Here is a 115,343-nt window from a genome sequence, read left to right on the forward strand (position 1 = left end):
CCTGACGAGGTGCGTAACTTGGCTGAACTCAGGGCAACAGGCGAGTTCATTTCTGTAAAGAATGGTCATGGCGTTAGCGGCTTTTTATAACGTTTAGCTAACACTACGTAACGTGCGCACAGCGTAACTCCCGGTTAGATTCCTTGCACCCGCCGCGCGAGCGTTGCGTCAAGGATCGACGTGTCGGGGGTTTTCGAAAATTTGTCAACGGATCGCGCCAGCGGTCCCATCGAGAGGTTGGAATGCGAATGATGAGCCCGAGTGGAACAGCGCGCCTGATTTCCCTGAGCGGCACGGCGCTGATCGTCGTGGGTATCGCCGGCTGCGGCAAAGCACCCGCTCCGGCTGCCGCGCCGCCGCCCTCGGGCGAGGCGCATTTCGTCGCGACTGCCGACATGAAACAGCTGATGGCCTGGATCATCGATCCGAGTGCCGACGTGGTGTGGGGTGCGGTGGGCTCCGTGATCACCGAGAACGGCCGCGAGGATTTCGCTCCCAAGACCGATGAGGAATGGGCCGCCATCCGCAACGCAGCCGCGACCGTCGCCGAGGCCGGCAACCTGCTGATGATGCCGGGCCGGGCCGTCAACCAGGACGACTGGATCAAGAAGAGCCGGGCGCTCATCGACACCGCGACGGTCGTCATCCGGGCGGCCGAAGTGAAGGACGCAGACACGCTCTTCACCGCCGGCAGCGACATGTACCTGGCCTGCTCGGCATGCCACGCCGGCTATGTGTTCGGCGGGCCGGCCGCGACCCAGGAGCTGCCATCGCAATGAGCCCATTCGCGATCGGCTAAGATCGCGGGATGAACGATGACGTCGTCGAACGCCTGGAGCTCAAGCTCGCTTTCCTGGAACGCGCCAACCAGGAGTTGAGCGACGTCATCTATCGCCAGCAGCAGGAAATCGATGCGCTGCGCCAGCACTTCAAGGAACTGCTGGAGCGAGTGGACGCCTCCAGGGAGGAGGCGACGAAGTACACGGCGGAGCAGGAGAGGCCGCCGCACTACTGAGCGGTTCGTCACTCCCGCGCACGCGGGAGTGACGTAAATCAGCGGCTTTCCCTCCTAGCCCTTCGCTCTCTTCTGCACCTTCTCCACCACGCGTGCCCTGAGCGACATGTCCGTCGTAATCAGATCAGCGATGCGGTTGAATTCCTCGACCTGCAATCCTTCCCGCTCCACTGCTTCGATCATCTTTTTCTCAGCGGTGGCCTTCACGGCCGTCGCTTGCTGTTCATCCGTGGTGCTGGTGAGTTGCTGCGTGGCCTGGGCCTGGATCTTCTGGACTTCGACGAAGGCGGCGGCGAACTGGTCCACCTTTTCCTCGGCGATGGCGGCGGAAGGCGCGGAATCGGTCTGGGGCACCGGCATTTCAGCGGGCGGCGGTGCTTGGTCCGGCGTTTGAGCACGCAATGAAGGTGCGATGGCCAGCAGGGTGCCGGCGGTCAATGCGGCGCAAGCGGTACGGATGATCAACGTCATGGCGTTCTCCTCGGGGGCAGTGAGATCGGATGCGCAGGTGCGCATCTACCATCGCCAATCCCTGAATCGACGTGAGTGTTCCGTCGAGCGACGAACGAGCGCGCACAGCGGTCATTTCTGCCCGCTGCGTGCGCTGATACGTCGTGAGATGGCGACGCTGCCGCGTTGGAGATCGTTCAGTTCGTCGCGCGTGCCGACTGGATCGTGCCGGACGTGACGTCGAAGGTCACCGCCGAGGAGAGCGGCTCGTTGTTGAGGAAGCTCGCGGCCTTCACCGTCGTCGGCGCGGAAACGTTGAGCACATCCTTGTAGACGGGTGAGCGCGCTGTCGGCTCAGTGCCATTCGTGGTGTAGCGGATTTCACCCGCGGGAACCTGACGGGACAGCTCGACTCGTACGCGTTGTGGAGAATCCGCGGTCGGATGCAGCGTAACAGCGACGCGATACGCCGCGTCGCTGTACTGAACGCCGAGTTTGGCGTAGCGCTTCAACGGTACGGGCAAAGCGCCGGCGAAGCTCGACCAGCGCTGGCGCGAGCTCGGCGTCCAGGCGATTTCAGCAAGCGCAGCCGCTCTGGGAAACGCCAGCAGCTCGACGTCAGCTTCGCTGCGAGCGCGATGAGTCCAGATAGTCGCCTCGACACCCATGAGATGACCCAGGTCCTCGGCGCCGAGTGCGCTCGGCGCGGGATCGAATGCATAGACATCTTCGATGCGCATGACCGAACCGTTGCCCGGAGGCTCGTTGGCCAGCACGGACGTCTGGGGTCGCGAGAAGTCCAGTGCGTCCGCCGAGGTGACGACGTCATAGCCCGAGGCGGAAAGTCCCAATGCGCCATCGAGGCCGCGCGACGTCATTGCGATCGTCTGCTGCGGTGTCCCGGTGTTCGAGTACTGGTCCCAGCCGATGATTCGCCGGCGTTGTTCGCGGCCGAGTGCGGTGACGCGTTGCATGAAATACGCCTGCAGTTGCTGTGCGTTGACGACGCCGAGCTCGCGCATGCGGGCCTGGACGTCGGCGGAGCTTTCCCACTGCTGCAGAGGGTACTGTCCGCTGCCGACATGGATGTAGTCGCTCGGAAAGAGCTGCGCGATTTCACCCAGCACATCGCCGATGAAGGCGAACGTCGTTTCCTGGACGTTGAGCAATCGCGTTTCGTCCGCGGCGGGACGCGCTGCGCCGAGATGCGGATATGCGGCGATCATCGCTCCAGCGTGAGCTGGCAGCGAGATGCCGGGCACGATCGTGACGTTGCGCTCCGCTGCATACGCGACGATCTCACTGATCTCGCGCTGGCTGTAGGCGCCGCCCTGATTCGTCGCCAGCTTCGGATACTTGCGGCTCTCGATTCGCCACGCGCCATCGTCGGCCAGGTGCCAATGCAGCACGTTGAGTTTGTGCAGCGCCATCGTGTCGATGAAGCGCTTGATGAAGGCGACCGATTGGAACCGATTCGCCGAATCGAGCATCAGCCCGCGCCAGCGCAGTCGCGGCGTGTCGCTGATGCGCAGCGCAGGGAGTCGGATCTCATCCGCTGCAGCAGTGTCCGCAGCAAGGATCTGCCACAGCGTAGTCGCACCGTAGAAGAGACCGCGCATGTCGCGGGCCGCGACCTGCACGCCCTGGCTCGAGATTTCGAGCTCGTAGCTCTCCGGATCCGGCGAGGATTGAGTTTGCTGAAGTGTGAACCGGATCACTTTTCGCACCGCGGCCGGATTTTCGACCTGAACTATTGCGGGGCGAAATTCGCGGATGCGGAACAGCTGTTCACCAAAGTAGTGCGCGATGGCGAGGGCGCGCGGATCGTTTGCGATGACGATCTGCGTTTCCTTGTCGACCGTAAACGTGCCGCCTGTCATTTCGATGACGGCCGGCGCCGGCACGATGGGCGGCTCGAGCGAGCGGTCTGTAGCTGCGTGAACCATTCCCGCGCTCAAAAGCAGCCAGACCATCAGCGTCTGTGCACCGACTTTCACATTCGACTCCTGAAGTTACCCGGAACAAACCTCGTCGCGCGCTGCGGAGGCGAGCGCGTGGGCGACGAGTCGCATAGATTGCTGCAGGAGGTGTGCCAAGGAGAGGTGTGATCCCGTGATCCGGTGATGAGGCGATCACGTAAGAGAAGCCGGCTTGAAAGGCGCGGGTCGTCTGACCGGATCACCGGACCCCGCGGTCACCGGATCACCTGACGGGCATCCGCACCATCGTCGTCATCAGATGCTGCAGCGCCGCTGCGGGATCGTCGCAGCGTCCGGTGTGGACCGCCGATGTCTGGATGATGGTGCTCCGCGGCGCGACCAGCCAATGGAACCGCTCGCGCTGCGACAACTGACCGATCGTCCCTGCCTGCACACCGCCGAGACAGATCAGCGGAATGCTCGCCAGGTTGTCGCGCACCATCTGCAGATCGATGTCGGGCGCGAGCGCCAGCAGCCGTGCCTCGTCCAGCTCGATGCGTGCTTCGAGGAAGTCCCGCGTCTGGCACGAAACGATCGCACCGGCGTTGATGAACTCCTGGCGTTCGACCCGCGGCACGACGCGCACGATCGCGTAGTCATACGGACAGCGCACGGATTGCCTCCTCGAGGAACGCCTGCGGCGCCTGCAATCGTTGGGTCAGATACTCCGCGTAGGCGGAGCGATATTGCTGCGGCGAAGCGAAAGGCCCGTCGCCTGTCAGCCAGGCGTCCGGAATCAATGCCACTTTCTCCCGGACGATTTCCGGAGTGAGGTACGCAGTCATCTGCTCCGCCGCTTCGCGCAGTTTGCTTGCGAACGGCAGCAGGACGTGGCTCTTCACCATCGGGAACCTGTCGCCCGTTCGCTCGCGCCAGCCATCCCACGAATGATGGAAGTAGAGAGCAGCGCCGTGATCGATCAGCCAGAGCTGTCGATGCCACATCAGCATGTTCGTGTTGCGCGCCGTGCGGTCGACGTTCGTGATGAATGCGTCGAACCAGACGATGCGCGATGCGAGCAGGGCATCAGGCCGCGTGACGACGGGATCGAACATGATCGACCCAGGCAGATAGTCGAGCGCGAGATTGAGCCCGGCACTCGCCTGGATCAGCGCCTGGATCTCCGGGTCGGGTTCCGTGCGCGCAAGATCCGCTTCGAGCGTGATGAAGACGATCTCGGGCACAGGCAACCCGGCAGCGCGCGCGAGCTCACCTCCCAACAGCTCTGCGATCAAAGCTCTCGGACCTTGTCCCGCACCCCGAAACTTCAGGACGTACATGCCATCGTCATCGCCTTCGACGATGGCGGGCAGCGAGCCACCTTCGCGAAGCGGCGTGACGTAGCGGGTGGCGGCGATGGAGCGCATTCAGGAAGGAGGTTTCACACGGAGTTCACGGAGGGCACGGAGTATAGAGACCCGAGGACGATGGGTCTGCAGCCGACCTTCGCGAAGACGGGAAGCTTGTCGCTTTCTCCTTCTCCGTGGTCTCCGTGAACTCCGTGTGAAATTCCTCGTGCGCTCACTGCGCCATCTTCGCCCCATCGACCCTGAAGCGCAGTGCCTGCAATTGTTCCTGAGGCAGATTGCCGAGGCCCGTTGCAGCGGCGGCTTGTTCGCCGGGCTTCACGACCGCGCTGATCACGACCGGATTGCCCTGTTGCAGGATGCGACCCGATGAATCGACGAGGACCGGTGTGACCTGAATGCCGTTGAGGGGAACCGGTGAGCGGTTCTGTACGACCACGATCACGCGGCCTTGCGCATCGAGTTGACCCGCGGCGGCGACATAGTTGCCGGGGTTCTGCGGCAGGTCCATCTTCATGTACTCAGCGGCAGCGGCTTTGCCAATCGCGCTGCTGGAGCCTGCGGCGGCCTGGTAATACTGCTGTGCTTTCGCGGTGTCGCCTTTGTCGCGCGCGATGTTGCCGAGGTAGTAAGCAGCCGGAGCTGTGGGCAGGAGTTGTGCGCTCTTCGTCAGCCACTCTTCGGCTTTCGCCTTGTCGCCGGCCTGTGCTTGCGCGACGCCCCCGCCGAGATACGAGCCGAAGTAGTTTGGGTTGAGCTGCATCGCCTTCTGGTAGTACGGAATCGCTGCCTGAGGATTCTTTTCGGCCAGCGCGATCTCACCGAGGAATTCCTGGAAGCGTCCTTCGCGAGGCACCGCCTTGGCGGCTTCACCCGCGAGCGACTTGGCAGTGGCGAGATCCTTGTTGCGCGCAGCGGCAACGGCCTGATCGTACTTGTCGTACGCGGGCTTCATTTCGCGCAGTTGTTTCGTGGCGGCCGCGAACCGGTCAGCGCCCACTTCGCCGCCGCGGCCCAGTTGCTGAGCGGTGGCCTTGTTGCGCTCGACTCGTTCGACTGATGGCGGGTGCGAGGCGAAGAGCCCTTCCATCCAGCTCGCTTCCTTCGCTCCACCGGCTTGTGAAAGACGAACGAATGTTTCCTGCAGGGTGACGGCGCCCCAGGGATCGTAGCCGACCGCCTTCATGTACTTCATGCCGTACTGATCGGATTCCAGTTCCTGGTCGCGACCGTACTTCATCTGGATCATCTGTGCGCCGACGCCGGCGCCCTGAATGACGAGACCGGCCAGATTCGCGTCGACACCACTTACGGCAGCACCAACCTGCGCAACAGCCATGCCGACCTGCGCGATCGTTCCGCGTTCCTGAGCCTTTGCGCCATGTCGCGCGGCGGCGTGCACGATCTCGTGTCCCAGTACCGCTGCGAGCTCGGATTCATCCTTCAATTCCGTGAGCAGCCCGCGATTGACCGCGATCTTTCCGCCCGGCAAGGCCCATGCGTTGGGAACGGAGTTGTTCAGCACGACGAACTCGTACGGAAGCTTGCGATCGGCGACGGCGGCCAGCTTCTGGCCGACGCCGCTGACATAAGCGGTGAGCTCGGGATCGACCGTCAGATCTCCGCCTTCGCTCTGTCGGGTGGGCTCGTAATTCTTGGCGCCGATCTGCAGCTCCTGCGCCTCGGAGACGAACTGGATCTCCTTCTTGCCCGTCACGGGATTGGTGCCGCAGGCGGTCAGGGTCAGGGCCGCGGCCAGGGTGGCGATGATGGCAGTGAACCGCATGGCGGCGTTCCTCGAAGTATTCATGTCGGCAGCACCACAGAGTACCCGCCGGCGCGGGGCCGCAGGTATCGTTTCGACAGGTCGGCCGATTATCGTCCGCGCCCGTCGGCCCGCGCCACCGGCCGGCGGATAGGTATCAAACGCAAACCTGCCCGACGGGCTTCCCATGCGTGCCGCGCAGCGATACAAGAATCGACGCGGTCCGGGCTTGCCGAAGCCCGGCACAACCAATACAAGACTAAGTCCGCGTAGCCTGATCGATAACAGCAATGTCGGCGGGCCGCTCACCGGGAAGGAGCAGGATTGGCGCAGGAATCGCAGGTAGGGGGCGCCGGCGAGACACGCCGTGAACACGGGGTGTGGCAGCGCATCGGCTCCAGCATGGCGGTGCTGGTTGCCGGACTCGGGTCGACGTTGCTCGTGACCCAGCTCTACTACCGTGCGCAGATGGATGAGGCGCGCGGACAGTTCGAAGCCTGGAGCGAAGAGCGCCAGCAATCGCTCAGCAAGGCGATCGATGCGCACATCGAAGCGCTTTACGGTGTGCGTGCGCTCTTCGACAGCAGCGAATACGTCAGCCCGCAGGAATTTTCCCGGTTCACCAACGATGCCGGCAGAAGGCATCGATACCTGCGCTCGCTGGGTTATCTGCGCTACGTGACCGGAGCGGACCGCGCGCAATTCGAAGCCCGCTACTCGGAGACGCTCGGGAGGTCGTTCACGATCCTCGATCCGAAAGGCGATGGCACGGTCGGTCCGGCAGCAATGCGGTCGGAGTACCTGCCCTTGCTCTACACGCAGGCCGGCGACGACGCGCCGCTCGGACTCGATACATTGCAGCTGCCGGTTGTCGCTGCGGCACTCAAGGCCGCGCGCGAAAGCGCAACTGCAAAGGCGTTGATCGTTCCCGCGCAAGTCTCGCCGGAGCAGTCGGTCTTCCGCTATGTGCACGTCTACCTGCCCGTCTATGTCGGTCCTGCGCCGACGACGGCGGCAGCCGCGGCGGAGACGCCGGTGAGTGGGTATGTGCGCCTGCGGTTCGTGCTCGAAGAAATGACGGACGAGATCGAGACCTTCGCGCGCAACATGGGCGTGGAGATGACGCTCTTCGAATCGACCGAGGGCAGCCAGCTCGCGGACGATCCGCGCGACGAATTCTTTCTCATGACGGGATCCGGGGAGCTCGAATGGGCCGGCAAGATCGCGATCGCCGATCGCAATTTCCTGCTGCGTTTCCGCACCGCCGGTAACTACGCCGGACAGAAGCCGCCAGTTCCGTTCTGGCTTCTGTTCGCGGCCGGGCTTGCCGCGACACTGCTCGGAACGGTGGCGATGTACTTCATCACCCGGAATCGGCTGCGTGCGGAGAGCATGTCGCAGGATCTGTTGTCGGAGATGCGGGAGCGTCGCCGCAGCGAACAGCGCACTGCCCAGAGTGAAGCGCGCTATCGCGTGCTGATCGAGAACAGTCCCGACGCCATCCTGCTGGTCAAGCAGCAACGCGTCATCTTCGTGAATCGGGCTGCCGTCGATCTGTTCCGGGGCCGAAACGCCGAAGAGCTCGTGGGCCGCGGTGCCGACGAGCTGGTTCACCCCGACTACAAGGAGCAGGCGCGCGAGCGCATCCGGCGCATGGAAGCGGAGCAGGTCATCCTGCCTCCCTTCGAAGAGCGGCTGTTCCGACTCGACGGCAGCGTCGTCGAAGTGGAGGTGCGCAGCGTCCCATTCGCCATCGACGGCGAGACGATGCTGCAGGTCACGATTCGCGACATCACGGCGCGCCGGCAGGCAGAGCGCGAGCGCATGAGCCTCGAGACCGCGCTCCGACAGTCGCAGCGACTGGAAGCGATAGGAACGCTGACCGGCGGCATCGCGCACGACTTCAACAACATCCTGAGTTCGATCGTCGGCAACATCCGCCTCGTAATGGACGATCTGCCGAAGGGGCATCCGGCAAGGCAGAGTGCGCATGAGATCCGAAACGCGACGAATCGCGCACGCGATCTGGTCAAGCGGTTGATGGCCTTCAGTCGCCAGCAGGAAGCGCCACGATCGCCGCTCGAGCTGGCGCCGTTGATAGAGGAAGTTCAGCAACTGCTGCGTCCCGCGTTGCCGGCGGGTGTGGTGCTGCATTCATCCGTCCCTGTCGACACACCGCCCGTGATGGGTGACGCCACGCAACTGCACCAGGTCCTCGTGAACCTGTGCACGAACGCGTGGCAGTCGATGGCAACCGGCCGTGGTGAGATCCACATTCTTGTCAGCACGCTGACAGCGGAAGAAGCGCGGCGACAATCGCGCGCAGCACTGGACGGCGCGGCCGTGTACGTTCGCATCGAAGTCAGGGACAACGGCGGCGGTATTCCCGCCGACATCATCGACCGTATTTTCGAGCCGTTCTTCACGACGAAGCCGGCGGGTGAGGGCAGCGGCCTGGGGCTCGCCGTGGTTCACGGAATCATCCAGAGTCACAAGGGCGCCATCAGCGTCGTGAGTCCGCCCGGCGTGGGGACCAGTTTCCTCATCTACCTGCCGGCGAGCGATCAGCCCATTTCCGCGTCGAGTGCGGCCGAAGCCAGCTCATCCCGCGGCAGCAACCAGCACATCCTGTACGTCGATGACGAAGAATCGCTCGTCGTGCTGGTGACGCGGATTCTCGAACGCAACGGCTATCGCTGCACGGGCATGACGGATGCCCGGGCAGCGGTGGAACTGGTGAAGCAGGACGCGGCTCAGTTCGACCTCGTGCTCACCGACATGAACATGCCCGGCATGAGCGGCATCGATGTGGCGCGCGAAGTCATGGCCATCCGTCGGGATTTGCCAGTAGTGATCACGACAGGCTACGTTCGCGCCACCGACGTGGCAGTGACCCGCGAGATCGGCGTGCGCGACCTCATTCTCAAGCCGGACACCATCGAGGAACTGGCGAACACCATCGCACGCTACCTGCGGGAGCCGGTCAGGACCCGTTGAACGACAGATTCGCTGAGTGGCGATGGAATGAGTAGCGATGGAAATCGAAATCGACTTCGTAGCCGTGCGCCGGCTGACTTCGCGGGAATATGGGCAGGCTCGCCAGGAAATCGCCTCGCTGGGCATTGCGGCGGCGTTCGCGCAGTCCCAGCAGCGGCACGACGAACGGCTCGCATCAGCCGCGGACGCGCCGGCGCTCGCATGCAAGGCCGGCTGCTCGTGGTGCTGTCACTTCTCCGTCGACGTTCGGGCCGTCGAGGCCTTCCGGATCCTCGACTACGTGCGCGAGCATTTCTCGCTTGCCGAGCAGGAGCGCGTGCGGCAGGAGATTGCGAAGAACAGTCTGGAGGTCGCGCCGCTGGACGATCTCGAGCGCATGAAGCGAACGGTCAGATGTCCGTTCCTCGTCGAAGGCCGATGCTCGATCTACCCCGTTCGACCGCAGACCTGTCGCAACTACCATGCGACCGACGCGGCGGGATGCCAGAAATCGTACGAAGAGCCCGACAATCTCGATATCGACCCGGAGTTCGCGCCACTCGTGTATCAGGCCGGTGGAGCGCACGTGGAAGCCTTCGCGCGTGCGATGGAAGATGCCGGCTTCGATGTAACGGCGTACGAGCTGAATGTCGCGCTGACCGCGGCGATGACCGAGCCGGCCAGCAGGGAGCGCTTCGAGGCAGGGCAAGCGCCCTTTGAGTCGACCCAGGGTGATGAGGTCCCCTCCGAATTCATGGAAGAGCGGTGAGCCAGTGACGAACGCCAGATGAGACCCGCTCTACTACTCCTTGCCTCGTTGCTCTGCGCCACGCATACCTTCGCCGCCGGTTCGGGCGAGAGATCGATCGCTGAGTTGCAGCAGGAGCTGGCGAAGGGACGTACTTCTTCCGCCGCCCTGGTTCGCGAATTCACCTCCCGCATCGACGCGATCGATCGCCGCGGGCCACAACTGAAATCCGTGCTCGCGCTCAATCCGCGGGCGATGGAGCAGGCGCGGCAGCTCGATCGGGAGCGCAACGAGAAAGGTCCGCGCGGTCCGCTTCATGGCATTCCGATTCTCCTCAAGGACAATATCGAGTCGCTCGACCCGCTGCCGACGACGGCAGGCTCGCTCGCGCTCATCGACAATGTCACTGGACGAGATGCGCCGGTCGTTGCCAGCCTGCGCGCCGCTGGAGCAGTCATTCTTGGCAAGACGAACCTCAGTGAGTGGGCGAATTTTCGTTCGACTCCCTCGATCAGTGGCTGGAGCGCCGTCGGCGGCCTGACGAAGAATCCGCACGTGCTCGATCGGTCTGCGTGCGGATCGAGTTCGGGCAGCGCCGTTGCAGTTGCAGCAGGTCTTGCCATGGCGAGCGTCGGCACGGAAACAGACGGATCGATCGTGTGTCCGGCGGCGATGAACGGCATCGTTGGATTGAAGCCGACGTTGGGACTGCTCTCTGGCGAACGCATCGTGCCCATCGCTCACAGCCAGGATGCTCCGGGTCCGATGACGCGATCTGTTGCGGATGCGGCGCTCATGCTGGCGGCGATGGTGGACAGCCAGGAAGCGTGCAGAGCGCGTGAATCGCGATGCCGTGTTTCCGACTATGTCGCCGCGACAACCGTCACGAGCCTCGCTGGCAAGCGAATCGGTGTACTGCGATTTCGCAAGGGTCGCTGGCCTCGGATCGAGGTGACCTACGATCAGGCTCTCGCGCACCTGCGCGACGCGGGCGCCACGCTCATCGAAGTAGAGCTTCCCGACGAAGATCCCATCGAGTCCGCGGAAGGCGTCGTGTTCATCACGGAGTTTCGCGTCGATCTCAATCGTTACCTGGCAACCACGGCGCCCGCGGTGAAGGTTCGCGACCTGGCGCAGTTGATCCAGTTCAATCGAACGAATCCGCGGGAGCTTGCGCTGTTCGGGCAGGAGCTGTTTGAAAGATCAGAGGCGGCCGCGGAACAAGACCCCGCCGTGTATCGCGAGGCACTGGCGGCATCGAAACGGTTGGCCACCGAAGGACTCGATGGATTGCTGCGGGGGCAGAAGCTGGATTTTCTGGTGGCGCCGACCGCGGGCGCGGCATGGCGAATCGATCTGGTGAACGGCGATCACTTTCCAGGATCGTTCAGTACGTTCGCCGCTGTCGCGGGGTATCCGCATCTGACTGTGCCCATGGGTACAGTGCGCCAACTGCCGATCGGCATTTCATTCATCGGTTCGCCGTGGGCGGAAGCGGAGCTGCTCGCTGCGGGGGCAGTGTTCGAGCGTCGGGCTCGGGTGCGTGTGATGCCGGGGTTTGTGGAGTCGGTGGACTGAACCTCCGTACTCCCACGAAGAGCTTCCGTCACTCCCGCGAAAGCGGGAGTCCATCCGTCGTCCGCGTCCAGATGGATTCCCGCTTTCGCGGGAATGACGGCTGTCTCAATACCGCTCGCGCGCGTACCGATCCCGATTCGCCGCATCGCCGCGTCCAATCTCGCGCTCGATGTCGAGATACGCATTCGTCACCGGCTCGAAATACCGATCGGTTTCGCGATCACTGACGCGCTCGACCTCATCGCGAAGCGAGTGATAGCTGCGCGACACATCGTCGAACTCTTCGCGCACATCGCGGCGATCAGCTCGATTGCTCATCAGTGTGCGGCGGAATTCCCGAGCTTCCTCGGACAGTTCGCGCGCATCTTGTCGCACACGGCTCTGGTCCGCATTGCGCTCCATGGCGAAGCTCGTGTCTTCCAGCCGTCCGGCCGAACTAGACAGGCTGGGGCCCGTGGTGGCGCATCCGGTAACACCGGAAAGGGCAATAACGATGGGACCCACCCACCAGTTCAATGACATACGCATGGCGGTCATTCCTCGCTCATCAGTTGATCCAACAATGAGTGAGTCCGCGTGCGGGTTCCCGCTGTGCCTGCAGGTGTTTTGCTACGTCCTGTCGGGTACGGAGTCCCGTTCGAGCGTCCGTGCGGCGATCATGTAGTGCACGAACGACCAGACGTTGATGCAGACCATGATGATGAGCGCCCAGCGCAGTCCCTGCGATTTTGCCAGCGCCGCTGTGACTCCTTCCGCGAGGAAGCGATTGTTCATCATGTCGCTCACGATGCCCACGAGCCACGGACCGAGCCCGAGGCCGACGAGATTCACGATCAGCAGCAGGAGCGACGAACCGACAGCGCGTTCGCGCACTGTTACCAGCCGCTGCATCGTTGCGTAGGAAGGGCCGAGATACATCACGCCGAAAACCAGACCGATGAACATCGTCGCGATGACCATGTTCTTGTCGCTCAAAGTGTAGGCGAGGATGGCCACGGGCACGTTCAGCAGCGTCGCGATGCCCGGTGTCCACAACTGCCAGCGGACGTCGCCTCGCGAGTTCGAAAGTCTGTCTGCGAGGTAGCCGCCAAACCACGTGCCGCCGATGCCGGATACGGCGGACACGATTGCGAGAACGACGCCTGCTTCCGCGACCGTCAATCCATGAGTACGGATCAGGAACGACGGATGGAAGCCGTTGACGCCATATCCGACGAACGCATGGAGCGATGCGGCGAGCGCAAGATGCCAGAACGTGGGCTTCGACAGCACCGAGCGCAGCACATCGAGAAAGGGCGGCGGTACAGGCGCGACAGTCATGCCTTCGGCGTAGCCGCGAGGCGGCTCGCGAAGCGTGAGCTTCACGATGATCGCGAGCACGATGCCGGGAGCGCCCACGACATAGAAGGCCATGCGCCAGCCGTACTCCTGCGCAACGAGTGCACCGACGATGAAGCCGACGAATACGCCGCCGTAGATGCCCATCGTGTAGATCGCGATGGCCGTGGTGCGGCGCTTGCGTTCGAAGTAATCGCTGATGATCGAGTAGGCCGGCGGCGTGCAGCCCGCCTCGCCGATGCCGACGGCGACGCGCGCGAGCAGCAACTGCGTGAACGATTGAGCGCGTCCCGTGATGACGGTGAACAGGCTCCAGACGAAGAGCGAGATCGAAATGATGTTGACGCGATTGCTGCGGTCGGCGAAGCGTGCGATCGGAATGCCGAGTGTCGAGTAGAGAACCGCGAACGCGAGACCGCTCAGCAATCCCAGTTGCGTGTCGGTGAAGTGGAATTCCTCACGAATGGGCTCCATGAGGATGGTGAGGATCTGGCGATCCACGAAGTTGAGCACGTAAACCAGGAACAGCAGCCAGACCACGTACCAGCGATAGCCGTCACTCGCATGAAAATTCTGCACTCCGGAAGCGTCCGAAGTTGCCGGCGCGTTCGTCATTGGCTGTCGATCCCCCGGAGCGGCGAGTCAGTGGCGAGGCATTGTGGCGATCGCGTCGCGGATCGCCAAACACTATTTTCGCGAGCGCGCGCTGCGACCATGCGCCGATACGAGTGCGGTGCACGACGAGACGCGGGTGGTGCGCGATCGGCGCCTGCTCATCGGGGTTAGGATGAAGCGCATCCGCCATGCGGGACACGCGAAGGACACTCCGATGAATCCTGTCGCTGATGAAGAGCGCAGCGCCTCGACGCTCACTCGCCGGGGCTTCATGAAACTCTCACTCAGCGCCAGCGGCGGGCTGCTGTTGAGTCATTTCATATCCACCGAAGCGGTCGCGACAGCGACACCGGGCGGGCATGCGATCGGCACGCTCGTCAGGATCGAGCCGGATGGTTCGATCGTCATCGGATCGCGGGCGCCCGAGATCGGTCAGGGCGTGAAGACATCGTTGCCGATGATCCTCGCCGACGAGATGGACGCTGACTGGGCTCGCGTAAGGGTCGAGCAATTGCCGCTGGGTATTCTCAAGAAGGACGATGGAACATTCACGTGGAAGTACGGCCCGCAAGGCGCCGGCGGCAGCACGAGCATTCCAGATGCGTGGGGAGATCTGCGTCAGGCAGGCGCGCAAGTACGGCATGTTCTGCTGCAGGCAGCAGCAGTGCGCTGGCAGACAGATGCAACAGGATTGCGGACGAGTTCTGGATTCGTGATTCATCCCGACGGGCGGCGGCTGGGTTACGGGGAAGTCGCGGCGGAAGCGGCAGCGCTTCCCCTGGCGACGGAGTCGCTGAAGCTGAAGGACTCGCGTGAGTATTCGATTATCGGAACCCGGCAGCGGGTGGTCGATGCAGGTGACATCGTTACGGGCCGTGCGCAGTACGGCATCGATGCGAACTTGCCTGGTGCCCTCGTGGCGGTTGTTGCGCGTTGCCCAACGTTCGATGGCGAACTCGTTTCGTTCGATGCGACGCAGGCGAAGAAGATCCCGGGCGTGCGCGACGTTGTCGTTCTCGCGGGACCGAAGCAAGGTCAGCCCATCACAGCGAACCTTGCCGCGGGTGTGGCTGTGCTCGCGGACAACACATGGGCAGCACTCAGGGGTCGCGAGGCACTTAAGATCGAGTGGACGCCGGGCCCCTTCGCGGGTGAGTCGTCCGCAGCGCTGGATGCTCAATGCACAAAGCTGCTCGAGGGTGAAGGTCGCCGGGTGCGCAACGACGGAGATTTCGACGCTGCACGCAAGTCGGCTTCACGAGTGATCCAAGCGATATATCGCGTACCCTTCGTGTCGCATTGTCCGATGGAACCGCAGAATGCGTGCGCGGATGTGCGCAGGGACAGCGTGCTGATCATCGCGCCAATGCAGATGCCGGGTGGCGCTTCGCGTGTCGCGTCGCAGATCACCGGGATCGATCGTTCGAAGATCGAAGTGCGCATGACGCGCGTGGGCGGCGGCTTCGGCCGACGACTGAGCAATGACTTCGTCGCAGAAGCCGTGCAGCTCTCCAAGACCACTGGCCGACCGATCAAGCTGCTGTGGACACGCGACGACGATCTTCGTCACGACTTCTACCGCCCGTTCGGACATCATCAGGTGATCGCGACTCTGGATGATCGAGGCGATGTGAGCGGTTGGGCTCACCGGCTCGCGAGCGCATCGAAGTACTACCGGCGCGCCGATGTGAAGCCGGAGGACATGTGGACGGCCGAACTCTATCCCGATGATTTTCCCGCGCGGCTCGTGCCGAACCTGCGGATGGAATGGTTCGAAGTGCAGTCCGGTATCACTCGCGGTTCGTGGCGCGCGCCAGCACATACGGCGAATGCGTTCGTCGTGCAAAGCTTTCTGGACGAGATCGCGAGCGCGACGAAGAAGGATCCGCTCGCGTTGCGGCTCGCACTGCTGGGTGAACCGAAAGATCTGCCTTACGAGCAGCACGGTGGACCTGTGTTCAATCCCGGGCGCCTCGCAACGGTGCTGAAGCGTGCGGCCGAACGCATCGGCTGGGGCAGCGCGATGCCGCCGGGCAGCGGCCTGGGCATCGCAGGTCATTTCACTTTCGGTGGTTACGCTGCCCACGCGATGCAGGTGCGCGTCGCGAAGGACGGCAGCTATCGCATCGACCGATGTGTGTGCGCTGTCGACGTCGGCCGCCCGATCAATCGGCTCGGCCTGGAAGCGCAGATGCAAGGTGGAACGATCGACGGCATCAGCACCGCCCGACAGCTCGAGATCACCATCGAAGCCGGCCGCGTGAAGCAATCCAACTTCAATGATTATCCATTGCTGCGAATCGCCGATGCCCCCGCGGTCGAAGTCGAGATCATCGACAGCGATCGCGATCCGTCAGGCGCGGGAGAGATGGGGATTCCCACGGCGGCACCTGCGCTGACAAACGCGTTGTTCGCTGCGACTGGCAGACGGATTCGCAGCTTGCCGATCGGCGTGCGGGTTTGAAGAGGCGGAGAAGAGAGGATTCTCCACGGGGGACACGGGGAGCACGGGGGAAGACAAGAGATCGTTCTGTCAGGAGGTTGCCTTGACGTGTGGAAGTCCTGCGTGATGGCAGCAAGTTCGCCTTCAGGGTTGCTTACCCCGTGATCCCCGTGTGCCCCGTGGAGAATCTTCCTCTTACGTCTGTGGTAGCGAGACGTGGCAATAGACGACCTGCCAGCGGCCGTTACGTTTCGCCCAGATGTCCGCGAAGCGCAGTGTCACCGCGAATGGTTTGCCGCCGCTCACGCCTTTGAGATGGACGAGTCCGCCCAGCACGGCGCCATCGCTCCAGATTTTCTCGACGGGTTCCAGGATTTTGAACGGCTCGATCTTGTAGCCCGGTGTCGTGTAGTCCGCGATGAGACCGGCCTTGTCCTGAACCGTGCCGCTGCTGTTCACGAGCGCGTAGTCGTCGGCGATCAGTCGTTCCAGCTCGGCCCGGTTGCCGTTGACCTGGGCTTCATCGTAGTCGTGCACCGCCTTGGCGAGATCGGCGGGCAGGTTGGCGGAGAACGCGGATGAGAACAGGCAGCAGGTGATCAGAGCGGCGGTCAGTCGAAGCATGGCGGGTCTCCGGAAGGGCGAGACGGGAGCGTAGGGAACGTGCGCTGGTGTGTCACGGCGTCGCGCCGTGCGGGTTGGCCGAACGTGTTGGGCGCAGGCTGGAGAGGTTAGGAGGAGCTGTGAGCTATGAGCTATGAGCTATAGCTCATCGCTCGCTGCTCACAGCCTTCTGACAGCCCCCGAACCCGCCAAAATTGCCTCCGGCCGGCGAGCTGTGCTATCAAGGCCTCATGACCTGCGCGCGTCGCTATTGGTTCTGGTCCTACTACTACTTTCCGAGATCACTGGCGGAAGGACTGGGTTCGGCCTGAAAGACGCAAAGTCACCTGAACACCCAAGAAACCGCCAGCCAAAAACTGGCGGTTTTTTTTTGCCACGGTTTTTTTTGACCCAAGCCTGCCGTTGACGAGGGAGCCTGCTGTGAACGTCCGTACCGATGACCTGCGCATTCGCGATATCCGCGAGCTCACGACGCCCGAGGAGCTGATGCGCGAATTCGCCTGCACCGAAGAGGCATCCGCTGCCGTGTCCGCGGGCCGGACGGGAATGCAGCGCATCCTCCACGGTCAGGACGACAGGCTTGCAGTCGTCATCGGGCCCTGCTCGATTCACGACACGACGGCCGCTCTCGACTACGCCAGGCTGCTGCGCGAACAGCGCGAAAGATTCGCTGACACGCTCGAGATCATCATGCGTGTCTATTTCGAGAAGCCGCGCACGACGGTGGGCTGGAAAGGTCTCATCAACGATCCGGATCTCGACGGCAGCTTCAACATCAACAAGGGACTGCGGCTCGCGCGTGGCGTGCTGCTCGACATCAACCAGCTCGGCCTGCCCGCGGGTTGTGAGTTCCTCGATATGATCACGCCGCAATACATCGGTGACCTCGTTGCCTGGGGCGCAATCGGCGCGCGAACGACCGAGAGCCAGGTGCATCGCGAACTGGCTTCAGGTGTGTCGTGTCCTGTCGGGTTCAAGAACGGCACGGACGGCAACGTGAAGATCGCGATCGACGCCGTGCAGGCAGCGTCGCATCCGCATCATTTCCTGGCCGTCACCAAACTGGGGCGCAGCGCGATTGCATCGACGTCGGGCAACGCGGACTGTCACGTGATCCTTCGCGGCGGCAAGACGCCGAACTACGACGCAGCAAGTGTCGAGAGTGTCAGTGCGCAGTTGCAAGCGGCCGGACTCGATCAGCGCATCATGATCGACGTGAGCCACGGCAACAGCAGCAAGCGTCCCGAGAATCAGCCGCTCGTCGCGGCCGACATCGCATCGCAGATCGCCGGCGGCGAGCGTCGCATCGCCGGTGTGATGATCGAGAGCCACCTCAAAGCGGGTCGCCAGGATCTCGTGCCTGGCAAAGCGCTCGCCTATGGTCAGAGCGTCACGGACGGATGCATCGACTGGGCGGCGTCCGTGGAAGTGCTGGAAACGCTGGCGAACGCGGTAGCGCAGCGTCGGCGACTCGACGTCTCCGCGGCGGTGGCCTGAACAAGCGCTGAATGCAGCGGCAAGGAGATTCGTTACAGCGATTCAATGCATCGTGAAGGAACCGCCGCCGCGTCGCCGGGTTCGAATGGGTACGTACATTCGATTCCTCGACAAAGGAGTTCCTTCCATGAAATCGCGCAACGTTGTTCTCGTCACCGCCGTCGCCGCGTTCGGCATGAGCGCGACGTTCGGCGCGTCGCTCGGCGCTGAGGGGGAGTCGACCGCGAAGGCTGCCGAAGCTTCCATTCCTTTTGCGAACGAGGGCGGCATTCGTAACTGGTCCGCGGATCGCGACAAGGGCCTGTGGGTGCAGGACTCGCGAGGCAAGTGGTACTACGCGAAGATGTTCGGCGGCACCTGCCCGGGCCTCAACTTCGCAACGACGCTCGGCTTCGATACGCGCACGATGGGTTCGTTCGATCGGTACAGCGCCATCCTCGTGCCGCGCGAAGGCCGGTGCCAGATCGAGAGCCTGATTCCGAGCGATGGACCGCCGGCGAGGCAGAAGAGAGAAGAGCAGAAGCAGCAGGAGAGCGCGGAGAGCTGACGCAGTCTTGTTGTGGGTCCGACTTTAGTCGGACGTCATGCCGAAAGGCATGCTTCGCATGACGTCCGGCTGAAGCCGGACCCACAGGCCGAAGCGGGAATCCACGCCTTGATGAAGATGGACTCCCGCGTACGCGGGAGCGACGGCTGCTAGCCTTTGGGCCGCCGCCCTTCCATCACGACAATATCAATCGTCTCCGTCACCGGATCGAACAGGATCTGCGCTTCGCCTCGTTCGAGTTGCCGCATCACGTGCGCGACTTTCTCATCGAGTGAGTACTCGCGTTCCCCGTACTCGGTGCCCTCGCGCAGCACGAACGACTCGATCACGCCGCGCAGCGCATCGTGGGACAGTTCAGTGTGAGGGATTGGGATCGGTTCGGGGTTGGACATGAGGGGCGAAGGTCGGTGCAGGAGCGGGCCTTACCGGGTCACAGGGAATCCCTGAGCTGGAAGTCAGCCTCGGGCGAGGGAATTTTGCTCGAAGTCGTGGTCGAATTACGACCATGAAGTCCCCTCTGAAGCCGCTGTTCCTCGCATTCGCCGCCGCAGCCACCCTCCTGGGCGGTCCGTGCGCTCAGGCCCAGCAATGGCGGGGAATTCAGCTCGATCCGCAGGGGCTCATCCGGCCGCAATTGCTGTCGCTCGCCCTCCAGGCCTACGAGCAGCATGCGGATGCGAAATTCGCCCAGAGGAAGATTGCGATCGTCGATTTCTCGAAGCCCTCATCGCAACGGCGGATGTTCCTGCTCGATCTGTCCTCGGGCCTGGTTTCCGCGTTTCTCGTCGCCCACGGCCGCGGCTCCGATTCGGATCATGATTCGATGGCCGACCGGTTCTCGGACGAGATGGGATCGCACGCTTCCTCACTCGGGGCGTATCTGGTCAGTGAGCCGTACCAAGGCTCGCATGGGCTTTCCATCCGGCTCGACGGGCTCGATTCGACGAACCGATCCGCCCGGGATCGCGCTGTTGTCGTGCACTCGCAGTGGTACGTCACCGACAAGCTCGCCGAGGGCGGCAAGGTCGGTCGCAGCTTCGGCTGTTTCGTCGTCGACCGCGCGGTGATCAAGCAGATCACGCAGCAGCTGGCGAATGGCGGATTCCTGTTCGCCAGCCGCTGATCTGTCAGCCACCGCGCGCCTCCGTCACCCCGCGCATCCGTCACCCCCGCGAACGCGGGGGGCCATCTTCTCTCGGCAACCTGCCGGATGACGAACTCAAAGAAACATCCCGCCCGACGCCTCGATCCGTTGCGCATTGATCCAGCGGCTTTCCGGCGAGAGCAGCGATGCGATCACATCGCCGATATCGTCCGGCAGTCCGACGCGGCCCAGCGCCGTGTTCGATGCGACGAACTTGTTGAGTTCCTTGTTATCCCGCACGGCGCCGCCGCCGAAATCGGTCTCGATTGCGCCCGGCGCCAGTACATTCACAGCAATGCCTCTGGGGCCCAGCTCCTTCGCGAGATAGCGCGTGAGCACTTCGATTGCGCCCTTCATCGACGCATAGGCCGAGTACCCGGGCAACGAGAAACGCGCCAGGCCGGATGACACGTTGAGAATGCGTCCGCCATCGGCGATCAGCGGCAGCAGTTTCTGCGTCAGAAAGAAGACGCCCTTGAACTGCACGTTCATCAGTTCGTCGAACTGCGCCTCGGACGTTTCAGCGAAGGACGCGTGCGCGCCGATCCCCGCATTGTTGACCAGGAAGTCGAAGTGCTCGCGTTGCCAGCGGTTGCGCAGCTCAGCTCGCAAAGCATTCGCGAACGCGTCGAAGCCCGCGACACGGCCGACATCCAGCGGCAGGGCGACAGCGCGCCGGCCCAGATTTTCGATAGCGGCAACGACGGCTTCGGCTTCCGCGCGGTTGCTCCGGTAGGTGAGCACGACATCGGTGCCGTGCTCCGCGAGTTTCAGGGCCGCATTGCGGCCGAGGCCGCGGCTGCCGCCGGTGATGAGGGCGATGGGGGTGGTCATAGCTGTCTCCTTGGGATGTATCTGACTCGGGACACAGGCTATTGGTCTTTCTACACCGGATAAATCGGCGGATACTGAGCGCAGTGTTCATATGAATGAACAATAGAGGCGCTCATGAACCGACTGGATGCCATGCAGATCTTCGTCCGGGTGGCCGAACTGACCAGCTTCACGCGGGCGGCGGACGCCCTGAATCTGCCCAAGGCCAGCGTCTCGACTGCGATCCAGCAGCTCGAAGCAGAGATGGGAACGCGGCTGCTTCACCGCACGACGCGAAAGGTCCAGCTCACGCAGGACGGCCGAGCCTTCTACGAGCGATGCAAGGATCTGCTCGCCGACATGGATGAGCTGCGCGCGATGTTCCAGGGTTCGGAAGCATTGCGCGGCCGGCTGCGCATCGACATGCCGAACGGCTTCGCGAAGCATCTGCTCATCCCGCGATTGCCGGAGTTCCTGCGCGAGCACCCGCAGCTCGAGATCGAGCTGAGCGTCACCGATCGCAAAGTGGACTTGATCCGCGAAGGTTTCGATTGCGTGTTGCGAGTCGGCGCGATCGAGGACCAGAGTCTGATCGCGCGCCCGCTCGGCCAGTTCCGGATCATCAATTGCGTGAGCCCGGCTTACATCGCGCAGCACGGACTTCCGCGCAGCGTCGATGATCTTCGCTCGCACCAGCTCATTCATTACGTCGGCACGCTGGGCAGCAAATCAGCAGGATTCGAATACTTCGACGGGTCTTCGTACCGCAACGTCGAGATGCCGGGCGCCATTACGGTGAACAGCGTCGAGGCCTACGAAGCGGGTTGCGTCGCGGGGCTCGGCATCATTCAGGCGCCGGCCGTCGGCATGGAGCGCCTGCTCGCCGAAGGGACGATCGTCGAAGTTCTCCCCGAGCTGCGTGCCGAGCCGATGCCGGTGTCGCTCGTGTACGCACATCGCCGCAACTTGTCCCGGCGCGTCCAGACCTTCATGGCGTGGATCGCGCGGACACTGCAGCCGCATCTCGATCCGCTCAGTTCGTAGCTTTCCGCGCGTTGGCTGCGATCGCGCGGCATCGCGAGGCTGTCGTGTCATCGACCGGGAACATCGACTCGATGCGCAGTTCATCGAGCGTGACGTCGCGCGTCGTGCCGAACGTCGTCAGCGTCGAGAAGAAATGCAGTTCGAGATCGCCCGCTCGAAAGATCGTCGTCAGCAGCGGCAACGGACTCATGCTGGGCTCGCGCGCTCGCCATCCCGCGGGAACATCCGGATAGGACAGCACTTCGTCCAGCAATTCGCGGAGCCTGGCGTCGGAAGGGGAAGCCGCGATCTCGTCGTGGAGATGGCGAATCAGGTCGCCGGCCACTTCTTCCCAGTTGGCAACGAGCGGCCGCATGTCATCCGGGTCGAACACCTGGCGCAGGATGTTCGAGTGCTTCGGTCCGCCATCCTTCAGTACGCGGAAGATCGACAGCAATGCGCTGTTGGTCATCTGCACGTCCCAGTACCTGTTCATCACGAAGGCGGGGTAGGGATTCTGGTGTTCGAGAATGAACTCGAGGGCTCGTCGTACCGGCGCCATGGTCTCTGTGTCCAGTGAGGTCTCGCGATAGGTCGGCGCGTAGCCCGCGGCGATGAGCAATGCATTGCGCTCGCGCAGAGGCATGTCGAGGACATCCGCCAGCCGCGTGACCATGTCGCGGCTCGGCTGCGATTTCCCGGTCTCCACGTAACTCAGGTGGCGCGCCGAAACGTTCGCTTCGAGCGCGAGATCGAGCTGGCTCAGCCGGCGCATGCCGCGCCATTCGCGCAGCAGCTTGCCGATGTGGGCCGATGGGGCCGGCGGGGGAGGTGAGCTTTGCATGCCGACGATGATAGTCCCCGCCCGTTGCACATACATAACCTCCGAGGTCATTGATGGAGCGCAAAGCGATGACGTCTCATGCCGGCCAGTTTCAACTGGCACGGAGAACTTCGTCATGCATCGCAGACACTTTTTTCAGGCATCGCTCGGCGCGCTCGCGGCCGGTGCGGTTGGTTGCGCTTCAGTCGCTCCGGCGACTCTTGTCGGTACGAAGACGCAGCCGGCGACGGACGCTGCTGCGTTTCGTGCGCAGCGCCGTTTCCTGAGCACATCGTTCGGTGAGATCGCGTACAACGAACGGGGCAGCGGACGTGCGGCGCTGTTTCTGCACGGCTTTCCGCTCAATAGTTTTCAGTGGCGCGGTCAGCTGGATCGGCTGTCGGTGCATCGGCGCTGCATCGCGCCGGATTTCATGGGCCTCGGCTACACGAAGGTGGCACCCGGTCGGAGCGTTGCGCCCGATGCGCAGGTCGAGATGCTCGCCGAGTTGCTCGACAAACTCTCGGTCACCGACGTGGACCTGGTTGCGAACGACAGTGGCGGCGCAGTCGCGCAGCTCTTCGTGCTGAAGTATCCAAAACGCGTGCGCACTCTGTTGCTCACGAACTGCGACGTGGAGCCGGATAGCCCGCCGCCCGCCCTGAAGCCTGTGCTCGACCTGGCGCGCGAGGGCAAGTTTGCCGACGAGTGGCTCGCTCCGTGGGTGGCGGACAAGAAGCTCGCGCGGTCTTCGGAGGGGCTCGGCGGAATGACATTTACTTTCCGCAGCAATCCCACGGACGAGGCGATCGACTACTACCTGGGACCGCTCGTGAGTTCGGTTGAGAGCAAGGCGCGGATGCACGCCTATGCGCTGGGACTCGATCCGAATCCGCTCGCCGGCATCGAAGCGAAGCTGCGCAAGTGCAGCGTGCCGACGCGCATTCTCTGGGGCACGGGCGACGACATTTTCTCAGCCGAGAGTCCTGGCTATCTCGATCGCCTGCTGCCGAACTCGCGCGGCGTCCGTCACATCGAAGGCGCGAAACTGTTCTGGCCGGAGGAGTTTCCGGATGTCATCGCGGAAGAGGCGCGCGCCTTGTGGGGTGTGTGACGCAGCTGAATCAGCGACGTCATCCCCGCGAACGCGGGGATGACGAGACCAATTCGTGTGGATCCCCGCTTTCGCCGGAACGACCAACATAATTCGTCGGTCAAACCCACACGTCATTCTTCGCAGTCAGCCCGCCGCCGGCGTCACCCGTATTCACGACGCCGCGCGGTTCGACGAGCATCATCCTGCACTCGCGTTCGGCGACAGGCTGATGCTCGACGCCCTTCGGAACGACGTACATCTCGCCGGGCCGCAGCAGAACTTCGCCATCGCGGAATCGCAGCGTCAGCTCGCCATCGATGACGATGAAGACCTCGTCGGTGTCATCGTGCCGATGCCAGACGAATTCGCCCTGCACCTTCACCAGCTTGAACTGGTAATCGTTCATCTCCGCGATGACGCGCGGACTCCAGTGTTCGTTGAAACGCGAGAACTTGTCGGCGAGGTTGATGCTTTTGAGATCCACGACGATTCCTCCATGGATTTGCCACAGCATCGGCAATTGCGTCATCGTTGCATAGTGACAGTCGGTGATCCTGGTCCCGGCACAGTTGGAATGACGGTATGTCGCTCAATCCGATCCTCAATACGGACTCTTACAAGATCTCTCACTGGGTCCAGTACCCGCCCGGAACCCAGGCGATGTTCTCGTACATCGAATCCCGCGGCGGCGTTTACGATCGGACGGTGTTCTTCGGGCTGCAGGCGATCCTCAAAGAGCATCTCTTGCGACGGGTCACTTCGAGCGACATCGCGGAAGCGCGCGAGATGCTCGCTGCACATGGCGAGCCGTTCAATGAGGCGGGGTGGAAGTACATCGTCGGCAGGCACGGAGGCCGGATGCCGGTGCACATTCGCGCTGTCCCGGAAGGATCCGCAATTCCTGTGTCCAACGCGCTCGCGACGGTCGAGTCCACCGATCCGAACTGCTTCTGGATCGCCTCGTATCTGGAGACGGCGCTGCTGCGCGTCTGGTATCCGACGACTGTGGCGACGATCAGCTGGCACATCAAGAGACTGATTCGACGCTTTCTCAGCGAGACCAGCGATGACACGGAAGGTCAATTGCCGTTCAAGCTGCACGACTTCGGCGCACGGGGCGTGTCCAGCCATGAGTCAGCGGGGCTCGGCGGCCTCGCGCACCTGGTGAACTTCAAGGGCACTGACACACTCGCGGCGCTCGTCGCGGGCCGCAAGTATTACTCGGAGCCGATGGCCGGTTTTTCGATTCCCGCAGCGGAGCACTCGACGATCACTGCGTGGGGACGTGAAGGCGAGGTCGACGCGTATCGCAACATGATTGCGCAGTACGGCAAGCCGGGCGCCATCTTCGCCTGCGTTTCGGATTCCTATGACGTGTACTCGGCGATCGAGAATCTCTGGGGCTCGCGCCTGAAGCAGCAGGTCATCGATTCCGGCGCGACGCTGGTCGTGCGGCCCGACTCGGGCAATCCACCGGAAGTCGTCGAGAAGTGCGCGGTGCTGCTCGATCGCGCTTATGGGAGCACCACCAACAGCAAGGGATTCAAAGTGCTGAATCACGTCCGGCTGATTCAGGGCGACGGAGTCAATCCCGGCAGCATCAAGCAGATCCTCGAACGCCTGAAGACGCGGGGCTTTGCCGCGGACAACATTGCGTTCGGCATGGGCGGCGCGCTGCTGCAGCAACTGAATCGCGATACGCAGAAGTTCGCGATGAAGTGCTCGGCCGTCCGCATTCAGGGCGAATGGCGGGACGTCTACAAGGATCCCGTCACCGATCCGGGCAAGGTTTCGAAGAAGGGCCGGCTCGATCTCGTACGCGATCCCACGACTCGCGAATACCTGACCCATCCGATCGGCGACCGCGCGTCGCTGGCCTCGAGCGAGATGGTCGACGTCTTCCGGGATGGCGAGCTGCTGCGCGACTGGACGCTCGAGGAGGTGAGGAAGAGGAGCGACGAGTGACGCAGCGCGGCTATCTCATCTCTGTCGGGTTACCTTCGCGCCCCGCGGCGACGAGTGCGGTGACCTTGAGTCGCGGCGGGCTCAGCCGCTGAGGGCTCGACGAACAGGAACGATTCCGCGACTCGATCCGCGCGGCCAGGTGAGGAACCACCTGCGCGCCGAGCTGACTCAGCAGCTCGCAATCGCCTGACGACAGATTGAGCAGATCGACATCGGCCATGTCGATGTGCTCCCACACCGCCAGGAACGCACCGTCGGGCTCCCTGCCGGAGCCGAAGCGGTCGAGTAATTCCGTGCGGCGTGCCGCGGCATCGCGCTCAGCGTCTGGCACCTGCGATGGCAGCGCGGGACTCACGAGCCGGATACGCATCGAAGCAATCTGAGTCGAAGCGTTCGGCAGATGCACGATGTCACAATGCTGCGGTTCGACGCGGGTGCTCGGATGCGCTCCGAGCACGACGAGCAGTTGTCGCACCCTGAGCCCGAGCGTGGCGCAATCGTACAGGGTCAGTTGCCCGCGATAGTCGAAGCGGATCTCCTGCGTGCGCCAGATGGCGCTATGCACATCAGGCAGGGCGAATGCAGTGCCGGCGAGGGACAGCAACAGGACGAACGCGGCACTCCCCCGAATGGCGCGCCCCGGACTCGGCTGGTTCATTGTCTAAGTCTTGAATCGGATGATCCGCGCGCCGGGAACGACCACGAATCGTTCATCGGTGCGATGCGGGCACGCCTCTGTACCGCGCGCTGCACATTCTGCGCTTCCCGATCGCGGTCGGCAGCAGCAGATCGTCACGATTGCGAGAAGTACAGATGTCGGAGAGCAAGCGCCCGATGAGCGCCGCACCGCTTTGGGTCACGATCACGCCGGCTGTGCCGTGCCCTCATGGATGCGGGTCGGATCGCGAGACACGACGCAGCGGACGATCCACGCAGCGCCGGTCATCGCAGTCGAGATGCCGAGCATGATCCACTCGATACGGGCAGTCGGCGCAGCGATCACCCTGGGCAAATGAAGGAGCAGCACGAAGCACGCGAACATTCCCGTCAGCAGCAGCGAAGCCAGACGGGTCGCCACGCCAGAAATCAAGCTGACTCCCGCAGCGAGATGCCCGCAGCCGGTGAGGTAAACCCAGAACAGCGGCGCCGGCAGCCACGCCGGGATCATCGTCGCGGAGAAATCGTCGTAAACGAAATGCGCTGTGCCGAAGACGAGCAGGCAGGCGCCGAAGACTCGGGTGCTCCAGGCAGAGCGCGAGTAGGCGGCGTCGATCAACGCAAGGGACGCGATACCGCCCATCGCAAGCGCTGTGAGCTCCGCGACTCCATTCCATGTGCCCACATCCAGCGGAGCCCGCAGGGCACGAGGCAAGTGCAGCAAGAGGGCCCAGAGGCCGTAGAACACACCCAGGCATGCCGGTGCCTTGAGCGACGCACGCATCGGCAGCAGGGTGAGGACAGCTCCGGCGAGCAGTACCGCAGCGCTCAGGTAGGCAAGCGGCACGCGCATCGGCACCCATTCGGGAACCGGTTGCCATTGCATCGCGAAGTCGCCCGTCACCAGGCCGACGAATCCGAGTATTAGTGCGCCGAGTCCGTAGACGACTGTGGTTGTGTTCATGTCCGCGCTCGCAGTGAAAGCGCGCGACTTGTAGCGCGGAGATCCGCACACCGGCAATGGTGGCCCGGCGATATCGCGATCGATGCGCTCATTGTGTCCGGCCGTTCGTGCTGCGGCGGCCGCTGATGCTGTGTCGGACTACTGCGAGCGCTTCGGCGTCAGTCGCCACAGCGAATTCTCGACGTCGGAGCTCACATAGAGGGTGCCGTTCGCGCCAACGGCGATGCCCGCTGCCATCGTGGGATTGTTTGCGCCGCCAACGGGCAGATCGGTCGCAATGACACGTCGCTCGCCCGACGAGGCATCGATGCGGACGAGCTGGCGTGCGTCCATCTCGATCGTCAGCACATCGTTGCGCGACACGGCCGCGAGTCCGCGCGGATGCCGAAGGCCCTTGGCGACGACGGTCATTTCGTTCGTGCGCAGATCGATCCGCGAAATTTCACCGGCGCCTGCGTCGACCGCGTAGGCCACTTCGTTATCGCCCAGGGTGAAGCCGGTGAGATTCTTGAGTCCGCTGACGATGATCTTGCCGTTGGTGTCGCTGCCGCTCAGGCGCATGAGATTGCCGTCCGCGAGCGCGACGAGTATCTCGTTGCCCACCGCGACGGCACCCAGGACCCCACGCAATGACCACGATGCCACGAGGCGATGACCGGGCCGATCGAACTTCTGCACGGTGCCGTCGTAGTTGACCACGATGACGTTGGAATCATTGGCGGAGACCGCGATCGGATAGTGAATGGGCGAACCCTTCGCATGCGCGCGAGCGATGTCGGTAACCTTGCCCGTCGGGCCATCGACGGTGCGGAATGCAAATACATCCGCGACATAGATCGTGTCCGGCTTGCCGCGCGCGGCAGCGATGGAAAGCGGGATCGCGAGATTGCCTTTCACCACCTGGCGCGCCGTGCCAGTGGCAGGATCGACCTCCTGGATGCCGTTGTCCGCCATATTGGACACGAAGATCCGATCCTTCGAGTCGATGGCGAGGTTGTCGAGCGCGGTCTGCAGTCGTGCGACGACTTTTTTCGATCCGCTTTCGATGTCGACGCGAACGACTTCGCCCAGTGCCGTGTCGAGGACATACAAGTTGCCTTTGGAATCGAAGTTGGCGGCCGCGGGCGTTTCGAAGCCGTCGGCAATGACCCTCATGGCGCCGCTGTCCGGATCGATGCGAACGACCTGCTTCTTGAACCACAGCGGTCCGTACAGCATGCCGTCGGCGCCGATATCGAAGCCGTTGAAGCCGCCCGGATCCTTCACGATGTTTCGAGGTGGCTTCACACCCGCGGGATCGAGCTCCCACACGCCATCACCCCCGAAGACCTGGCCGGCAAACAAGCGCCCATCCTTGCGCACGTTGATCGAGTTGATGCTCGTGAGTTTCGCGATCGGCCGCGCGGGCTCATCGCCTTTGCGGGCGTAGACGACGCCCTGTTCGATGGCCGTCCAGACGAGTGTGCCGTCCTCGAGGAAGACGAGGTCGTCGGCCATGCCTTGCGGAGGCTCGACGACCGTTTCGACGGCTCCTGTCCGGGTGTCGACGCGATAGATCCGCTGGCCGACGACGCTGCCCGCATACAGTACGTCGTTGCGATCGAAAGTCAGGCCGTGAATGCCATGGAAGGCGGAAGCCGGCACGATCCGCTCGACGGTGTGGGTTTCGCTTCTGGGTTCGGCTTGAGTCAGGCAAGCCCAATGCAGGCAAGACATGGCCAGCGCAACCGGCAGGATGCCGGTGAGGTATCGACGAAGCATCTTGTTATTCCTTCATTCCCCCTGACGGGACGAAGGATGAGGGGCGCGACGCCAGCCGGCAACTGCGGCAAGCCGCGTGGGAAGCCTAACGATCCGTCGCTGCCGTCCAGCCGCTGGTCCAGCCCGCTTCACGGGCGTTTTTCACGCCGAGGCCGTCCTTGCGAAATCCCGACCGGCGCGAGGGGGCAATGGGAATCCAGACTTCAACGTCGCCGTTCGCAGTGAGCGGGTCGAATGTCGGGCCATAGCGCTCGAACTGCGTGCCGACCGGTTCGTATCCGGAGCCGGGCAGCCAGCTATCGCGGATGTCGGCCCAGGTCTGCGGGAGGGCAGCTATGGAAGCCGGGCGAAAGATCGCGCAGCTCTGCACGGGAATGCACAGCAACGTGAAGCTGCGGGGAATGGAGGAGAACTCGGTGACTTCGACCGCGCAAAGATATTCCATCTCGCCGGGACGATCGGTGTTGTAGCGGACGCCGTATGCGGCGTCGCCGGTCTGGTCGACGACGCGTCCCATGTGGGCCGCGAATCGCCGCCACAGTTCGGGCACGGCGCGCGCGCAATCCGCGACAGAGAAACGGTCGCTCAACCCCGCAAGCAGCATTCGGTCATTTCGGGCGTGGCGCGTGGGCAGCACGGCGCGGATGCCTTGATCGACCGATGCATTCATCTGCGGGCCTCGCTGACCACTATTCGCTTCGTTGCGGTCTCGTACTCGCTGCGAGTGACGAAGCCGTCGCCATCGATGTCGCTCTCCACGAAGATGCTCTGGAGATGCCGGTTGTAGCCGGCTTCGGTACGGCTCAATCGATCGTCATTGTTGCGATCGAGCTGTTCGAATGCCGGTGCGGCAGTTGCGATGCGCTCCTGTGCGTTGCCGACGGATGCCACGGTGCACAGCGCGAGTCCCGCACAGCCGACGATCCATTGCGCCCTGCGCGCAATCGATGAACCCATTTTCCTCGTCCCCTTGCCAGAATTCCGCCCGAAGGCGGTGTGTGATGGTCCGGATCGTAGGGACGCCACAGGACAGAATCTGTCGCGGCTTTGTAAACGATCCCATCGGACCGGCTCCAAAAGGCGGTTTCACCGCGAAAATCCGCTGCCAAACGACGCCGTACATTTGGGTTACAAAAGGGCCCAACGCCGCTGGCCGGCTGCGGTTGACGCCCGTTCGGGCTCGCTATTCCGCGCCGCGGACGAACGTGTTCCGGTCTCCGGAATGACGTCCGCCGATAGTTGAGATTCCGAACGAACGTTGACGTGGGCGGGGATTGCCGTCGATATACTCGGATCGAAACGATGCCGCCCTGGTTGCGCGCATCGTGCTTCCAGGGAATCGAAATCAGCTGGCATCCACAAGAGAGGGAACCATGAAGCGGTCAGTAACGCGGGAGTGGGGGATGGCGTCGCGCGTGGCGGTTGCGACGATGCTTTCGGTGTGCTGTCTTGCGACGACATCTGTCGCGGCCACGACGGAGGACGACGACGTCGAGGCGACATCGTTTCCGCAGGTGGAGCGAAAGGTGAAGAATCTGCGCAAGCGTGTGCGACAGCTCGAGGCGGATGTCGCGGCGTTGCAGACGCAGCATCTGCCGGTCGAAGCACAAGTCGATTGCGGATCGGGCGGCAGCGTATCGGATGCGCTGGCGGCAAATGCGGAAGGCAAGGGGTCGCTCACCATCGTCGTCTCGGGCGCGTGCGCCGAAGCCATTCGAATCTCGCGCAGCGACGTGACGCTTCGCGGCGCGTCCGCGGGCGCTGCTCTCCAGGGAACCTCGACATCGGTGTTCACGGTCATCGTGGAAGGCGGAGCGAGCAACGTCGAACTTCAGAACCTGACGATCAGCGGCAGCAACACCGCAGCGCTCGTCGCAACAAAGGGTGCGCACGTCATCGCCCGGAACGTGACCGTGCAGCAGTCGATCTCGGGCGCGATGGCGCTCGACAACGGAACGCTTGATGTCGTCGGTTCGACAGTTCGCAACAACTCGCAGGGTGCGTACGCGGCGCGAGGCGGAGTGGTGACGATCAGCGGCGGCACCGTCGAGAGCAACCAGATCGGCGCGCTCGCCTGGAAGGCGGGCACCGTGATCTTCACCAGCAGTCTGCCGGAGCTCGGCGCGCCCGGTGGCGCTGGCCCGGTCGTTCAGGCGAACTTCAATGGCGTCGTGGCGCGATCCGGTGGATTCGTCGAATTCGCCGACACGACGGTGCAGAACAACACCCAGAACGGGGTGGTCGTCGATTCGGGCGGCACAGCGCATTTCTTCTCCGCGCTGACCGGCGCCGGCAATCGTATCGCGGGCAATCCCGCCAACGGCATCGTCGCGTCCAGGAACACGAGCCTGGTGTTTTCCGATCTGACGAACGTCATCACGGGCAACGGCCGGGGCATCGTGTGCAACGGCAATCCGAGCTACATCGTGCCGCCGGGATTTGTCGTTGCGGGGAATACGCTTGGGGACATTCTGGGGTGCGCGCCGTGAGAAGCCGGCTAGCCCGCTAGCTGACAGAGATTCAGATAGCCCGGTCATATGTTGCCGTTGCACCGGGCTGTTGAAATACTCGTCCCATGCTCACCGTCTTCATCTCCGCTTTCCTGCTGGGTCTCATCTTCAACGCTGCGCCTGGCGCTGTTTTCGCGGAAACAGTGCGGCAGGGCGTGCGCGGCGGCTTCCGTCCCGCGCTCGCTGTCCAGATCGGGTCGCTGGTCGGCGATGCGTTGTGGGCAGTGCTCGGGCTGGTGGGAATTGGATTGCTGCTGCAGCTGGAGGCGCTGCGTCTGCCGATCGGCATTGCGGGTGCGCTCTATCTGCTCTGGCTCGCCTACGATTCGTGGCGCGCTGCCAGCCAGGAATTTCGCATCGATGACGGTACCCGATCGAAGCGCGCACTGCGTGCCGGCGTGCTCCTTTCGGTGACGAATCCGCAGAACGTTGCTTACTGGGCTGCGCTCGGCAGCGCGCTGGGTGCTGTGGGTATCCAGGAGCCAACGGCGATCGACTACGGAACGTTCTTCGGTGGCTTCATGGCTTCATCGATCGTGTGGTCCTTCGTGTGTGCCGCGATCGTCGATCGCCTGTTTCGCAAGGCCGGGGCTCGATGGGCAAGCATCACGTACAAGGTCTGCGCCGTCGCATTCGTTGCGCTCGCCGCGGGATCTGTGCGCGACCTGATTCATCACGCGACGAAGCCTGAACGACCGGATGCGGCTGGCGTGCTGGCTCCTCCCCCGCCCTGAGCTGACGTCGCTGTAACGGAACCACCTCCCGGCGGGCGCGTTCCCCTGTTGTTCTTCGGTGACAGGGGATTCACAGCATGAAAGTCTTGGTCTGGATCGGCCTCTCGATGGTCGTCGCGTGGGGCATTCTGTGGCTCGGCATCAAGATGGCGATCGGCGCCGTGCACCTGCTGCTCATCCTGGGCTTGATCGCGATTGCCTGGGGCCTCTTCGGGCGTGCGGGCGCGAATCCCTGATCGGGCGTTCTGACGTTCCGTGGCCGACGCAGAGCCGCAATCGGTCGTACAAGCCCGCCGCCATGCGAGGGCGAGCGGCCTGCTTTACGTCTGTGACACCGAGCCAGGGATTTCCCGGAAGCGTGCCGGCACGGGCTTTCGCTATCTCGGTCCGAATCGCCGGGCTGTCCATGCGGCGCGCACCCTGGAGCGCATTCGCAAACTCGCCATTCCACCCGCTTACACGGATGTCTGGATCTGCACGGAGCCCCAGGGTCATCTGCAGGCGACCGGTCGCGACGCACGGCGTCGCAAGCAGTATCGCTATCACGTGCGTTGGCGCGAGACGCGAGACAACGGCAAGTTCTCCCGCATGATCGAGTTCGGCGAGAGGCTCCCGCGATTGCGCCGCCGGCTCAAACACGATCGCGCGCTTGCGGGTCTGCCGAAGAACAAAGTGCTTGCTGTAGTCGTCACACTGCTCGAAGAAACGCTGGTGCGTGTCGGCAATGAAGAGTACGCCCGTGCCAACGGCTCATTCGGTCTGACTACGTTGCGTGCCCGGCACGTGAAGTTCCTGCGTGACGGTCGCGCGTCGTTCAACTTCCGCGGCAAAGGCGGCAAGTTGCACGAGATCGTGCTCGACAACCGCCGCCTCGCCGCGATCATCAGAAAGATTCAGCAGTTGCCCGGACAGCTGCTGTTTCAATACATCGATGACGAAGGGAAGCGTCAGGCCGTCGACTCAGGAATGGTGAACGAGTACTTGCGCGAAGTCATGGCGGACAACGGCGAGGGGTTCACAGCGAAGGATTTCCGCACCTGGGGGGCGACCGTCCGCGCCATCGCGCATCTGTCTTGTGAGCCGCGCGACAAGGTCGTCAGCGACACAGCATTCAACCGCTGCGTTGCTGCAACAGCCAGGCACGTTGCGGACGCGCTGGGCAACACACCTGCCGTCTGTCGCAAGTCGTACATCAATCCCGCGGTATTCGTCGCGTGGCGCGGCGGCACGATCGATGCACTCGTGCCGCACACATCCCTGAACCCGCGACAGATGGAGAAGATCGCGCTGAAGATCCTCCGGCGACAGGACTCCAGGCGATGAGCTGTGAGCCAGACGCGTCCGCGGGCTCTGGCTCACTGTTCGTCGCTCGCTGCTCACTGCCTCTTCAATTCGGTCGATAGAAGAACTGCTCGCGCACGATCTTGTCGTTCGCGACTTCATACACGCAGATTTCCGTCATGGAGCGTCGACCGCCTTCCTTGTAGGTGGCGTCGAGTCCCATGACGATGCTGAAGAACCCGTCGGCCACCACGGGCTCGCTGACCGTGACGGTGTGGACCTGGGTCAGTGTCGCGTCGAAATCGCGGCCTTTCTGGCGGATCGCATCCATCCCCACTGCTTCGGCGTTCGGTACACCTTCCATTTCGATGCTGCGAGCGCTGTCCGCGAACAGTTCATTCTGGGCGACGTCGAATTTTCCCTGACGACAAAGCTCGACGAGGCGGTGCGCGACGGTTTCGGTGCTCATGGTGATCTCCTGGCGAATTTTGCGGGCGAATCTTCCGGTTGGGGAACGGGAGGGATGTTCGCGCCAATCGCTGACAGCTCATGTCAGGGATCGCAGGGAGAGTGCAAATTCTGGCCAGGCGGGTCCCGGAGGCGTGTGGTCGGTGCGAGTTTCAGTCTTACGTTACAGGCCGATGACATCGAACGTTGCCCGAACCGCATCCGCACTATTGGCAGCGTATGCGGGGCGGGCGATCATCACGCGTATGCACAAAAGAACATCAGCTGCTCCAGCGTACCGCCTCTGCCTGGTTCTCTCGCTCGCGTTGCTTGCGTCCTGCGCATCGCAGGTCGAGACGCCGGTTCAAGGTGAAGTTTCCGTGAAGCTCATCGCGGTCAATGACTTTCACGGCAACATCAATCCCCCGCGCTCGCCCACGCGTATTCCCGATCCGGCATCACCCGACAGGCCCTTCGAACTTCCAACCGGCGGCGTCGAGTATGTCAGTGCGCTGATGGCGGAGTTGAAGGCGAGGAATCCGTTGCATGCTGTCGTCGGAGCGGGTGATCTCATCGGTGGTTCACCGCTCGTATCGGCGCTGTTTCATCACGAGCCCGCCATCGAGGCGCTGAGCAAAGCGGGGCTCGAATTCACGTCGGTGGGCAACCACGAGTTCGATGCGGGCAGGGTCGAGCTGCTGCGCATGCAGAACGGCGGGTGCTTTGCAGGCAGCGGCCAGGATACGTGCCGCAACGGAAAGTTCGCCGGCGCGCAGTTTCAGTATCTGGCGGCGAATGTGATCGATCAGGCTACAGGACGTTCGCTCTTCCCGCCGTACGCCATCAAGAAATTCAAGGCTCCGAACGGCGCGTCGTTCCAGATCGCATTCATCGGACTGGTGCTGGAAGACACGGCCAGCCTCGTTGTCGCGTCCGGCGTCGCGGGTCTGGAGTTCACGGATGAGGCGGATGCCGCCAATGCGCTCATTCCGGAACTGCGGTCGAAGGGGATCGAAGCCATCGTCGTGCTGATCCACGAGGGCGGTCTCACGGCACAGAAGGTTTTCGACGATCCGACATGTCCCGAATTCACGGGAGCGATCCGCGACATCGTGCGGCGGTTCGATCCCGCAATCGACGTCGTGGTCAGCGGGCACACGCATCGCCCCTACATCTGTCACGACAGCGGACGACTGGTCACGAGCGCCGGTGCGGAGGGCCGCATCATCACCGACATCGATGTGACGATCGATACGGCGACGAAGGACATCGTGCGATCCCAGGCAACACAGCTCGCCGTGGTGAACGACACGGCGCCGAATCCGTTGCCGCTCCGTTATCCGACCCTGGCGAAGGACCCCAAGCTCACGCCGCTGGTTACGTTCTACAACGATCAGGCCGCGCCGCTGGCGCAGCGCGAGGTGGCCAGGATTTCCGCGGACATCGTTCGTGCGCCGGCCACGACGGGTGAGTCCGCGCTGGGTGATTTCATTGCGGATGCCCAGCTCATTGCGACGCGAGCGCCAGAGGCGGGCGGCGCGCAGATCGCGTTGATGAATCGCGGCGGGATGCGTGCTGATCTGCGTGCAGACAAAGGCTATATCACCTACAGCGATGTGTTCTCCGTGCATCCGTTCAACAACGGCCTCATCACGCTCACACTGACTGGCGAGCAGATCGATGAGGTGCTGGAACTGCAATGGGGACCGGCCGACACGATGCTGCAGGTGTCGGAAGGATTCAGCTACGAATGGGATGGTCGCAAGCCGGTCGGCGAGCGCGTCGACTTTGCAAGCATCAGCCTGAACGGTCAGCCCCTTGAGGCAACGAAGTCGTATCGCGTGACGGTGAACGAATTCCTGGCGATGGGCGGCGACAACTTCAAAGTGCTGGCGAAAGCGTCGGATCGGGTGCGCGGCATCATGGATGTCGAGGCACTCGAACGCTACGTCACCGCGCGATCACCCATCTCGGCGCCTGCTCTCGGACGGATTCGGCGTGCGGACTCGGGGCCGGCCGCAAGCGGCAGTCACTAGGTCCCGAGTCACTGGGTTTCTTGAACTCCCGCCGGGGTCCGGCTGAAGCCGGACCCACGGCAAGAGGCCGGGCACGCGTTATTGCCAGTACGGCTTGGCCTTGTAGTACGCGTACGTCTGGTCGCGGTAGCCAAGACCGTCGTTCTTCGTCAGTTCTTCGATCGAATCCGCGGGAGCCGCCTTGAGCTGTTCCTTCGTCAGGTTCACGACATAGCTGTCTTCGCCCTTGTCGTAGTTCAGCGTGCTCCACGGGACGGGGTGGAATTTCTCGCCGATACCGAGCACGCCGCCGAAGCCCACGATCGCGAACATGATCTGGTTGGACTGCTTGTCGAGCACGATGTCCTCGACCTCGCCGAGCTTGTGACCGCTCGAATCCTTGACATTGGTCCCGATCACTTTCTTCGCGCGAATAGCGCTCGTATGGCCCGTTGCAGTAGGCATGGATGGATCTCCTTGGTGATGGAACGTCGAGACGACGTTCAACAGGAATTCAATGCGAATGCCGTGCGGAGGTTCCATGCGCTGCGCGGCGCGAACCTCGTCATCTTTTTACTTGCGGACAGACAGCAAAGAACCACCATCGCCGCCGCGCTGCGCAAACGATCAAAGCAGTCGCACGAAGATGAGCATCGCGTTCGACGAGAGAGGGTGTGCGCTAGTCGCCGGTGCAGCATGAGACCACCGAACTCCCTGGCCCTCGTCGAGACTGATATCGCCCACGAGCCAGCGACCTGCGTTTGCGTAGAGCAATCCCTGCACACCTAGTGTTAGTGACGTGCCTTCGCGCAGCACGCTGACTGCCGCGCGCTGCGGTCGCCGCGTCATCAGGTTGAAATCTTTCGAGACGCCGCCCACCAGGGAAGCCTGGATCGAGGTCTCTCCCGGAAACGAGAAAGGAACGCCTGGGTCGATGAGGAGGTGATCCACGCTGCCCTGATTCACGCCATCGTGGGGCGATCGCAGGTGCATGCCTTCCCCCGACAGCAGAACGATCGTGCGATCGATTCCCGGGAAGCGGGAGAAGGGTCCGCTGGCGGCAACGGTCGCGATGCTGACCCGCCAGTCGAAGTCCGCCAGCGTTGCGCCCGGTGGCGAACACATCAGTTCCAGCGTAGTGCCGCCCCCATTTTTCCAGGGCGTCGGCGGGATTGTCGCAGTGTCGAACCGGTCGAACATGGGTGCGCAGATACCGAGGGTAGGAACGGGCCGCGGGTCCGATGCATTATCGCCTGCCCAACCGCCGGAGGAGCCTCATGCCGACCAGGTCCGCACCCGCCGCAGCGCCGCGAGCCAGTGATTTTCAGGTGAGCCTCCGGATACGCCATCCCGATATCGATCCGAAGCAGATTACCCGGCAGCTCGGGCTCGAGCCCGACCACGCCTGGGCGAAGGGCGACGCCCGCAGATCGGAGACGGGCCAGACGCTAGGTGGGATCCGTCGCGATTCCTATTGGTCGATCACTTTTCCGGACCCTCGCCTCTATGAGCAGACATTTGGTGAGGATGCCGAACCCGGCACAGTGCACCAGTCCCTGGCGGGCGCCGCGACGGCCGACCTCGGGATGTTCCTCACGCTGCAGTTGCTGCAGCTGAAACGCCAGCGAGAGCTGCTGGTGAAGCTGAGCAGCGAAGGGGACGTCGCATTCGTCATCTCGATGACGGCGGAGTCGGGATCGACGCTGCGGCTCGAGTCCGCGCTGATGCGCCAGCTCACTGACCTCGGCCTGCGACTGGAATTCGAGTTCGAGTAAGGCTCACCAAAAAGTTGGCCGCCGGGAGTTTCCCCCTGGCGGCCAACGTTGGCGATCGATGAGGGTCGCTCAGTTCGTTTTCGCGACCTTCGCGCCGCCCTGGTCGACGTACTTGTAGGTCACCGACCCGAAGAACATCTCATCCCAGCTCTGCTGGCCCCACGGCACCTCCCGCGACGGATCCGGGTTCGCCTTGTTCTGCTTCGAGTTGTCGAAAGCACCCACGGCGCGGATCTTCGTACCTGCCGGCACGAACTTCGGTTCCGTCAGTTCGTAGTCGAGCTGCCAGTTGTAGTTGTAGTGCGCGATGTTCAGCAGTTCTTCGCTGGTGCCGTTCGGATAGTCGGCATAGAAGCGCATGCGCTTACCGCGGAAGTGCATGTGCGGCAGCATGCTGTAGATGTGCGCGTCCTTCTTGATCGTGATGGTCTGCTGCATTTCGTGATCGGCTGCATACGGCGGGATCGGAGTCCAGCCGCGCGTGAAGATGCAGGCGCACTGGTTCGACATGCGCTCGGCCGGCACTTCGTTCTCGTCGTAGAACCACAGGCCGATTTCGCTCGCGTCCGTCGTGGCCTTGCCGTTCGTGGTGTAGTGCAGCTGCAGCGCAAGCGTCGAGCCCTTCTTCAGCAAACCGCCCGTGTTCGCCGGTTCGTGCTGCGGCTGCGCGCCCGGAATGTAAGCGGTGATGCGCGCGGCGTTCGGATCGCCACCGCCAAGGAATCCGCCTTCCTGCTTCGCGCCCGGAGGCAGCAGGCTGTTGAGCGTGTGGTGCAGCACAGTGCGATCGCCGGCGATGTACTGGCTCGCCTTCACGTAGCGGTCGCGATCCATGCCTTCGATCGGAACGGCGACGCGGATGTAGTCGAGCACGCCGGTAGCGGGAATGTCCTGCGGCGGGACTTTGATGACGAGGTCAGGTTCGCCGTAGGCCCACTTCGTTGCCGGCCACTTGAGCTGCGTCAGCGGATCGACATCGCCGTCTTTCTCCGCGCCGGCCTCGATCCAGTGAATGAGCTTCTGCTGCTCTTCGCTCGTGAGCGTGTACGTTTCCTTGAAGTGCCCGATGACCGGATCGATCTGGCCCGGCGGCATGCGCTTGGTGAGCACGACTTCGCGAATCATCGGCGCGAAGCCTTTCACCATCAGGTGGCTGTTCATCGCGAACGGTGCGATGCCGCCTTCACGATGGCAGCGTGCGCAGTTCTCGGCGAGGATCGGCGCGATTTCCTTCGAGTAGGACACGCCCTTCTTTTCCTGCGCGACGCGAGCCGGGTATTTCACGGCCTCGCCGCGAGCCCAGGCCTTCGCCTTCTTCACGGGTTGATCGGCGAGCACCGCGTCGATTGCGGCTTCGAAGTGCTTGCCGGCCGGGCCGCGATACAGGATTTCGGAGGTGCCGGGGCGGACGAGGAGGACTTCGCCCATCTTCTTCACGCCCAGACCTTCGGCGACGAGTTGCGCGTCGTCCATCAGCACGGGAATGTCGAGGCCCGCTTTGTCCAGTTCCTGTTGCACCGACGCACGCGTCTGAGTGCCGAGCGGGTTGAGCATGAAGAAGCGGATTTTGCCGGCGTACTTCTCGCTCGCCTGCTTGAAGCCGGGCAGCGACTTCGCGGTGGCCTTGCTGCCATTTCCCTGCACGAGCAGCGCAACGGCCTTCTGGTCGTTGTAGTAGCTCAGCTGATGGAAGTAGCCCTTCTGATCGATGAGCGAGAAATCACCGACACGATTGCCGGAGCTGGCGGAAGCTGACCCCATCACCAGCGCGGCGCTGAGCAATGTCAGCGTGGCGACATATCTGTTCACGAAACCCCCTGGCTTTGTTCGACCTTGGCTTGTCCGGACCCGTGCGGACAGGTCTGTATCGCAAGCCTACCCACGTAACGCCCCGGTGCAATAGCCAACTTCACCGGCGGGCGTGCCAGCTTCCGTCATGATTTGTTAACGCGCTGTTTTGGCAGGGCACAATGGCCGCCATGAACGTGCGCGGCTTCATTCTTCAGGCGAGCTACCGGGTCATATCCGGCCCGGCGGGGCAGGTCCCCGTCATACATATCCATGGCCGGCTGGAGGATGGGGGTACGTTCCTGGTCCGCGACGACCGGCAGCGGCCGCATTTCTACATTCGAGCGGCGGATGCGGGCAGGGCCCGGCCACTGAGAATTCCCGAGCCGCAACCCGTTGATCGGCGGACCTTCGATGGCGAGCCCGTGTGCCGGATCGAGGCCGAAACGCCTTCCGACATTCCGGCAATCCGCGACCGGCTGCATGCGGCGGGCATCGAAACCTTCGAAGCCGACGTGCGCTTCGCGATGCGCTACCTGATCGAGCGCGGCATCAAGGGCAGTTGCGTGATCGAAGGGGAGGCAGTGCCGGGCAAGGGCATCACCTGGGTCTTCGACAATCCAGTCATCCGGCCCGCGATGCTGACGATCGAACCCCGGGTCTTTTCATTCGACATCGAGACGGACGCCAAGGGCGAAAAGTTGCTGGCCATCTCGATGTATGCGCCCGGCATCGACGAGGTGCTGATCGTCGACAGCAGCAATCGCGAGATGCCCGAGCGAGCCATTCGCTGCGAGAACGAGTACGCCGCGCTCGAGAAGTTCTGCGAGCGGGTGCGCGTCTACGACGCGGATGTGCTGACGGGCTGGAACATCATCGATTTCGATCTGAGTGTCCTGCAGCGCATTGCGGCGCGGGTACGTCATCCGTTCGTCCTCGGACGCGATTCGGGGCCCATTCGAATCCGCAAACCGGAAGGCTACTTCGGGAGCGGGCAAGCGAACGTGCCCGGTCGGCTCGTGCTCGATGGCATCGATCTGTTGCGCGGTGCGTTCATTCGCATGGACGACTACTCGCTCGATGCCGTAGCGCGAGGAGTCGTCGGCGAGGGCAAGGCGGTTCACGGTGACGTGCGTGATCGCCTCGGCGAGATCATTCACAACTATCGGAACGATTTGCCGGCGTTTGCGCTTTACGCACGCACGGACGCACGGCTTGCGTACCAGATCGTGGAGAAGCTGAACGTCGTGCAGCTTGCGCTAGCTCGCAGCCAGCTGAGCGGCATGACGCCGGATCGGGTGGCCGCCAGCATTGCGTCGTTCGATTTCCTCTATCTCTCGGAGCTCGAGCATCGACGGATCGTGGCGCCGAGCGTGCGTTCGAGCGATTCGAGCGTCTACGCGGCGCAGCAGGGCGGACACGTCCTCGAGCCGATCGCCGGCTTGCATCGCAACGTCTGGGTCTTCGACTTCAAGAGCCTGTACCCGAGCCTGATCCGCACGTTCAATATCGATCCGCTGTCGTATGTCGCGAATCCCGCCGCGACCGACGATCTGATCCAGTTGCCGGGCGGCGCATTCCGGCGCGAACCCGCAATCCTGCCGCGCATGCTCGACGATCTGTTCCCAAGGCGGGAAGCGGCGAGGAAGGCGGGCGACGACATCGCATCGAACGCCATCAAGATCCTGATGAACTCGTTCTATGGCGTGCTCGGCACGCCCGCGTGCCGCTTCTACAATCCGGCCCTCGCGAACTCGATCACGGGGACGGGGCGCGAAATGCTGTTGTGGTCGAAGCGCTGGTTCGAAGCGGCGGGATTCGTCGTGCTCTACGGTGATACCGACAGCTTGTTCGTGCATTCCGGTGTCGATGATCCGGCGGCGGCGCAGGAGCAGGGTCGCCAGCTCGCAGTCACCCTGAGTGCGCAGATCGCGCGCTACATCGAAGAACGCTGGCGAGTGACGAGCCGGCTCGAACTGAGATTCGAGAAGCTGTACTCGCGGTTGTTTCTCGCGCAGGCCCGAAACAGCACGCGGGGCGCGAGCAAGCGCTACGCCGGAATGCGTCACGGCCGCGACTCAGCCGAGTTCGTCGGCATGGAAGTCGTGCGCAGCGACTGGACGCCGCTCGCGAAGCAGGTTCAGCGCGAGCTGTATCAACGGCTGTTCACCGATCAACCGGTGGATGTGTATCTCGCCGACGTCGTTCGACGACTGCGCGTCGGGGAGTTCGACGATGCGCTCGTCTATCGCAAAGGGCTCCGCAAGGATGCGGAGGAGTACACGGCAACGACGCCGCCACATGTCGCGGCAGCGCGAAAATCATCGCAGCCGCTCGGTCGCACGATCAGTTACGTGATGACCACTGGCGGCGCCGAACCGATCGACAACATCCAGCATCCGATCGATCGCGAGCACTACGTCACCAAGCAGGTGAAGCCGGTTGCTGAGCCGGTGCTGGCGACGCTGCGGCTCGATTTCGAGAAAGTGATCGGGGACACGCGGCAGATGGATTTGCTGGGGATGTAACTCCGTCACTCCCGCGAAAGCGGGAGTCCATGTCTTGAATTCAGATGGACACCCGCGTTCGCGGGTGTGACGGAGCGAAACGCCCCCGACCGCAGAAAACAAATTGTCCGCGCAATCACCTCCCGCCGATTCATCATGAACGTATGGGTCGTGTGAAGCAGCAGGAAATCCTGCATCCCCTCCAGCTTCGCGGCAGTCACCGACACCTTGCCGTCATCCGGCCCCGGAATCAGTCGCGACAGCAACGGATTGACCGAACGATCGCCAGCGATGACGCCCACTTCGAAGGGCGGCGGGCCCAGTCGCCGAGGCAGCGAGTCACCTCCTGTCGTAAGTTGCCGTGCAGCGGGTGGATGCAATGTCTCGGGAATTTCCCAGGCCACGAGGGTGTCGGCGAGCTCGCTGCCCTGGTTCGGCGGACCGAGCATGACGACACGGCCGATGTGCGGCAGGCTGCCATCGGCGACCAATTGTCGGACGACGATGCCGCCGAGCGAATGAGTCACGAAGTGAATGCGCTCGGGCCGTAGCGTCCAGCAACGCTCGATTGCGGGCAGCACTTCGTTGGCGGCCAGTTCTTCGATCGATGCAGCGGACGATGTGTAGTCGATATTGCAGACATCGTAGCCGGCGCGCTCCAGGCCCTTCGCCATGAAGAACATCGAGGCAGCGGATCGGCCGAGGCCATGCAATACGACCACGTGCTCCTGCGCGGGATCGGTCGGGGACTCGCAGGCGATGCTCACGGTTGAAAGCATTGAGAGCGACGCGACTGCGAGACCGGGCCACTTCATGCGCAGACTTCCATTCTCATCGCAGCCGGTGACTTCGCTCGGACTTTGCGCTGCGCCTTCTTGTGCTCCACGAGAATGGCGTGCTGGATCTCGGTCGCCAGACCGTGGAGCACCAGGCGATAGCCGGCACGCAGCGTCGATTCAGGCACCATCGGGTGGCGATTGTTGATGAGCCCTGTTGTCCACGGCGTGTTCAACAGCTTCGCGACATACAGCCCGATCGTTTCGTCGAGCTGCAGGGAGTTCGAGGCGCGCCAGAAGTCGTTGTCGCTGAGGAACAGCTGATAGACCGGCGTGTAGAGCTCGATCGCCGTCTGCAAGTCGATGAAGTTGGTCCAGCGTCGGGGCATGGCTTCGAACGCCGGCGGTTGTTCGCTGATTCCGCTGAAGTCCAGCTCGTCGATGGGTGCCATCTCGAGCCCCTGTTCGCGCAGCTGCCGGTTGAGCTCGATCACGAGATTGAACAAGTTGAGATCGTGCTGCAGGTAGAGGTCGTTGCGCACGTCGCGGAGCTCCTGCGGCTTCAGCGGCGTCAGTGACATCGAGACACCCCGGGTGTTGCGCGCGATGAAGTTCAGGATCTCCGATCCGAGGTGAAAGTGACGGAAGATGAGCGTATTCGCCTGCGGCGACAGCCACGTGCGCATGTTCCATTCGAGCAGCCGATGCAGCAGCCGCGAAGACGTCAGTGCACGCGGCAGCACGATGCGCGCGCACTGGCAGAGGACGACCGCCGCTCGTGCGAACGGTCGCACGAGCGGCAGCAGGAACTGCCGCGATCGGGAACTCGAATCCGTCAGCCAGGCGCGCTTGCACTCTTCAGCGAGCGGCAGGCTCCGATCGAGATACAACGCGAGCCACGGACTGGGATCGCGCGGATCATGCGGTTGTCGCAGGAAGTCGGGCAGCTCGCTCATAGCGCATGCTCCATCTGGAGCAGGTACAGATCCGCTGTCGTTCGGGCGACCTCGATGATCGACCTCGCGCAGGCGGGATCGATCGTCACCGCGATCTCCACTGCCTGAAGCCACCGCTGCAGATGGCTCGTGTCGTTCTCGCCATGGTAGGTGAGGAATCGCAACGCGCTCTGCGGGATGTCATCGAGCTTGCGCAACAGCGGCAGCAGGGCGGGCACGATGCGTTGGCCCGTTCCCTCGACGATGTAGGTGGCGCCGAGCAGCCCCAGGGGGTTGGCATCGTTCGCGAGCCGATGCAGATAGGCGTTGAGCGCTTCGCCCCCTGGATTGCGCCGCAGGCTGTCGATGTTCGACTCGGTGCCGCCTGCGCGACGGTAGTCCTCGAATAACACCTGGTAGTCGAATTGCTCATCCGCGGCGTGAGTGCGCATGAGTTCGGTCAATGCAGCGAACTTCGGATCGAGCTGGGCTGCTGCTGCGCGCATCCATTGCGTACCCTGTCGAACCTGCGGAATCCAGCTCGACATCCAGCGAACGTAGTCCGCCCGGCTGAAGTCGGCGCTGCGAATGCGATTCAGAAGATTCGTCCGCCACGCTCGCGAACGGTAGTCGTGCCAGATGTTCGCCAGCTCCGTCAGCAACGGGCGCAAGGGTTCCGGGGCCGATTGCGCCAGATGCGGCGGTTCGCTCTTGCCGGGCAGCAAGGTCGTCACCGACTGGGCCGCGACGACTTCGAACATCATGAACGCGACAGTGAAGCGGCCTGATTCCGGGACGAAACACAGGATGCGTTCGCCGGGGCGCAACGTGCGCTCGCGCATGAAGTCCGCGAGCATGATGAAGATCGACGCGGCGCCCGTGTTACCGCGCCAGGTCAGATTGCTGTACCAGCGGTCTGTCGGAATCGCGAGGCCGGCCTTCTGCATGAGGTCTTCGACGACACCGGCGAATTTCCGCGATGAGTAGTGGCACAGGAAGTGCTCGATGCTCTTGGGATCGATGTGCCCGCGCTGCACGAGCTGTGCGTACTCATGAATGCCGAGCTCGAACAGGTGCGGCAGCAAACGTATGTCCTGCCGCAGCAGGAAGGCTCCATCAGCCTCGGCGTCCGCGAGCGATGGATAGTCGAGATAGGAGTCGCTCGGATTGTCCGCGGACTGACCGATCTGCATGCACACGGGCAGATCACCGCCGAACGATCGGCTGTGAACCCATTTCAGCTGCAGTGAAATGCCCGTCGCCGCCGGTTCCTTGCCGAGCAGCCATGCACCCGCACCGTCAGACAGCATCCAGCGCAGGAAGTGAGCGTCGAAGTCACTCTTGTAGCCACGCGGCGCGAATCGCGAGCGCTTGAACATGCGCGACGGCAGCTCACTGGTGACGACCAGTGCGTTCTTGCCGCCGCCGAGTTCGAGTGTGCTTGCGGCGTGCTGAAGCGCCGCGACGCCGGATGCGCACACTCCCTGATGGCTGCTCGCATGAACAGGCGGGGCGGCCAGTTCGCCCTGCACCATGCTTGCGAAGCCCGGCATCCCGAGATCGCCGCCGGACGTTCCGGTACAGAGCACGTCGATCTGCGACAACTCGACATCGCTCCCCGCGAGGCAATCGGCCGCCGCAAAAGCAGCCATCGTCGCCGCGGGAAATACCGTGCTGCCGTTGGTGTCGATCGCGTAGTGGCGTGTCTGGATGCCGTTCTCCGCAAGGATGCGCCGCTTGATTCGCGCGGAAGACGCATCGAGCGGCGCGATGAACTGATCCATCGCTTCGTTGCCCACGGGCGGGCCCGGCAGGAACGTACCTGCGGACGTGAGGAAGACCGACTGGAATTGCACGCACATCGGGTTTCGGAAGGCTCCTCGCAGCGCGGCCGGTTGCCGCGGCACGGAGACTGCGATTGTCCGCTGGCGGTGCGCCAACGGTCTGCGGGAGGTGACACCCGGAGGAACCCCGGGTATCGTCTGGTGATACCGGAGGGAAGCGGCATGGCGGATTCGAAAACCCTGGTGCGCAACCTGAAAGCGCGACTGCGGGCCGACGACGTGACCTATCGCGAGCTCGCGAAGCGGCTGGGCGTCAGCGAGCCCACGATCAAGCGCGATCTCAGCCGTGGTGCGTTCACGCTGCAGCGGCTCGATCGCATCTGCGAAGTACTCGACGTCGCGCTCGAGGATCTGCTGCAGGATCCGCAGGAGAGCCGGCTGATCACGCGGCTGAGCGACGAGCAGGAGCGGATGCTCGTGGCCAATCCGAAGCTCCTGCTGGTGACCTACCTGATCGTCAACGACTGGAAATTCCCGGAGATCGTATCGACGTTCCAGATCAGCGATGCGGAGCTCATCGATCTGGTGCTGAAGCTCGAGAAGCTGGGCATCGCGGAATTCCGCAAGCCGCAGCGGCTGCGCAAGCGGACATCGAGAAATTTCTCGTGGCGCAAGGATGGACCCATCCATGGATTCTTCGTGCGACGCGTCGCGCCGGAGTTCTTCAATGCCGGCTTCGACGGCGACGGCGACGAGTTCCGGTTCATCGGCGGTCTGCTGTCGAAGGATTCGCTGCGGCGATTCAAGTCCGGTATCGAGCGACTCGCCGCGGAATTCGAAGTGCTTGCCCACAACGACGCGCGGCTGCCGCTCGATGATCGCAACGGCTGCACGGCGATCCTTGCGCTGCGCGCCTGGGAGTTCTCGGAGTTCACCCGGCTGCGGCGGACCGCCCAGGCGGGCAGGCGCCGCTGACGTCTCAATCCGTCGTCGCCGGCACCAACAGCCCGGGCATCAGCAATTCCAGCATGACGAGCAGCAACATCGCGCCGCCCAGAATGGCGAAGATCCAGTTCGCGGCGGAGAACGATCCATTGCGATCGTGGGTCGGCGCCACCTGCTCGTTGTAGCGATTCACCTGCAGCTGTACCGGCACGAACACGAGACAGGCCAGGATCGAAATCAGCCAGTACGGATCAGGCAGGTTCGACAGGAACTGACTCAGGATCCAGAAGCTCGCCAACGGTCCGGCGGCAAATGTGGTCCCGGTGACCGCATCCGTGTCGCGGCGAATGCGATCGAAGCATTGGTAGCAGAAGAAGATGCTGAAGATCGAACGCATCGCCGGCATGATGGTGCTGCCATCGCGCTGCTTGATCCGGCGCCAGTTCTGATAGAACCAGTAGATCTGGTAGAGGCCGAACGTGCACATCATCAGCACGATGAGCTTGGTCACCGAAACGGCGAAATACGGTGCCTCTTCGACGGCTTCAGGAATGTCTTCGACAACAGCCGCCGGGGGTGCGTAGGGATTGCCGCTCATCGTGACTGGTTCCCGCAATTCTATTTCTTATGTCGCACGCTCGTTGCGAATGAGGTCGCGATCACGACGTGCATGCGCACACTACACGGGATGCGGCCGCGGTGACAATGACCTGCGCCGTGATCCGGCGCACGGTCTTGTTCGATGGTTCTCGCGACCGATCGGGCCGCGGGCGGCGTTTCTTTATCCGCCGATCTCGCTCTTGAGCAGCGCGCCGAGCTTCGCGATTCCTTCCTCGATCTTGGCTTGCGGCACCGTGACGAAGGACAGGCGCAGCGTGTTCGACTGAGGCTCGTTCGCGAAGAAGGGCGCGCCCGGTACGAACGCGACGTTCTGCGCGATCGCCTTGTCGAGCAGCTTCATGCTGTCGACGCCTTTCGGCAGTTTCACCCAGATGAACATGCCGCCCTCCGGTTCGTTCCACTGAACGCTCGCGGGGAAGTGATGCTTCATCGCCTCCAGCATCACGCGGCACTGGCTGGCGTAGAGCTCGCGGATCTTCGGAATGTGATCGTCGAGGAAGCCGGTCTTGATGGCTTCGTGGACCACGCGCTGTGTGAAGCTCGGTGTGTGCAAGTCCGCGGCCTGCTTCGCCTGCACGAGTTTCCCGTGCAGCTTTTCCGGAGCGATGAGGTAACCGACGCGGAAGCCCGGGGCGAACACCTTCGAGAACGAGCCCATGTGCACGACGCCCTGCGGATTCATCGAAAGCAGCGTCGGCAACTGTTCACCCTTGTAGGAGAGTGCGCCGTACGGATCGTCTTCGAGCAGGAGCAGGCCCGCTTCGCCGGCGATCTTCGTGAGCTGCTGGCGGCGGTCCGTCGGCAAGCGACGGCCCGTGGGATTCTGGAAGTTGGGCAGGCAGTACATGAAGCGCGCGCCATCGGTGAGATCGCGTGTGAGTGCGCTCGGAATCGGGCCGCTGTCGTCGGAAGGCACGGACACGAATGTCGGCTCCGACAAGGAGAATGCCTGCAACGCGCCAAGGTACGTCGGCGTCTCGACCAGCACGCGACTGCCCACATCGATGAGCACCTTGCCGAGCAGATCGAGGCCCTGCTGCGAGCCCGTCGTGATCAGCACCTGGTTCACGCCGATCTTCACGCCGTCCTTGCTGTAGCGCTCCGCAACCCATTCGCGCAGCGGCAGATAGCCTTCGGTCGGGCCGTACTGCAGCGCCGGTGACGGCGCCGTCGTCAGAATGTCCTCGCAAGCCTTGCGAATGCGGTCGACCGGGAACGTTGCGGGGGAGGGCAATCCACCGGCAAACGAAATGACTTCGGGCCGCTCGGTGACTTTGAGGATTTCGCGAATGGCCGAGCTGGTCAGTTTTCGCGCGCGTTCAGAAAAGGTCCACGACATGGCTGTGCTCATTGCTGGGTGCAGGCCGGACCGGCTGCGCGCGCATAGTAAGGGAACACCCCAGCCCGGCGCAGCCGCAGAAATCCTGAAATCCGGCAGTACAGTGCACGCTGTGTACAAGGGAATTCCCGGCTATTCAGGCGCTTCGGCGCGCCCTGGCTCTCTCGCCCCGTATTTGTGGCTCCTTCGAGCGATGTCGCGTTCGTGTGCGGCGCGGAAGATGTACACAGTCGACCCATCCACGAAGAGGTTCCATGAACTCGTTTTTCCGCGTGGCCGCTGCCATGGCCCTGATTTCCTGCGGCTCCGCCGCTGTCGCGAGCCCCGAAGCAGACTCGCGGCTCGCGACTGCGATCATGTCGAGCGATGTCGAAATGGCCCGTGCCGCGCTCGATGCCGGCGCTGACATCAATGGTGATCTGGGCGAAGGACGCACGCCGCTCATCACCGCGGTCATGGCTCGCAAACCGATTGCGGTGAAGGTGCTGCTCGACGAGGGCGCCGATCCGAATCGCAGTGCGGGTGGCGCAATCGGCAATGCGGTTACCGCGGCGTTCTTTGCGATGAACGGCACCGCGTTGACCGGGCGCACGGATGAACCGGATCCCAAGCAACAGGCCGAAGCGTTGAACGTGTTGCGACTCGTCGCAGCGAAGCGTCCTGATTGCAACGTGCTCGTCAGTCGCGGACCGACGCGAGTGACGGCGCTGATGATGGCGGCAGAAGCCGGAGTGCCGGAGGCGGTGAAGATTCTGCTCGAAGCCGGCGCTTCGCCGAACGTTGCGAATGACGGGAAGTACACCGCGCTTCACTATGCCGTGGGGCGTCCGCCGGTCTGGTCACAGGCTTCGTCAGCGGATCGCGTGCAGATCGTGAAGCTGTTGCTCGCTGCGGGAGCGCAGCGCGATCGCAAGGGAGCGGATGGTCTCGATGCAATCGAGCGCGCGAAGCGAAGTGGAAATCAGGCGGTGGTGGAGACGCTGGCGGCGAGATGAATCGCCGCGGTCGTCGAGTGAATCGCCGCGGTCGTCGAGTGAGTCGCCGCAGTCGTCATTCCCGCGAAAGCGGGAATCCATGCCTTGTTCTGCCTACTGGCTAGCCTGCTAGCTGGCCAGCCCGATGGATCCCCGCTTTCGCGGGGATGACGGCGGTCACCTAGAACACCTGCCCCCGCGCAATCGACACCGCAAACTCGAGCAACCCCTCTCCCAGCTCTGCGAACGCCGCGTAACGCGGATCCTGCGTTTCACCGCTGCGCCACCGCGCATGCAGTTGCTGAAAGATGACTGCGGTGCGTAGTTGCGCAAGCACGCGATGGAAGCGGAAATCGGAGAGGTCCCGGCCCAGCGCACGCGCATAGCGCAATGCAGCTTGTTCGCGAGAGGGAAATCCAGGCTGCGCCGTCGGCATCTGAGCCATCTGATGCATCGCGGGCGGGTCGTTACGCTCCGTCCAGTAACTCAGCAGGATCGCCAGGTCGTACAGGCCGTCGCCTCGTGTGCCCTGATCCCAGTCGAGCACCGCGAGCGGCCGTAGCGATTGCGGATCGAGCAGCACGTTGTCGAGCTTGAAGTCGTTGTGCAGCAGTACGGCGCCGTGACTCTCGATCTGGTGTTCGCGCAGCCAATGAGCGAGCTCGATGATCAGCTGTTGTGTGCCCGCGCTGGCCCACCCTTCGACCGCGAGGCTCGCGCGCTTGATCCAGCCCTCCGCGGCTCGCACCAGGAAGCCGTTCGGTTTGCCGAGATTCTCGAGACCGATAGCGGCGACATCGACACGATGCAGTTCGGCCAGCAGATCGACGAGTGTTTCACCCAGTCGCTGAGCGACTGCCGCATCGCGACAGAAGGGTTCGGGCAGCGAGTCGCGCACGGAAATACCAGCTCGGTATTCGACGATCTGGAACGGCACGCCGATGACGCGTGCGTCTTCGCACAGATGCAGCCCACGAGGAGCGAGAGGGAACCGCTCCCAGAGTCGCGACAGGATCCGGAACTCGCGCCCCATGTCGTAAGCACCCGGCGGCCAGGGGCCGCGAGGCGGTCGACGCAGCACGGCCGGTTTGCCGTCGATATGAATGAGGTAGTTGAGATTGGCGAAGCCGCCGGCGAACTGCTGCGGGTCTGTATCGAGGCGAAGCTGCATGCCCCGGCTCGCCAGATACTCCTCCAGCTGCCGCCAATGCTGCGGCACCGTTTCGATCCGGTGACGCATCGGCTGAGGTGCGGCGATGGTAGTCATCACTCTCCCCGGAAGCGTGGCGAGCGCCGCTCGGCGAAGGCACGAATGCCTTCGGCCACGTCGTTGGTGCGAACGAGGAGCGATTGAGTGTCGCTTTCCCAGGCCAGCATCGTGTCAAGCGAGAGCGGCAGGCGCGAAAGAATGGCCTTCGTCGTCGAGATCGTTGCCGGTGGTGCAAGCGCCAGACGCTGAGCAAGTGCGACAGCAGCATCGAATACGTGTCCCGACTCCACGAATCGATCGATCAGTTGCAGTGCGTGCGCCTTTTCACCCTTGATCGGATCGCAAAGCATGAGCATCTCGCGCGCTTTCGCGATCCCAACTCGCTGCGGCAGCGTCCATAGCAAGCCGTAGTCCGGCGTGAGGCCGACGCGACCGAACGCTGCGCAGAACGTCGTCGTTTCATCGCCCACGACGAAGTCACAAGCCATCGCGAGCGAGAAGCCCGCCCCGTACGCGTTCCCTTCGACGGCAGCGACGACGGGCAGGCGGCCGCCGACCAATGCACGAACCGATCGATGGCCAACCCCCATGGCCTGGCGCATCGCGAGCGGCGTGACAGTCATCGAGCTCAAATCGCCGCCAGCGCAGAACTGCTTGCCGCCGTAGAGCACGAGTGCACGGAGCGACAGATCGTCCTGCAGCTCGGTGAGCGTCTTCGACAGCGCTGAATACAGCTTTTCGCCGAGCGCGTTGCGCTTCTCCGGCATGTGGAGAGTGACGATCGCGACGTCGTCGCGGCGATCGACGAGAACAGGTTCGCTCATGCAGCATTCCAGGTCAGTAGTCCATCATCGCCCCGGCTGGTATGGCCGGGGGCTCCAATCGGCGAAGCATTCGCTGCAGTGAGCCGGGCGAGCGCGCGGGCATCGTCTGGTCGAACGCGTGCCATCAACCGTGCACCGGCCGTCGTTCTCGCGATGACGGTGCCGAATTCCGGCGCGCCGTGTCGGTCGTATACGACCGTGAACGTCTCGATCGCAGCCGGACCTTCGTAGTCCTCGATCAACGATGGCACTTCGCCGCGGCGACTGTTCGCGATCGATTGCACGCTCGGATCGGTCTCGAGTACGTTCTGCGATGGCGCGAACGTGGACAGGATCAGTGCGTGATGCTTGGTGACGTACTCGCCCTGGCCATACAGCAACGCGAGCTTTCCGGGTTGCGTGCGCAGTTGTCGTACGAGCCCGGCAGCAGCATGAGTCATGTAGTTGTTGAGCGGCGCACCGAAGAAACTCAGTCCACCCGTTGAAGTCATCCGCGCATCGGCGGGCAGACCGAGACGGCGCCGCGCCATCTTCGGCACGATGGGGAAGCAGCTGTAGAGCTCCACCAGTGCGAATCGCGAAGCATCGCCGCCTGCTTGTGCGAGAACAGCATCGAGCACCGCGTCCTGAGCCGATGAGTGCTGGTACTGATCGCGTTGCAGGTAGTCCGTCGGTTCGTTCGCGCTGGCGCCCGACCACACATAAATGAGTCTCTGCGGTGCGATGCCGAGTTCGCGCGCCCTCGCCAGGGAAGTCACCAGCACCGCCGCGCCTTGATTCACGAATGGGTTCGCGACCATGTGCTTCGTGTACGGCCACGCGATCGGTCGGTTGTCCGGTGCCGGCGTTGCGATCTGCTGCGGTGTGAAGCGCTGTTGCAGCCAGGAGTAGGGATTGTCGGCGGCGACCGCGGAGTATCGCGACCACAGCTCAGCTGATTCCTGTTGTGCCTGCGCAGGTGTCTGACCCCACGCAGCAGTCGCTGCGTTTTCGTACAACGGATAGATCTGCACCGGCTGCATCATTCCGTGACGGACGGCGACCGGATGACACAGATCCTTGCCGCGAACCAGCTTCGCGTGCGCATCACGTGCTTCCCAGGGCAGCGAAACGCCTGCTTTGGCAGCGGCTGCGGCGCTGTGTGCGGCTTCCGCTCCAACGATTGCGCATACGGCGCTTTCGCCACTCGCGATTCGTCGGGCTGCTTCGTGAATGAATCGCACGGGGCTCTCGCCGCCAGCGGTCCCGTAGAACTGCCGTCGAGGTTTGTGGCCGATACGCGCAGTCAGCAGCGACAACGCATCGGTGTAAGGCCAGGAGTACTCGGCAACGACGTCGAGCGAGTCCAGTTGCCGCAGAAGCGCGGAGCCGTTGCCCGTCGCATCCGATGCTGCTCTCTGCAGCGCCTGTTCCATCAACGCGATCGGCTCCAGGGCGAGCGCGAGGTCGCCTGGCTTGTCAGTGATTTCACCGATACCGACGATGACGGGAGTTCGATCTGGCGGGAGGGCTGACATTCACTCGTTCTCTTTACGTTGGTTATCGTGCCTGTGCACCGCAATCGATAAATCGTCAGTTCAGACGATGTACAAAAACGGGGCCTGTCCTAGCGTACCTATCGCCCGCGGAGGACTCCGCGGGCATCACAGATCGATAAACGACGATTGCGGGGGACAGGACCATGGCAAATGGAGCCAGACGGGCTGCCGCGTTGTTGACAGCTCTCTCATGCGTAAGCGCGCCGCTCGGCGCCCAGACATTACCGCTACTCGACCAGGCTGATATCCGTGCGCCGCTGGCGGCAGCCTGCAACGGCAAACCCGATAGTACGCCGCTGCCCATCGACCCGCGCAGACTCGTCACACCGGGCGTGAACACGAATCCCAACTCGGCGATTCAGTTCAACGCGTGGTTCGTGGATCTGCACAATCCACCCGCACCGTTCGTGAATCGCCTGCCGCCGCGGCCGCAGAACTGCGGCGAATTTCGTGCCGCTGCCGCACGCGGTCGCTACAACCTCGAACAGCGTCAGTACTTCCAGCCCATGGCGCTTGCGTCCGAGTATCACTACATCTACCAGCAGTGGGGCCTGTGGGTCCGTCCGCCGGACTTTCAGGAGCAGGTGGCAAAGCGCTATGGCCTGTATCCCGCGCCGTTCCGCAATCCCTATCCGCTGCCGGGCGAAGATCCGAACCGCACGAACGGCGGCAGCGGACAGCTGCCGCTGGGCCTGATCCAGGGCAAGGACGACAACGGTCGCTGGACGGGTCTCATCGGCGCGTCCTGTTCGGCCTGTCATGACTCGAGACTGGGCAGCGAGAGCGAGGCGAACTTCGTCTGGGGCCTGCCCAACAGCGCGAACGATGCTGGCGTGCTCGCCTCCGACATGTTCCGCACGACCCCGATCACATCCATCGGCGTGTTGCTGCCGGTTCCGTGGAGTTCGGGTCGCGGCAGCAACGATGCGATCGCGCTGATCTCGCTGCTGCCCGCGCTCTGGGACATGGACAACCTCGTGTTCGCGCCCAGTCTGCTGGAGTACACAGCGGACACTCCGCATGGTGGCATGACGAAAGCGCCAGCGTGGTTCCATCGCGGATTCAAGACTCGCCAGTTCTGGGACGGTGCGCTGACATCGGACAACGTGCATTCCGAAAGCGCGTTCGGCGTCGCCAACATTCTGCGCAGTGCTGCGCAGCGCCGCGCGTTGCGAACGGATTTCGAGGACATCAACACGTTCCTCATTTCCATGTCGCCGCCGAAGTATCCGAAGCCGATCAACACGTCGCTCGCCGAGCAGGGTGCTGTGATCTTCCACGAGCGCGACTTGTGGTCGAACGGCAACGCCAGCATCCCACGACCTCAGGGCAATGGTTCGTGCGCGAGCTGTCATGGCGTCTATTCGCCGCGTCACGCTGCTGATCCGAACTACCTTCCGGATCCGCGCCTGAAGGGCGTCGCCGGCGTGATTACGCCGATCGAGACGATCCGCACCGATCCGCGCCGCAAGGAACTGATGGCCGACGAGCGTCAGCGTCGCGCATGGAACAGCTCCTGGTGGGCGTACAACGAACTGAGCCCGGATTGGCAGGGCTATCCTTCCGACAGCATCGTCGCGAGCGAACTGCGTCGTGTGCCGCGTTCGATCTACAACAACGGCGGAGCGATCTATTCACCGCTCGGTCCGAATGAATGGATTGAGCCCACCGGCTATATCGCGCCGCCGCTCTACGGTACGTGGGCCATGGCGCCGTACCTGCACAATGCCAGCGTGCCCAATCTCTGGGGCATCCTGAAGCCGGCTGATCGGCCGAAGGTCTGGAAGCGTCCGTACACGGCGGCCGGCTGGGGCGGCAAGAACCAGGGCTACGACTACAGCTTTGCTTCCTACGACTTCAGCAAGCTCGGCTGGAAGTACACGGCTGTGAATTGCAGCAACTCGATCTTCACGTCGCCGTTCCTGCCTTGCGACCATGGCTTTGCACCGATCGACGCAGTGTTCTCCGCGTTCAGCAACGTCGCGGCCGAGCATCTGAACCTGGCGTTCCAGACACCGCCGCCGATTTCTGATCAGCAGATCAAGTCGCGCATGGTCTTCAACAGCCATCTTTACGGGAATGGCAACGGCGGCCATGACTTCACGCAGACCCTGAGCGACACCGAACGCTGGGCGCTGCTGGAGTACTTGAAGACCCTCTAGGAGATCGGAAGAAGATCCGGAATGAAGATCTCCACGGGGGACACGGGGATCGCGGGGGCAAGAGGAAGAGAGAATTTGCCGTAGAGCCCACAGAGAGAAAGGCAGAAGGAACTTCTTTCTCTGTGGACTCTGTTTAAACGCGCATTCGCCTTTTCCGCCCCGTGATCCCCGTGTGCCCCGTGGAGAATCCCTTCTTCTCCTGTCCGGAAAGGCCCCTCCCTCGTCGCAACGGACGATGCGCGCCGCTCTCCCGCCCGCCATTCTGCGGGTCGTCAGGGGGGATTGCGACGCAACGATGACGACGACCATTCGAACCCGCATTACCGAGTTGCTCGGAGTGCGCTACCCGATTGTCCAGGGCGGGATGATGTGGGTAGGCCTCGCGGAGCTGGCAGCGGCCGTTTCCAACGCCGGGGCCTTCGGAATTCTGACCGCGCTGACCCAGCCGTCGCCGCAGGCGCTGCGCGATGAGATCGGTCGTTGCCGATCGCTCACGGACCAACCGTTCGGCGTCAATCTCACGATGCTGCCGTCGATCAATCCGCCGCCGTACGAGGAATACCTCGACGTCATTCTGAGCTCGAAAGTGGCGGCGATCGAAACGGCCGGCAAGGTGCCGCCGGAGTTCTTCGCCAAGGCGAAAGCAGCGGGCGTTCCCATCATTCACAAGTGCGTTTCTGTGCGACATGCGATCTCGGCCGAACGCATGGGAGCCGATGCGATCTCCATCGACGGATTCGAGTGCGCGGGACATCCCGGTGAGGATGACGTCGGCGGTCTCGTCCTGATTCCTGCCGCGGCGCGTCGGCTTTCGACCCCGGTGATCGCCTCCGGCGGTATTGCCGACGGGCGAGGCATGGCGGGTGCGCTCGCGCTCGGCGCCGAGGGCGTCAACATGGGCACGCGCTTCTGCGCGACGCAGGAAGCGCCGATCCATCACAACATCAAGCAGGCGCTCGTTTCGGCGACGGAGCGCGATACGCGACTGATCTTCCGGACGCTGCACAACACGGCGCGCGTGCTGAAGAACGCTATCTCGGTCGAGGTCGTCGAGACCGAAAAGCGAGGCTGCGAGTTCGAGGACATCCGTCATCTGGTCGCGGGGCAACGCGGTCGCGCGGCGTTGCAGGCCGGAGATCCCGATGGCGGCATCGTTGCCGCAGGCCAGGTTGTCGGACTGATCGACGACGTGCCCACCTGCGGCGAGCTCATCCAGCGCATGGTCAACGAATGCCGCAGTCGACTCGGCGCGGCGCAGGGGTATTTCGCATGAATGCTGTTTCGCAGGCGGCTGCCGGCGCGGGCGTGTTCGACGGTCAGTCGATCCAGGTTCGCGAACTCGGTGACGGGCTCGTGGAGCTCTGCTTCGACGCCAGGGACGGAGCGATCAACAAGTTCGACAAGCGCACGGTCGACGAGTTGAAGCAGGCGGTTGCTGCCATCGCCGGACACGCGGGTGTTCGCGGCGTGCTGATGTCGAGCGGCAAGGATGGGTTCATCGTCGGCGCGGACATCACTGAGTTCGGCGCGTTGTTCAGCCTGCCGCCGTCGGAGCTGGCGGCGGCGAACATGGAGTCGAACAAGGCGTTCATTGCGCTCGAAGCGCTGCCGGTGCCTGTGGTCGTTGCGATCAACGGCTTCGCGCTGGGCGGTGGGCTCGAAGCCGCGCTCGCTGCCGACTTTCGCGTGATGTCGACGGCCGCGCAGGCGGGGCTGCCGGAAGTGAAGCTCGGCCTGTTCCCAGGCTTCGGCGGCACAGTCCGCTTGCCGCGAATCGCGGGCATGAAGGTCGCTATCGAATGGATAACCTCGGGCAAGCCTTCGAAAGCGGAAGCTGCGAAAGAGGTCGGTGTCGCTGATGCGATCGCCGAGCCTGCGAAGCTGCGAGAGCAGGCGATCGATCTGCTGAAGGCGGCAGCCGCCGGAACGGGCTGGCGTACTCGCCGCGAGGCGCGCTTGCAACCGGTGGCAGAAGCCGGTCTCGCGGAGTTGTTCGCCACATCCAAGACGGCGATCACTGGACGCTCTCCGCGGCATCAGCCCGCTGCACTCGCGGCGGTCGAACTGCTCGAACAGGCGGCGCCTTACGGACGCGACGCAGCACTGCAGCTCGAAGCTGATGCGTTCGCGCGAATCGCGAAGACGCAGGCAGCAAGCTCGCTCGTGCAGATCTTCCTGAACGATCAGTTCGTGAAGAAAGCATCGAAGACAAACGCGCGCGGCGCGCGGCCGATCCGCAATGCGACGGTGCTCGGCGCCGGCATCATGGGCGGCGGCATCGCTTACACCAGTGCTTCACGCGGCATCCCCGTTCGCATGAAGGACATTCGCCAGGAGCAGCTCGACCTGGGATCGTCGGAGGCGGGCAAGCTCGTCGGCAAACAGGTATCGATCGGCCGGCTCCGTCAGGAGCAAGCGGACGCGGTGTTGAAGGCTATCGGTGCGCAGCTCGACTACGCGGGCGTGGATACCACCGACGTTGTCGTCGAAGCGGTTGTGGAGAACCTAAAGATCAAGCACGCGGTTCTCAGCGAAGTCGAAGCGCTCGTGCGGCCGGACGCCGTGATCGCATCCAATACGTCCAGTCTTCGCATCGACGATCTGGCCGTGCCGCTCGCACGGCCGGAGAACTTCGTCGGCATGCACTTCTTCAATCCGGTGCCCGTGATGCCTCTCGTCGAAGTCATTCGCGGCGCGCGGACCAGCGATGCCGCTGTCGCGACGATCGTCAGCTATGCGCTGGCGCTCGGGAAAACACCGATCGTCGTGAAGGACGGTCCGGGATTCCTCGTCAATCGCATCCTGACGCCGTACATGCAGGGATTCGGGCAGCTCATTGCTCATGGCGCTGATTTCGAGAAAGTCGATGAAGCGCTCGAGAGCTTCGGCTGGCCGATGGGTCCTGCGTATCTCAACGATGTCGTCGGCATGGACACAGGCGTTCACGTAGCGCAGATCATCTGTGCCGGATTCCCGGATCGCCTGCGTCGTACGTGGAAGGATCCGCTCGGCGTGATGGTCGAGAACCGTCGCTTCGGACAGAAGAACGGCGTCGGTTTCTATCGCTACGAGACCGATCCGAAGGGCAAGCCCCGCAAACTCGCCTCGCCCGAAAGCTACGAGCTGCTGCGTTCGATCCAGGAGGGTGGACCCAAAGCGTTCTCGCCGCAGGAAATGATCGAGCGGATGATGCTGCCGATGATCATCGAGTCCGCCCGATGCCTGGAGGAAGGCGTGGTCGCCAGCGCGCCAGAGCTCGACATGGCCATGCTGCTCGGTGTCGGCTTCCCGCAGTACCTGGGCGGTCCGCTCAAGTACGCTGACTGGCTCGGCCTGAAGCACGTCGTCGCACTCTCCGAACGCTACGGCTCTCTCGGACCTCAATACCTCGTCACGCCGCGCATGCGTGAGATGGCCAGCGCCAGTGACACGTACTACTGATCTCTGACCATCCGCTATCCGCCATCCCCTTCTTCGAGCGATCCATGATCCCAAGAACCCTGTTCACCTCCGATCACGATGAATTCCGCAAGAACATCCGTCGCTTCATCGATGAGGAATGCGTCCCGCATCATGCGCGCTGGGAAGAGCAGCAGTACGTGGACCGCTCGCTCTGGAATCGCGCCGGTGAGCTCGGATTTCTGTGCCTGACGATTCCCGAGGAATACGGCGGCATGGGCGGCGATCGCCTGTACAGCACGGTGCTGATGGAAGAGCAGACGTACGCCGGCGCCACGGGCCCTGGCTTTGCCGTTCACTCGGACATCGTCGCGAACTACATGCTGAACTTCGGAACGGAAGATCAGAAGCGGCACTGGTTGCCGAAGATGGCGGCGGGCGAGGCGGTCGGCGCCATTGCGATGACCGAGCCCGGAACGGGATCGGACCTGCAGTCGATCAAGACCCGCGCGCAGCTCGACGGCGATGACTACGTGATCAACGGGTCGAAGATCTTCATCACCAACGGCTATCTCTCCGACGTCGTGATCGTCGCCGCGAAGACCGGCGAAAGCGGCTCGGGAGCGAAGGACATCTCATTGATCCTCGTCGAGAACGGCACGCCCGGTTTCACGAAGGCAGCCCCGCTGAAGAAAGTCGGCATGAAAGCGCAGGACACCTGCGAGCTGTTCTTCCAGAACGTTCGCGTGCCTCGCTCGAATGTGCTGGGCGGCGCGGACGGCGAAGGTCGTGGCTTCATCATGCTGATGAAGGAACTGGCCTGGGAGCGCCTCATCATCGCCATTCTCTCGATGGCGGGCGCGCAGGCTGCACTGAACTGGACGATCGACTACACACGAAGCCGCAAGGTCTTCGGCAAGCCGGTCGTCGACTACCAAAACTCGCGTTTCAAGCTCGCCGAGATGAAGGCGGACATTGCTGTTGCACAGGTGTTCGTGGACCGCTGCCTCGAGCTCGTTCTCCAGGGCAAGCTCACACCGGAAGCGGCCGCGGCCGCGAAGCTCTTCACCTCGGATCTGGTCTGTCGCGTCGTCGATGAATGCGTGCAGCTTCATGGCGGCTACGGGTATATGCTCGAATATCCGATCGCGCGGGCCTTCATCGACAATCGCGCCAGCCGGATCTACGGCGGCACGAACGAGATCATGAAAGAGCTGATCGCAAGAACACTGTAAGAGCAGATCCGGAGCGGGACGGTCGGCCAGGGAGCGCGCCGGTGCATCGTCGCGCGCCGCACTCGACGTCCGGGGGAAGATGATGACTGTGCAGACGCTACGCACTCCGATCGAAAGCCTGCGCCAATGGGCGACGACGACGCCCGATCGTATCTACATGACTCAGCCGCACGCGGACGGGTCTGTCGTCGACTACGCATGGGCGCAGGTCTGGGACGAGTCGAGACGCGTCGCTGCTCATCTCGTCTCATTGAATCTTCCCCGCGGCAGCAGCATCGCGCTCTATGGCCGCAACAGTGCGCACTGGATCATGGCGGACCTTGCGATCTGGATGGCGGGCCATGTCAGTGTGCCGCTCTATCCGACGCTGAGCGCCGATGCGGCGAAGTACATCCTCGATCACAGCGAAGCGAAACTGCTCTTCATCGGCAAGCTCGACGGCAAGGCCGACAGCTGGAGCGAAGTGCGCCCCGCATTGCCGCCCGGGTTGCCGCTGATCCGCCTGCCGATGTCCCCTGAGATCGACGGACCGACATGGAGCGAACTGCTCGCCCGTCATGAGCCGATTGCGACTCCTGTCGAGCGCGATCCCAATGCGCTGGCGACGATCATCTATACGTCCGGCACGACGGGCCGGCCGAAGGGCGTCATGCACAGCATGCGTTCGATCTCGGCGCCTTGCCTCGTGACGGCTGAGCTGTGGGGAACATGTTCGGAAGACCGGATGCTGTCGTACCTGCCGCTCGCGCACATCGCGGAGCGCGTCGCACTCGAAGTGCCGTCGCTCATCTTCGGCTTCCACATCTTCTTCAACTACAGCCTCGAGACGTTCCCGGAGGATCTGAAGCGCGCGCGGCCGACCCGATTCTTCTCCGTGCCCAGGTTGTGGACGCGGTTCTATCTCGGCGTGCATCAGAAGATTCCCGCGGAACAGCAGGAGGCGATGTTCTCTGACCCGCAGAAGGGCGCGGCCGCGAAGAAGGGTATTCTCGCCAGTCTCGGTCTCGATGCGGCGACGATCGGCTTCACCGGTGCGGCGCCGCTGCCTGCCCACATCATTGCGTGGTATCGCAAGCTGGGCCTCGAACTGATCGAAGTGTTCGGCATGACCGAGAACGCTGCTACGTCACACGCCTGTCGCCCGGGCGATGTGAAGCCGGGCTATGTCGGCACGCCGCTGCCCGGCGTCGAATGCCGGCTTTCCGAACAGGGCGAGGTGCTCGTCAAGAGCCCTGGCCAGATGATGGGCTACTACAAGATGCCGGGCCAGATGGAAGCCGAGATGACGCCGGATGGCTTCTTCCGCACGGGTGATCGCGGCGAAATGGACGAGACGGGTCGCCTGCGCATCACAGGTCGGGTCAAAGAGCTCTTCAAGACGAGCAAGGGCAAATACATCGCGCCGGTCAGGATCGAGAACAAGCTGGCGCTGCATCCGCTGATCGAGGTCGTCTGCGCAACCGGTCCCGGTGAGCCGCAGCCTTTCGCGCTGATCATGCTGCCGTTCGACCGTCATCAGCAGGTCCGCAGCGCGCCGCAGGCTCGCGACCAGCTCGAACAGCAGTTCGTCGCGTTGCTCGACGAGGTGAACCACGGGCTGGAAGACCACGAACGGCTCGACTACCTCGTCATCGTGAAGGACCAGTGGACCATCGAGAGCGGCATGCTGACGCCGACGATGAAACTGCGTCGCAATGTCATCGAGGATCGGTATCTCTCGCGGGCCGGGGCGTGGCGCGACGCGGGGAGAAGGGTGATCTGGGAGGAATGAGCCGGATGCTGCTGGCTATCGTCATTCCCGCGAAAGCACGAATCCATCCGGTTCCAGGACATGGATTCCCGCTTTCGCGGGAATGACGGAATCTCTCTTTCCAACTATCAGTTCTCTCATGCCCCACCCCCTCGACTCCTTCTTCCGCCCGCGCTCGATCGCATTCATCGGCGCAACGGAGCGCTCGGTCTGGACACGCGCGGCGCTCGCGAATCTCCGGACACTCGGCTACGAAGGCAAGTTGCATCTCGTGAACCGAAAGGGCGGCGAGGTGCTTGGACAGCCGGCGGCAACATCCGCCGCGTCGATCGGCGAGCCCGTCGATGTCGCGCTGGTGATGGTGCCGTCGGAAGTCCTTCTCTCCACGTTTCCCGATCTCGAGGCTGCAGGGATTCGCAACGCAGTGGTGCTCAGCTCCGGCTTCGCGGAGTCGGGGAAGGACGGTGCGGCACGCCAGCAGGCCTTGAGCGATGCTGCACGTGAGCACGGCGTTTCGCTGCTGGGGCCGAACTGTCTCGGCTTCGTGAACTTCGTCGATCGCACGCCGGTGTGGACTGTGGGTGCGAGGCCGCCGGTCGGTGCAAGCCGTATCGCGATCGTTTCCCAGAGCGGGGCGCTCGCCGCGCAAATGTCTTATTTCGCGGGCTGGCAGGGCATCGGTCTCACTTACATGATCTCGACCGGTAACGAGGCGGGCATCGACGTTGCGCAGGCGATCGACTATCTGGCTGATGAGCCGCGCACGCAGGCTATCGCCGTATTCCTCGAGTCGGTGCGCGATCCTTCGTCTTTCGAACGCGCAGCGTTGCGCGCGAAGCGGGCCCGCAAGCCGATCGTCGTGCTGAAAGTAGGCACGAGCCAAGTCGCGATGAAGGCCGCGCAGGCACACACCGGCTCGCTCGTCGGTGACGATCGTGTCTTCGATGCGGCTTGCCAGCGCATGGGGCTGATTCGCGTGCGCTCGCTCGAAGATCTGATCATCACCGCGGAAGTTGCAGCGCGGACCGGGCCGATCAGCGGCGGGCTGGGTGTGGTTTCTCTGTCTGGTGGTCTCTGCGAGATCGCTGCTGATCGTGCCGAAGCGGAAGGGGTCGAGTTGCCCGGACTTGAACCGGCAACGATGGCTGCGCTCGAGAATGCGTTGCCGGGATTCGGCACGCCGCACAATCCGCTCGATGTGACCGGCGCGGTGATGTTGCAGCCGGAGCTGCTCGAGCGCTCGCTCGAAGTCCTCTACGCCGCATCCAATCTGTCCGCGATGGCATCCGTGCTGGATGTTCCTTCCGCGCCCGAGGATGACAGCGCGCTTCTGAGAAAGCTCGTCGCCTCCGTGAGCGCAGTGCAGGGGCGACATGCGAAGCCTGGGGTCATGTTCAGCCACACGATGCGTCCGATGAGCGCGATGTCACAGCAGATCGCCCGCGAAGCGAATCTCAGCTACCTCCCATGTGGAGTGCATCACGGCGTTACGGCTCTCGGGCGAGTTCGTGCCTGGACGGAGATGCTTGATCGACCAACCCGAACGCGGGATCAAGCAGTTGCGCAGGACGTCAGGCCTCAATCCGAACAACAGACACTCGAGTTCCTCGCATCGCGCGGCGTGCCGGTGATTCCGACGCAGATCGCTCGCAGCGCCGACGATGCTGTCGCGATAGCGCAGCGCTTCGGAGCTTCTGTTGCACTCAAGATCGCGTCGGCGGATATCCAGCACAAGAGCGATATCGGCGGCGTCATCCTCGATGTCCGCGGTGATGCCGCAGTTGCCGATGCGTATCGGATGATCTTGCAGAACGCTTCGCGCGCGCGTCCGGAGGCACGAATCGACGGCGTTGCGATCGCGCCGATGCGCAAGGGCGGAGTCGAGCTCTTCGTCGGCACGATGCGCGATCCTCAGTGGGGCCCGGTGCTGGCTGTTGGGCTCGGAGGCGTGTGGGTTGAAGCGCTGCGCGATACGAGTCTGCGCTTGCTGCCTGTGACCGCCTCGGAAGCAGAAGAGATGCTGAGTGAGTTGCGTGGCTCGAAGCTGCTCGATGGATTCCGCGGCGCGCCCGCTGTTGATCGCAAGGCAGTGGCGCGTGTCATCGCGGCCATAGGTGAGGCAGCGCTGGTGCTCGGACCGGAGCTGCTGTCGCTTGAGGTGAATCCGTTGCGAGCGAGCGGGGATGAAGTGGAAGCACTGGATGGATTGGTGGAGTGGGGAGGCCAGCCAGCTGGCCGGCTAGCAGGCTAGCCGGCTCTTGTCTGAGGATCACAGTTCACATGACTACATTCCACGGTGGCTGCCTCTGCGGCCAGGTCCGCTACCAGGTGAGCGCCGACCGCGCGCAAACCGTGGTCTGTCATTGCCGGCATTGCCAGAAGCAATCGGGTTCGGCGTTCTCGATCATGATGATCGCGCCGCGCGCGAGCGTGACGTTGAGCGGCGAGCTCGGGACGTACATCGATCGCGGTGACAGCGGCGCGACGGTTCTGCGGAAGTTCTGTCCCGTCTGCGGTTCTTCGATCGTCAGCGAGCCGGGATCGATGCCCGCGATCCTCGCGATCAAAGCGGGCACGCTCGATGATGTCTCGAAGCTCAAACCCCAGGCGCACGTCTGGTGCAGCAGTGCACAGCCGTGGGTGGGGTTGCCGGAGGATGTGCCTTGTCTGCAAGGACAGTAACGAGGCCCATCAGATCCTCTCTACCACCGTCACATTCGCCATCCCACCGCCCTCACACATCGTCTGCAGTCCATAACGCTTGCCGTGAGTCCTCAGCGAGTACACCAAAGTCGTCATGAGCTTCGCGCCCGACGCACCCAGCGGATGACCGAGTGCGATGGCGCCGCCATGAACGTTGAGGCGCTTGGGATCGGCGCCGGTCGCCTTGATCCACGCGAGCGGCACGGGTGCGAACGCTTCGTTCACTTCGAACAGATCGATGTCGTTGATCGAAAGGCCCGACTTGCGAAGGGCAGTTTGAGTCGCGGGCAGCGGTGCTTCGAGCATGATCACCGGATCGTGGCCCAGCATGGTCATGTGGTGGATGCGCGCAAGCGGCTTCGCGCCGAGGCGCTTGAGTCCGCGTTCGTTGGCGATCAGCACGCCGGCAGCGCCGTCGCAGATCTGGCTCGCCGTTGCAGCGGTCACGCGGCCACCTTCGGCGATGAGCTTCACGTTGCGGATGCCTTCGAGCGAAGCGTCGAAACGAACGCCTTCGTCGGTGTCGTGGATTTCTCCGGGCACGTCCGGCGGGGCGGCGTTTCCTCCCGCGCTCACGCGGCGGACTTCGAGCGGCAGGATCTCGTCACGAAATACGCCGCTTCGGACAGCGGCCGCGCCGAGCTGGTGGCTGTGCAGGGCGTATTCATCGAGCGCGTCCTTCGTCAGGTCATACTTCTTCGCCATCATCTCGGCGCCGATGAACTGGCTGAACTCGACGTTCGGATAGCGGGCGGCCATTGCCGGCCCGACGTAGAAGCCGAAGCCGTTCTTCTGGGGCAGCGCGACGCTCAAGCCCATCGGTACGCGCGTCATGCTCTCGACGCCCGCTGCGATGACGATATCCATCGTGCCCGACATCACGGCCTGGGCCGCGAAATGAATGGCCTGCTGCGACGACCCGCATTGCCGATCGACGGACGTGCCGGGAACGCTTTCGGGCAGGCGCGATGCGAGCACGGCGCTGCGCGCAATGTTGAATCCCTGTTCGCCAACCTGCCCGACGCAGCCCATGATGACGTCTTCGACTGCGCCCGGCGGCGCCTGGGCGCGGTCGACCAGCGAGTTCAGGACCTGGCCTGCAAGATCGGCCGGATGCCATCCGGAAAGGCGACCGCCCTTGCGGGCGCCGGCTGTGCGTACAGCGGCAACGATGAAAGCTTCGGACATAAGTGTGATACCCGCGCGAAAGTGAGCGATGCGGCAACCGGCGGCTGCCTTCGGGAATTGTGTGTCGGGACGGCGATGGCAGGCTTCGTCCGAAGCGACGAAGCGGGGAATGCCGCAGCGGCTCGCGATGCGGTGCCGTCGTCACTATCATAGGCCCGCGTACCCATACGATCGCTGCATGTCCGATTCCCATCCGCCAATCGCTGCACCCCGCAGCCACCTGATCCGGTCGAAGCTCACGCCGCCGCCCGCGCCGCCCTTTCAAATCGCGCGTGCGGAACTGCGCGAGCGGATCTGCGCTGGTGCCGGCGAGAAACTCGTGCTCATCCAGGCCCCGGCAGGTTTCGGCAAGACGACGCTGATGCTGCAGGTGATGACGACGTTGCAGCAGCAGGGCGTGCGCACGGCGTGGCTGACCGCGGATCCGGCGGATAACGATGTGGGGCGGTTCCTGAGCTTTCTCGGGGCGGCGATCGATGCGCTGGCGGATCGCACCGAACCGGTGCTCATGGATGAGGGTGGCGAGGCCACAGGCCTGATGGCGCTGGATCTCATCGATCGGGTGTCGTTCGCGACGCCGCCGTTCGCGCTGTTCATCGACGATGTCGAGTCGATTCAGAACGCAGCGGCCTTCGCCCTGATTCGTCAGGTTCTCGAGCATTTACCGGCCGGCGGGCGAATCGTGATGGGATCACGAATGCTTCCCGACATCGGCGCGGCGCGGCTGCTTGCGCGCGGGCAACTGCTCGAAGTGGATCTCGCACAGCTGCGATTCTCGCTCGGCGAGGCTACGGATTTTCTCGCGGGCAAGCGCGGTCTCAAGTTGCAAGGAGCTGACGTCGCGCGATTGCAGGGTGTCACTGAAGGCTGGCCAGTTGCGCTGTGGCTCGCATCGGTCGCGCTCGAACGAAGGGAGCGTCCCGCGGATCTCGTTGCGCAGTTCTCCGGTTCGAACGTCGCAGTCGCCGACTACCTGGCCGAGGAAGTTCTCGCACAGCAGTCCGACGCCGTGCGCGACTTCATGTTGCGGACGAGCATCCTTCAGCAGTTGAACGCACAGCTCTGCGATGCCGTGCGAGGCAGCAGCGACAGTCGCGAGATTCTCGAATCGCTCGAGCGCTCGAATCTCTTCATCCAACCGGTCGGCGAGAGCCGCGACTGGTTTCGATATCACAGTCTCCTCAGCAGCTTCCTTCGCACGCAGCTCGAACGCGTGCATCCCCAGGACATCGGCCGCCTGCATCGTGCGGCAGCTGAATGGTATGAGGGCCAGCGTCGGCCGATTCCCGCGATCGAGCACGCGATTGCGTGCGGCGATGCAAGCTATGCGATGCCGTTGCTCGAGCGGCACGCCGAACGACTCATCGAGGATGGCCGCATTCGTCTCGTGGCCCGCCTGCTCGACACCGCGCTGCCCGAGGATCTGCAGAACTGGCCCGGATTGCGCCTGATTCACGCATGGGCGCTGGGGTTCACACGTGGCGGACAGGAAGCGATGCGCATGCTGGAAGGCATCGAACGCGATGGTTTGCAGACTGCCGACCAGAAGGCGCATGCACTTGCGTTACGACCGATGCTGCTGACGATGCTCGATCGACTCGACGAGGCGTACGCGGCTGGGCTCAGCGCAATCGACAGAGTCACGCCGCAGCAGGCGTTCGCGTTCCGCATCCTGCGTACGACGCTTGCCAACACGCATCTGATCATGGGCAAGTATGCGAACGCGCGGGAGCTGCTCGATCGCAGCGGCGGCGTGTCGGACGCGCCGAGCGGACCGTTCATGATGATCTACGCGCAGTGCGTCGATGGCGTCATCGATCTTCTGCATGGACGATTGCGGCAGGCCACTGCGAGATTCAGGCACTCGGCGAGCGTCGGTTCGCGCAGCGCTTTCACCGATACGAACGGCAACGCGATGGCGGGCATCCTGTTGTCGGAAGTGCTGTACGAGCAGGACGAACTGCCCGAGGCGGAGCGGCTGCTCAATGTGTACGTGCCGCTGATGCAGGAACTCGGGCTCGCCGATCATCTGATCTGCGGCTATCGGAATCTGGCGCGCATTGCCTGGCATCGCGGCGATCACGATCGCTCGTTGCAGCTCGTGACGGAGATGGAGTTCGTCGGCCATCGCCGGGGTCTCACGCGGGTCGTCGCAAGTGCGCAGCTCGAACGCGTGAGACATGCACTGTGGCGGGGCGACCTCAACACCGCGAAGGAAGCATTGCAGCGCGCGAAAGCGGCGACAGACTGGAGCGAGGTCACCAGCCGCTCGTTGTTCGGCAACGACGCCGATACGCTGGTGGAGGCGCAGCTGCGCTGGATGATCCATGGCGGTGCGGCCGACGATGCTGTCGCCCAGCTCAAGCAGGAGCTCGAACGGGCTGAAGGGGCGCGACGTCATCGTCGTGCATTGAAGCTTCGCATCCTGCTGGCTCTCGCTCTCGATCGCAGCGGGAATGAGAAGGCAGCCCTGCGCACTTTGCGTGATGCACTGCGGTTCGGCGCCACCGAGCGCTTCGTCCGGATGTTCCTGGACGAGGGCGATCCGTTCCACGCACTTCTGCAAAAGCTCTCCGCCGCCGGCCAGCGTGAACCCGAAGAAGGTATCGAGAATGCGCTGCAATACTTCGAACGGCTGACGCAACCCGCGGCGGCCGTGCCCGAGCCCGCGCCTCAGCCCGCGATCTCAGGCGATTTCGAGGCCCTGACCCGCAAGGAACTCGAGATCCTGAAACTCCTGGCCGAAGGCCTCTCCAACTTCGCCATCGCCGGCCGCCTGTTCGTCTCCGAGACCACCGTCCGCACCCACCTCAGAAACATCAACTCGAAGTTCAGGGTGCATAACAGGACGCAGGCGATCGCGGTGGGAAGGAAGCTCAGGCTGATCGCGTAGGCCGTCCCGAAATTCGTCACTTCGGACGAGTCAACCCGCCCCCGGCTCGTAGATCCTGACAACGCACAAACAAAGCTGCCCCTCGTTCCGGGCAGTGCGTCATCGTCGTATTCAGGGGGCAAGACTATGAGAAGTCGGGGGTTGGTCCGGGGCGGTAGCAATTCGAACTGCTTGAGGGCCTGCGTGGCGGCGGTGCTGGCGGTTGCGCCTTCGGTCGCAGTCTGGGCAGCGGATTCCGCGGGCGGTGCGGTAGAAGAAGTGATCGTGACGGCTCAGCGCCGCGCGGAAAACATCCAGCGCGTGCCGATCGCCGTGACGGCGGTGACGGCGGACCAGCTCGAGGCTGCGCGGGTCGACAGTATCGATAACGTGCAGGCGATTTCGCCGAGCATTTCATTCGACGTGACCAACAGCGCGTCCAACAGCGCCAATATTCGTATTCGCGGCATCGGCACCGTCGGTAACAGCCGGGCGTTCGAAGGCGCGGTCGGTGTATTCATCGACGGCGTGTACCGCACGCGCGGCGGCCAGGCGCTCCAGAACTGGCTCGATGTCGACAATCTCCAGGTGCTGCGCGGTCCGCAGGGAACGCTGTTCGGCAAGAACACGTCCGCCGGCGCACTGCTGCTCACCAGCAAGCAGCCTGAAATCGATGCGTTCGGCACGGACTTCGAGCTGACGTACGGAAACTACGAGACGCTCTCGGCACGCGCCGCTCTCAATGCGCCGCTGTCAGACAGCGCAGCGCTGCGAATTGCAGGGTTGTGGGGCCAGTCGGATGGGTTCATCGAGAATCCGAACGGCGGGAACTACAACGATCGCAATCCGCGCGCCGTGAAGGCGCAGCTTCTGCTCGAGCCGACCGATTCGTTCAGCCTGCGGGTGATCGCCGACTGGTCGGACGAGAAGAACAACTGCTGCTACGGCCAGGTCGACGATGTCGACGGACCGCTGCAGCCGCTGATCAACAACCTGACGCTGGCGCGTGGTGTGGCCCTGCCTTCGGCCGACTTCGACGACTATGAGCAGGTCCTGAGCAACGACACGCAGCAGGACATCGTCGACAAGGGCGTCGTGGTTCACGCGGACTGGGACTTGCAGAGTGGCGATTCGCTGCACTCGGTCACTGCATATCGCAGCTGGCAGTTCCGCCAGGACGGCATGGACGCGGACTTCACCGGCGCGAACGTGCTGACGATCAACGAGAGCTTCCGCACGGATTTCTTCTCGCAGGAGTTCACCTATAACGGCTCTGTCGGCGATGCCGAATACGTTGTCGGCGCGTACTTCGCGGATGAAGACATCGAAGCGACGTACGAACTGATCTGGGGCAACCAGGCGCAGACGTACTTCGACGCCCTGTTCTTCGCTCAGGCTGGCTTGCCGCCGGGCACGAGCAACGCCGCAACCGGCACCTGGAACTACGCCGAGTTCCCGGCGACGAGCCGTTCGTACGCTGCGTTCACGCACTGGACGATTCCCCTCTCCGATCCGCTGAAACTCGTGGCGGGTCTGCGCTACTCGAGCGAAGACAAGACGGGTGCCTTCGACCTGCAGTACTTCACACCGGCGCCGAACGCTGCGTTCCGGTTGCTCGGTGTGCAGCCTGGACCGGAGTACAGCGATGAGCAGAAGGACGAGGCCGTGAGCGGCACGTTCGGCTTCCAGTACCAGTTCACCGACGACGTGATGGGCTACCTCACGTACAGCCGCGGTTTCAAAGCCGGCGGCGTGAACATCGACAACACGGCCGCGGGTACCCGCATGAACAACCCGGCGGAAATTCCGGGCGCCGTGCCGAAGGATCCGACATACAAGCCGGAGTTCATTGACGGCTACGAGCTGGGGCTCAAGACCCAGTATGCCGATGGACGCGGCCGGACGAATTTCGCCGTGTTCTATGACGAGATGAAGGACCTACAGGTCGCGCAGTTCCTCGGCACGCAGTTCACGATCGTGAATGCGCCGGAAGCGACTGTCTACGGTGCGGAGATAGAGAACAGCTGGCTCCTGGGCGAAGCTGTCACGCTGGGACTCGATGCGACGTGGCTGCCGGAGAAGGAATTCGGCGAAGCGGCTTCGATCCTGAATCTGTCGGGCCGGGACTTTGCGCAGGCTCCGGATCTCGCGGCCAACCTGTCGTTGAATCTCGACCAGCCGCTGACGAACAGCCTGGCTCTGATCGGTCGCGCGGCGGCGCAATACACAGGTGAGGTGTACACGAACACCTCGAACGATCTGCAGCGCGATGCCCAGACCGAGTACAACCTCAGCCTCGGCCTGCGCTCTCTGAACGGCAACTGGTCCGTCACGGCGTGGTGTCAGAACTGCAGCGACGAGCGCTACGTCGTGCAGCACTTCAATACCCCGCTGCAGGGAACCGATGCGAACGGCTACGTGTCGGTGCCGCTCACTTACGGGCTGACGCTGCGGGTTTCGTTCTGAGCAGAGTAGAAAGAAGTTTCACGCGGAGCGCACGGAGATCATGGAGGCTCGGAAAGACCCCTTCGAAACTCCGTGCGCTTCGTGAACTCCGTGTGAAATCTCCTGCATTGGCTCCCACCTCCGATCTTCGATGACTCCCTATCAAGCTCCACTGCGCGATCTGCGCTTCTGTTTCGACGAGCTTCTCGACTATCCGGCGCACTACTCGACGCTGCCGCTCGCGGCGGAGATCGGGCGTGACGATGTGGATTTCATCGTCGGCGAGGTGGCGAAGTTTGCTCAGGAAGTGATAGCGCCGCTCTACGTCAGCGGTGACAGTGAAGGCGCTCACTGCGAGGACGGGCGAGTCACTTCGCCGCGCGGTTTCGCGGAAGCCTATCGTCGCTACGTCGAGGCTGGCTGGCCGCGATTGGGGAATCCTCCCGAGCACGGCGGGCAGGCGGCGCCGTACTCGCTGAAGCTTGCAGTCTCCGAGTTCATGCAGGCTGCCAACGGCGCGTGGTGCATGTACGCGTTGCTGAACGACGGCGGCATCAAGACGTTGATGAGCTACGCACAACCGGCGCAGATCGAAGCTTTCGTGCCGAAGCTCGTCAGCGGCGAATGGATGAGCACGATGTGCCTCACCGAGCCCCAGTGCGGATCGGACCTGAACCTGGTCCGGTGCCGGGCCGAGCCGGCGGCGGACGGCAAGTACCGGATCACGGGCACGAAGATCTTCATCAGTTCCGGCGAGCAGGATTTCTCGGAGAACATCGTTCATCTCGTGCTTGCTCGATTGCCTGACGCTCCACCGGGAACGCGCGGCATTTCGCTGTTCGTGATCCCGAAGCGAAAACTGCGCGATGACGGATCGGCCGGTGACGCGAATGCGATTCGCTGCCTGTCGATCGAACACAAGATGGGACTCAAGGCGAGTGCCACGTGCGTGATGGCATTCGATGGGGCCGAGGGTTGGCTGGTCGGGGAGCCGCATCGCGGGCTCAAGGCGATGTTCGTGTACATCAACAAATCCCGCCTCGGCACGGCACAGCAGGGGCAGGCACATGCAGAAGCTGCGTATCAGGCATCGCTCGCCTATGCGCGCGAACGGCGAGCCGGACGTGCGCCGTCAGGTCCGGTGAGTCGCGACAAGGAAGCAGATGCGTTGCTCGTGCATCCCGATATTCGGCGGATGCTGCTGACGCAGAGGGCGATTGCCGAAGGCGGGCGCGCGCTCGTTCTGTATTGCGCGCAGTGGGTCGATCGCGCCGACACCGACGATCGGAAGGTCCGCGAGCAGGCCGAACGGCGTCTCGCGCTGCTCACGCCGATTGCGAAGGGTGCCGTTTCCGAGTGGGGCAGCGAGGCTGCGGATCTCGGCGTCCAGATTCTGGGCGGGCACGGCTACATGAAGGAATGGGGTCTCGAGCAGCGAGTGCGCGACGTGCGCATCACCCGAATCTACGAAGGGACGACCGGCATCCAGGGCATGGATCTGCTCGGTCGGAAGGTTCTCGGACCTCAGCGCGAGACGCTGCAGGAGTTCACGGGAGAGATCCTCGATTTTTGCGCGCGACATGCTTCCGACAATGGATTGCGGCCGCTCGTTCGCAAGCTCGCGGATGCCACGAATCGATGGCGGACGATGACCGATCGCATCGCTGCGCGTCACTCATCGGATCCGGATCTCGTGCCCGCCATTGCCGTCGACTATCTGATGTTCGCGGGCTATGTCAGCGTCGCCTGGTTGTGGGCGCGCTCGGCGCAAGTGGCGAACGCAAAGCTGGCGACGAAGTCGCCGGAGCGCGAGTTCTATCTCGCGAAGCTTCAGACCGCACAGTTCTATTTCGACCGGATACTGCCGCGAATCGCTGTTTGCGAGGCGGCGGTGGAGGCGGGCAGCTCATCGCTGATGGCAATGTCGGACGATGGCTTCGCAGCTGGGCGCTAGCGTGCGCGCAACTGCAGCGGTTTTGCGTGCGCCGGGTGGCCGCTTCTCGATCGAGCCTGTGATCCTGGACGCGCTGCGTGAGAACGAAGTGCTCGTTCGAATCGTCGCGAGCGGTATCTGTCACACGGACCTCAGCGCGAGGGAGCAGCTGCTGCCGTTGCGGTTGCCCGCCGTGCTGGGTCATGAAGGGTCGGGCGTCGTCGAAGCCGTGGGAGCGAAGGTGACATCGGTACGCCCCGGCGATCACGTCGTGACCAGCTTCGATTTCTGTGGCGATTGCGATTCCTGTCGCGACTGTCACGTCGCATATTGCCAGCACGCGCCGCGGCTGAATTTCTCCGGCGTGCGGCGTGACGGCACCGGCGTCGTGCACGATGAACAACGAAGCGTTCTGTCGGCGCGATTCCTGGGACAGAGCTCGTTCGCGTCCCATGCGAACGTCAGCGAGTCCAGCGTGGTCCGCATCGATCGCGACGTGCCGCTCGAGCTGATGGGGCCGCTGGGCTGCGGCATGCAGACGGGAGCCGGCACGGTGCTCAACGTTCTGAAGCCCAGGCCGGGCAGTTCGATCGCCATTCTTGGCGCGGGCTCCGTCGGGTTCGCGGCGTTGATGGCCGCTCGCATCGCCGGATGCGAGACGATCATTGCAGTCGACATCAACGATGCGCGGCTGACGCTTGCCCGAGAGCTGGGCGCGACAGACACGTTCAATGCATTGTCGGGCGATCCTGTCGAGTTCGTTCGTATCGCGACAAAGGGGCGAGGTGTTCACTCCAGTGTGGAGTGCACGGGGCTGCCCGCAGTCTTGCGCCAGGCCGTCGATGTGCTCGCACCTCGCGGCACGTGTGCGCTGGTCGGCGTCGCTCATCCGCGAGCCGACGCTGCAATCAACATGGCATCGATGCTGCGCGGCCGAACGCTCGTCGGTGTGACCGAAGGCGATGTCGTTCCACGCACCTTCATTCCGCAGATGATCGAATGGTGGCGCGAGGGACGGTTTCCCTTCGACCGGCTTGTTCGGTACTTTGAATTTGCCCGGATCGATGAAGCGGTGGCGGCGTGTGCTTCGGGTGAGGTGGTGAAGCCGGTGGTGAGGATGGGCGGCGGCTAGAAGTTACTGGGTCATTCCCGCGGACGCGGGAATCCATCTGCATCCAAGCATGGACTCCCGCGTGCGCGGGAGTGACACCAATCGGCAGCGAGCTGCCTCATCTACCACCCGAAACATCGATAAACGTCCCCGTCGTGTACGACGCCTCGTCCGACAGCAGCCACAGGATCGCCTTCGCCACTTCCTCCGCTTCGCCGCCTCGCTGCATCGGAACCGAACTCTTCAGTCGCTCGATGCGTCCCGGCTCACCGCCGCTCGCGTGCATCTCGGTGTCGATGAGCCCGGGCCGCACTGCATTCACACGAATGCCTTCGCCGGCCACTTCTTTCGCGAGGCCGACAGTGAACGTATCGATCGCGCCTTTGGATGCCGCGTAGTCGACGTACTCATTCGGTGAGCCGAGCCGGGCAGCCATCGAGGAGACGTTTACGATAGCGCCCCCCGTGCCGCCGCGCTTCGTCGACATCCGCTGGATGGCTTCACGCGCGCAGAGAATCGAGCCAGTGACGTTGGTGGCGAACACGCGGGCGATGCGATCCGCTGACATTGCCTCGACGCGCATCTGGTGTTCGAGAATGCCGGCGTTGTTCACGAGCGCGGTGATCTTGCCGAACTCGCGGTCGACCACGCCGAACATCCTGACGACCTCCTCCTCGTTCGCAACGTCGGCCTGCACGACCAGTGCCCGGCCACCGTTGCGTGCAATCTCATCGGCGACGAGATAGGCGGGCGCTGCCTTCGAGCGGTAGTTCACGCACACGGCGTAGCCGTGCTGTGCGGCAAGGATCGCAGTCGCCGCTCCGATGCCGCGGCTTGCGCCGGTGATGACTAGGACCTTGCTCATATATATGTGTCAGCGAGCGGCGGCCCAGCCTGCGGCATCGACGCCAAGCTGCTCGCGTGCCCTCTGATACTCGGCTTCGAGCCGGTCGACGATCGTGCCGACCGGTGGCGCATCGTGAATTCCAGCGACGCTCTGGCCGCTGCCCCAGATGTCGCGCCACGCCTTGGCTTTCTGGTCGCCGCCGCTGCCGAAGTTCATCTTGCTCTTGTCGGCTTCGGGCAGGGCATCGGGATCGAGGCCGGCTGCAACGATGCTCGATCGCAGGTAGTTGCCGTGAACGCCGGTGAACAGGTTCGTGTAGACGATGTCTTCGGCGCCGCTGTCGATGATGGCTTGCTTGTAGCCATCAGTCGCGTTCGCCTCCTGGCTCGCGATGAAGCGCGTGCCCATGTACGCAAGATCGGCGCCCAGCGCCTGCGCGGCGAGAATGCCGGCGCCAGTGGAAATTGCACCTGAAAGAATGATCGTGCCGTCGTAGAACTCACGCACCGCGGTGAGCAACGCGAACGGCGACAGCGATCCGGCGTGACCACCGGCACCGCTGCACACGAGAATCAAGCCATCGACGCCAGCCTGCAGCGCACGCTTCGCGTGCTTGACGTTGGTGACGTCGTGAAAGACGAGGCCGCCGTAGGAGTGCGCGGCTTCGACGACTTCGTCCGGCGCGCGCAGGCTCGTGATTTGGATGGGAACGCGATGTTCGCGACAGACGGCAATGTCATGGGCGAGGCGATTGTTGGAGCTGTGCACGATCTGATTCACCGCGAACGGCGCGACCCGTCGCTCAGGATGCTCGCGCTGATACGCGTCGAGTTCATTGCGGATCTGGACGAGCCATTGTTCCAGCACCGGTTCGGGCCGGGCGTTCAGCGCGGGAAACGAACCGACGATCCCGGCTTTGCACTGCGCGATCACGAGCTGTGCCGACGAAACGATGAAGAGCGGCGAACCGATGACGGGCAGGCGCAGTTGCGAACGCAGGGCAGCGGGAATCGGCATGTCGGGGTCCGGAAAGCCTCAGGGAGGCCGATGATGCAGGAGCCGCCCTGCGCTGCCCACCCAGCGGCAGGGGAGTGGCTACGGAAATCGATTCCACGGAATGGGCGCGAGTTTGCCGCGAAACGCCGTTTGGGGCTTGTCTCGCGAGACGATTAGTGACATTTTGTCTGAGTATTTAAGCGGCCCAGATTGGGGGTGGGCCGTCTGCGGATCACTGGAATCCGAGAGACCACTATTACTCATGAGAAAACAGCAAGTTAGCGCTGGAACGCTGCTGGTCGCCCTGAGCATCGCTACGGCCGGCGAAGCGGCCGAGGTGAATCGGATGGATTTCGGCAAGCTGGCCGATGGCTCCCCCGTCGAAATAGTCGAGCTGGCGAACGGCAGCGGCGTGAGCGCGAAGATCATGACGCTCGGGGCGGCGATCTATTCCCTCAACGTTCCCGATCGCAACGGCAAGAGCGCGGATATCGTGCTCGGCTACGCGACCGCGGCTGAATATCTCGCCAAGCCCCAGTACTTCGGTGCGACTGTCGGCCGTTACGCGAACCGGATTCGCAACGGCCAGTTCGAACTCGACGGCAAGCGCTACAAGCTCGAGACGAACGACGGTCCCAATCATCTTCACGGCGGGCTGCGCGGCATCGACAAGGTCGTGTGGAAGATCGATTCCGTGAAGGCTGGCTCGCCCGCGAGTGTCGTGCTGAGCCACGTGAGTCCCGACGGCCAGGGCGGCTATCCCGGCACACTCAAGATGACCGCGACTTACTCGCTCAGCGACAAGAACGAGCTGACGGTCGAGTACCGCGCGACGACCGACAAGCCGACGGTCCTGAACATCACGAATCACAGCTATTTCAACCTGGCCGGTGATGCCGGCTCGAGCGACATCATCGGCCATCGGCTGACGGTGTTCGCGGATGCCTACACGCCGGTCGACTCGACGCTGATTCCCACGGGCGAACGTCGCAATGTCGCGGGAACGCCGTTCGACTTCCGCGAAGCGCAGACGATCGGCCTCAGGGTGCGTGACGGCCGCGACGAGCAGATCCGCTTCGGCCGCGGTTACGATCACAACTACGTGGTTCGCGGGCAGGCCGGCACGTTGCGCCCCGCGGCGCGCGTGGAGGACCCTGCGTCAGGTCGCGTCATGGAGTTGTTGACGACGGCGCCAGGAGTGCAGTTCTATTCCGGCAACTTCCTGGACGGCACCACCGTCGGCAAGGCCGGGCGGATCTATCGGCAGGGCGATGCGCTCTGCCTGGAACCGCAGGTCTTCCCGGACTCGCCGAACCAGCCGGATTTTCCGTCGGCGCGACTGGATCCGGGGAAGACGTACACCAACACGATGGTGTACCGCTTCTCGACCTCGCGCTGATCGCGACCACCTCAAATTTCTTCACCGACTTTCCGAAGCCGAAGCAATGACTGCATCGAAACCCGCTTCTCCGCCCAAGCTGCGCTCGCGTGCCTGGTTCGACGATCCTGCGAATGCCGATATGACGGCGCTCTATCTCGAGCGCTACATGAATTTCGGGCTCACGCTGCAGGAGTTGCAGTCGGGTAAGCCGATCATCGGCATTGCACAGACGGGCAGCGATCTGTCGCCGTGCAATCGTCACCACATCGTGCTGGCGGAGCGGCTGCGCGAAGGCATCCGCGAAGCCGGCGGCATCGCGATCGAGTTCCCGGTGCATCCGATCCAGGAAACCGGCAAGCGACCGACCGCGGGGCTCGATCGCAATCTGGCGTATCTCGGTCTCGTCGAAGTGCTGTTCGGATACCCGCTCGACGGCGTGGTGCTGACCATCGGCTGCGACAAGACGACGCCGGCGTGCCTCATGGCAGCGGCGACCGTGAACATTCCGGCAATCGCGCTTTCTGTCGGCCCGATGCTGAACGGTTGGTACAAGGGCGCTCGCACGGGCTCGGGCACAATCGTCTGGCGCGCCCGCGAATTGCTTGCCGCGGGAAAGATCGACTACCAGGGCTTCATCAAGCTGGTCGCATCGTCGGCGCCGTCGACGGGTTACTGCAATACGATGGGCACCGCGACGACGATGAACAGCCTCACCGAAGCGCTCGGCATGTCGCTGCCGGCATCGGCTGCGATTCCGGCGCCTTATCGGGATCGCCAGGAATGCGCGTATCTCACCGGCAAGCAAATCGTCGAGATGGTAGCGGTAGATCGCAAGCCGTCGGACATTCTCACCCGCGATGCGTTCATCAACGCGATTCGCGTGAACTCCGCCATCGGCGGTTCAACCAATGCACCGATTCATCTGAATGCGCTGGCGCGCCACATCGGCGTCGAACTGTCGATCGATGACTGGCAGAAGTTCGGTCTCGACATTCCGCTGCTCGTGAACTTGCAGCCTGCGGGCGAGTATCTCGGCGAGGATTACTATCGCGCCGGCGGCGTGCCGGCGATCGTGTCGGAGCTCATGAAGCAGGGGCTGATTGTCGAGAACGCTCTGACCGTGAACGGCAAGACGATCGGCGAGAACTGCCGCGACGCGAGCATCGCCGATGAAGCGGTCATTCGTCCGTTCAACGAGCCGCTGAAGAAGCGGGCCGGGTTCACGGTGCTGAGCGGCAATCTCTTCGATTCCGCCATCATGAAGACCAGTGTCATCTCGGAAGAATTCCGCGCGCGCTATCTCTCGAACCCCAATGACCCGGATGCGTTCGAAGGCCGCGCCATCGTGTTCGATGGTCCGGAGGACTATCACAAGCGCATCGACGATCCTTCGCTCGGCATCGACGAGTCGACGCTGATGTTCATGCGCGGCGCGGGCCCGATTGGTTATCCCGGTGCCGCGGAAGTCGTGAACATGCGTCCGCCCGCTTACCTGATCACTGCGGGCGTTCACCACCTGCCGTGCATCGGCGACGGGCGTCAGTCAGGCACATCGGGCTCGCCCTCGATCCTCAACGCATCGCCCGAAGCGGCGGCAGGCGGCGGACTCGCGTTGCTGAAGAGCGGCGATCGCGTTCGTATCGATCTGCGTCGCGGCGAAGCCAATATCCTCATCAGCAAGGAAGAGCTCGAAACGCGTCGCAAAGCGCTCGAAGCCGCCGGCGGTTATCCGATTCCGGCGAGTCAGACTCCGTGGCAGGAAATTCAGCGCGCCACCGTCGGCCAGGCCGAAACCGGCGCAGTACTGGAGAACGCGACGAAGTATCAGAAGCTCGCGCAGACGATCGGCGTGCCGAGGCATAATCATTGAGAAGTGACTGGCGGATAGCGGATGGCGGATAGGAAGACGTTCGGAAACGCACCACCCAACCGTCGTCACATTCGGTCTGCAAGCTTCGCACAGCGAAGTCGCGCAGGCTTTTCTGACTAGTCACCATCCGCTATCCGCTATCCGCTATCCGCCATCCGCTGCATGCCTTCAATCATCGCTCCCTCCATCCGTTGCCAGCTCGGCGAAGGTCTTCTCTGGTCGTCGCGCGAGAACGCGGTTTACTGGGTCGATATCATCGGCCAGAAGCTGCACCGCTACCTGCTCGGCGATGGCGGTACGAAATCCTGGGATATGCCCGAGAAGACCGGCTGGCTCGTCGAGCGCCGCGAGAAGCCCGGATTCATCGCGGGCATGCAGAGCGGGTTCGTCGAGCTGACGCTCGATCCGTTTGCGATCAAGGCGCTCGCCGATCCGGAACCGCACCTGCCCGGCAATCGCATGAACGACTGTTGCGTCGACCATGAAGGACGCCTCTGGGCGGGGACGATGGATGTGGCCATCGAAGAGGTGACCGGATCGCTGTACCGGCTCGATGGCGATCATCAGGTCACGAAGCTCGACAGCGACTATCTCGTTACGAACGGCCCGGCGTTCGGCATCGCTCGCGAGTGCGTGTATCACAACGACACCGGCCGCGGCGTCGTGTACCGATTCGATCTCTCGCCGGATGGGCGCATCACCAACAAGCGCGAGTTCATTCGTTTCCCCGATGACTGGGGCGTGCCCGATGGCATGACCGTCGACGCGGCGGGCGGCTTGTGGATCGCGCACTGGGGCGGAAGCTGCGTCAGCCGCTTCACGCCGGATGGCAGGCGTGAGCGCTGGATCGAGTTGCCCGCTTCGCAGATCACGAACGTCGTGTTCGCCGGCGCGAATCTCGACCGCATGTTCGTGACGTCAGCGGCTGATGGAAAGCCCGATGAGCCGCTCGCCGGCTCGCTGTTCGAAGTGGACGCGGGCGGGGTGAAGGGTCTGGCGCCGCATCGGTTTGCGGGTTAGGAAGCGGCACACCGTCATTCCCCGCGCACGCGGGAATCCATCCGATTGAAAGACATGGGCTCCCGCTTTCGCGGGAGTGACGAAGAGGGTGCTTCGCATGACGTCCGCCTAAAGCCGCACCCACAGGAAGATCGAGGCCGCGAGCGATGAGCCAGAGGGCCTCTCTGGCTCGCCGCTCACAGCTCGCAGCTTCTCACTCCAGCGTCAGCACCACCACCGACTTCGCCGGCAGATTGGCGATCACTTCATCGCCCTTGCGCTGAGCCTTGAACGCCGCCGGTTGCACTGCGTTCGGTTTATCGAACGTGTTGTGCGCATCGATCGTCGCTGCCGTCAGCACACGTCCGGTGACGCCGCCCTTGCCTGTGGCGCCCGCGATCTTGGTCGTGATCGTCGCGCCGCGGTTCGGATCAGTGTTCACTAGTGCGATGTGGATTTTTCCGTCCTTGCCGCGTGCAGCCGAGACATCGACCGCGGGCACTGCGAGATCACCCTTGCGGTACTCGGGCGCCTTGAACTCAGCCGGCAGGAACGTCGCGTCCTGGAACGGGATGTACATCTCGAACAAGTGATAGGTCGGCGTCAGGACCATCTTCTCCTTGTCCGTCAGGATCATCGCCTGCAGCACGTTCACCATCTGGGCGATGTTCGCCATCTTCACGCGATCGGCATGCCGATGGAAAACGTTGAGGGTGAGCGCGGCCACATGCGCATCGCGCAGCGTGTTCTGCTGCCAAAGGAAGCCCGGTTCGCGGCCAGCGGTCGGGTCGTACCAGGTGCCCCACTCATCGACGAACAGGCCGACGCGCTTCTCGGGGTCGTGCTTGTCCATGATCGCCGAGTGCTTCGTGACCAGTTCGTCCATGTAGAGCGCGTGATCCAGGGTCGAGATCCATTCGGATTCGGGGAAGCCGATGCCGGGGCCCTTGTCCATCCACTTCTCATGACGCGGACGGGTGTAGAAATGGATCGAGTACGCATCCATGAGCTTGGATGCCTGCGCGAGCATCACTTCAGTCCAGTGATAGTCGGCTTCGTTGGCGCCGCTCGCGATCTTGAGCGGGCGATTGTCGCGCGGTGCTTTCACGAACGTTTGCATGTGACGATACAGGTCGGCCCAGTACTCGGCGCGCATGTTGCCGCCGCAGCCCCAGGTCTCGTTGCCGACACCGAAGAACGGCAGCTTCCAGGGCTTCTCGCGTCCGTTCTTGCGGCGCAGTTGCGCGAGCGAAGAGTTGTTGTCGGCGGTGATGTACTCGACCCAGTCGGCCATCTCCTGCGCCGTGCCTGAGCCGGCGTTACCCGACACATAGGGATCGGCGCCGATCAGTTCGGCGAAATCGAGGAACTCGTGCGTGCCGAACGAATTCGGTTCTTCGACACCGCCCCAGTGCGTGTTCACCTTGATCGGACGCTGTTCGCGCGGGCCGATGCCTTCGCGCCAGTGATATTCGTCGGCGAAGCAACCGCCGGGCCAGCGCACGACGGGCACCTTCAGCTTCTTCAGTGCATCGACGACATCGTTGCGATAGCCGCGCGTGTTCGGAATCTTCGAGTCTTCGCCGACCCAGATGCCTTCATAGATGCCGGCGCCGAGGTGCTCGGCGAACTGCCCGTAGATGTTGCGGCTGATGGTTGCCCCCGGCTGGTCCGCACGAATCGTGACGGACGCCGACACAGGACCGCTCTGCGCGTGGGCCCCCGTAACCCCCAAAAGCGACGCCATACACATCGCTGCAGCAATGATCGTTCTCAACTTCTTCTCCTCACTTCGGCGGAACGGAAAGAGAAAGATTCTCCACGGGGTACACGGGGAGCACGGGGGTTCGGAGATCTTCTTCATCCCCGTGCACCCCGTGCACCCCGTGTACCCCGTGGAAATTCTGTTCTTCTCAGGTCACTCGACAAACGGTGCGGCTACAACACGGCGGCCGCACATGAAAGCATCGGCGACGAGGCGGAACGGTGTTACGTCGACATCGATCCGGCGTTCGCGCACGAGTTCTTCGAAACGTGCGTACAGGTTCGGATACTCGCGATCGGGTGCCTGCATGACCGGGTCGTCGTTGATGCGCAGCACGGAGCCGCCGAGCGACAGGAGCAGGCGGCCGTCGTCGGTTTCGACGGCGATATCCCAGGTTTGTGGGCCTGTCTGCAGAAAATCGAACTCCATGCGGACCGCGGTGCCGTGCTCATTCCTGAGTTGCAGCGTCGCAGCGACCGGGGCTTCGCAGTTCGAGGGGAATGCGAGTTCGGCGTCACGAAGCACGAGATGGCCCGGCAGGATGCGCGTGATGATCGACAGAGCGTTGATGCCCGGATCGAATACGCCGAGGCCGCCGGCTTTCCAGATCCAGGTCTGTCCGGGGTGCCATACGCGAACATCTTCTTTCCACGTGACGATGACGTTGCGCACTTTACGGTTGGCGAGCCACTGGCGCGCAGGCTCGACGCCCGCCGCTTCGCGTGAATGCCAGGTAGCGTGGAGCGCAACCTTCTGCTGTTCCGCGAGTTCGACGAGCGCGCGAACTTCATTCAATGTCGCGCCCGGAGGCTTTTCCAGCATGACGTGATGGCCACGCTCGAGTGCGTAGCGCGCGATGTCGTAGCGGATCTGAGGCGGCGTGCAGATTGCGAGCGCGTCGATGTCGGGGATTGCGCTCAGGAGCGACGCGACATCAGGGTAATGAGGGAAGCCTTCGAGCTTGTGGTTCGGGCTGGCGACCGCAACGAGCTCGAACGCCGGATTGCCGGCGATCGCGGGCACGTGCTGGTCGCGCGCGATCTTGCCCATCCCCACCAGACCGATCTTGATCCCCGTGGAGTTCTTCATGATCTTTACAGCGAAGTGACTGCTGAGCTCGGCGATGCGACGCGACCGAGCGGGTTGCGCAGCGGCAGTCGGAACGGCGGCGCCTCGATCTCGAACACATCGCCCTCTTGCGTCTTGATGCCGTCGGAGAACGACAAAGTCGCCGTGCCATAGAAATGCACATGCAGGTCGCCGGGGCGACGAAACAGCGCGTACTTGAAATGATGATGTTCGAGATTGGCGATCGTGTGCGACATGTTCGTCTCACCGGTCAGGAACGGCTTCTCCCAGATTTTTTTGCCGTTGCGCAGCAAGCGGCTGGTGCCGCGTACGTCGCTGGGAAGTTCGCCTGTGACCAGCTCGGGGCCGAGCGCTGCATGGCGCAACTTCGAATGGGCCAGCCACAGATAGTTGCCGCGTTCGATGATGTGATCGGAGAACTCATTCGCGAGACAGAAGCCGAGACGATGCGGGTTGCCCTGGTCGTCGATGATGTAGATGCCGGCGATCTCGGGCTCTTCGCTGCCGTCGAGTGCAAAGTCCGGCGACGGCAGTGCGTTGCCCGTGCCGACGATGTGCGATCCGTCGCCCTTGTAGAACCACTCGGGCTGCGCGCCGACGGTGCCGGGCGCGGGCTTGCCGCCTTCGACGCCCATCATGAACATCCGCATCGAATCGGTGACCTGACCAGACGCCGCGGCCTTGTGCATCTTGTCGCGGCCTTCAGCCGATCCGAGATGCGTGAGGCCGGTTCCGGTCAGATAGAGATGAGCGCTGTCGGGATGATCGATCGGGGCGAGCAGGCGACCTTGCTTCTCTGCCTGGGCAAGATCGATCTGCTCGCTCGATCGTCGTGAGCTTGCTGCATCCTTCAGGCTCGACCGCTTCTGAAGCGCAAGGCGGGCGAGCTCGTACACGGTGGTGACACCGTCGACTCGCCAGCCGGAGTCGCCGCCTTCGGACGCAACGACTGCGCGTGAGCCGGTCGGGGTTGTGATCTGCAGCAGTCGAAACGTCATCGTCATCTCTCGGTTGGCAAGGGGAGCAAGTCGTCAGTCGGCCACGTAGACGCCGTCGAGACGGCGCGGGCGCTTGGGCGCATCGCGGCGCAGCGCGGCGGGCAGCAGTGCATCGGGGATGTCCTGGTAGCAGACAGGCCGCAGGAAACGTTCGATGGCGAGCGTTCCGACCGATGTGCTGCGGCCATCGGAGGTCGAGGGATACGGACCGCCGTGAACCATCGCATGTGCGACTTCGACGCCGGTTGGCCATCCATTCGCGATCAAGCGGCCCGCTTTGCGTTCGAGCACCGGCAGCAATCGCGACGCAATTGCCGTGTCCTCGTCGGTGAGGTGCAGCGTGGAAGTGAGTTGCCCTTCCAGGTGCTCCAGCACGCGAACCAGCTCCGCCTCGTCCGCGCAGCGCACGACAACGGAAGAAGCGCCGAATACTTCTTCGGCAACCTCATCGTGCTGCACGAAGTCGCTGCCAGTGATCGTGAACAGTGCGCCACGGCCGCAGTTGACGCCGGCCTTGTCGAGTCCACGAGCGATCGTCGTGACGCGATCGTTGCGCGCCAGCTTGTCGACGCCCTTCTCGTACGCGGCATGGATACCCGGAGTGAGCATCGTGGCGGGAGGAACCTGTCCGAGAGCAGCGGCTGCGGATTCGACGAAGCGCTTCAGATCCGGCCCGTCGAGCGCGAGCACGAGGCCTGGGTTGGTGCAGAACTGACCAGCGCCGAGGGTGAGCGAGCCGACGAAATCCTTGCCGAGCGCTTCCGCGCGAGTAGCGAGCGCATTGGGGAGCAGCACGACCGGATTGATGCTGCTCATTTCGGCGTACACCGGAATCGGTTCCTTGCGCTCACTTGCGATCTTCATCAGCGCGGTTCCGCCGACGCGGGAACCCGTGAAACCCACAGCCCTGACATGCCGATGTGCTACGAGCGACTGGCCGAGCGCCCGGGAATTTCCGTTCAGAAGCGAGAAGACACCGCGCGGCAAGTTGCAGGCTTCGACTGCGGCACTCACGGCTCGGCCGACCAGTTCGCTCGTGCCGGGATGCGCCGAATGACCTTTGACGATGACCGGGCATCCCGCGGCAAGTGCCGCGGCCGTGTCGCCGCCCGCCACGGAGAACGCGAGCGGGAAATTGCTGGCGCCGAACACGACCACCGGCCCGAGCGGAATCTTGCGCTGGCGAAGATCGGAGCGGGGCAGGGGTTTGCGATCCGGCAGCGCCGGGTCGATGCGCAGGCCCATCCAGCCGCCCTTGCGCAGCTCGTCTGCGAACAATCGCAGCTGATTCACGGTGCGGGCGCGTTCGCCCGTCAGTCGTGCAAGCGGCAAACCGGATTCCGCGTGGCCTCGTTCGAGCAATTCGTCGCCGAGCGCCATGATCTGGTCGCCCACGGCCTCGAGAAACTGGGCGCGCTTCTCGGGGTCGAGCTCGCGGTAGCTGTGAAATGCCGACCAAGCCAGCTCACACGCCTTCTCGACATCCTCCGCGTTCGCTGAGCTGAAAGGGGGCTGCAGGTTCTCGCCCGTGGAAGGATTCACCGCGAGGAAGGTTTCGGGCCTCCGCACGCGCTGGCCACCGATCAACAACTCTCCGGAAATCGCCATGGAAATTCTCCAGTTCGTTCCGCCTTCGGCTTGGCCCCCGGGGCGAACGAACGATTTCATTTGCGTGGTTTACTATAACTCAGACAATATAACACGGCATGAGGGTTACCAAGGGGGACCCTCGAAGTTGTGGTAGCGCTCACACGCCGCCGCCGCATACCATACACGCCCGGTTCGCCCAGCGGACAATCCAGGGCGCCGGGTGCTTGGGGGATGATTTTGGGGGGATTGGGCGCGTTACAACGCGTCCCGTCGTCGCTGGGACGATGACCTACGATTCACGAACAACTAAAGACGGGATGCACGCATGACCGGCACCGCTGTTTCTTTCTCCGGCCTCGATTGGGCCGTGGTGGCCCTGTACTTCGTCGTCAACACCGCCATCTGCGTGTGGTGTGCGATGCAGAAGGAAAAGAATACCGAAGACTACTTTCTTGCCGGCCGTACCGCGGGCTGGGTCCTGATCGGCTCTTCCATCTTCGCCTCGAATATCGGCGCCGAGCACCTGATCGGCCTGGCCGGCTCGGGTGCCGATTCGGGCGTGGCGTTCGCCCACTGGGAGCTGCATTCGTACCTGGTGCTGGTGCTGGGCTGGATATTCGCGCCTTTCTATCTGCGCGCGAAGATCTTCACGACACCGGAATTCCTCGAGAAACGCTATACGCCCGCGACGCGCACGGTGCTCTCGGTCATCTTCCTGGTCAGCTACATCCTGACCAAAGCCTCGGTGACCATCTTCGCCGGCGCCTTCGCGATCCAGACGATTCTCGGCTATGACCAGGTGAATGTGCCGCTGCTGGGGCAGGTCGACTTCTTCTGGTTCGCCGCCTTCTCGCTGGTCATCATCACCGGCGTTTTCGTGATTCTGGGCGGCATGAAATCGGTGCTCTACACCGAAGCCATGCATGTGCCGGTGCTGCTCGCGGGCTCCACTGTCCTTCTGTTCGTCGGTCTCGGCGAGATCGGCGGCATGGATGCGCTGCTGGCAGCGAATCCGGACACGAGCCATTTGTGGCGGCCGCTCTCGACCACGCCGGAAACGCAGGGATTCCCGGGCTTTCTGTTCGATCCGAGCGCTACGCCGTGGCTGGGCGTGCTGTTGTGTTCCCCGATCATCGGCTTGTGGTACTGGTGTACCGACCAATACATCGTGCAGCGCGTGCTGACGGGCAAGAGCCTGAAGGAATCGCGTCGCGGCACGATCTTCGCGGCCTATCTCAAGCTCACGCCGCTCTTCATCTTCCTGCTGCCGGGCATGATCGCTGTGGCGCTGTACAAGCAGGGCGCCCCGGGCTTCGAAACCATCGGCGACAACCCGCAGGGTGCGTTCCCCGTGCTGGTTTCGAGCCTGCTGCCCGTCGGTCTGCGCGGGCTCGTGCTTGCCGGCATGCTCTCGGCACTGATGAGTGCGCTCGCGTCGCTGTTCAACTCGACCGCGACGCTGTTCACCGTCGACTTCTACAAGCGCCTGCGCCCGCAATCATCGGAAAAGCACCTCGTGAATGTGGGGCGCATCGCGACCGCCGGTGTCATCGTGCTCGGCATGCTGTGGATTCCGTTCCTGCAGGATCTGGGCAAGGGCCAGCTCTATACCTATCTTCAGCTGGTGCAGTCGCTGCTCGCACCGTCGATCGCCGCCGTGTTCATGCTGGGTATCTTCTCGAATGGCGTGACGCCGAAGTCGGGTCTGATCGGCATCGTCACGGGCTTCGTCCTGGGCATGCTCCGCCTGGTTTTCCAGGCTACGCATGAGATGTACGGCGTCGAGTGGCCGGGCTTCATCCAGACACTCGTCGACATCAACTGGCTGTACTTCAGCTTCATGCTGTTCGTCTTCACCTGCGTAGTGATCTTCGCGGTGAGCGCAGTCACGCCGAAGGCACCGCCGGAGCAGATCGCGGGTATCACCTACAACACGGCAACGGCGGAACAGATCGCTGAAGAGAAGGACGGCTACGGTTTCTGGGAAATCTTCCACACCGTCGTGATCGTCGCGATCATCGCCAGCATCTATATCTACTTCTGGTAAGGCAGGGCGGGAGAGGATCGATCCTTTCCCGCTTCCTCGAACCCAGGATGGATCGCCGCTTTCGCGGGGATGACGGGGTACTGGCTTACTTCGCCGCCTTCATGCGCGGCCGGCGGGCGTTGGTCGTATCGAGGAAGGCGAGATCGACGAGGTTCTCCATCGCCTTGTGCGCCGCCTGCGGGTCCGAGGCCTTGATCGCTTCGTAAACACGCACGTGATCCGGCATCGGATCACGGGACAGGGGATTGTCGCGCTGCTTGAAAATCGTGGTCCAGGAAATGGCGGCGCCGACGCCGCTCGTCAGTGACATCACGAACTCGTTGCCGCTCGCGCGCAAGAGAGCCGAGTGGAACTCCTGGTCGGCGAGCCGGCCCGCTTCCACGGCGAGCGTGTGTTTCGCCATTCCTTCTAGGCCCCGGGCCATCGCCTCGAGATGTTCATCGGTCCGGCGCAACGCGGCAAGTGCCGCGGCCTGCGGCTCCACGATCTTGCGCAGCTCGAACAGACTCGTAAGCAGGTGCTCGTCCGGTTCGAACTCGAAGATCCAGGAGAGCACATCCGGATCCAGCATGTGCCAGCGTTCTGGCTGACTGATGCGAGTGCCGACTTTGGGGCGCGATTCCACGAGTCCTTTGGCGGCGAGAATACGGACCGCCTCGCGATACGCGCCTCGCGAGACGTGCAAGCGGTCGCTTGCCGCGATTTCACCATTCAGGAGTTCGCCGGGCTTGTAGCGTCCCGAGACGATGAGGACGCCGAGGTCGCGCGCAATCGTCCCGTGCAGGCGCAACGATCGGCGACGCGCACGCGCGTTGGCTTTCGACGCGGGAGAAGAAGCACCAGCCGGGCTCGGTGTCGCTATCGGTTTCTTTTTCACGGCCATGAGTCGTTAATTTAGTCTCGCGGTCCGTTTCGGGGCAACTCTAAAGGCCATCGATGCTCGCGCGATGGCACGCAACGACGATCACGCCGCGCTTCCTATAGACGACAAGACTGCTCAGCGACCTCAGTCCCGACTCGTGAGCGTGCGCCGCGCAGAGCGTCGAAATACCCGCCTCAAGCTCCGCTTGCCTCAATTTCATTTGTCCGACAATATCCGTGGACGTGCCGGGACGCAAGTCACTACTTTCCGGTGCGTCAATCCATGCCTACAACCAGAAGAATCGTCCTGTCGTTGCCACTGGCTCTGCTCGCCGGCTGCGGAGGAGGCGGGGGCGGCGGCGATGACGGCGGCACTCCACCTCTATCCGGAGGTGGCGGCAACCCGCCGCCTCCCGGAGTCACGTTCACCGAGGTGTCGGTCCACGATCCGTCGATCATCAAGGTCGACAGCGACTACTACGTTTTCGGATCGCACCTCGCGGCGGCGAGGACGACGGACTGGCTGAACTGGACGCGGGTCGCGGACGGTGTGACGGCGACGAACCCGTTGTTCAACGACGTTACGCGGGAACTGCGCGACACGTTTGCATGGTCCGAAGTCACGGGACTCTGGGCGCCCGATGTGGTCCGCCTCCCGGACGGCAAGTTCTACATGTACTACGACTCGTGCAAAGGCGATTCGCCGCGTTCGGCTCTCGGCGTTGCGGTCGCCGATCGCGTAACGGGTCCCTACGTCAACAAGCAGATCCTCCTGAAATCCGGGATGTGGGGCGAGATCAGCGAGGACGGCGTGAGCGTCTACGACGCGCAGGTTCATCCGAATGCCGTCGATCCGCAGACCTTCTTCGATCGCGACGACAATCTCTGGATGATCTACGGCTCTTACTCGGGCGGCATTTTCATCCTGGCGATGGACAAGACGACCGGACTGCCGCAGCCCGGGCAGGGCTACGGCAAGCACCTGATCGGCGGCCACCACGCACGCATCGAAGGCGCGTACGTGCTCTACAACGCATCGACCGGCTACTACTATCTCTTCGTTTCGTTCGGTGGTCTCGACGCTGTCGGCGGCTACAACATTCGCGTTGCCCGGGCAGATGCGCCCGATGGTCCGTACTTCGACGCGGCGGGCACCGACATGGCGACGGTGAAGGGCAATCCGAACCAGCTCTTCGACGACTCGCGCATCGCGCCGCACGCGCAGAAGCTGATGGGCAATCACCAGTTCGCGCCTGCCAGCGGCGAGACGGGCACTGCGCTCGGCTATGTTTCTCCCGGTCACAATTCTGGGTACTTCGATGCCGCGACCGGCAAGTATTTCCTGATCTTTCACACGCGCTTTCCGAATCGCGGCGAGCAGCACGAAGTGCGCGTGCACGAACTGCTATTCAATGAGGACGGCTGGCCGGTCGCTGCTCCGTTCCGCTATGTCCCAACGAGCGTGAGCGCAACGCCCGTTGCGGCGGCGGTGACCGCTACAGAAGCGCAGGGTAGCTACAAGTACATCAATCACGGCAAGGACATCACCGCGGCCATTCGCGCCTCGCAGACGATCACGCTCAACGCTGACGGCACGATCAGTGGTGCCATAACGGGCACATGGCTGCACAAGGGTGACAACTACATCGCGCTGACGCTCGCTTCGGGCGAATTGTTCAATGGTGTCCTGTCCCGTCAGTGGAATGGCAACGCGAATGCCTTCGCCGTGACGTTCACTGCGCAGTCGCAGGCGGGCGTGTCGATCTGGGGCGCGCGAACCGGCGCTTGAGAGCGCAAGAGTCGGGCGCGCACGCCCGAAAGGCGTCCTTCGGATAACGTCCGGCTGAAGCCGGACCCACAATCGGAGCGGTGCACACCTCCAACAAAAAAGGGCAGCCCTTGCGAGCTGCCCTCCGGCTCCGGCCGATTCAGTCGCGATCAGAACGTGAAGCGCGCACCCAGTGCAAACGTCCGGCCCACGATTGCGGAGCCGAAATTGTTCGTGGTCGGGTTCACGTAGTAGCTCTGGTAGATCTCATCCGTGAGGTTGGTGGCGTCGAACGTCAGCACCAGCGCGTCCGTGAGGTCGTAGCTGAGCTGGAAGTCCAGGTTCTGCTCCGATGCGCGCCACACTTCCTTCGGGTTGGCGAACAGAGCCGCCTCGTAGTTGTTGAGGAAGTCTTCGCGCCATACCCACGACAGGCGGGCATCGAAGTTGTCCTTCTCATACACGAGCACCGCGCTGTACGAAGAGTCCGATACGCCGAACAGGGATGTTCGTTGCGTGCCTGTGATTTCGCCGGCCGAGTTCGTGATCGGTGTGTCCTGTTGCGAGTCCAGCATGGTGTAGCTGGCCTGCAGGCCGATCCCGTTCAGCCAGTTCGGCACGTTCTCCGGGAAGTACTGGAAGCCAAACTCCACGCCGTCCAGTTCACCGTTCGACGCGTTGTACGGCTGGGCAAGGATGTAGTCGTACGGTCCGATGTCGTCGGTATAGTTCACGCGCCGCAGGAACGGTACGACGAAGCCCTCGATCTCACGCTTGAACGCCGTGACGTACACGGCACTCGCGTTGGAGAAGTACCATTCGAGGGACAAGTCATAGTTCTTCGACTCGGTGGGCTCCAGGTCGGGATTGCCGCCGTTCGCCGTGCCGTAGCCAATGTTCGAGACATCTCGGGCATAGCGGACTACGGGGTTCAGGTCGATGAAGTTCGGACGCCGGAGCGTTTCGCCGTAGCTGGCGCGCAGGCGCAGTTCATCCGTGAAGGCGAAGCGCATCATGACGCTGGGCAGCAGCTTCGACTTCGTGGCCGAGTCCGACGTGCGAACCCGCGCGTTCGCCGGCCCCTCCCAGAAATCCATGTCCGTATCGACGGACACATAGCGCGCGCCCAACTGGCCGTCGAACTGATGTCCGGCGACATCGACGTCGAAGTTCGCCTGCAAGTAGGCCGCCGAAGTCACTTCGTTGACTTCGAAGTTCTTCGGGGTCACGAGCTCATCGCCGACTGCCAGGTCGATGTTCAACGTCGTGTTGTAGAGGTTGCGCATCTGGTCGGCGTGCGACCGCAGGTAGTAGCCGTCGATCGCGGCCCAGCCGCCGGGCACAGTCGCCTGACCGTCGAAGAATCCGCTGTTGGTGGAAACGAGATCCGGGAAGTTCGCCATCGTCGTGCCGCTGCCCAGGCCGGCCAGCCAGCCAGCGGATTGACCACGCGTACCTTCCGACGCGCTGCGGTCGTCGTAGCGCACGCCGAAGCTGAGCGTCGTGAGGAACGCGGAATCCATGTGGTAGTCGCCATCGATCGTGACTGTTGCAGCATCGCCTTCGCGCCATCCGGCGTTGTCGTAGAACTCACCGAGGTTCCACAGGCGAGGATCGGTCAGGTCGCTTTCGTCGATGTCGGCGGTACCAGGATTGTCGTTGAACGTCAGCGCCGGAATGCCGTCACCTGCGTTGAAGTCAATGGACAGGCCGGGCGCGACGCGAACGCCACGCATGGCGATGAAGTCTTCCTCGTATTCGCTCGTCTGCCAGGCCACATCGGCGCGCAACTCGAAGGCATCGCTGACGTTCCACTTGCCGCCGAGCGCGTACAGGAAGCTGTCGGTCTTCGCCGTGAACAAGTCACCGCTCGTGAAGCCGAAAGGCACGTCCGTGTTGCGCGACTTGACGATGTTCGTGCCCGGGTAGAGCACGATGTTGGCGTTCTGGGGGCTGCCCCAGAAGTCGACGAACGTGAACATCAGCGAATTGAACTGCTGGTTGCGATAGCCGTTGTAGAACACATCGAGCACGTACTCGGATGAGTCGTTGGGTGCCCACTGCAGTGAGATGTTGGCTGCCGGACGCTCGCGCTCGCCAGTGAGATCGCTGGCGAACACAGCATCGCGTGACAGGATGTACTCGGCCTCTTCGCCGCCGACAACCATTGTCGAGCCTGGTGCCGTGGGCAGACCGTTGAGCAGTCCAGGCTGCCAGTTTTCCACGCCCCAGTACTGCGGAGCGACTGCCCAGTCTTCAGGACCGCCCTGGTTATAGACCGAACGAATGATCTGGTAAGCCCCGAGATTCGCGGGCGGATCATCCGTGGCAAACGGCATCTGCGCGCCAGCCGTGAAGCTCTGACCGCGATAGTTTGTCTGCGCGTACGAGACGTTCAGCAGCGCGCCGACCTCGCCGATGCCCGTTGTCCAGCGATCGCTGAACAGCGCGCTGACGTTGGGATCCAGTTCTTCACTCTGTTCCTGATAGATGCCGCGCACCGACAGCGAAACTTTGCTCTCGGGGAAATTGAAAGGGCGCTGCGTCTGAATGTCGATCACGCCGGCGATACCGGCCTCGATCAGGTCGGCGGAGCGGGTCTTGAAGACGTCGACCCGGTTGATCAGGTTGGCCGGCACGTCGGCCAGCGCAATCTGACGGCCCGATGCCGTGAACACGTTGCGGCCATTGACCGTCGTTGTGACATCGTCGAGGCCGCGAATGGAGACTTTGCCGGCCTCGCCGTTTGCACGGTCGGTGACTTGAACACCGGGCACGCGCTGCAGCGCTTCGACCACGTTGTTGTCCGGGAACTTGCCGATGTCCTCGGCCACGATCGCATCGACGAGTTGAATGGATTCGCGCTTGATGTCGAGTGCCTTCTCGAGGCTCTCGCGAATGCCGGAGACGACCACTTCTTCCAGCTCTTCGGTCGCCGGCGCTGCCGCCTGACCGAAGGCACTGCCGCCCGCTGTGACGCCGAGCAGCACCGTCGAAATGGCCGAAGCCAGCCGCATGTTGCGCGGCGTGCGGTGATTGGCGCGCTCGATCCCCCACCTGTTCATATAATGCTCCCCCAAGTTTGTTAGACAATTGAATCCGACCGGGCCATCTTGTCCGACAATTAGGCGGCTGGCAAGGAGGGTTCGGGCCCGGATCGCTGTTTCGGAGGCGTTCGCAGGTGCAAAATGAGCCTGTCTTACTCTCGCCACACGGTGCCGAGGGGTCGAAACCTTCCGGTAACCGGTTTCGGTACCTCCTTCAGGCTTGCCCACCCTGGTCCGGATCGATACCATTCATTTGTCGGAGTTAATGCAAGTCAAGGCGTCGAACGCGCGCTGCTGGGGGAAAATCGATGACACGTCTGAATGGCCGCGGCCGCGTAGCAATGCCGGGCGCGAATTCCTCCGCCGATTCCCACATGACTTTCATGGCGCGGTGATCGCGCACCGATTTCTCACGCTCTCTCCCCGGCCGGCTGTCGTGGCAAAGTCGCTTCCCCTGGCGACTGCCGCGACGCCGGCCGGGGGACTTCGCGCTCACGGCAAATGACCCACGGCAGCGATCGATGACCAACGGCTCGTATCTGAACCGTCGAGACCTTCTGCGTGCGACGACGCTGTCGCTCGGCGCGCTGCTGTTGCCGCGGCCGGGAAGCGCGCAGTCCCCGATCAACGAGCGCCTGGCCGGCAATCTCTTTCCTGTTCACGATCCCTGCCTGGTCAAGGAAGGCGATACCTATCATTTGTTCTCCACGGGCCAGGCGGCCGACGCGACCGGCCTGCTGCCGTGGCGTACGTCGAAGGATCTGGTGAACTGGGAGCTGCGCGGCAAGGTTTTCGATGCCATTCCCAAGTGGGCGCAGGAGGCCGTACCCGGCACCGTCGGCATGTGGGCGCCGGACATCATTCATATTAACGGCGAGTACCGGCTCTACTACTCGTGCTCGACTTTCGGATCGAACCGGTCCGTCATAGGGCTGATTGCCAATCGCACGCTCGATTCGGCCTCGCCCGATTTTCAATGGGAGGATCGCGGGCTGGTGATCGAGTCGCAGCGCAACGATGACTTCAACGCCATCGATTCGAACGTGCTCGTCGATCGCGAAGGGCAGCACTGGCTCACGCTCGGCAGCTTCTGGAGCGGGATCAAGCTGTTTCCGATCGATGCGCGGACAGGGAAGCCTCGCCCCGGTGAAAAGCGCAAATACTCACTGGCGTCACGACCTGTGCCGGACAAGGCGCCCGCTGCCATCGAAGCACCGTTCCTGATCGAGCGGAACGGCTACTACTATCTCTTCGTCTCCTTCGACTACTGCTGCCGCGGTGCGAGCAGTTCGTACTACATCGTCGCCGGCCGCTCGAAGAGCGTGACGGGCCCGTACGTCGGCCGTGACGGAAAATCGATGCTCGATGGCTACGGCACCCAGATCCTGCGCGGAGACCGCCGTTTCCGCGGTCCCGGCCACAACGCCATCTTTCGTGAAGGCTCGAACGACTATCTCGTCTATCACGCGTACGACGCCGAGCATGACGGCCGGCCGACGCTGCGCATCGCGCCGGTCGACTGGAGCGATGGCTGGCCGGTGGTGAGCTCGTGAAGACGCGGAGCAAACCAGAATTTTCCACGGGGGGCACGGGGAAGTACGGGGGCCGGAAATCCGGCGTCATTGCGAACTCGGTCCTTCCCCCGTGTTCCCCGTGCCCCCCGTGGAAATTCTTTCTTTCTCCTGAGTGACCTCGTGGCTGAACTCGAAATCATCAATGTCAGCAAAACCTTCGGGCAGTCGAAGGTGATCGACAACGTATCGCTGACGGTCGGCGCGAAAGAGTTCGTGGTCTTTCTTGGGCCCTCGGGCTGCGGCAAGTCGACGCTTCTGCGCATGATCGCGGGGCTCGAAACGGTGGACGAAGGCGAGATTCGCATCGGCGGGAAGCGTGTCGACGCGCTCCCGCCCGGCGAGCGCGGCGTCGCAATGGTCTTTCAGCACTACGCGCTGTATCCGCACATGACGGTGCGCGAGAACATGTCGTTCGGCCTGCGCAACGTGAAGATCGCGCCCGCCGAGATCGATCGGCGAGTGGCTGCCGCAGCGAAGATGCTGGAAATCGAGCATCTGCTCCAACGCAAACCGGCCCAGATCTCCGGCGGCCAGCGACAACGCGTCGCGATCGGCCGGGCGATCGTCAAGGAGCCGCACCTGTTCCTGTTCGATGAGCCGCTGTCGAATCTAGACGCAGCGCTTCGGGTGCGTACCCGCCTCGAGATCGCGCAGCTTCATCAGCGTGTCGATGCGGCGATGATCTTCGTCACGCACGATCAGATCGAGGCGATGACGCTGGCGCACCGGATCGTCGTGATGAACAACCAGCGGATCGAGCAGATCGGCACGCCGATGGAGGTCTACTCGCGGCCGGCCACCGCGTTCGTCGCAGGATTCGTCGGCACACCCTGCATGAACTTCGCGCCGGTTGAAATCACGGGCGCGTCGCCGTTCGTCACGCTGCGGTTGCCCGACGGATCGATGCTCGAGACACGGGTGGATCGCAAAGCGCTGCCGGAAGGAGGGCGGTTCAAACTGGGAGTCCGGGCGGAATCGGTTCGGCCCTGCGCGACGGGCGAGGGCAATTGCAGCGGCACGGTGAAGTTCGTCGAACGCCTCGGTGACCGCACGCTCGTCTATGTCCTGCTCAGCGACGGCACGACGATCGTCGCCGAGGACGCTGGCATGAGCCGCATCGCGATTGCCGACGCTGTCGGCCTGCGGTTCGATAGCGCAGGCGTGCACCTGTTCGACGATGTGCGCGGCTATCACGCAGCCGAGGGCGCCTGAGATGTCGGTCGCGGCTGCACACGTTACGGATTCACGTGAGACGCGCAGCGGCGCTCGTGGCGACTGGAGCAGCCTGCTCTATGTCGCGCCGTTCCTGCTCATCTATATCGTGCTGGTCGTGTATCCATTGTTCTCCGGCATGTGGCTGAGCCTCCACAAGGCGGACTTCTTTGGTGAACGCGTTTTCGTCGGACTCGAGAACTTCACGCGCCTGCTGGCGGACAAAGTATTCCTGGGGACGCTGTGGAACACGTTCTACTTCATTGTGCTCACGGTGCCTGCGCTCGCGATCATCGGACTCGGATTGGCGCTGGCGTTGAATCGAACGACGCGAGCCGCAGCGGTACTTCGCGGCGTGTTTTTCTCGTCGTCCGTTCTTTCGGTGACCATCGTCACCTTGTTGTGGCGCGTGGTATTCATTCCAGACGGTGGCTTCATCGCCACCGTGCTCGAGATGTTCGGCAAGCCGCCTGTCGCTTTCCTGAGTGACGAAGATCTCGCGCTACCCGCGATTGCGATCACGACCATCTGGTGGTGCATCGGACTGCCAATGATGCTGTTCCTCGCAGCGCTGCAGCAGGTGCCAAAAGAGCTGTACGAGGCGGCTGCGCTGGACAACGCCGGTCGCTGGAAGACGCTCTGGAGCGTGACGCTGCCGTCGATCCGCCGCACCTTCGCGCTCGTGATCATCATCGAGATCGTGCTGCAGTTTCAGCTTTTCGGCCAGGCGCAGCTCATGACGCTTGGCGGACCGAACAATGCGTCGCGACCCATCGTGTTGTTCATCTACGAAGTCGGCTTCAACCGCTGGGATATCGGCTACGCAGCGGCGGCCGCGCAGATTCTGTTCGGACTGATCCTGATGGCCGCACTGGCACAGTACTTCGTGGCCCGCCGCAAGGGAGAAGCCTGATGGCCGCGGGCAGCATGGTCGGGCGCACGCTCAGCGATCGACTGATCCTCGTAGCGGTGATCGTGCTCGGCATCGTCATGGTCGCACCGATCGTGTGGGCGTTGGGCCTGTCGCTCAAGACAAACGCCGAGCTGATGGTCGATACGAGCTCGGTGCTGCATGCGCCGTACACGCTGCAGAACTACTGGGACCTCGTGATCGGATCGCCGGTGTTCCGCTGGTTCGTGAACAGCATGATCGTGTCGCTCGGCATGACGATCGGTGTGCTCGTTCTGTCGTCGCTGGCCGGTTACGGATTCGCGCGCCTGGAGTTTCCAGGCCGGGATATCATCTTCGTGCTGGTGTTGTTCGGGCTGGCTGTCCCGGAGCAAGCGGTGATCATTCCGCGGCATCAACTGTTCAGCGAGCTTGGCCTGCACAACACGTACATCGGACTCATCCTCCCGGGCCTGTCGACGTCGTTCGGGGTGTTCCTGATGACGCAGTATTTTCGCGCGATTCCGCGTGAAGTCGACGAAGCCGCGATGCTCGACAACGCCACTCGATTCCAGGTCTTCTGGCGTGTGTTGTTGCCGATGACGTTGCCGGCGCAGGCAACCCTCGGCATCTACACCTTCCTGCACGCGTGGAACGACTATTGGTGGCCGCTGATCTCGGGCACGAACGCCCAGATGTACACAGTGACCGTGGGCATCGCGTCGACTCAGATCAATTTCGCCGAGTCCGCCGGCCTCGGATTCCTGATGGCGCAGGCGATCTTCGCCGCGCTGCCGATCCTCATCGTGTACGTCTTCTTCCAGAAGTACATCGTGCGCGCGGTTTCTGGAGGAGCGACGTGAAGCGACGTGCCTTCGCGGGCCTCGCGGGTGCCGCCCTTCTCGCAGGCTGCGGCGTTTCGCAAGCGCCCAATGAAATCGTCGTGCAGCGATTCTTCGGTACCTGCAACGCCCAGTACGGATCGCAAACGGATGTCGCTGCGGCGCAGACCGAGTGCGGGATCATCACGACGCTCATCAACAAATTTCGCGCCGAGAATCCGGACATCAAGGTGACCGTGAGCACGGTGGCCTGGCCCGGTTACAACCAGCTCTCGGCGCAGATGGCGACCGGCGATGCGCCCGACGTCGTCACGATGCACGAGTCGGCGATTCCAGATTTCCAGTCGCGCCACTTGCTGGAACCGATGGGCGAGGAGTTGCGGGCGGTTGGCGTGGAGCCGGACAACTTCACCGAAGCGAGTCTGAAAGGCGTCACGATTGCAGGCAACGTTTGGGGCATGCCGTTCGACACGTGGGCGCCGCTGTGGCACATCAACATGAACTATTTCCGACAGGCCGGGCTCGTGCGCGACGACAAGCCGATCCTGCCGTCATCGCCGGAAGAGCTCATCGAGCAGGCTCGTCAGTTCAAGAAGGCGACGGGCAAGCCGTACTTCGTTCAGGCACTCGCAAACCAGAAACCGGCGTACTCGCGGAACCTGTACACATATCTGATGCAGCAGGACGCGGACTTCTTCGCCGATCCGAAGCGCATCAAGCTGCGGACACCCGAGGCCCGCCGGATCGTCGAGATGTTCCGGACGCTCTACGAAGAAGGACTCACGACTCGCGACCAGGACTATGCCGCTGCGACGCGCGGCTTCATGAATGGTGACGGCGGTGTGTATCTCGTCGGCACCTGGATGATCGGCGACTACGAAGCGGAGTCGCGACGGCCTGACCGACCGCTGTCGAACGGCTACACCGTCTATCCGTATCCGCAGCTCTTCCCGGAGAAGGACGCCACCTTCGCTGACGGCCATTCGTGGGTCATGCCGGTGAAAGAGCGAACTCCCCAGCAACGACAGGCTGTCTATCGTCTTCTGAAGTTCCTTGCCGACAACAACTTTCAGTGGGCGCGCACCGGTCATCTGCCCGCGTTCACGAGCGTCATCGAAAGCGCCGAGTTCAAGGCGCTGCCGTATCGCGACAACATCGCGAAGATTGCGCTTACAGGGACGCCGCTGCCGGCGGGCGTCGAGCGACGGTTCGCCATCGAAGACACGATCGGCGAAGAGCTTGCCCCCGCCATCGCCGGCCAGAAGTCGGTGGAGGCCGCGCTGTTCGACGCCGAGCATCGCGTCAACGATCTCTTGTTTCATGTGCTGGCGACGAGCGGTGAGCCATGAGCAACGAGCCAGAGGTTCCATCCATCTGGCTCGCAGCTCGCAGCGCATCGCTCGCAGCTTCCGATCTCTCCTAATTCTCCGAGACCTCCCCCATGCTCCGCTCCAGAATCATCGTCGACCGCGACTTCATCATCTCTCCTCTCGATCGCCGCGTGTTCGGCACGTTCGTCGAACACATGGGGCGATGTGTCTACGGCGGTATCTACGAGCCGGGGCATCCGACCGCGGACAAGCGCGGCTTTCGTCAGGACGTGCTCGAGCTCACCAAGGAGCTGGGTCCGACGATCGTTCGCTATCCCGGCGGCAACTTCCTCTCGGGGTACAACTGGGAGGATGGCGTGGGGCCGAAGGACAAGCGCCCGACGCGACTCGATCTCGCATGGGGCTCGACCGAGACCAACCAGTTCGGCACGAACGAGTTCATGGATTGGTGTCGCGTCGCGAACGTAGAGCCGATGTTCGCGGTGAACACAGGGACGCGGGGTGCCGACGAGGCGCGTAATTTCCTCGAGTACTGCAACCATCCGGGCGGCACGTATTGGTCGGACCTGCGCCGCTCGCACGGTTACGAGAAACCGCACGACATCAAGTTCTGGTGCGTCGGCAACGAAATGGATGGGCCATGGCAAATCTGCCGCAAGACCGCGACCGAGTACGGCCGCATAGCGCAGGAGACCGGCAAGGTCATGCGCTGGGTGGACCCCGACATCAAGCTCGCAGCCTGTGGTTCATCCGCACGGACCATGCCGACATACGCTGCATGGGAACACGACGTGCTGGACAACTGTTTCAACGAGGTCGATTTCATCTCGCTGCACCAGTACTTCCGCAATGACAGCAACGACATCCAGACGTTCTTCACGGTCATCGAGGACCTGGATTCGTTCATCAAGGAAGTTGCCGCGATCGCCGATGCCGTGGCGGCGAAGCGCCGTTCCTCGAAGCGCATCATGCTGTCGCTGGACGAATGGAATGTCTGGTACAAGGCGCACACGCCAGAAGACCTGCGCAAGCCGGGCTGGCCGCAGGCACCGAAGCTCATCGAAGAGATCTACAACTTCGAGGATGCACTTATCGTCGGCGGCGCGCTGATCACCATGATCAACAACGCCGATCGCGTGAAGGCAGCGTGCATCGCGCAGCTCGTGAATGTCATTGGTCCGATCATGACGGAGACCGGCGGTCCGGCGTGGCGCCAGACGATTTTTCATCCGTTCTCGCAGGCATCGCGGCACGCGCGCGGCAACGTACTGCGTGCGAAGATCGATTCGCCGACGTTCTCGACCAAGACACATGCCGATGCTTCCTGCGTCCTCGCGAGCATCGTGCACGACCCGGACTCCGGCGAGGTGAACATCCTGGCGCTGAACCGGCACACGACGGAAGAGATCGAGCTCGAAGTCGAATTGCGCGGCCTCGGCAAGCTCAAGGTCGTCAGTGCGTCGGAGCTGCACCACAAGGATCTGAAGGCGATCAATTCCAAGGACAAGCGCGATGAGGTATCGCCGGCGTCACGCAGCGATGTGACGATCAGCGGCGAGACGTTGAAGGCGAAGCTCAAGCCGCTGTCGTGGAACGTGATCGCAACGGGCGCAGCGTCGTGAGACCCGCGATGAGGTCGGTGCTGATTCGCGCAGCGGGTTCGGTTCTCCTGGCTGTGCCGATGTTCGCGGCAGCGCATCCGACGCCGGTCGAAACATTCCCGCTGTCGGACGTTCAGCTCCTCGACGGCCCATTCAAGGCCGCGATGGAGCGAAACGCGAAGTACCTGCTGGAGCTCGATGCTGACCGATTGCTGCACAACACTCGAAAATACGCGGGACTGGAGCCGAAGGCCGAGCTGTACGGCGGTTGGGAATCGCAGGGCATCGCCGGTCACTCGCTGGGTCACTACGTCACCGCGCTCTCGCAGCAATACAAAGCGACTGGCGATCGGCGTTTCCGGGAGCGCATCGACTACATCGTCGCGGAAATGGCTGAGGCCCAGCGCGGATATGGCGACGGCTATGTCGGTGCACTGCCGCCTGCGGAGTTGGAAACGTTGCGCGGGCTGAAGCAGGGCAAGGTTGAGCCGCGTGATCACTTCTTCTTCAAGAACGGCGCGTGGGTTCCTTGGTACACGCAGCACAAGGTGCTCGCCGGGCTCAAGGATGCCTGGGTTCTCGGCGGCAATGAGCAGGCGAAAGCTGTGACGCTCAAGCTCGCCGACTGGGTCGATTCTGTCACCGCGGGCCTGACGCAGGAGCAACTGCAATCCATGCTCAGCGTTGAGCACGGGGGCATGCGCGAGGTGCTGATCGAGATTCACTACTTGACCGGTGAGCCGCGCTATCTCGCGACGGCGAACCGCTTCTATCACCACGCTGTGCTCGACCCGCTCGTTGCGGGTCGTGATGAGCTGGCAGGCGAGCACGCGAACACGCAGATTCCCAAGATCACCGGCGCGGCGCGCAGCTACGAGGTGACCGGCAATGCCGACGATCGCGCTGCCGCGGTCGACTTCTGGAAGATCGTCGTTCGCCAGCACTCTTGGGTGAACGGCGGGAACAGCGACGGCGAACATTTCTTCGTGCCGAACACCGCATCGTCGCATCTAAGCGCTGCGACCGCGGAGACGTGCAACACGTACAACATGCTCAAGCTGACGGAGCATCTGTTTACCTGGCAGCCGAGCGTCGAGTACGCGGACTACTACGAACGCGCGCTGTACAACCATATCCTTGCGTCGCAGGAACCTGATCGCGGCATGTTCACGTACTTCATGTCGCTGAAGCCCGGGCACTTCCGTACTTACAGCACGCCGTTCGAGTCGTTCTGGTGCTGCGTCGGTAGTGGCATGGAGAATCACACGAAGTACGGCGAGGCCGTCTACTTCCACGGCACCGACGATCTGTATGTGAACTTGTTCATTCCCTCGGCGCTCACCTGGCGTGAGAAGGGCTTCGCGATCGAACAGCGGACGGACTATCCGCGCGGCGATCGGACCCAATTCGTCGTGAAGCAGGCTTCGGATCGACCCATGTCGCTGCGTGTGCGAACCCCGGCGTGGGCCACGCGGCCGTTGACGATCGAGGTCAACGGCAGGGTGATCGGGAACGAGGCGCCGCCAGGGTCCTATGCCACGATTATCCGGACATGGAAGAAGGGCGATCGCGTCAGCGTCACGATCCCGATGGCGGTTCGTACCGAGGAAGTGCATGGCGCACCGAATACCGTCGCGTTCCTGTACGGACCGCTCGTCCTCGCCGGCGACCTTGGCCCGGCGCCTCGCAGCGAAACCGTTCCGTACGCGAAGGACCAGGTCGTCAATCTGAAGGCGCCTGACTTCCCGGTGCCGACGCTGGCGGCCACCACGGAGAAGGCGCTTGCCGCGATTCGCCGATTGCCGGGTGATCAGCTGGCATTCAAGACGCAGGGCATAGGTCAGCCCTCGGACGTGACGCTGAGGCCTTTTCCAGATCTGCACTACGAGCGGTACAACGTTTATTGGGCGCTGAAGCCGGCGACGCCCTGATCGTTACTCCCGCGAAGGTTCTCCATTACTCCCGCGAAAGCCGAGTCCATCTTGCTAGCCGGGATGGATGCCCGCTTTCGCGGGCATGACGGCCTGCGCTAACCGGCGCATCCGCGCCCCGACCGGTACGTCGCCGCTATTGACCGGTTCTCCCTGTTCCCCCGCTTGCAGGCTGCGCAGAATGCACGCCGTCGCAATGGCCTGAGGATGGGGACCACCATGCACGACTCGCCGGAACGGCTGCACGCATTGGATGCAGTCAGAGCGTTCGCCTTGCTCCTTGGCATCGTGCTGCACGCCACGATGTCGTTCATGCCCGGTCTGATCGCAGTAGGCTGGCCGATTGCCGACCGCTCGCAGAGCGAGTTCCTGCAAGGGACATTCTTCTTCATCCATGTTTTCCGCATGACGATGTTCTTCGTCATCGCGGGCTTCTTCGCGCATCTGCTGTTTCATCGCCGTGGCGCTTCGGGCTTCATCAGGGACCGGCTGCGCCGCGTCGGCATTCCGCTCGTTGTCGGCTGGCTGATATTGGCACCGATGATCATCGCGACGCTGATCTGGGCCGCCTGGGGTTCGCCGCCACCGGCGCCGCCGCCCGGATTCGAGAAGCCGGCGTTGCCGTTCCCGCTCATGCATCTGTGGTTCCTCTACGTGCTCGCGCTGCTGTACGTGGTCGTGCTGGTGATTCGGCAGTTGATCGTCAAGCTGCCGAACGCCGATGCGATCCGGGCACGCGCGGACGCGTCGATGGGTTGGCTCGTTCGCAGTCCGGTGGCAGCGATGGTGCTAGCGATTCCGGTTGCGACCGCGCTCCATTTCTACCAGCCGTGGATGGTTCACGGCGGGATTCCGACGCCGGACATGTCGCTGATCCCGAACTCGCCGGCTTTCATTGCCTTCGCGACGGCGTTCTGTTTCGGCTGGCTGCTTCATCGGCAGACGACGCTGCTCTCTTCGATGCAGCGCGGCTGGGTGGCGTATCTCGCGACCGCGATCGTGCTGACGAGTGTCGCGCTGTTCATGGTGAGCGATCTGCCGTCGGGATTTTTTGCGAAGCTTGAAGGGTTGCCGCGCCTTGCCTACGCGGTGATCTACGGCATCGCGAGCTGGTGCTGGACTTTCGCAATCATCGGCGCGGCGATGCGATACCTGTCGCGTGAGCGTCCGGTCGTCCGCTACCTGGCGGATTCGTCGTACTGGCTCTATCTCCTGCATCTGCCGCTGGTGTTCGCGCTGCAGCAGCTCGTGTCGGAGTGGCCGTTGCATTGGAGTGTGAAGTATCCGCTGATCGTCAGCGTCACAACGGCGCTGCTCCTCTTGAGCTACCGGGCGTTCGTCCGCTCTACATATATAGGAGAGGTACTCAACGGTCGCCGCTACCCCAAGGGGCTCGAGAAGGGGCTCGAGCGACCGAGCACGGTTGTTGCCGCACCGGCGACATCGCATTCGCACGACCCGCAGAAGACTCTGGCTTCGCTGAAGGCCGTGAAGAAGCGCTACGGCTCGACGCTGGCACTCGACGGTCTCGACCTGAATGTAGGGAAAGGCGAGCTGGTGGCTGTGCTCGGTCCGAATGGCGCCGGCAAGTCGACGGCCATCGGGCTGATGCTCGGACTGCAACGGCCCGACCAAGGCGCCGTCTCTCTGTTCGATGAAAGTCCGGAGTCGCTCGCGGCACGTCGTCGCGTCGGTGTGATGATGCAGGAGGTCGCGCTCGCACCGGAACTGCGAGTGCGGGAGCTGATCGATCTCACCGCGAGCTATTACGCCGCACCGATGACTGCGGAAGCGGCGATGGAGATGACGCACACCAAGGAGCTGGCACTGCGTCCTTACGGCAAGCTCTCGGGCGGACAGAAGCGCCAGGTGCAGTTCGCGATGGCTATCTGTGGTCGGCCGCAGCTGCTGTTCCTCGACGAGCCGACCGTAGGCCTCGACATTCGCGCGCGCGAAATGATGTGGTCCACGATCCGCGAACTCGTTCGTGGTGGCTGTTCCATCGTGCTTACGACGCACTATCTCGAAGAGGCGGAATCGCTCGCGGATCGCGTCATCGTCGTCGCCAAAGGCAGGGTCATCGCCAGCGGCAGCGTCGATGAGATGCGCGCACTGGTTTCCCGTCGACGTGTGAGCTGCACCACGAGCACGCCGATCGCGGAGATCGAACGCTGGCCGGATGTCGACTCCGTCAGCAGCACGGGCGGTCGCGTCCTGATCTCGACGGCCCGCGCGGAGGATGTCGTTCGACGACTCCTCGCGGCCGACGCGACACTCTCCGACCTCGAAGTCCAGCGCGCTGGCTTGTCCGAGGCATTCACCGAGCTCACGCAGGAGGCTGCCTGATGTCCATCACGACTGTGGCTTCCCAGGTCAACGCACCCATGCCGACGAGCAGGGTGATCCATTGCTACGTGACCGAGGCGAAGTACGCGTTCCTCAGGGCGATTCGCAATCCCGGTTTTTCGATCCCCACGCTGCTGTTCCCACTGATGTTCTATCTGCTCGTCGGCTTCGTGTTCCGTGCGTTCCAGGCGACGGACCCGAACGTATCGTTCTTCATGTTCTGCGGATTCGCGACCATGGCCGCGATGACGCCCGGCATGTTCGGCTTTGGGATCGGGTTCGCACTGGAACGCGAGCAGGGATTGTTCCGCTACAAGCGGGCTGTTCCGATGCCTCCGTTCGCGGCCTTGCTCGCCAGTGTGGCGATGTCGGTCGTATCGACTGCGATTGCCGTCACACTGATGGCCGGCGCAGCTCTCGCGCTCGGCTCAGTGAAGTTGTCGATCCTGCAGGTACTGACCGTGGTCGCCGTCGTGTCGCTGGGCGCGATTCCGTTCTGCTCCATCGGATTGTGGCTCGGTTCCATCTGCTCGGGCCGGGCCGCGCCGGCGATCACGAACGTGATCTACATAGTGCTCATCTATTTTTCGGGCCTGTTCATTCCTCTACCCGAGGGAATCCGTGTCGTGGTGCTGGGTTCGCCCGCGTTCTATCTCGACCAACTCGCACTCGCCAGCATCGGCGCCCAGAACTTCATCGTCGGATCGGCAGTGAATCACGTCGTCGTGCTGCTCGGAGTCACCGTGCTGTTCCTCGGCCTTGCGACGCGGCGACTCGCCAGGGAAGGCTGATCGCTTAGGGACTGCCCCGAGCAGCAAACACGGCCAACTTGCCCAGTTCGCGTTCTCGGCCCTTAAGGGCTGGCCAATCGCACCGCGGTCAATCGCTTGAATGGGATGACGGCCTGAATAGGGCATCCCCGGATTTTTCCGCCTCTGCCTCCAAGTCAGCCATGAGCGGACCCCGCGGCGAAACCTGAATCGGTACTGCGGGACTCATCATTGGAAAGAGGCTGCCGCTATCTCGTTCATACCTGCCCCGTAGAGGCAGATGGAACGGTTCAAAGGAGCTCAGACCAACATGCGCGCGAATGGCCCTGTGACGAACGCGGAGTACGTGCTGCCGGATGATGAAGTCATCATCACGCACACGGACGCGACCAGCCGCATCACCTATGCCAATCCCGCTTTCCTGGGCAGCAGCGAGTTCTCGCTGGAAGAATGCATCGGGCAGCCGCAGAACATCGTGCGGCACCCGGACATGCCGAAGGAAGCGTTCGCCGATCTGTGGGAAACGATTCGCGCGGGCAGGAGTTGGACGGGCATCGTCAAGAACCGGCGCAAGAGCGGCGGTTTCTACTGGGTGCGGGCGAACGTGACGCCGATGATGGATCGCGGCCAGATCGTCGGATACATGTCGGTTCGCGTGAAGCCTTCGCGCGAAGAAATCACCCAGGCCGAGCGCATCTATGCGGACATTCGCGCCGGGCGCGCGGGCTCGATCCGGATCAAGGAAGGGCGGGCCTTCGATACGTCGATCCGCGGTCTCCTGGGTCGCGCGTCGAATCCGTCTCTGCGCACGGGCACATGGGTGGTCGTCGGCGCGCAGAGTGCGCTGATGGCCGGAGCCGCGCTGACGAATCTGCTGGCGAGAGGCCCGGCAATGATGACGTTGCTCAGTGCAGCCTGCGCCAGCATTGCGTTCGCAAACATGCTCTACATTCAGCACAGCGTCGTGCGCCCGCTGATCAAGTTGCGCGATGCTGCGTTCAAACTCGTGAGCGGCGACACCCGAACCCGCATCGTCGATGAGGGTGTGTCGTGCATCGTGGCAGTCGCACAAGCGTTCGAACAGGTGCGAGTCAAGCTCGACGGCGTGCTCAAAGACAACATCGCCGCCGCCGAACAGGTCCGCGACGGTGTCGGTGAAGTCGTGAATGCCAACTCGGATCTGTCGAATCGCACCAGCGAACACGCAGCGGGTCTCGAGGAAACCGTAGCGTCTCTGGAGCAGCTGACCTCCACCGTCGCGCGAAACACGGAAAGTGCGCATCAGGCAACCAAGCTCGCGGTGCAGTCGTCTTCGGCAACGGTCCGTGGACGCGAAGTCGTGAGCGAAGTTTCGGCGACGATGGGGGCCATCACCGAGTCGTCGCGCCGTATCGGCGAGATCGTTGGCATCATTGACGGCATCGCATTCCAGACCAATCTGCTGGCGCTGAATGCAGCTGTCGAGGCAGCACGTGCTGGCGATCAGGGTAGGGGTTTCGCAGTCGTCGCGCAGGAAGTCCGCAGTCTGGCGCAGCGTTCGGCCGCATCAGCCAAGGAGATCAAGGAGCTGATCACGCAGTCCAACGAGCGCGTGACCCGCGGCAGCGCGCTGGCGGCTCAGGCCGAGGAATCGATGGGGCAGGTCGTGGATTCCGTCAAGCGCGTGACCGATGTCATCTCGGAGATCGAAGCTGCGAGCCGCGAACAGTCATCGGGCATCGAGCAGATCAATCGCGCGATGTCGCAGATGGACAAGATCACTCAGCAGGACGCACAGATGGCGCACGAACTCAGTGAAACGGCGCAGAGCCTGCAGCGTCAGTCGGAGCAGATGCTGGCCGCGATCTCGGCGTTCTCGATGCAGGCTGGACGGCAGTTGCACGCACCCGCACGTTCCGCCGCGCCTTCCACACACCAGCTCGCGAGAGCTGCCTAGGTCTCGTCGGTCCCTCCGCAAAGGAGGGACCGATTCACGCGGTGATCTCGATCCGGTTGCCGTCGGGATCGAGGGTGACCGCTTCGTAGTAGCCATCGCCGGTTCGACGCGGGCCATCCAGGATCGGATGGCCGTCGCGCCGAAGACGAAGCGCCAGCTCATCCACTCGTCGATCCGAGCCCAGGCCGATCGCAATGTGAGTCAGTCCCATCCGGTGTGCGCCCGGTTCCGCGGTGACGGGCGCAAGCGTCGTCGTCCGCATGACTTCGATGCGGGCTCCGCTTTCGAAGCTCAGGAAGCACGACTCGAATCCCTTGGCCGCGTTCACGTAGTGAGCGCCGGCGGTCGCGCCAAAGTAGGTCGAATAGAACGCCTTGCAGCGCTCGAGATCCGTCGTCCACAGGGCAATGTGATCGATGCGCATGGGTCGCGATGGTGCGCAACCGCGGCGCAGTGCGCAAGGCGTTCTCCGATGCGCGCCGCCTTCCCGATGTGATCGCTACCTCGTGCCGGAGGCTTGCGCGAAGTCGCCGTCCGTTCGCGGCGGCAAGTCTCGTCCGGAAATCACGTACCAACGTTGTCATGCCTATTTTTATAGATTGAAAGTGCACCGATAGCACAATCGGTCGTGCAGGTTTGACAACGTTGTCCCGACTCAGTATCCCTTGCGCCGCGCTGACGCAGCCCAGGCGGCGTCGCGACCGAATTACAAGCAGTCGCAGACAGGGGAATCTCATGACGTCATCGAAACTGAATCCAGTCGCCGCCGGTTCTCGCGCCGCGGCACGGTGCATGCGGGACGGGCATCGCCGCTGGTCCACGCTCGCACTTGCAGTAACCGCGACACTGTCGGCGGCAGCATCGGCTGCGCCGCAGGCACAGGACGCATCCGTTCTCGAAGAAGTGATCGTGTCGGTCGAGCGTGTGGAGCAATCGCTCCAGAGCTACGCCGGCACCGCGGCCGTCGTTTCCCAGGCGACGCTCGACCAGGTCGGCGCCACGGACCTGCTGGATCTTCCGGCTCTGATGCCCGGACTCGAGATCACGAACTACGAAGGGAACACCGAGATTTACGTGCGCGGCATCGGCAGCAACGCGAACACGGAACTTGGCGATCCGGCGATCGCAACGCACCTCGATGACGTGTACGTGCCACGGCCTCGCGGGCTGGGCGTCGCCTTCTTCGATCTCGAACGCGTCGAAGTGAATGTGGGTCCGCAAGGCACCGTGCGCGGCCGCAACGCACTCGGCGGCAGCATGAACATCGTTTCACGCAAGCCGAAGCTCGAAACCTTTGAGGGCTATGCCGAAGCGATGGGCGGTAACTACGACCAGAGCGAATTGCGCGGTGCGATCAACGTGCCGCTTGGCTCGATCGCCGCGGCTCGCGTTGCCGTCTACTCCGCCAAGCACGATGCGTACGTGGAGAACACGGGTCCACTCGATCAACTGCTCGGCTGGGAGTCGCAGGATGATTTCGGTGCGCGTGCTCATTTCCTGCTCGAGCCAAACGATGATCTGTCCGTGCTGCTGACCGGCGATTTCCTGAACCAGCAGGGCACCGGTTCGCGAGGCGTCGACTTCTACAACTCATCAGTCGCAGGCAATGACTGGGACAAGTACGACGATCCGCGTCGTGTGAATCAGACGGGTTTCTCGCCGGTCCAGGACACTGACAATTGGGGTCTCGCGCTCAATGCGACCTATCGCACCGACTGGTTCAACGTTCAGTACATCGGCGGCTATCGCGATCTCAAGTACACGCAAAGTCTTTCGAACAGCGGCCGCAACTACGATCTCGATGGCGATGAGCGCATGGTCGTGGAGCGCGCGGGTCTCGTCGATCCCGACGGTCCACTTGCGGATGACTTTGTGCAGGAACGCTACTACGGCGCCTACGGTGCGTTGATCTGGGATGCGACGTCCGAGAGCCGCACGCACGAGCTGCGCTTCACCTCACCTGACGACGCGGATCGTGTGACCTGGGCAGTTGGCTTCTACAAGTTCAAGGAAGAGCAGCAGGTCTTCCTGGGCATTCCTCTCGATTACTCGACGGATCTGCCTTACCTGGAGTTCAACCAGGGCAATGTGGTCGGCGACTCCAAGTCCGCGTATGCCGATCTGACGTGGAAAGCGACCGATCGTCTGAGCCTGACCGCGGGCGCCCGCTATTCCGAGGAAGGCAAGGAGCGCGATGGCTTCAACTACATTGCAGGCATCAATACCAACGGCGTCGCGGTGCGGACGGGCACACCCGGATTCCGCATGACCGGTCTCAGTCGCGCCAACCTGAACCCGGATGCAGACGGCGACGGCACGCCGAACACGATCAACGACCTCATCCTGCTCTACCAGGCCGGCATCTCGTCGTACGGTATCGACGATACGCTCGACGAGTTTCTTGCGGGCGGTTGCGTGCAGGCGAGCCAGTTCCAGGGTACATGCGCGGGATATCCTGGCCTGAGCGTCGCTTTCGGCGGTGCGACGGTGCAGACGGGCGAGAACTCGGATTCGTACATCGATTGGCGCTTCCGCGCGGCCTTCGATATCACCGACGACAACATGGTGTACTTCCTCGTCGCCACCGGTAACAAGGCGCCGAGCTTCAACGACACGGTCGATCTCGACACGGGTCCCGGCGAAAACCTCTACACGCCGCCCGTCGGTCCCGAGAAGAACACCATGTTCGAGATCGGGTCGAAGAACACGCTGACGGTCGCCGGCAATCCGATGATCCTGAATGCCTCGGCGTACTACCTGAAGTACACCGACCAGGTGTTCAGCACCCTGGTGGGCATCGAACAGCTCGACGACGACCCCAACAACGATGCGGGTTGCGAGGACATGAATCCGACCACGCCGTGCTCGACGATCACTCTGAATCAGAACATCGGCGAAGCCACGAACATGGGCGTGCAGTTCGATGCGTCCTACAACTTCGGGCTCGGCTTCAACGTTGCCGGCACCCTGCTGTGGCAGGACACGGAGTATGCCGATGGGTCGGTGGTGAACGACGGTCGTCGCAGCAGCCCGATCGGCGGCACACTGCAGGTAGACCTCGGTGGCAACGAACTGCCCCGCACGCCGCCGTGGACACTCAACCTCCGCTTCGGTCAGGAATTCCCGTTGGGCTCCGGCACGATGGACTGGGTCGCGTCGGGTACCTACAAGAGTTCGTACTTCCTGACGGCATTCAACGGCGGTTCCGGACGCGACGGGGCCAAGGAAGTGACTACAGTCGATGCCGCGGGTGTGGCGACGGGCTATGGCGCCGACCTGCTGCGGTTGTACGACGAAGTCGATGGTTATGTTCACCTGGACCTCGGCGTTGGCTACACAACGGGCGAGGGCAATGTGCGCGTCGAAGCGTTCCTGAACAACGCGACGGATGAGGCGCACGCTTCCCAGGCCACGATCGACGGCGGCACGCAGGAGTTCGTGTTCAATCCGCCGCGGACGTACGGTGCGCGGATCCGTGTGAGCTTCTGACATGACTGCGGCAGGCCGGTGGCACGCGAAACCATCCCCCTCGCATGCCGGCCGGCCCTGCCGCGGCCGTGCCTCTTCCCAGAGGCGAATGAAAGCGCTTACAGTGCGGTTTTTCCGCCCATTCACCCAACCGTCCAGGAAGCCCAAATGGCCGCAAACGAGAGACTGACACTACGGTGGCATCGCCCTGCAGCGATGCTGATCGCGGGGGTACTGCTGCAGGGATGCGGGGCCGATCGTCCAGCCACGACGGCAGCGACCACCGATTCGACGCCGGCTACGCAGGTGCAGTGGCCTCACGCGAAGAGCGCGGTTGCCGCTGATCCGCGGGTCGAGGCGCGAATCGCCGAATTGCTCAAGCAACTGACGCTCGAGCAGAAGATCGGCCAGATGACCCAGCCGGATATTCGTGATGTCACTCCGCAGGATGTGAAGCAATATCGCCTCGGCTCCATCCTCAACGGCGGTGGCGCTTTCCCGGGCAACAAGAAGTACGCGAAGGCCAGCGATTGGGTGGCTCTCGCGGATCGCTACTACGAAGCATCGATGGACACGTCGACGGGCGCACCGGCGATCCCGATCATCTGGGGTACGGATGCTGTGCACGGCCACAACAACGTGGTCGGTGCGACGCTGTTCCCGCACAACATCGGCCTGGGCGCGATGAACAATCCGGACCTGATCGAGAAGATCGGTGCCGCGACTGCAGCCGAAGTCGCCGTCACGGGCCTCGACTGGACGTTCGCTCCGACGGTCGCGGCAGTGCGCGATGAACGCTGGGGAAGGACGTACGAGGGCTATTCGGAAGATCCCGAGATCATTCGCGCATACGCCAGCAAGATGGTCGTGGGCATTCAAGGTGCCGCGGGAACGCCGGCGTTCCTCGATGGCAATCACGTGCTCGCGACTGCGAAACATTTCATCGGCGATGGCGGCACGAATCTCGGTGTGGATCGCGGCAACAACGTCGCGCCCGAGCAGAAACTGCTCGAGATCCATGGACAGGGCTATATCACATCGCTCGAGGCGGGCGTTCAGACTGTCATGGCTTCGTACAACAGCTGGCAGGGCTGGAAGCTGCACGGCCACCGCTACCTCCTGACCGACGTACTCAAGAATCAGATGGGCTTCGATGGTTTCATCATCAGCGACTGGGACGCGATCGATGAAGTGCAGGGCTGCTCCAAGGACAAGTGCGCCGATGCGGTCAACGCCGGCGTGGACATGTTCATGGTGCCGAAGGACTGGAAGAGCTTCATCACCAACACGGTTGCGCAGGTCAAGGCGGGTGACATTCCCGAATCACGCATCGACGACGCGGTGACGCGCATTCTGCGTGTGAAGCTTCGCGCAGGCATGTTCGAGAAGGGCAAGCCGTCTTCGCGGCCGCTGGCGAACAAGTCCGAGCTGATCGGCTCGCCTGAACATCGTGCCATCGCACGCCAAGCTGTGAGTGAGTCGCTCGTGCTGCTCAAGAACCGCAACGGAGTTCTGCCGCTGCGGCGCGAAGTGAAAGTGCTGGTAGCAGGCGAGGGCGCCGACAGCATCGCCAAGCAGGCCGGAGGCTGGACGATCTCCTGGCAGGGCGACGGCAACACCAACAAGGATTTCCCGGGCGGCACGTCGATCTTCGCCGGCATCAAGGCCGTCGCACCGAACGCGTCGCTGAGTGTCGATGGCAGCTTCAGCGACAAGCCGGACGTGGCGATCGTGGTCTTCGGTGAGGATCCGTACGCCGAGTTCATGGGCAACATCAAGTCGATCGACTACCAGGGCGCGAACGGTCGCGATGCGGCGCTGATGACGAAGCTCAAGGCGGCGGGAATCCCCGTCGTGGGGGTGTTCCTGAGCGGCCGCCCGCTGTGGGTGAATCCGGAGCTGAATGCATCGGACGCGTTCGTTGCTGCATGGCTGCCCGGCAGTGAAGGCGGCGGTGTCGCCGATGTGCTTTTCCGCAACGAGCAGGGCGGAGTGAACAAGGACTTCAAAGGCAAACTGTCGTTCTCGTGGCCGCGTTCGACGGATCAGTTCGAGATCAACCGCAACGATCCGAACTACGCGCCGCTCTTTGCGTACGGCTTCGGTCTGACCTATGCCGACAAGGATACGCTCGGCGACGATCTGCCGGTTGCGAGCGCGGAGTAACGCTGCATGATGACGAGACCGGCTATTGGCACTGTCGCAGCGGAAGCGCGCGTGTCGATCAAGACGGTCTCGCGCGTCATCAACAACTCAGATCGTGTGACCGCGGCGACGCGCGAACACGTGATGGGCGTGATTCGCCGGCTGGGATACAGCCCTAGTCCCAATGCCCGGCGTCTCGCCGGGCATCGCTCGCTGCTGGTGGGGTTGCCGTTCGACAATCCATACGCGAGCTACGTCACCGATGTGCAGAGCGGTTCGCTTGCGAGCTTCAGGGCGGCGAACTATCAGGTCGTGATGCATGCCTGTGATTCGCAGTCACCCGTGCTGGCGGACGAGCTGCGGCTATTCGTGCACAGCGTGCGAGTGGACGGCGTGCTGCTTACGCCGCCGCTGTCGGATTCGGCGGCGGTCATCGAGATGCTGGATCGGGACGAGATCCCTTTCGTGCGGATCGCTCCGTCCGGTCGCAACGATCCGACTCGCAGTGTGTTTGCCGGCGACAGGGAATCGGCGGCGGCGATGACCCGGGATCTTGCGACTCTGGGTCATCGGCGCATTGCTTTCGTGATCGGCCATGAGCGCGATGCGGGAACCGCGCAACGTTACATGGGCTATTGCGACGGTCTGCGATTGAGCAAGCTGTCGCTCGATGCTCGCTGGGTCGTCGAAGGCGACGGCAGTTTCGAAGCCGGTATCGCCAGCGGGCGAAAGTTGCTGCGGATGCGCAAGGCGGACCGTCCGACAGCGATCTTCGCCAGCACCGATCTCATGGCGGCGGGCGTTCTGCATGCGGCGCACGAGCTGGGCGTCGCGGTGCCCACCGCACTCTCGGTCGCCGGCTTCGGCGACGAGCCACTCGCAAGCCAGGTGTGGCCTAGACTCACAACAATCAGGCAACCGCTGCAGGGCCTGGCACAGCAGGCCGCGGCAATGCTGATGGCTCAGTTGCGCCGAGACTCCGTGCCTGCACCCGCGGTCCCTGTTCAATCCTCGCTGGTGATTCGTCAGTCCACTGCCGTGGTCGCCTCCCGATGCTGACAAAACACTCGTTGCCGGCGGCAGCCGTCATCGTAGAATCGGTGTGCAGAGTCGCCCGGAACCGAAAGCATGTCCAATGCCACGATTCGTGATGTTGCCGCCCAGGCGCGGGTATCCATCAAGACGGTTTCGCGCGTCATCAACAACGTCAAAACTGTGCAGCCGCAGACGCGGGAACGCGTGCTGCGTGTCATTCGCAAGCTCGACTATCACCCGAATCCTTCCGCTCGTGGCCTCGGCGGCAGCCGGTCGTACCTGATTGGCGTGCTCTACGACGTCTCGTGCGCTTACTACGCCACGGGAGTTCTGGCCGGTGTCATCGAGACATGTCGCGCGGCTCGCTACCAGGTCGTGCTGCATCCCTGCGACTACCAGTCACCGGCGCTCGTCGAAGATGTGATGCGCAATGTTCGGCAATCGCGGGCCGACGGCGTGATCGTGACGCCGCCGCTGTCGGACATCGGCGTGATCGTCGATGCGTTCAAGCAGCATTCCGTGCCCTTCGTGCGCATTGCACCAGCCGAGCACGAGAACGACCTCCACAGCGTTTACACGAACGATCGCGAAAGCAGCGCACGCATGACGGAGCAGCTGGCCTTGCTTGGGCATCGGCGCATCGGATTCGTAGTCGGCAATCCGGATCACGCCGCGGTGGCGGATCGCTTCAGCGGCTATCGCGACGGGCTCAAATCGAGTGGCCTGTTGTTCGACAAGAAACTCGTTGCGCAGGGTTACAACTCGTTCTCGTCGGGGGTCGAAGCCGGGCGCAAACTTCTGAATCTGCCGTCCGACAAGCGGCCCACTGCAATTTTCGCCAGCAACGATGAGATGGCGGCTGGGGTGCTCGCGGTGGCGCACGGACTGGGAATCGCCGTTCCCGAGGAATTGTCGGTCGCCGGTTTCGACGATGCGCCACTCGCGAGTCAGGTCTGGCCGGCGCTCACCACGATCAAGCAGCCGGTGCCAGCGATGTCTGCGCATGCAGCCGAACTGTTGCTGCGGATGCTTCGCGGCGAACCCGACGAACGGTCGGGGCAGATCATGGAGTCCTC

91 protein-coding genes (1 of these 91 cut by a window edge) are annotated in these 115,343 nt (G+C 63.0%); 51 read left to right on the top strand and 40 right to left on the bottom strand.

The features are described 5' to 3' along the window. The first annotated feature begins 248 nt into the window (after positions 1 to 248). Together HNQ60_RS20940 and HNQ60_RS20945 are read left to right on the top strand one after the other, a co-directional pair. Complete coding sequence (locus HNQ60_RS20940; protein ID WP_184334728.1) at positions 249 to 779, top strand: hypothetical protein; 531 nt, start codon at positions 249 to 251, stop codon at positions 777 to 779. A gap of 29 nt (positions 780 to 808) precedes the next feature. Beyond that, complete coding sequence (locus HNQ60_RS20945) at positions 809 to 1,015, top strand: SlyX family protein (RefSeq protein WP_184334729.1); 207 nt, start codon at positions 809 to 811, stop codon at positions 1,013 to 1,015. Positions 1,016 to 1,069: 54 nt separating this feature from the next. Here the strand turns inward: HNQ60_RS20945 and HNQ60_RS20950 are convergent, their stop codons facing one another. From HNQ60_RS20950 to HNQ60_RS20970, 5 genes are all read right to left on the bottom strand, one after another. Further along, positions 1,070 to 1,486, bottom strand: a complete 417-nt coding sequence (locus tag HNQ60_RS20950) for a DUF4168 domain-containing protein (protein WP_184334730.1) — start codon at positions 1,484 to 1,486, stop codon at positions 1,070 to 1,072. Positions 1,487 to 1,662: 176 nt separating this feature from the next. Then, positions 1,663 to 3,462, bottom strand: coding sequence for a beta-N-acetylhexosaminidase (locus HNQ60_RS20955; RefSeq protein ID WP_184334731.1), 1,800 nt, complete (start codon positions 3,460 to 3,462; stop codon positions 1,663 to 1,665). A 205-nt stretch (positions 3,463 to 3,667) separates the two neighbouring features. After that, positions 3,668 to 4,057, bottom strand: coding sequence for a DUF3037 domain-containing protein (locus HNQ60_RS20960; protein ID WP_184334732.1), 390 nt, complete (start codon positions 4,055 to 4,057; stop codon positions 3,668 to 3,670). Next, a complete protein-coding gene (locus HNQ60_RS20965) occupies positions 4,041 to 4,811 on the bottom strand; it encodes a HipA family kinase (RefSeq protein WP_184334733.1) in 771 nt (256 codons plus the stop codon). The genes HNQ60_RS20960 and HNQ60_RS20965 overlap by 17 nt, the downstream gene beginning before the upstream one ends. Before the next feature lie 154 nt (positions 4,812 to 4,965). After that, positions 4,966 to 6,561: a M48 family metalloprotease gene (locus HNQ60_RS20970; protein WP_221304351.1), complete on the bottom strand. Its 1,596-nt coding sequence runs from the start codon at positions 6,559 to 6,561 to the stop codon at positions 4,966 to 4,968. Between the two features lie 279 nt (positions 6,562 to 6,840). Between HNQ60_RS20970 and HNQ60_RS20975 the strand changes: the two genes are divergently transcribed. From HNQ60_RS20975 to HNQ60_RS20985, 3 genes are read left to right on the top strand one after another with little or no spacing between them, the layout of a single operon-like run. Beyond that, a complete protein-coding gene (locus HNQ60_RS20975; RefSeq protein WP_184334734.1) occupies positions 6,841 to 9,513 on the top strand; it encodes an ATP-binding protein in 2,673 nt (890 codons plus the stop codon). Between the two features lie 37 nt (positions 9,514 to 9,550). Further along, entirely contained in the window at positions 9,551 to 10,261 is a 711-nt protein-coding gene (locus HNQ60_RS20980) for a YkgJ family cysteine cluster protein (protein ID WP_184334735.1), read from the top strand. Positions 10,262 to 10,279: 18 nt separating this feature from the next. Next, the gene (locus HNQ60_RS20985) at positions 10,280 to 11,818 is read left to right on the top strand and encodes an amidase (protein ID WP_184334736.1); all 1,539 of its coding nucleotides are present in this window, start codon (positions 10,280 to 10,282) and stop codon (positions 11,816 to 11,818) included. Between the two features lie 105 nt (positions 11,819 to 11,923). Here HNQ60_RS20985 and HNQ60_RS20990 read toward each other — a convergent pair whose 3' ends face one another. Together HNQ60_RS20990 and HNQ60_RS20995 are read right to left on the bottom strand one after the other, a co-directional pair. After that, the gene (locus HNQ60_RS20990) at positions 11,924 to 12,346 is read right to left on the bottom strand and encodes a hypothetical protein (RefSeq protein ID WP_184334737.1); all 423 of its coding nucleotides are present in this window, start codon (positions 12,344 to 12,346) and stop codon (positions 11,924 to 11,926) included. Positions 12,347 to 12,427: 81 nt separating this feature from the next. Continuing rightward, the gene (locus tag HNQ60_RS20995; protein WP_184334738.1) at positions 12,428 to 13,771 is read right to left on the bottom strand and encodes a spinster family MFS transporter; all 1,344 of its coding nucleotides are present in this window, start codon (positions 13,769 to 13,771) and stop codon (positions 12,428 to 12,430) included. 214 nt (positions 13,772 to 13,985) lie between these two features. On the opposite strand from HNQ60_RS20995, the gene HNQ60_RS21000 reads away from it, so the two are divergent. Continuing rightward, positions 13,986 to 16,235 carry a xanthine dehydrogenase family protein molybdopterin-binding subunit gene (locus HNQ60_RS21000; protein WP_184334739.1) on the top strand — a complete coding sequence of 750 codons (2,250 nt, stop codon included), beginning with the start codon at positions 13,986 to 13,988 and terminating at the stop codon, positions 16,233 to 16,235. 174 nt (positions 16,236 to 16,409) lie between these two features. Here HNQ60_RS21000 and HNQ60_RS21005 read toward each other — a convergent pair whose 3' ends face one another. Beyond that, entirely contained in the window at positions 16,410 to 16,838 is a 429-nt protein-coding gene (locus HNQ60_RS21005) for a nuclear transport factor 2 family protein (RefSeq protein ID WP_184334740.1), read from the bottom strand. A gap of 420 nt (positions 16,839 to 17,258) precedes the next feature. Here HNQ60_RS21005 and HNQ60_RS21010 point away from each other — a divergent pair, with 420 nt between their 5' ends. Together HNQ60_RS21010 and HNQ60_RS21015 are read left to right on the top strand one after the other, a co-directional pair. Next, positions 17,259 to 18,335 carry a 3-deoxy-7-phosphoheptulonate synthase gene (locus HNQ60_RS21010; protein ID WP_184334741.1) on the top strand — a complete coding sequence of 359 codons (1,077 nt, stop codon included), beginning with the start codon at positions 17,259 to 17,261 and terminating at the stop codon, positions 18,333 to 18,335. A gap of 127 nt (positions 18,336 to 18,462) precedes the next feature. Beyond that, entirely contained in the window at positions 18,463 to 18,882 is a 420-nt protein-coding gene (locus tag HNQ60_RS21015; protein WP_184334742.1) for a DUF6491 family protein, read from the top strand. A 149-nt stretch (positions 18,883 to 19,031) separates the two neighbouring features. On the opposite strand, the gene HNQ60_RS21020 is transcribed toward HNQ60_RS21015, so the two are convergent. Then, positions 19,032 to 19,274 carry a YheU family protein gene (locus HNQ60_RS21020; RefSeq protein ID WP_221304353.1) on the bottom strand — a complete coding sequence of 81 codons (243 nt, stop codon included), beginning with the start codon at positions 19,272 to 19,274 and terminating at the stop codon, positions 19,032 to 19,034. 113 nt (positions 19,275 to 19,387) lie between these two features. Between HNQ60_RS21020 and HNQ60_RS21025 the strand changes: the two genes are divergently transcribed. After that, a complete protein-coding gene (locus HNQ60_RS21025) occupies positions 19,388 to 20,005 on the top strand; it encodes a murein L,D-transpeptidase catalytic domain family protein (RefSeq protein ID WP_184334743.1) in 618 nt (205 codons plus the stop codon). A 96-nt stretch (positions 20,006 to 20,101) separates the two neighbouring features. On the opposite strand, the gene HNQ60_RS21030 is transcribed toward HNQ60_RS21025, so the two are convergent. Next, positions 20,102 to 20,860: an SDR family NAD(P)-dependent oxidoreductase gene (locus HNQ60_RS21030; RefSeq protein WP_184334744.1), complete on the bottom strand. Its 759-nt coding sequence runs from the start codon at positions 20,858 to 20,860 to the stop codon at positions 20,102 to 20,104. 114 nt (positions 20,861 to 20,974) lie between these two features. On the opposite strand from HNQ60_RS21030, the gene HNQ60_RS21035 reads away from it, so the two are divergent. Then, a complete protein-coding gene (locus HNQ60_RS21035) occupies positions 20,975 to 21,883 on the top strand; it encodes a LysR family transcriptional regulator (protein WP_184334745.1) in 909 nt (302 codons plus the stop codon). Here HNQ60_RS21035 and HNQ60_RS21040 read toward each other — a convergent pair. Continuing rightward, a complete protein-coding gene (locus tag HNQ60_RS21040; RefSeq protein WP_184334746.1) occupies positions 21,873 to 22,706 on the bottom strand; it encodes a helix-turn-helix domain-containing protein in 834 nt (277 codons plus the stop codon). The two genes, HNQ60_RS21035 and HNQ60_RS21040, sit on opposite strands and share 11 nt — an antisense overlap. Before the next feature lie 115 nt (positions 22,707 to 22,821). Here HNQ60_RS21040 and HNQ60_RS21045 point away from each other — a divergent pair, with 115 nt between their 5' ends. Then, the gene (locus HNQ60_RS21045; RefSeq protein WP_184334747.1) at positions 22,822 to 23,799 is read left to right on the top strand and encodes an alpha/beta fold hydrolase; all 978 of its coding nucleotides are present in this window, start codon (positions 22,822 to 22,824) and stop codon (positions 23,797 to 23,799) included. Between the two features lie 100 nt (positions 23,800 to 23,899). Here the strand turns inward: HNQ60_RS21045 and HNQ60_RS21050 are convergent, their stop codons facing one another. Then, positions 23,900 to 24,265, bottom strand: coding sequence for a cupin domain-containing protein (locus tag HNQ60_RS21050; RefSeq protein ID WP_322096892.1), 366 nt, complete (start codon positions 24,263 to 24,265; stop codon positions 23,900 to 23,902). 98 nt (positions 24,266 to 24,363) lie between these two features. Between HNQ60_RS21050 and HNQ60_RS21055 the strand changes: the two genes are divergently transcribed. Further along, on the top strand, positions 24,364 to 25,746 hold the full coding sequence (locus tag HNQ60_RS21055; protein ID WP_184334749.1) for a nicotinate phosphoribosyltransferase: 1,383 nt from the start codon (positions 24,364 to 24,366) through the stop codon (positions 25,744 to 25,746). Between the two features lie 10 nt (positions 25,747 to 25,756). Here HNQ60_RS21055 and HNQ60_RS21060 read toward each other — a convergent pair whose 3' ends face one another. The 5 genes from HNQ60_RS21060 to HNQ60_RS21080 form a co-directional block, all read right to left on the bottom strand. Then, a complete protein-coding gene (locus tag HNQ60_RS21060; protein ID WP_184334750.1) occupies positions 25,757 to 26,404 on the bottom strand; it encodes a hypothetical protein in 648 nt (215 codons plus the stop codon). 204 nt (positions 26,405 to 26,608) lie between these two features. Continuing rightward, complete coding sequence (locus HNQ60_RS21065) at positions 26,609 to 27,367, bottom strand: DoxX family membrane protein (protein WP_184334751.1); 759 nt, start codon at positions 27,365 to 27,367, stop codon at positions 26,609 to 26,611. A gap of 138 nt (positions 27,368 to 27,505) precedes the next feature. Then, positions 27,506 to 29,128, bottom strand: a complete 1,623-nt coding sequence (locus HNQ60_RS21070) for an SMP-30/gluconolactonase/LRE family protein (protein ID WP_184334752.1) — start codon at positions 29,126 to 29,128, stop codon at positions 27,506 to 27,508. An 85-nt stretch (positions 29,129 to 29,213) separates the two neighbouring features. Continuing rightward, positions 29,214 to 29,798, bottom strand: coding sequence for a GyrI-like domain-containing protein (locus tag HNQ60_RS21075; RefSeq protein ID WP_184334753.1), 585 nt, complete (start codon positions 29,796 to 29,798; stop codon positions 29,214 to 29,216). After that, a complete protein-coding gene (locus tag HNQ60_RS21080) occupies positions 29,795 to 30,085 on the bottom strand; it encodes an EF-hand domain-containing protein (RefSeq protein WP_184334754.1) in 291 nt (96 codons plus the stop codon). Before HNQ60_RS21080 ends, HNQ60_RS21075 begins: the two co-directional genes overlap by 4 nt. A 416-nt stretch (positions 30,086 to 30,501) precedes the next feature. Between HNQ60_RS21080 and HNQ60_RS21085 the strand changes: the two genes are divergently transcribed. From HNQ60_RS21085 to HNQ60_RS21100, 4 genes are all read left to right on the top strand, one after another. Continuing rightward, positions 30,502 to 31,617, top strand: a complete 1,116-nt coding sequence (locus HNQ60_RS21085) for a right-handed parallel beta-helix repeat-containing protein (RefSeq protein ID WP_184334755.1) — start codon at positions 30,502 to 30,504, stop codon at positions 31,615 to 31,617. A gap of 86 nt (positions 31,618 to 31,703) precedes the next feature. Further along, positions 31,704 to 32,372 (top strand): LysE family transporter, encoded by a 669-nt coding sequence (locus tag HNQ60_RS21090; protein ID WP_184334756.1) that lies wholly within the window; start codon positions 31,704 to 31,706, stop codon positions 32,370 to 32,372. A 77-nt stretch (positions 32,373 to 32,449) separates the two neighbouring features. Beyond that, positions 32,450 to 32,608: a hypothetical protein gene (locus tag HNQ60_RS21095; RefSeq protein WP_184334757.1), complete on the top strand. Its 159-nt coding sequence runs from the start codon at positions 32,450 to 32,452 to the stop codon at positions 32,606 to 32,608. A 19-nt stretch (positions 32,609 to 32,627) separates the two neighbouring features. After that, on the top strand, positions 32,628 to 33,695 hold the full coding sequence (locus HNQ60_RS21100) for a DNA topoisomerase IB (protein ID WP_184334758.1): 1,068 nt from the start codon (positions 32,628 to 32,630) through the stop codon (positions 33,693 to 33,695). A 64-nt stretch (positions 33,696 to 33,759) separates the two neighbouring features. On the opposite strand, the gene HNQ60_RS21105 is transcribed toward HNQ60_RS21100, so the two are convergent. Continuing rightward, the gene (locus tag HNQ60_RS21105) at positions 33,760 to 34,122 is read right to left on the bottom strand and encodes a SnoaL-like domain-containing protein (RefSeq protein ID WP_184334759.1); all 363 of its coding nucleotides are present in this window, start codon (positions 34,120 to 34,122) and stop codon (positions 33,760 to 33,762) included. A 244-nt stretch (positions 34,123 to 34,366) separates the two neighbouring features. Between HNQ60_RS21105 and HNQ60_RS21110 the strand changes: the two genes are divergently transcribed. Beyond that, the gene (locus HNQ60_RS21110; protein ID WP_184334760.1) at positions 34,367 to 36,136 is read left to right on the top strand and encodes a bifunctional metallophosphatase/5'-nucleotidase; all 1,770 of its coding nucleotides are present in this window, start codon (positions 34,367 to 34,369) and stop codon (positions 36,134 to 36,136) included. 78 nt (positions 36,137 to 36,214) lie between these two features. Here the strand turns inward: HNQ60_RS21110 and HNQ60_RS21115 are convergent, their stop codons facing one another. Together HNQ60_RS21115 and HNQ60_RS21120 are read right to left on the bottom strand one after the other, a co-directional pair. Next, entirely contained in the window at positions 36,215 to 36,580 is a 366-nt protein-coding gene (locus HNQ60_RS21115; RefSeq protein ID WP_184334761.1) for a PRC-barrel domain-containing protein, read from the bottom strand. Between the two features lie 162 nt (positions 36,581 to 36,742). Then, positions 36,743 to 37,315 carry a HutD/Ves family protein gene (locus HNQ60_RS21120; protein WP_184334762.1) on the bottom strand — a complete coding sequence of 191 codons (573 nt, stop codon included), beginning with the start codon at positions 37,313 to 37,315 and terminating at the stop codon, positions 36,743 to 36,745. A gap of 77 nt (positions 37,316 to 37,392) precedes the next feature. Here HNQ60_RS21120 and HNQ60_RS21125 point away from each other — a divergent pair, with 77 nt between their 5' ends. After that, the gene (locus tag HNQ60_RS21125; RefSeq protein WP_184334763.1) at positions 37,393 to 37,890 is read left to right on the top strand and encodes a DUF4279 domain-containing protein; all 498 of its coding nucleotides are present in this window, start codon (positions 37,393 to 37,395) and stop codon (positions 37,888 to 37,890) included. Positions 37,891 to 37,959: 69 nt separating this feature from the next. On the opposite strand, the gene HNQ60_RS21130 is transcribed toward HNQ60_RS21125, so the two are convergent. Continuing rightward, positions 37,960 to 39,699 (bottom strand): thioredoxin domain-containing protein, encoded by a 1,740-nt coding sequence (locus tag HNQ60_RS21130; protein WP_184334764.1) that lies wholly within the window; start codon positions 39,697 to 39,699, stop codon positions 37,960 to 37,962. 161 nt (positions 39,700 to 39,860) lie between these two features. Here HNQ60_RS21130 and HNQ60_RS21135 point away from each other — a divergent pair, with 161 nt between their 5' ends. Then, positions 39,861 to 42,206 (top strand): DNA polymerase II, encoded by a 2,346-nt coding sequence (locus HNQ60_RS21135; protein ID WP_184334765.1) that lies wholly within the window; start codon positions 39,861 to 39,863, stop codon positions 42,204 to 42,206. 5 nt (positions 42,207 to 42,211) lie between these two features. Here HNQ60_RS21135 and HNQ60_RS21140 read toward each other — a convergent pair whose 3' ends face one another. From HNQ60_RS21140 to HNQ60_RS21150, 3 genes are read right to left on the bottom strand one after another with little or no spacing between them, the layout of a single operon-like run. Next, the gene (locus HNQ60_RS21140; protein ID WP_221304354.1) at positions 42,212 to 43,000 is read right to left on the bottom strand and encodes an alpha/beta fold hydrolase; all 789 of its coding nucleotides are present in this window, start codon (positions 42,998 to 43,000) and stop codon (positions 42,212 to 42,214) included. Further along, complete coding sequence (locus tag HNQ60_RS21145; RefSeq protein ID WP_184334766.1) at positions 42,997 to 43,917, bottom strand: DUF6999 family protein; 921 nt, start codon at positions 43,915 to 43,917, stop codon at positions 42,997 to 42,999. Before HNQ60_RS21145 ends, HNQ60_RS21140 begins: the two co-directional genes overlap by 4 nt. Beyond that, complete coding sequence (locus HNQ60_RS21150; RefSeq protein ID WP_184334767.1) at positions 43,914 to 45,758, bottom strand: iron-containing redox enzyme family protein; 1,845 nt, start codon at positions 45,756 to 45,758, stop codon at positions 43,914 to 43,916. The genes HNQ60_RS21145 and HNQ60_RS21150 overlap by 4 nt, the downstream gene beginning before the upstream one ends. 144 nt (positions 45,759 to 45,902) lie before the next feature. Here HNQ60_RS21150 and HNQ60_RS21155 point away from each other — a divergent pair, with 144 nt between their 5' ends. Next, a complete protein-coding gene (locus HNQ60_RS21155; RefSeq protein ID WP_184334768.1) occupies positions 45,903 to 46,655 on the top strand; it encodes a helix-turn-helix domain-containing protein in 753 nt (250 codons plus the stop codon). 4 nt (positions 46,656 to 46,659) lie between these two features. Here HNQ60_RS21155 and HNQ60_RS21160 read toward each other — a convergent pair whose 3' ends face one another. Both HNQ60_RS21160 and HNQ60_RS21165 read right to left on the bottom strand, forming a co-directional pair. Beyond that, positions 46,660 to 47,223: a DUF4234 domain-containing protein gene (locus tag HNQ60_RS21160; RefSeq protein ID WP_184334769.1), complete on the bottom strand. Its 564-nt coding sequence runs from the start codon at positions 47,221 to 47,223 to the stop codon at positions 46,660 to 46,662. Between the two features lie 183 nt (positions 47,224 to 47,406). Then, entirely contained in the window at positions 47,407 to 48,597 is a 1,191-nt protein-coding gene (locus HNQ60_RS21165; RefSeq protein ID WP_184334770.1) for an aminotransferase-like domain-containing protein, read from the bottom strand. Positions 48,598 to 48,839: 242 nt separating this feature from the next. Here HNQ60_RS21165 and HNQ60_RS21170 point away from each other — a divergent pair, with 242 nt between their 5' ends. Next, the gene (locus HNQ60_RS21170; RefSeq protein WP_184334771.1) at positions 48,840 to 49,580 is read left to right on the top strand and encodes an ankyrin repeat domain-containing protein; all 741 of its coding nucleotides are present in this window, start codon (positions 48,840 to 48,842) and stop codon (positions 49,578 to 49,580) included. A gap of 160 nt (positions 49,581 to 49,740) precedes the next feature. On the opposite strand, the gene HNQ60_RS21175 is transcribed toward HNQ60_RS21170, so the two are convergent. The 3 genes from HNQ60_RS21175 to HNQ60_RS21185 are packed head-to-tail and all read right to left on the bottom strand — an operon-like array spanning position 49,741 to position 53,110. Further along, entirely contained in the window at positions 49,741 to 50,826 is a 1,086-nt protein-coding gene (locus tag HNQ60_RS21175) for a phosphotransferase family protein (protein ID WP_184334772.1), read from the bottom strand. Beyond that, complete coding sequence (locus HNQ60_RS21180) at positions 50,826 to 51,593, bottom strand: enoyl-CoA hydratase/isomerase family protein (protein WP_184334773.1); 768 nt, start codon at positions 51,591 to 51,593, stop codon at positions 50,826 to 50,828. The genes HNQ60_RS21175 and HNQ60_RS21180 overlap by 1 nt, the downstream gene beginning before the upstream one ends. Then, positions 51,590 to 53,110 carry an acetyl-CoA acetyltransferase gene (locus HNQ60_RS21185; protein ID WP_184334774.1) on the bottom strand — a complete coding sequence of 507 codons (1,521 nt, stop codon included), beginning with the start codon at positions 53,108 to 53,110 and terminating at the stop codon, positions 51,590 to 51,592. The genes HNQ60_RS21180 and HNQ60_RS21185 overlap by 4 nt, the downstream gene beginning before the upstream one ends. 197 nt (positions 53,111 to 53,307) lie before the next feature. On the opposite strand from HNQ60_RS21185, the gene roxA reads away from it, so the two are divergent. The 7 genes from roxA (at position 53,308) to HNQ60_RS21220 (ending at position 64,359) form a co-directional block, all read left to right on the top strand. Continuing rightward, on the top strand, positions 53,308 to 55,293 hold the full coding sequence (roxA, locus tag HNQ60_RS21190) for a rubber dioxygenase RoxA (protein WP_221304356.1): 1,986 nt from the start codon (positions 53,308 to 53,310) through the stop codon (positions 55,291 to 55,293). 307 nt (positions 55,294 to 55,600) lie between these two features. Continuing rightward, positions 55,601 to 56,566, top strand: a complete 966-nt coding sequence (locus tag HNQ60_RS21195; protein WP_184334990.1) for an NAD(P)H-dependent flavin oxidoreductase — start codon at positions 55,601 to 55,603, stop codon at positions 56,564 to 56,566. Then, the gene (gene fadB / locus HNQ60_RS21200) at positions 56,563 to 58,734 is read left to right on the top strand and encodes a fatty acid oxidation complex subunit alpha FadB (protein WP_221304358.1); all 2,172 of its coding nucleotides are present in this window, start codon (positions 56,563 to 56,565) and stop codon (positions 58,732 to 58,734) included. Before HNQ60_RS21195 ends, fadB begins: the two co-directional genes overlap by 4 nt. A 44-nt stretch (positions 58,735 to 58,778) precedes the next feature. Beyond that, complete coding sequence (locus HNQ60_RS21205; protein ID WP_184334775.1) at positions 58,779 to 59,927, top strand: acyl-CoA dehydrogenase family protein; 1,149 nt, start codon at positions 58,779 to 58,781, stop codon at positions 59,925 to 59,927. Positions 59,928 to 60,006: 79 nt separating this feature from the next. Beyond that, positions 60,007 to 61,698, top strand: coding sequence for an AMP-binding protein (locus tag HNQ60_RS21210; RefSeq protein WP_407676461.1), 1,692 nt, complete (start codon positions 60,007 to 60,009; stop codon positions 61,696 to 61,698). Positions 61,699 to 61,816: 118 nt separating this feature from the next. After that, positions 61,817 to 63,928, top strand: a complete 2,112-nt coding sequence (locus tag HNQ60_RS21215; RefSeq protein WP_184334777.1) for an acetate--CoA ligase family protein — start codon at positions 61,817 to 61,819, stop codon at positions 63,926 to 63,928. 29 nt (positions 63,929 to 63,957) lie between these two features. Beyond that, positions 63,958 to 64,359 carry a GFA family protein gene (locus tag HNQ60_RS21220; protein ID WP_184334778.1) on the top strand — a complete coding sequence of 134 codons (402 nt, stop codon included), beginning with the start codon at positions 63,958 to 63,960 and terminating at the stop codon, positions 64,357 to 64,359. Positions 64,360 to 64,368: 9 nt separating this feature from the next. Here HNQ60_RS21220 and HNQ60_RS21225 read toward each other — a convergent pair whose 3' ends face one another. Continuing rightward, positions 64,369 to 65,568, bottom strand: a complete 1,200-nt coding sequence (locus tag HNQ60_RS21225) for an acetyl-CoA C-acetyltransferase (RefSeq protein WP_184334779.1) — start codon at positions 65,566 to 65,568, stop codon at positions 64,369 to 64,371. Between the two features lie 178 nt (positions 65,569 to 65,746). On the opposite strand from HNQ60_RS21225, the gene HNQ60_RS21230 reads away from it, so the two are divergent. From HNQ60_RS21230 to HNQ60_RS21245, 4 genes are all read left to right on the top strand, one after another. Beyond that, positions 65,747 to 68,461, top strand: a complete 2,715-nt coding sequence (locus HNQ60_RS21230) for a LuxR C-terminal-related transcriptional regulator (protein ID WP_184334780.1) — start codon at positions 65,747 to 65,749, stop codon at positions 68,459 to 68,461. Positions 68,462 to 68,644: 183 nt separating this feature from the next. Further along, positions 68,645 to 70,906, top strand: a complete 2,262-nt coding sequence (locus tag HNQ60_RS21235) for a TonB-dependent receptor (RefSeq protein WP_184334781.1) — start codon at positions 68,645 to 68,647, stop codon at positions 70,904 to 70,906. A gap of 130 nt (positions 70,907 to 71,036) precedes the next feature. Continuing rightward, positions 71,037 to 72,839: an acyl-CoA dehydrogenase C-terminal domain-containing protein gene (locus tag HNQ60_RS21240; RefSeq protein ID WP_184334782.1), complete on the top strand. Its 1,803-nt coding sequence runs from the start codon at positions 71,037 to 71,039 to the stop codon at positions 72,837 to 72,839. After that, positions 72,817 to 73,950 (top strand): NAD(P)-dependent alcohol dehydrogenase, encoded by a 1,134-nt coding sequence (locus tag HNQ60_RS21245; protein WP_184334783.1) that lies wholly within the window; start codon positions 72,817 to 72,819, stop codon positions 73,948 to 73,950. The genes HNQ60_RS21240 and HNQ60_RS21245 overlap by 23 nt, the downstream gene beginning before the upstream one ends. 97 nt (positions 73,951 to 74,047) lie before the next feature. Here HNQ60_RS21245 and HNQ60_RS21250 read toward each other — a convergent pair whose 3' ends face one another. Together HNQ60_RS21250 and HNQ60_RS21255 are read right to left on the bottom strand one after the other, a co-directional pair. Further along, entirely contained in the window at positions 74,048 to 74,794 is a 747-nt protein-coding gene (locus HNQ60_RS21250; protein WP_184334784.1) for an SDR family oxidoreductase, read from the bottom strand. A gap of 9 nt (positions 74,795 to 74,803) precedes the next feature. Next, entirely contained in the window at positions 74,804 to 75,793 is a 990-nt protein-coding gene (locus HNQ60_RS21255) for an NAD(P)H-dependent flavin oxidoreductase (protein ID WP_184334785.1), read from the bottom strand. Between the two features lie 241 nt (positions 75,794 to 76,034). Between HNQ60_RS21255 and HNQ60_RS21260 the strand changes: the two genes are divergently transcribed. The 3 genes from HNQ60_RS21260 (at position 76,035) to HNQ60_RS21270 (ending at position 80,043) form a co-directional block, all read left to right on the top strand. Next, positions 76,035 to 77,171: an aldose epimerase family protein gene (locus tag HNQ60_RS21260; RefSeq protein ID WP_184334786.1), complete on the top strand. Its 1,137-nt coding sequence runs from the start codon at positions 76,035 to 76,037 to the stop codon at positions 77,169 to 77,171. A gap of 46 nt (positions 77,172 to 77,217) precedes the next feature. Then, complete coding sequence (locus HNQ60_RS21265) at positions 77,218 to 79,023, top strand: IlvD/Edd family dehydratase (RefSeq protein ID WP_184334787.1); 1,806 nt, start codon at positions 77,218 to 77,220, stop codon at positions 79,021 to 79,023. 162 nt (positions 79,024 to 79,185) lie between these two features. Continuing rightward, entirely contained in the window at positions 79,186 to 80,043 is an 858-nt protein-coding gene (locus tag HNQ60_RS21270; RefSeq protein WP_184334788.1) for an SMP-30/gluconolactonase/LRE family protein, read from the top strand. A gap of 193 nt (positions 80,044 to 80,236) precedes the next feature. Here HNQ60_RS21270 and HNQ60_RS28160 read toward each other — a convergent pair whose 3' ends face one another. The 4 genes from HNQ60_RS28160 to HNQ60_RS21290 form a co-directional block, all read right to left on the bottom strand. After that, on the bottom strand, positions 80,237 to 81,769 hold the full coding sequence (locus tag HNQ60_RS28160) for an alpha-N-arabinofuranosidase (protein WP_184334992.1): 1,533 nt from the start codon (positions 81,767 to 81,769) through the stop codon (positions 80,237 to 80,239). 171 nt (positions 81,770 to 81,940) lie between these two features. Next, positions 81,941 to 82,876, bottom strand: a complete 936-nt coding sequence (locus HNQ60_RS21280) for a Gfo/Idh/MocA family protein (protein ID WP_184334789.1) — start codon at positions 82,874 to 82,876, stop codon at positions 81,941 to 81,943. 5 nt (positions 82,877 to 82,881) lie between these two features. Further along, complete coding sequence (araD1, locus tag HNQ60_RS21285) at positions 82,882 to 83,874, bottom strand: AraD1 family protein (RefSeq protein ID WP_184334790.1); 993 nt, start codon at positions 83,872 to 83,874, stop codon at positions 82,882 to 82,884. 33 nt (positions 83,875 to 83,907) lie between these two features. After that, positions 83,908 to 85,482: an aldehyde dehydrogenase (NADP(+)) gene (locus HNQ60_RS21290; protein WP_184334791.1), complete on the bottom strand. Its 1,575-nt coding sequence runs from the start codon at positions 85,480 to 85,482 to the stop codon at positions 83,908 to 83,910. A 307-nt stretch (positions 85,483 to 85,789) separates the two neighbouring features. On the opposite strand from HNQ60_RS21290, the gene HNQ60_RS21295 reads away from it, so the two are divergent. Then, positions 85,790 to 87,511, top strand: coding sequence for a sodium:solute symporter (locus HNQ60_RS21295; protein WP_184334792.1), 1,722 nt, complete (start codon positions 85,790 to 85,792; stop codon positions 87,509 to 87,511). Between the two features lie 85 nt (positions 87,512 to 87,596). On the opposite strand, the gene HNQ60_RS21300 is transcribed toward HNQ60_RS21295, so the two are convergent. After that, entirely contained in the window at positions 87,597 to 88,394 is a 798-nt protein-coding gene (locus HNQ60_RS21300; protein WP_184334793.1) for a FadR/GntR family transcriptional regulator, read from the bottom strand. Between the two features lie 40 nt (positions 88,395 to 88,434). Next, positions 88,435 to 88,593 (bottom strand): hypothetical protein, encoded by a 159-nt coding sequence (locus tag HNQ60_RS21305; RefSeq protein ID WP_184334794.1) that lies wholly within the window; start codon positions 88,591 to 88,593, stop codon positions 88,435 to 88,437. A gap of 62 nt (positions 88,594 to 88,655) precedes the next feature. On the opposite strand from HNQ60_RS21305, the gene HNQ60_RS21310 reads away from it, so the two are divergent. Further along, positions 88,656 to 90,161, top strand: coding sequence for a glycoside hydrolase family 43 protein (locus HNQ60_RS21310; protein ID WP_184334795.1), 1,506 nt, complete (start codon positions 88,656 to 88,658; stop codon positions 90,159 to 90,161). A gap of 149 nt (positions 90,162 to 90,310) precedes the next feature. Here HNQ60_RS21310 and HNQ60_RS21315 read toward each other — a convergent pair whose 3' ends face one another. Next, positions 90,311 to 93,205, bottom strand: coding sequence for a TonB-dependent receptor (locus tag HNQ60_RS21315; RefSeq protein WP_221304362.1), 2,895 nt, complete (start codon positions 93,203 to 93,205; stop codon positions 90,311 to 90,313). 503 nt (positions 93,206 to 93,708) lie between these two features. On the opposite strand from HNQ60_RS21315, the gene HNQ60_RS21320 reads away from it, so the two are divergent. The 10 genes from HNQ60_RS21320 (at position 93,709) to HNQ60_RS21370 (ending at position 107,619) form a co-directional block, all read left to right on the top strand. Continuing rightward, on the top strand, positions 93,709 to 94,740 hold the full coding sequence (locus HNQ60_RS21320; protein WP_221304363.1) for an arabinan endo-1,5-alpha-L-arabinosidase: 1,032 nt from the start codon (positions 93,709 to 93,711) through the stop codon (positions 94,738 to 94,740). Positions 94,741 to 94,881: 141 nt separating this feature from the next. Continuing rightward, a complete protein-coding gene (locus HNQ60_RS21325; protein ID WP_184334796.1) occupies positions 94,882 to 95,973 on the top strand; it encodes an ABC transporter ATP-binding protein in 1,092 nt (363 codons plus the stop codon). 1 nt (position 95,974) lies between these two features. Further along, the gene (locus HNQ60_RS21330; RefSeq protein WP_184334797.1) at positions 95,975 to 96,886 is read left to right on the top strand and encodes a carbohydrate ABC transporter permease; all 912 of its coding nucleotides are present in this window, start codon (positions 95,975 to 95,977) and stop codon (positions 96,884 to 96,886) included. Continuing rightward, positions 96,886 to 97,725: a carbohydrate ABC transporter permease gene (locus HNQ60_RS21335; RefSeq protein ID WP_184334798.1), complete on the top strand. Its 840-nt coding sequence runs from the start codon at positions 96,886 to 96,888 to the stop codon at positions 97,723 to 97,725. Before HNQ60_RS21330 ends, HNQ60_RS21335 begins: the two co-directional genes overlap by 1 nt. Further along, positions 97,722 to 99,053 carry an extracellular solute-binding protein gene (locus HNQ60_RS21340; protein ID WP_184334799.1) on the top strand — a complete coding sequence of 444 codons (1,332 nt, stop codon included), beginning with the start codon at positions 97,722 to 97,724 and terminating at the stop codon, positions 99,051 to 99,053. Before HNQ60_RS21335 ends, HNQ60_RS21340 begins: the two co-directional genes overlap by 4 nt. Before the next feature lie 92 nt (positions 99,054 to 99,145). Further along, positions 99,146 to 100,657 carry an arabinosylfuranosidase ArfA gene (gene arfA / locus HNQ60_RS21345; protein WP_184334800.1) on the top strand — a complete coding sequence of 504 codons (1,512 nt, stop codon included), beginning with the start codon at positions 99,146 to 99,148 and terminating at the stop codon, positions 100,655 to 100,657. An 8-nt stretch (positions 100,658 to 100,665) separates the two neighbouring features. Beyond that, complete coding sequence (locus HNQ60_RS21350) at positions 100,666 to 102,567, top strand: glycoside hydrolase family 127 protein (protein ID WP_184334801.1); 1,902 nt, start codon at positions 100,666 to 100,668, stop codon at positions 102,565 to 102,567. Between the two features lie 219 nt (positions 102,568 to 102,786). Then, the gene (locus HNQ60_RS27280) at positions 102,787 to 104,913 is read left to right on the top strand and encodes an acyltransferase family protein (protein ID WP_221304364.1); all 2,127 of its coding nucleotides are present in this window, start codon (positions 102,787 to 102,789) and stop codon (positions 104,911 to 104,913) included. Then, positions 104,913 to 105,704, top strand: coding sequence for an ABC transporter permease (locus HNQ60_RS21365; RefSeq protein ID WP_184334802.1), 792 nt, complete (start codon positions 104,913 to 104,915; stop codon positions 105,702 to 105,704). Before HNQ60_RS27280 ends, HNQ60_RS21365 begins: the two co-directional genes overlap by 1 nt. Before the next feature lie 259 nt (positions 105,705 to 105,963). Next, entirely contained in the window at positions 105,964 to 107,619 is a 1,656-nt protein-coding gene (locus tag HNQ60_RS21370) for a methyl-accepting chemotaxis protein (RefSeq protein ID WP_184334803.1), read from the top strand. 34 nt (positions 107,620 to 107,653) lie between these two features. On the opposite strand, the gene HNQ60_RS21375 is transcribed toward HNQ60_RS21370, so the two are convergent. After that, positions 107,654 to 108,043, bottom strand: coding sequence for a VOC family protein (locus HNQ60_RS21375; RefSeq protein ID WP_184334804.1), 390 nt, complete (start codon positions 108,041 to 108,043; stop codon positions 107,654 to 107,656). Between the two features lie 311 nt (positions 108,044 to 108,354). Here HNQ60_RS21375 and HNQ60_RS21380 point away from each other — a divergent pair, with 311 nt between their 5' ends. The 4 genes from HNQ60_RS21380 to HNQ60_RS21395 form a co-directional block, all read left to right on the top strand. Further along, positions 108,355 to 111,108 carry a TonB-dependent receptor gene (locus tag HNQ60_RS21380; RefSeq protein WP_184334805.1) on the top strand — a complete coding sequence of 918 codons (2,754 nt, stop codon included), beginning with the start codon at positions 108,355 to 108,357 and terminating at the stop codon, positions 111,106 to 111,108. Between the two features lie 147 nt (positions 111,109 to 111,255). Next, positions 111,256 to 113,253, top strand: a complete 1,998-nt coding sequence (locus tag HNQ60_RS21385; protein ID WP_281382799.1) for a glycoside hydrolase family 3 protein — start codon at positions 111,256 to 111,258, stop codon at positions 113,251 to 113,253. Positions 113,254 to 113,259: 6 nt separating this feature from the next. After that, positions 113,260 to 114,291 carry a LacI family DNA-binding transcriptional regulator gene (locus HNQ60_RS21390; RefSeq protein WP_184334806.1) on the top strand — a complete coding sequence of 344 codons (1,032 nt, stop codon included), beginning with the start codon at positions 113,260 to 113,262 and terminating at the stop codon, positions 114,289 to 114,291. Positions 114,292 to 114,360: 69 nt separating this feature from the next. Next, positions 114,361 to 115,343 carry the 5' portion of a LacI family DNA-binding transcriptional regulator gene (locus tag HNQ60_RS21395; RefSeq protein WP_184334807.1) on the top strand. The gene runs 97 nt beyond the window's last position, so only the first 983 of its 1,080 coding nucleotides appear in the window; the start codon lies at positions 114,361 to 114,363; its stop codon lies beyond the right edge, outside the window.

This window comes from Povalibacter uvarum (assembly GCF_014202975.1).
GTDB lineage: Bacteria > Pseudomonadota > Gammaproteobacteria > Steroidobacterales > Steroidobacteraceae > Steroidobacter > Steroidobacter uvarum.

Excerpts from the sequence above, each read along its gene's own strand:
- HNQ60_RS20940 (WP_184334728.1), top strand. The coding sequence starts at position 249 with ATGATGAGCCCGAGTGGAACAGCGCGCCTGATTTCCCTGAGCGGCACG.
- HNQ60_RS20945 (WP_184334729.1), top strand. The coding sequence starts at position 809 with ATGAACGATGACGTCGTCGAACGCCTGGAGCTCAAGCTCGCTTTCCTG.
- HNQ60_RS20950 (WP_184334730.1), bottom strand. The coding sequence starts at position 1,486 with ATGACGTTGATCATCCGTACCGCTTGCGCCGCATTGACCGCCGGCACC.
- HNQ60_RS20965 (WP_184334733.1), bottom strand. The coding sequence starts at position 4,811 with ATGCGCTCCATCGCCGCCACCCGCTACGTCACGCCGCTTCGCGAAGGT.
- HNQ60_RS20970 (WP_221304351.1), bottom strand. The coding sequence starts at position 6,561 with ATGAATACTTCGAGGAACGCCGCCATGCGGTTCACTGCCATCATCGCC.
- HNQ60_RS20980 (WP_184334735.1), top strand. The coding sequence starts at position 9,551 with ATGGAAATCGAAATCGACTTCGTAGCCGTGCGCCGGCTGACTTCGCGG.
- HNQ60_RS20985 (WP_184334736.1), top strand. The coding sequence starts at position 10,280 with ATGAGACCCGCTCTACTACTCCTTGCCTCGTTGCTCTGCGCCACGCAT.
- HNQ60_RS20990 (WP_184334737.1), bottom strand. The coding sequence starts at position 12,346 with ATGCGTATGTCATTGAACTGGTGGGTGGGTCCCATCGTTATTGCCCTT.
- HNQ60_RS20995 (WP_184334738.1), bottom strand. The coding sequence starts at position 13,771 with ATGACGAACGCGCCGGCAACTTCGGACGCTTCCGGAGTGCAGAATTTT.
- HNQ60_RS21000 (WP_184334739.1), top strand. The coding sequence starts at position 13,986 with ATGAATCCTGTCGCTGATGAAGAGCGCAGCGCCTCGACGCTCACTCGC.
- HNQ60_RS21005 (WP_184334740.1), bottom strand. The coding sequence starts at position 16,838 with ATGCTTCGACTGACCGCCGCTCTGATCACCTGCTGCCTGTTCTCATCC.
- HNQ60_RS21015 (WP_184334742.1), top strand. The coding sequence starts at position 18,463 with ATGAAATCGCGCAACGTTGTTCTCGTCACCGCCGTCGCCGCGTTCGGC.
- HNQ60_RS21020 (WP_221304353.1), bottom strand. The coding sequence starts at position 19,274 with ATGTCCAACCCCGAACCGATCCCAATCCCTCACACTGAACTGTCCCAC.
- HNQ60_RS21025 (WP_184334743.1), top strand. The coding sequence starts at position 19,388 with ATGAAGTCCCCTCTGAAGCCGCTGTTCCTCGCATTCGCCGCCGCAGCC.
- HNQ60_RS21030 (WP_184334744.1), bottom strand. The coding sequence starts at position 20,860 with ATGACCACCCCCATCGCCCTCATCACCGGCGGCAGCCGCGGCCTCGGC.
- HNQ60_RS21035 (WP_184334745.1), top strand. The coding sequence starts at position 20,975 with ATGAACCGACTGGATGCCATGCAGATCTTCGTCCGGGTGGCCGAACTG.
- HNQ60_RS21040 (WP_184334746.1), bottom strand. The coding sequence starts at position 22,706 with ATGCAAAGCTCACCTCCCCCGCCGGCCCCATCGGCCCACATCGGCAAG.
- HNQ60_RS21045 (WP_184334747.1), top strand. The coding sequence starts at position 22,822 with ATGCATCGCAGACACTTTTTTCAGGCATCGCTCGGCGCGCTCGCGGCC.
- HNQ60_RS21055 (WP_184334749.1), top strand. The coding sequence starts at position 24,364 with ATGTCGCTCAATCCGATCCTCAATACGGACTCTTACAAGATCTCTCAC.
- HNQ60_RS21060 (WP_184334750.1), bottom strand. The coding sequence starts at position 26,404 with ATGAACCAGCCGAGTCCGGGGCGCGCCATTCGGGGGAGTGCCGCGTTC.
- HNQ60_RS21065 (WP_184334751.1), bottom strand. The coding sequence starts at position 27,367 with ATGAACACAACCACAGTCGTCTACGGACTCGGCGCACTAATACTCGGA.
- HNQ60_RS21070 (WP_184334752.1), bottom strand. The coding sequence starts at position 29,128 with ATGCTTCGTCGATACCTCACCGGCATCCTGCCGGTTGCGCTGGCCATG.
- HNQ60_RS21075 (WP_184334753.1), bottom strand. The coding sequence starts at position 29,798 with ATGAATGCATCGGTCGATCAAGGCATCCGCGCCGTGCTGCCCACGCGC.
- HNQ60_RS21080 (WP_184334754.1), bottom strand. The coding sequence starts at position 30,085 with ATGGGTTCATCGATTGCGCGCAGGGCGCAATGGATCGTCGGCTGTGCG.
- HNQ60_RS21085 (WP_184334755.1), top strand. The coding sequence starts at position 30,502 with ATGAAGCGGTCAGTAACGCGGGAGTGGGGGATGGCGTCGCGCGTGGCG.
- HNQ60_RS21090 (WP_184334756.1), top strand. The coding sequence starts at position 31,704 with ATGCTCACCGTCTTCATCTCCGCTTTCCTGCTGGGTCTCATCTTCAAC.
- HNQ60_RS21095 (WP_184334757.1), top strand. The coding sequence starts at position 32,450 with ATGAAAGTCTTGGTCTGGATCGGCCTCTCGATGGTCGTCGCGTGGGGC.
- HNQ60_RS21105 (WP_184334759.1), bottom strand. The coding sequence starts at position 34,122 with ATGAGCACCGAAACCGTCGCGCACCGCCTCGTCGAGCTTTGTCGTCAG.
- HNQ60_RS21110 (WP_184334760.1), top strand. The coding sequence starts at position 34,367 with ATGCACAAAAGAACATCAGCTGCTCCAGCGTACCGCCTCTGCCTGGTT.
- HNQ60_RS21115 (WP_184334761.1), bottom strand. The coding sequence starts at position 36,580 with ATGCCTACTGCAACGGGCCATACGAGCGCTATTCGCGCGAAGAAAGTG.
- HNQ60_RS21120 (WP_184334762.1), bottom strand. The coding sequence starts at position 37,315 with ATGTTCGACCGGTTCGACACTGCGACAATCCCGCCGACGCCCTGGAAA.
- HNQ60_RS21125 (WP_184334763.1), top strand. The coding sequence starts at position 37,393 with ATGCCGACCAGGTCCGCACCCGCCGCAGCGCCGCGAGCCAGTGATTTT.
- HNQ60_RS21135 (WP_184334765.1), top strand. The coding sequence starts at position 39,861 with ATGGCCGCCATGAACGTGCGCGGCTTCATTCTTCAGGCGAGCTACCGG.
- HNQ60_RS21140 (WP_221304354.1), bottom strand. The coding sequence starts at position 43,000 with ATGAAGTGGCCCGGTCTCGCAGTCGCGTCGCTCTCAATGCTTTCAACC.
- HNQ60_RS21145 (WP_184334766.1), bottom strand. The coding sequence starts at position 43,917 with ATGAGCGAGCTGCCCGACTTCCTGCGACAACCGCATGATCCGCGCGAT.
- HNQ60_RS21150 (WP_184334767.1), bottom strand. The coding sequence starts at position 45,758 with ATGTGCGTGCAATTCCAGTCGGTCTTCCTCACGTCCGCAGGTACGTTC.
- HNQ60_RS21155 (WP_184334768.1), top strand. The coding sequence starts at position 45,903 with ATGGCGGATTCGAAAACCCTGGTGCGCAACCTGAAAGCGCGACTGCGG.
- HNQ60_RS21160 (WP_184334769.1), bottom strand. The coding sequence starts at position 47,223 with ATGAGCGGCAATCCCTACGCACCCCCGGCGGCTGTTGTCGAAGACATT.
- HNQ60_RS21165 (WP_184334770.1), bottom strand. The coding sequence starts at position 48,597 with ATGAGCACAGCCATGTCGTGGACCTTTTCTGAACGCGCGCGAAAACTG.
- HNQ60_RS21170 (WP_184334771.1), top strand. The coding sequence starts at position 48,840 with ATGAACTCGTTTTTCCGCGTGGCCGCTGCCATGGCCCTGATTTCCTGC.
- HNQ60_RS21175 (WP_184334772.1), bottom strand. The coding sequence starts at position 50,826 with ATGACTACCATCGCCGCACCTCAGCCGATGCGTCACCGGATCGAAACG.
- HNQ60_RS21180 (WP_184334773.1), bottom strand. The coding sequence starts at position 51,593 with ATGAGCGAACCTGTTCTCGTCGATCGCCGCGACGACGTCGCGATCGTC.
- HNQ60_RS21185 (WP_184334774.1), bottom strand. The coding sequence starts at position 53,110 with ATGTCAGCCCTCCCGCCAGATCGAACTCCCGTCATCGTCGGTATCGGT.
- fadB (WP_221304358.1), top strand. The coding sequence starts at position 56,563 with ATGAATGCTGTTTCGCAGGCGGCTGCCGGCGCGGGCGTGTTCGACGGT.
- HNQ60_RS21205 (WP_184334775.1), top strand. The coding sequence starts at position 58,779 with ATGATCCCAAGAACCCTGTTCACCTCCGATCACGATGAATTCCGCAAG.
- HNQ60_RS21210 (WP_407676461.1), top strand. The coding sequence starts at position 60,007 with ATGATGACTGTGCAGACGCTACGCACTCCGATCGAAAGCCTGCGCCAA.
- HNQ60_RS21215 (WP_184334777.1), top strand. The coding sequence starts at position 61,817 with ATGCCCCACCCCCTCGACTCCTTCTTCCGCCCGCGCTCGATCGCATTC.
- HNQ60_RS21220 (WP_184334778.1), top strand. The coding sequence starts at position 63,958 with ATGACTACATTCCACGGTGGCTGCCTCTGCGGCCAGGTCCGCTACCAG.
- HNQ60_RS21225 (WP_184334779.1), bottom strand. The coding sequence starts at position 65,568 with ATGTCCGAAGCTTTCATCGTTGCCGCTGTACGCACAGCCGGCGCCCGC.
- HNQ60_RS21230 (WP_184334780.1), top strand. The coding sequence starts at position 65,747 with ATGTCCGATTCCCATCCGCCAATCGCTGCACCCCGCAGCCACCTGATC.
- HNQ60_RS21240 (WP_184334782.1), top strand. The coding sequence starts at position 71,037 with ATGACTCCCTATCAAGCTCCACTGCGCGATCTGCGCTTCTGTTTCGAC.
- HNQ60_RS21245 (WP_184334783.1), top strand. The coding sequence starts at position 72,817 with ATGGCTTCGCAGCTGGGCGCTAGCGTGCGCGCAACTGCAGCGGTTTTG.
- HNQ60_RS21250 (WP_184334784.1), bottom strand. The coding sequence starts at position 74,794 with ATGAGCAAGGTCCTAGTCATCACCGGCGCAAGCCGCGGCATCGGAGCG.
- HNQ60_RS21255 (WP_184334785.1), bottom strand. The coding sequence starts at position 75,793 with ATGCCGATTCCCGCTGCCCTGCGTTCGCAACTGCGCCTGCCCGTCATC.
- HNQ60_RS21260 (WP_184334786.1), top strand. The coding sequence starts at position 76,035 with ATGAGAAAACAGCAAGTTAGCGCTGGAACGCTGCTGGTCGCCCTGAGC.
- HNQ60_RS21265 (WP_184334787.1), top strand. The coding sequence starts at position 77,218 with ATGACTGCATCGAAACCCGCTTCTCCGCCCAAGCTGCGCTCGCGTGCC.
- HNQ60_RS21270 (WP_184334788.1), top strand. The coding sequence starts at position 79,186 with ATGCCTTCAATCATCGCTCCCTCCATCCGTTGCCAGCTCGGCGAAGGT.
- HNQ60_RS28160 (WP_184334992.1), bottom strand. The coding sequence starts at position 81,769 with ATGGCGTCGCTTTTGGGGGTTACGGGGGCCCACGCGCAGAGCGGTCCT.
- HNQ60_RS21280 (WP_184334789.1), bottom strand. The coding sequence starts at position 82,876 with ATGAAGAACTCCACGGGGATCAAGATCGGTCTGGTGGGGATGGGCAAG.
- araD1 (WP_184334790.1), bottom strand. The coding sequence starts at position 83,874 with ATGACGTTTCGACTGCTGCAGATCACAACCCCGACCGGCTCACGCGCA.
- HNQ60_RS21290 (WP_184334791.1), bottom strand. The coding sequence starts at position 85,482 with ATGGCGATTTCCGGAGAGTTGTTGATCGGTGGCCAGCGCGTGCGGAGG.
- HNQ60_RS21295 (WP_184334792.1), top strand. The coding sequence starts at position 85,790 with ATGACCGGCACCGCTGTTTCTTTCTCCGGCCTCGATTGGGCCGTGGTG.
- HNQ60_RS21300 (WP_184334793.1), bottom strand. The coding sequence starts at position 88,394 with ATGGCCGTGAAAAAGAAACCGATAGCGACACCGAGCCCGGCTGGTGCT.
- HNQ60_RS21305 (WP_184334794.1), bottom strand. The coding sequence starts at position 88,593 with ATGAAATTGAGGCAAGCGGAGCTTGAGGCGGGTATTTCGACGCTCTGC.
- HNQ60_RS21310 (WP_184334795.1), top strand. The coding sequence starts at position 88,656 with ATGCCTACAACCAGAAGAATCGTCCTGTCGTTGCCACTGGCTCTGCTC.
- HNQ60_RS21315 (WP_221304362.1), bottom strand. The coding sequence starts at position 93,205 with ATGAACAGGTGGGGGATCGAGCGCGCCAATCACCGCACGCCGCGCAAC.
- HNQ60_RS21320 (WP_221304363.1), top strand. The coding sequence starts at position 93,709 with ATGACCAACGGCTCGTATCTGAACCGTCGAGACCTTCTGCGTGCGACG.
- HNQ60_RS21330 (WP_184334797.1), top strand. The coding sequence starts at position 95,975 with ATGTCGGTCGCGGCTGCACACGTTACGGATTCACGTGAGACGCGCAGC.
- HNQ60_RS21335 (WP_184334798.1), top strand. The coding sequence starts at position 96,886 with ATGGCCGCGGGCAGCATGGTCGGGCGCACGCTCAGCGATCGACTGATC.
- arfA (WP_184334800.1), top strand. The coding sequence starts at position 99,146 with ATGCTCCGCTCCAGAATCATCGTCGACCGCGACTTCATCATCTCTCCT.
- HNQ60_RS21350 (WP_184334801.1), top strand. The coding sequence starts at position 100,666 with ATGAGGTCGGTGCTGATTCGCGCAGCGGGTTCGGTTCTCCTGGCTGTG.
- HNQ60_RS27280 (WP_221304364.1), top strand. The coding sequence starts at position 102,787 with ATGCACGACTCGCCGGAACGGCTGCACGCATTGGATGCAGTCAGAGCG.
- HNQ60_RS21365 (WP_184334802.1), top strand. The coding sequence starts at position 104,913 with ATGTCCATCACGACTGTGGCTTCCCAGGTCAACGCACCCATGCCGACG.
- HNQ60_RS21370 (WP_184334803.1), top strand. The coding sequence starts at position 105,964 with ATGGAACGGTTCAAAGGAGCTCAGACCAACATGCGCGCGAATGGCCCT.
- HNQ60_RS21375 (WP_184334804.1), bottom strand. The coding sequence starts at position 108,043 with ATGCGCATCGATCACATTGCCCTGTGGACGACGGATCTCGAGCGCTGC.
- HNQ60_RS21380 (WP_184334805.1), top strand. The coding sequence starts at position 108,355 with ATGACGTCATCGAAACTGAATCCAGTCGCCGCCGGTTCTCGCGCCGCG.
- HNQ60_RS21385 (WP_281382799.1), top strand. The coding sequence starts at position 111,256 with ATGGCCGCAAACGAGAGACTGACACTACGGTGGCATCGCCCTGCAGCG.
- HNQ60_RS21390 (WP_184334806.1), top strand. The coding sequence starts at position 113,260 with ATGATGACGAGACCGGCTATTGGCACTGTCGCAGCGGAAGCGCGCGTG.